This is a genomic window from Streptomyces sp. NPDC019890 (assembly GCF_044903445.1).
Lineage (GTDB): Bacteria > Actinomycetota > Actinomycetes > Streptomycetales > Streptomycetaceae > Streptomyces.
In genome coordinates this window covers 1-113,159 of sequence record NZ_JBJDQK010000002.1, presented here as the reverse complement: position 1 = coordinate 113,159, position 113,159 = coordinate 1, and the positions used below count along the sequence as shown (strand labels likewise).

The window sequence follows — 113,159 nt, the reverse complement described above, 5'->3', positions numbered from 1 at the left end:
GGGTTGTCGGCCGGCTTGAGGGTGACGGTCGTACCGCTGCGGATGATGCTGCCGGTGACCTTGCCGAAGGAGCCGTTCAGGACCGGGTTGGTGGTGTCGTTGACGGCGCGCGGGTTGTCCGTGCCGACGCTGAGCGTGTCCACGGAGAAGCCGAACGGATCGGTGCTGTCGACGCTGTTGTTGCTCATCAGGTCGTTGATGACCTCGACCGCGTCGTAGCCGTCGTTGTTCCGGTCGGCGCCGGTGTGGTCGGAGACCAGGAAGAGCCCGCCGCCGTTCTGCACGAACTTCATGACGGCGGTCTTCTCGGCGGCGCTGAGCAGGACGTTCGGCTCGGGCAGCACGAAGGTGTCGAAGTTCTGCAGATCGAGCGCTGCGGTGGTGCCGTAGGTGATGGTGTTGCCCGAAGGCTGCGTCTTGAGCTGGTAGTTGCCGGTCTTCTGGAGTGCGACCCCCCAGGCGGACAGGGCACCGGTCCAGTCGGTCTCGGCGTTGGGTGTCGAGTCCTGCGCGAGCGGGTCGGGCTGACCGGTACCGATGATCCAGTCGGCGTTGCCGGCGGTCTCGGCCTTGGTGTTGTCGAAGAGAACGCGGTGGGGAGTGGCGGCGGTCGCGGCGGGCGCGTCGGCGGCGGGGGCCGCGGAGGCGGTGGTGCCGGTCTGGACGGCGGTCCCGGCGATCAGGGCGCCGAACACGGCGATGGCGGTGCTGAGCGCACGTCTGTGTCTTCTGGGCTCTCTGGATCCGAGCATCCGGCATACCTCCATGAAGGGTGGGGGAGAGGCGGTGCGGGCGCCGATTCTGCGCGCGTAGAACTTCGCCCGTCGTACGACCGGGCAACGCGCGTTTGAACGGTACATGGCAGGCTGGAGCCGGGCAATGGTCGGACGAGGCGGTGGCGCGCCGGGGGTCGTCGCACCTCAACGGAAGGTGGGACGACCCCCGTTCAGGGCCGTCAGGCCGTCGAATCCGCCGCCACCCGGATGATCTCCCGCACCTGCGCGATGATGTCAAGGCGGTTCTGGACGAACTCCGGGTCCGTGATCTCCGTCGTGTTCCCCGCGCCGAACTGCAGTACCGGCGTGTGCACATGGCCCCCGGGAATCGTCAGCCCCAGCCGGTCCCTCAGCAGCGTCGCCCGGTACGCGATCTCGTTCGAGAGGTAGTTGCCTCCGCCACCGGCGCGCGCCGTCGAACCTGCCGTCGGGCCGTCGGGACGGACCACCGGGTCCCTTCCGCCCGCCGGGATCTCGGTCACCGTCGTGTTGTCGTACACCGGGAAGCGCCCCGTGCTCGCTGCCACAATCGCCTGGTACGGAAGCGTCGTCGTCGTCCACTGCGGCTGCGACGCCGGGTCGCTGACCGGCACCGTCTCCGTACGCGAGACGTTCTCGTTGTCGCCGAACCCGCCCCGCCACGCACCATTCGTGCGCTCGATGTCGATCCGGCCCACCCGCCCCTGGCTCACCGTCGTGAACAGATCCGCCTTCGGCAGCGGCGAACGCAGGGTCTGCTCGACCGTGCCGTCCGCGAAGTCCTGCCAGCGCACGGGGAAGACCGCCGTCTCGATCCTCGCCGGTCCGTCCGCCGTACGGATCCATGTGCCGTCCAGTGCCAGTGCCGTCGCCCCGGACGGATTGCTGATACGGATGTCACGGTCCAGCGTGAAGGGGTCGAAGCCCGTCATCACAATGCGCTTGATGCCCTTCCCTGCCGGAAGGTTCATCGAGTCCTGGCCGCGCGAGGAACGCTCGAGCCGGTCGAGCAGCCGCGCACGCTCCGTTCCCGTCAGTCCGAACTCGGGCTGCCAGGCATGCAGTTCACGGGTCATGCCGAGCCGCGCCCAGTACAGCGGCCGGTCGTCGTCCCGGCTCAGATCGCCCCGCGCGGGCCCCCGGCCCTGGGCCCGGTCGACGGCCCGGTCCCACAGCCGCGAGCCATGGCGTACGACGGCCCGCTCGGCCTGCCGGTACGACGAAGCCCCCTGAAGCGCCTCCGCGAACCGTGGCGCCACGGTGTCGAATCCACTGCGCCGCAGGATCTCCTGGGGCACGGCCTGGTCGAGCCGCGCCTCCTCGACGGTGACCGCGGGAGCCGACGCCGACGCCGACCCCGACGGCGGCGCCGGATCCGCGGCGGCGAGTGGCGGTGCCGCGAAGGCAAGGGTGACGAGGGCGACGCCAACTACGTCCAGGCGGGCGCGTATCCGGGACACGGGAATCCTTCCGTCGGGTGGCGGAAGTATCACCTTCGGACAACGGCCGTGGCTACCGTGCCACTTGAGACACACCGGCCCCAGCAGCCGTGGAGGACCGTCAGGTGCTCGTACCGCTCACCCTGGGGGCGCGATCACCCTCCTGCTGGGTCATGCACGCGGGGCGGTCGCCGCCGTGATGTTGCGGTAGGCGATCTCCGCCAGCCGGCCCTGGCCGTTCTTGCTCGGGTGGAACCAGTCCCAGCGGCTCAACTGGTCGCCGCTGAACCGGAAGTCGAAGACCGCACCGCCGTCGTACCGGCAGCGCATGTCCTTCCCGCAGACGTCCTTCAGCACCTCGTTGTACGCCACCACCCGCTCATGCACCCGGGTCCGCCGCAGCTCGGCCTTCGGGCTCTCGTCGTCCGCGTTGCCCAGCATCGACGCGCAGATGCCCAGCTTCCAGATCTGCCTGCCCAGCGGATTGCCGCGCCCGGTCGACCAGAGCTGTTTGAGATCCGGCACGCTCGACACGTACACCTGGGCCTTCGGCGCCGTACGCCGTAACTCCTTCAGCGCGCCCTCGAAGGACCGGCGGAAGGAGTCGACCGGCGTCATCCGCTCCTCCGAGTCCGCGCAGGCGTCATTCGCGCCGACCATCACGGTCACCAATTCGGGCTTCTTCGCCGCGGCCTGCGTCATCTGCTCGGCCAGATCGGCGACATCCGCGCCGGAGCGCGCGTAGTTCCAGCTGCGCTCGGCCACCGCGGGCGCGCCGATCAGCCGCAGCGCCAGGCTGCGCACCGTCGTGTCCGTGCCGGTCGCCCAGGACACCTCCGGGCAGTCCGAGAGGACGACACACGCGTCGAACCCGCGGGTGATGGAGTCGCCGACCGCGGCGATCGAGTCCGGGCTGCGGTTCCAGAGGGGGGTGGGCTTGGGGGAGGGCCGCCGCGTGGCGGGGGCGCCGTTCCCTCTCGCGTCCGACGAGGAGTCACATCCCGCGAGCGTGCCGGTCAACAGGAGGAGTGCCGCCGTCAGGGCTGCCGCCGCACCGCGCGAGCGGCGCGTCCGACTTGTCTCCCGCATCCCCAGTTCCCCTCCGTATCACCGGTCCGTGACGTCCTGCCGAGTGAAAGCTTGGTGCGTACGGGCCCCGGGACCGACATTACGTCACCCGTCGGGCGCCTGCTCACGGTAGCTTTTCCCCGTCGACCCAGCGGCACCGTGCCCATCGGCTCCGGTAAATTACATCACGTCACATGCTGTCCCTTTTGTGGAGTTTCACTCCCGATGCTGTTTACTGAGGCCGCTGGGAAGACGATCCTCGTCCCACACTGGAGGTCCCGGTGACGACACGTGGCGTTCTGTACGTTCACTCCGCACCGCGCGCGCTGTGCCCGCACGTCGAATGGGCGGTCGCGGGCGTGCTCGGCGTGCGGGTCCAGCTGGACTGGATCCGCCAGCCGGCGTCGCCCGGCACGTGGAGAGCCGAATTCTCCTGGCGGGGCGAGGTGGGCACGGCCTCCAAGCTCGCATCTGCCCTGCGGGGGTGGCAGATGCTGCGCTTCGAGGTGACCGCGGAGCCCTGCCCCACGGCGGAGGGCGAGCGGTACAGCGCCACGCCCGAGCTCGGCATCTTCCACGCGGTCACCGGGATCCACGGCGACATCCTGGTCCCCGAGGACCGGCTGCGGGCCGCGCTGGCGCGCTCGGCGCAGGGGGAGACGGAGCTGGAGGCGGAGATCGCGAAACTGCTGGGCAAGCCGTGGGACGACGAACTGGAGCCGTTCCGGTACGCGGGCGAAGGCGCGCCGGTCCGCTGGCTCCACCAGGTGGTCTGACATCGCCCCCCGGCCCGCCGCGGGCCGGCCGTGCTGGACGAAAAAAGGCCCGCCCCCTCGAAAGGGAGCGGGCCTCACGCGTAGGCGGACTCAGACCGTCCGGAACGCCAGCACTACATTGTGGCCGCCGAAGCCGAACGAGTTGTTGATCGCCGCGATCGTGCCCTGAGGCAGCTTGCGGGGCTCGCCGCGCACGATGTCCGCGTCGACCTCCTCGTCGAGGTCCTCGACGTTGATGGTCGGCGGCGCCGTGCGGTGGTACAGCGCGAGCACCGTCGCGACCGTCTCGATACCGCCCGCGCCACCCAGCAGATGGCCCGTCATCGACTTCGTGGCGGAGACCGCGACATGGTCGAGCTCGTCGCCCAGGACCTTGCGCAGGGCCTTGATCTCGGCGACGTCACCCTGCGGCGTGGACGTCGCATGCGCGTTCAGGTGTACGACCTCGGTCGCCTTGAGGTCCGTCGAGTCCAGCAGGTTCTGCAGCGCGGTCGCGATACCCCGACCCGTCGGCTCGGGCTGCGCGATGTGGTGGCTGTCCGCGGACAGGCCCTGGCCCAGCACCTCGCAGTAGACCTTCGCGCCGCGCCGCGCGGCATGTTCGGCCGACTCGAGGACGACGACGCCCGCGCCCTCGCCGAGGACAAAGCCGTCACGGCCCTTGTCGTACGGCCGAGAAGCCTTCTCGGGCTCGTCGTTGTTCTTGGACATCGCCATCATGTTGGCGAAGGCCGCGATCGGCAGCGGGTGGATGGCCGCCTCCGTGCCACCGGCGACGACCACATCGGCACGGCCGGTGCGGATCATCTCGACGGCGTAACCGATCGCCTCGGCGCCGGACGCACACGCGGAGACCGGAGTGTGCACGCCCGCCTGGGCGTTCACCTCCAGGCCGACGTTGGCGGAGGGGCCGTTCGGCATGAGCATGGGCACGGTGTGCGGGGAGACGCGGCGTACGCCCTTCTCCTTGAGCACGTCGTACTGGTCGAGCAGCGTCGTCACGCCGCCGATGCCGGAGGCGATGACCGTGCCGAGGCGGCCGGGCTGGATCTTGTCGTCCTCGCCGGCGGGCGCGGTGTAACCGGCGTCGGCCCACGCCTCGCGCGCCGCGATCAGCGCGAACTGCGCCGAGCGGTCGAGCTTGCGGGCCAGCGGGCGCGGCAGCACCTCGCCCGGGTCGACCGCCGCGGGCGCGGCGATCCGGACCGGGAGGTCGGCGAACCGCTCGCCCTCCAGGGGCCTGACCCCGGAGCGTCCGGCGAGCAGACCCTCCCAGGTCGATGCGCTGTCGCCACCCAACGGTGTGGTTGCGCCGATACCGGTGACGACCACGGTGCGATTGGTCGAGCTCACAGGAATTCTTTCTCCACGTGTAGAGGGTGCTGAATGTTCACGACGCCACCGTCAGGTGGCGACAAGCGCGTCTCAGGCTCAGGCCTGGTGCTTCGCGATGTAGTCCGCGGCGTCGCCGACGGTCTTCAGGTTCTTGACGTCGTCGTCCGGGATCTTGACGTCGAAGCGCTCTTCGGCGGCGACGACGACCTCGACCATGGACAGCGAGTCGACGTCCAGGTCGTCGGTGAAGGACTTGTCCAGCTGGACGTCCTCGACCGGGATGCCGGCGATCTCGTTGACGATCTCCGCGAGACCGGAAACGATCTCTTCCTGAGTGGCGGCCATGTGGCGCTCCTTCGGTGTTGTTTCAGAGGGTGTGGCGTCCGGAAGATCCGGTTGCCTAGGGGAGGGTAACTACCGTGGCTGCGTAGACGAGACCCGCCCCGAAGCCGATGACGAGCGCGGTGTCGCCGCTCTTGGCCTGACCGGTCGCCAGAAGCCGCTCCATCGCGAGCGGGATCGAGGCGGCCGACGTGTTGCCGGTGGTTTCCACGTCACGGGCGACCGTGACGTGCTCCGGCAGCTTCAGAGTCTTCACCATCGAGTCGATGATTCGCATATTGGCCTGGTGCGGAATGAAGACGTCCAGGTCGTCCGCGGTGATTCCGGCCGCGTCAAGCGCCTGCTGGGCGACCTTCGCCATCTCGAACACGGCCCAGCGGAAGACCGCCTGGCCCTCCTGAGTGATCGCCGGGAACTTCTCGACGGTGCCGTTGCGGTATTCGTCCCACGGCACGGTCTGCTTGATGGTGTCGGACTTGTCGCCCTCCGAACCCCACACGGTCGGGCCGATCTTCGGCTCCTTGGCGGGGCCGACGACGACCGCACCCGCGCCGTCGCCGAACAGGAAGGCCGTCGCACGGTCCTCCAGGTCGGTCAGGTCACTCAGCCGCTCGACGCCGATGACGAGCACGTACTCCGCCGAGCCCTCGACGACCATGCCCTTGGCGAGAGTCAGGCCGTAGCCGAAGCCCGCGCAGCCCGCGGAGATGTCGAACGCGGCCGGCTTGATCGCGCCGATCTTGTCCGCGATCTCGGTGGCGACGGCCGGGGTCTGCTTGAAGTGCGAGACGGTGGAGACGATCACCGCGCCGATCTGCTGCGGGGTGATCCCCGCGTCGGCGATCGCCTTGCCGGACGCCTCGACGGACATCGCGCACACGGTCTCCTCGGGGGAGGCCCAGTGGCGCGTGGCAATGCCCGAGCGGGAGCGGATCCACTCGTCGGAGGAGTCGATCGTCTCGAGGATCACCTCGTTGGGCACGACCCGGGTCGGGCGGTAGCCGCCGACACCCATGATCCGTGCGTACGGAGCACCCTGGCTGGGTTTGATCTTCGACATGCTCTACGGCTCCTTGTCAGGCAGAGTGCTCGGCGACGAGCGTGCGGGCCGCGTCGAGGTCGTCAGGGGTCTTCAGCGCGAGCGTCTGCACGCCGGGCAGTACGCGCTTGGCGAGGCCCGTCAGCGTGCCGCCGGGGCAGACCTCGATCAGGGCGGTGACGCCCTGCGCCTTGAAGGTCTCCATGCACAGGTCCCAGCGGACCGGGTTGGCGACCTGGCCGACCAGCCGGGCAATGACCTCGTCGCCGGTGGCGACGGTCTGCCCGTCCTTGTTCGAGACGTACGGGACGGCGGGGTCGGCGGGCGTGAGCTTCGCCGCGGCCTCCTGGAGCGTCGCGACCGCGGGCGCCATGTGGTGAGTGTGGAACGCTCCGGCCACCTTCAGCGCGATGACGCGGGCCTTCTCCGGCTTGTTCTCGGCGAGCGCGGCGAGCTGCTCGGCGGTGCCCGCGGCGACGATCTGGCCGGCGCCGTTGACGTTCGCCGGGGTCAGACCGAGGCCCTCGAGATGGGCGACGACGTTCTCGGGGTCGCCGCCGAGGACGGCCGACATGCCGGTCTCGGTGACCGCGGCGGCCTCGGCCATCGCCAGGCCCCGGGTGCGTACGAGACCGAGCGCGGCGGCGTCGTCGATGACACCGGCGAACGCGGCCGCGGTGATTTCGCCGACGCTGTGACCGGCGACGGCACCGGGCGTGATGTCACCCAGCTCGGCGGCCGACAGCAGGCCGGCGGCGACGAGGAGCGGCTGCGCCACGGCCGTGTCGCGGATCTCGTCCGCGTCGGCCTTCGTGCCGTAGTGGGCAAGGTCGAGCCCGATGGCGTCGGACCAGGCCGCAATGCGGTCGGCAGCGCCGGGCAGGTCGAGCCAGGGAGTCAAGAAGCCGGGCGTCTGAGCGCCTTGGCCGGGAGCGACGAGTACGAGCACCCTCACACTCTCTCTTGTGGACGGCTCCAACCGCCCGTGAGGACAGGGACGAAGAACCGTCAGGGGAATTGTTGGTGTTCGACAAAAGTCTAGGGCTGCGAATCTGCGTCGGCCAGACGCCCCAAGATGAGTGCAATCCGAAGTGTGAACGCGGATCGGACATCGGAGGGTGACCAGCCGGTGACGTCGGTCACACGTCGCAGCCGGTAGCGCACGGTGTTGGGATGGACGAAGAGCATCCGGGCCGCGCCTTCGAGACTGCTCGCTTGCTCCAGATAGACGCTCAGAGTTTCCAGCAGCGCCGACCCTGCTTCTTCCAGTGGTCTGTAGATCTCCTCCACCAACTGCTCGCGCGCGGCGGGGTCCGCGGCGATGGCGCGCTCGGGGAGCAGATCGTCGGCGAGCACCGGGCGCGGGGCGTCCTGCCAGGCCAAACACGCCTTGAGCCCGGCGGCGGCGGCCTGCGCGGACCTGGTCGCGGCGAGCAGATCGGGCACTACGGGCCCTGCGACCACCGGTCCGGCCGCATAAGGCCCGATCAGAGCCTTGGCGACATGCAGCGGATTGTCGCTGCCGCCCGCGATGACGACGAGCCGGTCGCCGAGGACTCCGGTGAGGACCTGGAGCTTGGCGTGCCGGGCGGCACGGCGGATCGCCTCGACGGTGAGTTCGCTGTCACCGTCGGGAGCGGTGCCGAGGATGACGCAGACGTGTTCGGGGGAGTTCCAGCCGAGCGCGGCGGCGCGGGAGACCGCACCCTCGTCGGCCTCGCCGGACAGCACGGCGTTGACCACGAGGGACTCCAGGCGGGCGTCCCAGGCGCCGCGGGCCTCGGCGGCCTGCGCGTACACCTGGGCGGTGGCGAACGCGATCTCACGGGCGTAGACGAGCAGGGCCTCGCGCAGCACCGACTCGTCGCCGGGGGCGGCGACCTCCTCGATCGCCGACTCCATGACCTCGATGGTCGTACGCACCATTTCGACGGTCTGGCGCAGGGTGATCGCCCGGGTCAGCTCGCGCGGAGCTGTGCCGAAGACATCGGTCGAGATCGCCTGCGGGGTCTCCGGATGCCGGAACCACTCGGTGAACGCGGCGATGCCGGCCTGGGCGACCAGGCCGATCCACGACCGGTTCTCCGGGGGCATCGCCCGGTACCACGGCAGCGTCGCGTCCATGCGTGCGATGGCGTTCGCGGCGAGCCGGCCGGAGGACTGTTCCAGGCGGCGCAGGGTCGCGGAATGCTGGTGGGCGTCGTTTGCTGCAGGTTCGGGCACGGGGACAAGAGTGCCTTATCGGGACGGGAGAACGGAGTGGCGGGGTTCTTTGTCCTGGTACGGGCGTCGCACCGCGCGGCGCCGGGGCGCCTCGCGGCCGTGCCGTGCGGCGGCTCGTGGCACGCCGAAGGCGCCGTGTCGCCCGGCGCCGGAAGCAGCCGCGCACCGGCTCGTGTTCATCGCGAGCGCCCGGGTCGCAGGGACCTCGCTTGCCGTGCGAGCCCGGTCCCCCGCGGTGACACCGTTCGCCGCGCGAGGTGCGTCCGGCGAACGGACGGTTGCCGCGGGGCTACCGTGGACCCGTGATTGACGTACGGCGCTCCGCCGACCGCTACCGCGGCGGCGACCCCGCCTCGGGCATCGAGTCCCTGCACGCGTTCTCCTTCGGGCGTCACTACGACCCCGACAACCTCCGCTTCGGCGCGATCCTCGCCTGCAACGAGGAGCGTCTTGAGCCCGGTGCGGGCTTCGACGAGCATCCGCACAGTCACACCGAGATCGTCACCTGGGTCGTCGAGGGCGAGCTGACCCACCGCGACTCGGCGGGCCACGCCACGGTGGTGCGCCCCGGTGACGTCCAGCGGCTCAGCTCGGCGGACGGCGTGCGGCACGTGGAGCGCAACGACGCGGACGTGCCGCTGACCTTCGTACAGATGTGGCTGGCGCCGCTGTCACCGGGCGGCGATCCCTCGTACGAGATCGTGCACGGCATCGCCGACTCGACGCCGTACGCACTCCCCGAGGCGGGCGCGATGCTGCACGTGCGTCGTCTGGCCCCGAGGGAGCGCACTGCGGTGCCGGACGCCCCCGCGGTGTACGTCCATGTCGTACGCGGTGAAGTGCGGTTGGCACAGGACGAGTTGGGGCCTGGCGACTCGGCGCGGATCAGCGAAGCCCAGGGAGTCGAGCTGGCCGCGGCCACCGGTCCTGCCGAGGTCCTGATCTGGGAGATGTGAGCCGGGACTCGTGCGCCGGCCCAGTTGGGGCGGGACCTTCCAGCACGGGATCCAGGCCGTCGACGCCACCGGCTCCGACTGGTCCCGTCTCAGCGCAGCTCGGCGAGCACCGCGTCCGTGAACGCCGGCCAGGCCTCGATCGCCCACGGCCCGAAGTGCCGGTCCGTGAGCGCCACGCAGGCCGCGCCCGCGGCCGGGTCGACCCACAGGAACGTACCGGACTGCCCGAAGTGGCCGAAGGTGCGCGGCGACGACGAACTGCCCGTCCAGTGGGGCGACTTGGCGTCCCGGATCTCGAAGCCGAGACCCCAGTCGTTCGGCTTCTGGTGCCCGTAGCCGGGGAGGATCCCGGACAGTCCCGGATACGTGACCGTCATCGCCTCCAGCACCGTGCGGGCGTCCAGCAGCCGCGGAGCCTGGACCTCGGCGGCGAAGCGGACGAGGTCGTCCACCGTCGAGACGCCGTCCTTCGCGGGCGAGCCGTCCAGCGTTGTCGCCGTCATGCCCAGCGGCTCGAGCACCGCCTGGTGCAGATACTCGGCGAACGGGATCTCGGTCGCCTTGGCTATATGGTCCCCGAGCACCTCGAAGCCCGCGTTGGAGTAGAGCCGGCGGGTGCCGGGCGGGGCAGTCACACGATGCTCGTCGAAGGCCAGGCCCGAGGTGTGGGCCAGCAGATGCCGGACCGTGGAGCCTTCGGGGCCTGCCGGTTCGTCGAGTTCGATCGCCCCCTCCTCGTACGCCACGAGCGCCGCGTACGCCGCGAGCGGCTTGGTGACGGAAGCGAGGGGAAAGCGGTGCGACGTCGGTCCGTGGGAACCGGCGACGGTGCCGTCCGCTCGTACGACGGCGGCCGCCGCGGTCGGTACCGGCCAGTTCTCGATCATCGCCACGCTCTGCATGCGTACGAGACTAGACCGTCCTAAAGGGTGAGCCGCATCGCGGGATCGGGGGTGCGGACGAAGCCGAGCGAGGCGTACAACGGCTCGCCGTCGGGAGAGGCGCGCAGGTCGATCCTGCGTATGCCGCGCTCGCGGAACCAGGCCAGCAGCGCCTCCATACAGGCGCGGGAGTGGCCCCGGCGGCGCAGGTCCGGATCGGTGGCGACGCTGAAGACATAGCCGCTGGTGCCGTGCGGATTGCCGGGGCCGCCGAGCCGGTACTCGATGGTGCCGACCGCGCAGGCCGCCAGGCCCCCGGGCCGCTCGACGACGAACGCGGTCAGGTCGGCATCCGGGTCGGCCAGCCTCTTGCGCAGCGTCGCGACGGCGGCGCTCTGCCAGCTGACGTCCGGATCGGGGCCGAGATACGAGTCCTGCATGACCTTGCGCAGGCGTACCAGTTCTTCGGCGTCCTCAGGGGTGGCGCGTCGTGCGGGGCTCATGGTTCCGCAGGCTATTCGGCGTCGTCCGGAAACTGCCACAGGTTTCCGCTTGCTTGGAGTGCACTCGAAGGTCCTAGCGTTGAGTCATGACGCTGATCGAGAGCACGGCGGTACCAACGGACCTCTGCAAGTCGGCTCCCCCCGCGTATCCGCGCCCCGAGGGGCAGGACAGCTACACGATCAGCGAAGTCGTCGCCTTCACCGGACTCACCGCGCACACCCTGCGCTGGTACGAGCGGATCGGGCTGATGCCGCATGTCGACCGCTCGCACACCGGGCAGCGGCGCTTCAGCAACCGCGACCTGGACTGGCTCGCCTTCGTCGGCAAGCTGCGGCTGACCGGGATGCCGGTCGCGGACATGGTCCGCTACGCGGAGCTGGTGCGGGAGGGCGAGCACACCTTCGAGGCACGGCAGGAGCTGCTGGAGCAGACGCGGCGCGACGTCGTTGCGCGGATCGCGGAACTCCAGGACACACTTGCCGTCCTCGACCACAAGATCGAGTTTTACGCGGGCGCCCACCGGGCGTCGGAGAGGGTCTGAACCCTGATGAGCAACAGCAAGATCGCACAGGTACGGCTCGGGACCAACGGACCGCTGGTCGGCGTGCAGGGCCTGGGGTGCATGGGAATGAGCGAGTTCTACGGGGACACCGACCCGGTGGCCGCCCGGGACACCCTGGAGGCGGCGCTGGAGGCGGGCGTCACGCTCTTCGACACCGCGGACGTGTACGGGCGAGGGGCCAACGAGGAGTTCCTCGCGCCGTTCTTCGGGGCGCACCGCGACGAGATAACGCTGGCAACCAAGTTCTCCATCGAGCGGACCGACGACCCGCACTACCGGGGCATCCGCAACGACCCCGCGTACATCCGGCAGGCCGTCGAGGCGAGCCTCACGCGGCTGAAGACCGACGTCATCGACGTGTACTACATGCACCGCCGCGACCCGGCCGTGCCGTTTTCCGAGTCCGTCGGCGCGATGGCCGAGCTGGTCGAGGAGGGCAAGGTCAAGCACCTGGGGCTGAGCGAGGTCACCGGCGCGGAGCTGCGCGAGGCGCACGCCGTGCACCCGATCGCCGCCCTGCAGTCGGAGTGGTCCCTCTTCAGCAGGGATGTGGAGCGCAGCGCGGTGGGCGCGGCGGCCGAGCTCGGCGTCGCCTTTGTGCCGTACTCGCCTCTCGGGCGCGGCTTCCTGACCGGGGCGTTCGCGGACGCGGGCAAGGAGCTGTCGGCGGACGACTTCCGTCAGTACCAGCCGCGCTTCACCGGTGACAACGCCAAGACGAACGCCGCGCTGCTCGAACCCGTGCACAAGATCGCGGCGGCGCACGGGGCGACGGTCGGGCAGGTGGCGCTGGCCTGGGTGCAGCAGCAGGCCGAGGTGCACTCACTCGCGGTGGTCCCGATCCCCGGCACCCGTAGGACGAGCCGGCTGCTGGAGAACGTCGGGGCGACCCGGCTGAAGCTGACCGCGGACGAGCTGGTGGTGCTGGAGCCGATCGCCGGGCTTGTGGCGGGGGACCGCTACCCGGACATGTCCTCGACGTCGGCGGCCCGCGAGGGCTGAGCCCGACCGGGGCGAAGACTGCGAAGCCGCCGCGAGCAGCCCGGTTGGCGCCGGCTCGCGGGCGGCCCCTTGCACCCCACGCGGTCAGCCGCCGCGAGGACGCCGCCTACAGCTCCGACAGCAGCTCCGCCTTCTTCGAACTGAACTCCTCGTCCGTCACCAGACCCGCCTGGTGCAGCTCCCCCAGGTGCCGTATCCGCTCCGCGATGTCCGCAGGGTCGCGTCGGCCCGGCCGCAGTGCCGGGACCGGCGCGGAGCCGGTGTTCCGTACGGACTCGAGCACCGCGGCCGCGAACGGCAGCGACTCGTGCACCGGGCCGTATCTGAGCCCGAAAAGCACCGCCGCCGGGTCCTGGTCCACCTGGGCCGGCCCGGCCCCGTCCTTCCCGGGCTCCTCGCCGCGCCGCAGCAGGCGCAGATAGCCGTCGAAGGCCTCCGGAGAGCGCCACTCCACCCCGCTCAGCTCAGCCACCGGGAAACTCTGGTCGCCCGCCTTCCACTTGGCGGACGACGCGCCCGTCCACGACCAGCGGAAGGAGACCTGCGAGCCGTCGAAGGAGGCCTTTCCGTCGTACGCCTTGAAGTGCATCGGGGCCTCGGGCGCGGCCACGGAGTACTGTTCGGCCGGCCGGTCCGCGTCCGCCGGCAGCAGCGCGCGCAACTCGTCCGCGTAGTACTCCGCCAGCGTCTCGCGCTCCGCGGGCAGCACCAGGCGGTACGGGTCGCAGCCCTCCCTCAACTGCCCGGCCGCCGCCTCCATCAGCGGATCCGCGCCGGGTCTCGGCACCGCGTGCAGCACCACCGTGCCGCGCTTGCCAGGGGAGAGCGTCACCGCCGCCAACGCCTCGTGGGGGATGCGCCGTTCGCGAAGCGTCTGGAACAGCTTCGGCGTGCGGAGCCCCCGTTCGAAGCGGATGAGCACGGAGTCGGTCTCGAACTCCCAGGTGGCTTGAATTCCGGCCAGCACATCACCCATACGCCTCACCGTATATGGCGTGCGTCTGTGCGTCGCCCCTCGGTGCCCAGCCCGGTCCATGATGCTCTACGCGCGTCAGGCCGCCTCGTCGCCGTAAATACCACTGCGGCACGTGTCGTCCTCGCTCGCGCAGCTCACGCCGTCGTACGAACCGACGCCTATCTCCGCGAAGTTGCTGAGGCTGTCCGTACCCGGCTCGAAATAGCCGGTGTGACCGACGGCGCCCGCGGCCGACATGACCCGCGCTCCGAACGCCGGCGTCACCGGGTCCTCGCCGTGTCCGAGCCCGCCGACCGCCAGATGCGGGACGTCCTGGATCCAGTCGTCGCCGTCCCGCATCGCCCACACGCGGGCGTGAGTTCCCAGTCCGGCCACGTTCGGGGCGCGCATGCCGGGGCTGCCGGCCACCGCGATGTCCCCGACGCGGGTGGGCAGCCGCCGGGCCGCGACGCCGCACACCACGGAGCCGTAACTGTGGCAGAACAGCGCGACCTTGGAGTCGCCGGGCAGCGCGCCGGTGAGCGCGGTCAGCCGTACCGCGCCGGCCTCGGCAAGCCGGCCGATGGCCGAGTCCATGCCGACGCCGACGGGCGCGGTGTAGTCGGCCCAGGCGATGACGGCGGTACGCGTACCGGGGGCCGCGGCCCGCTCGGCAGAGTACAGCGACTGCGCCATGCCGAGAGGTGCGGAGTACTTGCGGGTGGTCCGCTGGAAGGTGAGCAGATTGGTGTCGACGCCGGGGACGATCACCGATACGCGCTCGGCGCGGTCGAGGTCGCCGAGTACTTCGGCGACCTTGCCGGGCCCGGACGGGTCGAACGCGAGGATCTGCCGGTCGGCGCTCATGAGCGCCTGGAACCGGTGCATGCGGCGGACCGCCTCGTGATGGCCGTCCGCGGTGAGGTTGGGGTCACTGACGCGCTTGCGCTCCTGGTCGAGCGAGTGCGCAAGAGCCGTGCGGTTGGCGCGGTAGCGCAGGGTGACCGGGGCACCGTTGAGATTGCCGACGACGAGGGGGTACCGGTTGGCGAGACGGGCCCGCTGGGCGCTGCCGAGCGATCCGAAGAAGGCGGCGACCCGCTGCGGGGGCGCCGTCGTGGCGGGCAGCGCGCGCGCCCCGATCCGGGCCTTCGTCCAGCCGGCCAGCTCGGCCTCGAGAGCGTCGCGGGGACCGCTCTGATGTCGTACGGCGGTCCAGCCGGTGGTCGCCAGCATGATGAACACGACCGCGAGGGCGAGGAGGGCGCGCCAGGCGGTGAGGGTGGTGGGGGAGGAGTCGAAGGAAGTCACTGCGGGACACCCTAGGAGACGCGCGAGGGGGCTCGTGCAGACCGTGAGGTAGATCACGTGTCTGGGAGGGTGCGAGGGGGAAGACCGTCACATTCCGTGCGCGCGGGTCGCACGCTCCGGTGCGTATGGGCGCCCCGTGGAGGGGGCGCCGTCGATATCCGGGGCTGCGCCCCGGCACGCAGCGCCCAGTCGGACCAGGCTTCGGAAGCCGTTCGGGTGGGCGTGCCGCCGGTGGCGCCCGGGACGCCGCCCGCCATCGCCGCGAAGATCGTCGGCGTCGCGCACGACACCTTCGTCTCGGGCATGGGCCTTGCCTGCCTGGTCGCCGCGGGCGTGGCGGTCTTCGTCGCCCTGCTGCCAAGCGCGGCGCGAACGCCGACGCGGGAGCGGGCGCGGCCCGCATCTGACGTCAACCGCGTGCGTACGACAGCCCCGCCGGGCCGGCCCGGCGGGGCTGTCGCCTATCCGGGTGATCTGCCCCGAGCGCCCTTGCCCGCTGCGACGACCGCCGGTCAGGGTGCGGTCAAGTGATCAGTACGACACGGGGGTTGATCGACATGCGCGACATGCGAAAGAGCGTCATGGCCGGAGTCCTGCCCGGGGCTGTGGCCGGGGTCCTGGCCGCGGCTGTACTGGCGTCCCCGGCGGCAGCCGCCGCGCCGCCCCGCCTCGGGGAGTGCGCGGCCGGAGAGCTCTGCCTCTGGGAGAAGGGGGACTTCAAGGGCGAACGCCAGGTCCATGAGCTGTCCGGCACCGACATCGAGAGCTGTGTGCCGCTGCCGCCCGGCACCACGGCCGAGGCGCTCGCCAACCGGACCGGACGGCCCGTCACCACGTACCAGTCGGCGGAGTGCGAGGAGACGGGCGAGTTCGAGACCTACCCGGGCGGCGGCACCTGGGTGCCCCAATCCCCGTACCGGGTCAGAGCGTTCAAGGTCTGGGAGCGCTGAACCGGGGTACCCGCTTGTCCGAGCCCCGATTCGACAACCTCAGGGAGTGATGATGGCGGGCTTCGGACACACAACGCGCAAGCACCCTCGTTCACGTGGCCGCACGTGGTCACGGAGCGGGCCGGACCGCGCGGCACTCGGAATCATCGGGCTGATCTGTGCGATCGCGGGATTCTTCGTGCTGGGGATAATCCTCGGCCCGATTGCTGTCGCCTGCGGCTGGCTCGGCATGGGCCGCCGCTGGAACGGCGCACAGCCGGTCCCGGCGCTGGCCGCCGTCGTGCTCGGTGGTATTGACACCCTGCTGGCGATCATCTGGCTTGCGGGCGCCACGGTTCCCGCGAGCGGGATGTGGTGACGGCCGGCTCCGTACAGCGGAGGTCCGTCAGCCCCGCACCGCGGGTTCCTCGGGTGGACCGACCGGGGTGGGCACCGCGCCCGCCCCGGTCACCGAGAGCGCCGCCACCTGCTCCCGCAACGCCTTCACCTCGGCGGTCAGCGCCTCAAGGAGCGCCGTCTGCCGCCGCTCCTCCGCGTCGTCCCGCTCGAAGCGGGAGATGAACCACGCGGCGATATTGGCGGTCACGACACCGAGCAGCGCGATCCCGGCGAGCATCAGCCCGACCGCGAGCACCCGACCGAGGCCCGTCGTCGGTGCGTGATCGCCGTACCCGACCGTCGTCATCGTCGTGAACGACCACCACACCGCGTCGCCGAGGGTCTTGATGTTCCCGTGCGGCGCGTCCCGCTCCACATGGAGCACGGCGAGCGAGCCGAACATCATCAGCCCCACCACCGCGCCCCCGACGTACGTCGTCAGGGTGATCTGAGGCGCCATCCGGGCCCGACGGCCCACCAGCAGCAGTGTGGAGACGACCCGCAGCAGCCGCAGGGGCTGCACCAGCGGCAGCACCACCGCGAGCAGGTCCAGCGGATGGCTGCGTACGAACAGCCACTTGTCCGGGGCGAGCGCCAGCCGTACGAGGTAGTCGACGGCGAAGGTGCCCCAGACCGTCCACTCGGCCACCGTGCAGACGGTGAGCATCCAGCTGTCCGCGTCGGGCGCCACGATCGGCACGGCGTACGCGACGGCGAACACCACGGCGAGCGTCAGCAGGGGTGTCTGCATGCGCTGTTCCCACCGGACCTGCGCTGTTCGCTGTTTCATGCCAGGCATCGTAGGCAAGCCGAAGGGCGGCGAACCCCATGGGTTCCGCCGCCCCTCACCAAGCCATGTGCCTACGCGTCGCCGCCCGCAGCGCCCGGGGCCGCCGCCGCCACGTCCAGCAGCTGGTAGCGGTCCACCGCCTGCTTCAGCACCGAGCGGTCGACCTTGCCCTCACGCGCGAGCTCGGTGAGCACCCCGAGCACGATCGACTGCGCGTCGATGTGGAAGAAGCGCCGTGCCGCGCCGCGCGTGTCCGCGAAGCCGAAGCCGTCCGCGCCCAGCGACTGGTAGGTGCCGGGAACCCAGCGCGAGATCTGGTCCGGGACCGAGCGCATCCAGTCCGAGACGGCCACGAACGGGCCCTCGGCGGCGGACAGCTTCTGCGTCACATACGGGACGCGCTGCTCCTCCTCCGGGTGGAGCAGGTTGTGCTCCTCCGCCTCGACGGCCTCGCGGCGCAGCTCGTTCCACGATGTCGCCGACCAGACGTCGGCCTTGACGTTCCACTCCTCGGCGAGGATCTTCTGCGCCTCGAGCGCCCACGGCACGGCGACACCGGAGGCCATGATCTGCGCGGGGATCGCACCGGCCTCGCCCGCCTTGTAGCGGTGGATGCCCTTGAGGATGCCCTCGACGTCCACGTTCTCGGGCTCGGCCGGGTGCTGGATCGGCTCGTTGTAGACGGTGAGGTAGTAGAAGACGTCCTCGCCGTGCGGGTGCTCCTCGGACGAGCCGTACATCCGCCTCAGGCCGTCCTCGACGATGTGCGCGATCTCGAAGCCGAAGGCCGGGTCGTACGCGACACAGCCCGGGTTGGTCGAGGCGAGCAGCTGCGAGTGGCCGTCCGCGTGCTGCAGACCCTCACCGGTCAGAGTCGTACGTCCCGCGGTCGCACCCAGCACAAAGCCGCGCGCAAGCTGGTCGGCCATCTGCCAGAACTGGTCGCCAGTGCGCTGGAAACCGAACATCGAGTAGAAGACGTAGACCGGGATCAGCGGCTCGCCGTGCGTCGCGTACGCGGAACCCGCCGCGATGAGCGAGGCCGTACAGCCCGCCTCGGAGATGCCGTCGTGCAGCATCTGCCCGGTCGGCGACTCCTTGTACGCGAGCAGCAGATCGCGGTCCACCGACTCGTACTGCTGGCCCAGCGGGTTGTAGATCTTGGCGCTCGGGAAGAACGAGTCCATTCCGAAGGTGCGGTACTCGTCCGGCGCGATCAGCACAAAGCGCTTGCCGATCTCCTTGTCCCGCATCAGATCCTTGAGCAGCCGTACGAACGCCATGGTGGTGGCGATCGACTGTTGGCCCGAGCCCTTCTTGACCGGGGCGTACGTCTTCTCGTCCGGCAGGGCCAGCGGCTTGGACCGCACGATGCGGGTCGGGACATACCCGCCCAGCGACTTGCGGCGGTCGTGCATGTACTGGATCTCCTCGGAGTCGCGCCCCGGGTGGTAGTACGGCGGCGCGCCGCTCTCCAGCTGCTGGTCCGTGATCGGAATGTGCAGCCGGTCGCGGAAGCCCTTGAGGTCGTCGACCGTCAGTTTCTTCATCTGGTGGGTCGCGTTGCGGCCCTCGAAGTTCGGGCCGAGCGTCCAGCCCTTGACGGTCTGGGCGAGGACCACGGTCGGCTGGCCCTTGTGCGCCTTGGCCGCCGCGAAGGCCGCGTAGACCTTCTTGTGGTCGTGACCGCCGCGGCCCAGGTGCAGGATCTGCTCGTCGGTCATGTTCTCGACCATGGCGCGCAGCCGGTGGTCGTCGCCGAAGAAGTGCTGACGGATGTACGCGCCGGTCTCGGTCGCGTACGTCTGGAACTGGCCGTCCGGCGTGGTGTTCAGCTTGTTGACCAGGATGCCGTCGCGGTCCTGCGCGAGCAGCGGGTCCCAGGAGCGGTCCCAGACCACCTTGATGACATTCCAGCCGGCGCCGCGGAACTGCGACTCCAGCTCCTGGATGATCTTGCCGTTGCCGCGTACCGGGCCGTCGAGGCGCTGCAGATTGCAGTTGACGACGAAGGTCAGGTTGTCCAGGCCCTCGCGGGCGGCGATGGAGAGCTGGCCGAGCGACTCGGGCTCGTCCATCTCGCCGTCACCGAGGAACGCCCAGACGTGCGACGGGGAGGTGTCGGCGATGCCGCGCGCCGCCATGTAGCGGTTCATCCGCGCCTGGAAGATCGCGCCGAGGGGGCCGAGGCCCATGGAGACGGTCGGGAACTCCCAGAAGCCGGGCATCAGCCGCGGGTGCGGGTACGACGACAGACCGTTCGGGAACTTCGACTTCTCCTGACGGAAGGCGTCGAGCTGCGACTCGCTCAGCCGGTCGAGCAGGAAGGCGCGGGCGTAGATGCCGGGCGAGGCATGGCCCTGGAAGAAGATCTGGTCGCCGCCGTCGCCCTCGTCCTTGCCACGGAAGAAGTGGTTGAAGCCCACGTCGTACAGCGAGGCGGAGGAGGCGAACGTGGCGATGTGGCCGCCGACGCCGATGCCCGGGCGCTGCGCACGGGAGACCATCACCGCGGCGTTCCAGCGGGTCGCGTTGAGGATCTTGCGCTCGATCTCCTCGTTGCCGGGGAAGAACGGCTCGTCCTTGGTGGCGATGGTGTTGACGTAGTCCGAGCTGCGCATCTCGGGCACGGCAACGCGCCTCTCGCGCGCCCGCTCGATCAGGCGGAGCATCAGGTAGCGGGCCCGCTCCCGGCCCCGCTCGTCGACGGCGGCGTCGAGTGAGTCCAGCCACTCCTGGGTCTCTTCGGGATCGAAGTCCGGGACCTGGCTGGGAAGGCCGCCAATGATGATCGGGTTGCGATCGGATCCGGAAGCCACGCTATTCCTTCGCTGTTCGGTGGGTTCTGCACTGGGATGTCTGAGCGGTGTCGCACCGCCTCCATCGTGTACCGCGGGGAGGAAAACGTCACCTCTACTGAGGGGTAACCCCGGTTCTCGCGGACATCCCGCCCGAACCCCGGTTCCGGGTCCGGTCAAATCGCAACCTTACGCCCAAGGCGTCCATGCGTTTCGTTTTCGTGTTCGGTTCCGATTGGCGTACTGAAAGGGCAGAATGCCGCAAAGGTGGCCGAATGGTGTGCCATCCAGCATGGGAAGGGGTCGAGCGTGCCTGGAGTTGCGTCGAGACGGCCGCAAACGTCACCGTTTCGGCGGTCTGGACGGCCGGGTACTTGCGCGATCCGCCCCGCCCGTGTGGACTACGGCCAACGCCACGCGTACGCGCGCGGCTGCAGCATTTACCGAACATGATCAGGAGGCAAGCCGTGAGCGCGACCGCGGACCACGCGGAGGAGCGGACCAACCCGGCCGGAAGGCTGGGGTTCGAGCCCGGACAGGTGGTCCAGGAGATCGGCTACGACGACGACGTCGAGCACGAGCTCCGTGAGGGCATCGAGGCTGTCACAGGCCAGGAACTCGTCGATGAGGACTACGACGACGTCGCTGACGTCGTGGTGCTGTGGTTCCGGGACGACGACGGCGACCTTACGGACGCGCTGGTGGACTCCATCGGCCTGCTCGACGAGGGCGGCGACATCTGGCTTCTGACGCCGAAGACCGGCCGGGACGGTTACATCGAGCCCAGCGACATCAACGAAGCCGCGCAGACCGCCGGTCTCTCCCAGACCAAGAGCATCAGTGCGGGCAAGGACTGGTCGGGCACCCGACTGAGCGCCCCCAAGTCCAAGCGCTGAGCTCCGATCGCCCGAAGGGCCCCCACCGGCATCCGTCGGCGGGGGCCCGCTGCGTAGGCTGGAACACCACCCGTACGGACCAGTCCGGCTCAACAAGCGAAGGATGCACGTCATGGCGATCGAGGTCGGCACCAAGGCCCCGGACTTCGAGCTGAAGGACAACCACGGCCGCACCGTGAGCCTCGCCGAATTCCGCGGCGAGAAGAACGTGGTGCTCCTCTTCTATCCCTTCGCCTTCACCGGCGTGTGCACGGGCGAGCTCTGCGCGCTCCGGGACGAGCTGCCGAAGTTCGTCAACGACGACACCCAGCTGCTCGCCGTCTCCACCGACTCCATCCACACCCTGCGCGTCTTCGCCGAGCAGGAGGGCCTGGAGTACCCGCTGCTCTCGGACTTCTGGCCGCACGGCGAGACTTCGCGTGCGTACGAGATTTTTGACGAGGAGAAGGGCTGCGCCGTGCGCGGCACCTTCGTCATCGACAAGGAGGGCTTCGTGCGCTGGACCGTCGTCAACGGTCTGCCTCAAGCCCGTGACCTGAACGACTACATCAAGGCGCTGGATACCCTCTGATCCCGCGTCCCCGGCTCAACGGGCGACCTCCCGCACCAAAGTCTGTTTTGAGCGGGAACCGGTCACTAGGATCCATTCGTTGATCCGATACACCGACGCACGACGGGGGCACCGCCCCTGACAACCAATGGAGGGACTCGTGGGAGTCAGCCTCAGCAAGGGCGGCAACGTCTCGCTGACCAAGGCCGCGCCCAATCTGACCGCGGTCACCGTCGGTCTGGGCTGGGACGTCCGGACCACCACCGGCACCGACTTCGACCTCGACGCCAGCGCCCTGCTGACCAACGCCGAGGGCAAGGTCGCCAGCGACGGCAACTTCGTCTTCTTCAACAATCTGAAGAGCCCGGACGGGTCCGTCGAGCACACCGGTGACAACCTGACGGGCGAGGGCGAGGGCGACGACGAGCAGATCAAGGTCAACCTCGCCTCGGTTCCGGCCGACGTCGACAAGATCGTCTTCCCGGTCTCGATCTACGAGGCCGAGAGCCGCCAGCAGTCCTTCGGCCAGGTGCGCAACGCCTTCATCCGCGTGGTGAACCAGGCCGACAACAACGAGCTCGCACGCTACGACCTGAGCGAGGACGCCTCGACCGAGACGGCCATGGTCTTCGGCGAGCTCTACCGCAATGGCCCGGAGTGGAAGTTCCGCGCCATCGGCCAGGGTTACGCCTCGGGCCTGCGCGGCATCGCGCAGGACTTCGGCGTCAACGTCTGAGCAGGCCGCACACCGTCCGGCGCCGCACCCACCGTGCGGCGCCGGACGTGCCTGTGCAACCAGGCGCCGGACGTGCCTGTGCAATCAATCGTCAGCTGGGGAGGACCAGGATCATGGGCGTCACGCTCGCCAAGGGAGGCAATGTCTCCCTCTCCAAAGCCGCACCGAACCTCACTCAGGTGTTGGTCGGGCTCGGCTGGGACGCGCGCTCCACCACGGGAGCCGACTTCGACCTCGACGCCAGCGCCCTGCTGTGCAGCGGTGGCCGCGTCCTGGGCGACGAGTACTTCGTCTTCTACAACAACCTCAAGAGCCCGGAGGGGTCCGTCGAGCACACCGGTGACAACCTCACGGGCGAGGGTGAGGGCGACGACGAGTCGCTGCTGGTGGACCTCTCCAAGGTGCCGGCCAATGTCGACAAGGTCATATTCCCGGTCTCCATCCATGAGGCCGACAACCGCGGCCAGACCTTCGGCCAGGTCAGCAACGCCTTCATCCGCGTGGTCAACCAGTCGGACGGCCAGGAACTCGCCCGCTACGACCTCAGCGAGGACGCGTCCACCGAGACCGCGATGATCTTCGGCGAGCTCTACCGCTATGGCGGCGAGTGGAAGTTCAGGGCCGTGGGACAGGGGTACGCGTCGGGGCTGCGGGGCATCGCTCTAGACTTCGGGGTCAATGTTTCCTAAAGCGCGTGTCCGGGTTGATCAAAGACCCGGCCGGCCCCCGGGAGTGTCTGCTGGGGGTCCGGGGTCACTCCCGGGGCGATGCATGCGTAAAGCGGCGCGGGGGAGACCCGTACACAACGATTGGGTAGCCAGTGGTCCTGAAAACCTTCGGCTGGTCGTTCGCAGTAACTGCGCTCGGCCTGGTCGCGGCGGTGTTCTACGGCGGATGGGCGGCCTTGGGGCTCGTCGCCATCCTGTCGATTCTTGAGATCTCGCTGTCCTTCGACAACGCGGTGGTCAACGCCGGCGTGCTGAAGAAGATGAGCGAGTTCTGGCAGAAGATCTTCCTCACCATTGGTGTCCTGATCGCCGTCTTCGGTATGCGGCTGATCTTCCCCGTCGTCATCGTCGCGATCACTGCGAAGATCGGGCCCATCGAGGCCGTCGACCTCGCGCTGAACAACCATGACAAGTACGAGCAGCTGGTCACCGACGCCCACCCGGCGATCGCCGCCTTCGGTGGGATATTCCTGCTGATGATCTTCCTGGACTTCATCTTCGAGGACCGGGACATCAAGTGGCTGAGCTGGATCGAGCGCCCGCTGGCCAAGCTCGGCAAGGTCGACATGCTCTCGGCCTGCATCGCGCTGATCGTGCTGCTGATCACCGCGGCCACCTTCGCGGTCCACGCCCACCAGTACGGCGGCCACCACGCCGACAAGTCGGCGACGGTGCTCACCGCGGGCATCGCGGGACTCATCACGTACATGGTCGTCGGCGGCCTCTCCGGCTACTTCGAGAACAAGCTCGAGGAAGACGAGGAGCGCGAGCACGAGGCCGAGGAAGAGGCCAGGAAGGCCGGCAAGCAGGTCTCGGCCGTCAAGCTCGTCGGCCGGGCCGCGTTCTTCATGTTCCTCTACCTCGAGGTACTGGACGCGTCCTTCTCGTTCGACGGCGTCATCGGCGCCTTCGCGGTCAGCAACGACCCGGTGGTCATCGCGCTGGGCCTCGGCATCGGCGCCATGTACGTCCGGTCGCTCACCGTCTACCTGGTCCGCCAGGGCACCCTCGACGACTACGTCTACCTGGAGCACGGCGCGCACTACGCGATCGGCGCCCTGGCCGTGATCCTGCTCGTCACCATCCAGTACCAGATCAACGAGGTCATCACCGGTCTCGTCGGCGTGGTGCTGATCGCCTGGTCCTTCTGGTCCTCGGTGCGCCGCAACAGGGCGCTCGCGGCGGAGGACGGGGACAACTCCGACGAGAAGCAGGAAGTCAGTTCCGGGGTGTGACCCGGCTGCGATTGCGGAACGCTCTGAGCGGGGCGGCACCGAGGCACCGGCCTCGGCGCCGCCCCGCGGGGTTCACCGAGAGATGTGGGGGTGGGGCATGGCTTTCTGGGACAGCCTGTGGCAGGGCAGGTCAAGGCAGTTCGACTCGGGCAGTGCCGCGACGAACTCCATAGAACTGACCAGGCGGCACCCGACGGTCTCGCTCAGCAAGCAGGGCGCGGCCACCGGCAATCTGCGCGTCAACCTCTCCTGGCGGATGCGCACGTCCGACATCGAGGGCAGGTCCAAGCAGAGCGGCAGACTGCTGCGGCACCCCTTCAAGCTCTTCCAGCCCGATGTGGTCCAGGCACACACCCAGGGTGTGGTCAATGTGGACCTCGACCTCGGCTGTCTCTATGAGCTGACCGACGGCAGCAAGGGCGTGGTACAGCCGCTGGGCGCCTTCTTCGGGTCTCTGAACGGCCCGCCCTTTGTGAAGCTCAGCGGCGACGACCGGTTCGGCTCGCCGTCGGGCGAGACGATCTTCGTCAATCTCGATCACCAGGAGTCGATCAAGCGGCTGCTGTTCTTCGTCTACATCTACGACCAGACGCCCGCCTTCGACCGTACGCACGCTCATGTGACGCTCTACCCGAGCAACGGCCCGCGGGTGGAGATCGAGCTCGACGAACGGGCCCCGCAGGCCCGTTCCTGCGCGGTGTTCGCCCTGGAGAACGTCAAGGGCGAGCTGGTCGTGCGGCGCGAGGTGAAGTTCGTGTACGGCTTCCAGGCGGAGCTCGACCGGCTCTACGGGTGGGGGCTGCAGTGGGGCCGCGGCTACAAGAGCCGGGTGTAGCCGTCTTACGGCCGGACGAACTGGGGACCCATCGGCGGCAGCTTGAAGTTCGGGTCGGGCGCGTACGTGGCCGCGGCGGCCGGCTGCGGGTAGCCGTACCCCGACTGGGCCGGGGGCGCGGTCGGCTGCGGCGTGGCGGGCTGCGGGTATCCGTATGCGGGCTGAGTGACGCCTGGCTGCGGGTATCCGTATGCGGGCTGAGTGACGCCTGGCTGCGGATATCCGTATGCGGGCTGAGTGGTGGCCGGCTGCGGGTAGCCGTAGGCAGGCTGTGCGGGCTGTGCCTCGGGCTGCGCGGGCTGGGGCTGGGCATCGGGCTGGGCGGACGGCTCCGCGGCCGCCTCCGCCTCGTCCACCGAGATACCGAACGCCGTGGCCAGACCGACCAGACCGGTCGGGTAGCCCTGCGCCACCGCGCGGAACTTCCAGCCGTCGCCGCGCCGGTAGAGCTCGCCGCAGATGATCGCCGTCTCCTCGCCGGTCTCCGGCTTCACATCGAAGACGGCCAGCGGCTCGCTGTCGGCCAGGCCCGCGTCGTAGAGCGATATTCGCAGGTCGCGGACGTGCTGGAAGGTGTCCCCGTCCGAGGACGCGGCGAGCACGACCTGGTCGACCGAGGAGTCGAGGGAGGTCAGATCCGCCTCGATGGTGTCCGTCAGATGCTCGGCGACGCGTTTCTTGGGCAGCCGGCGCACCAGGCCCGAGGGGTGGCGCGGCTGGTTGTAGAAGACGAAGTCCTCGTCGTCGCGCACACGACCGTCCGGGCCGAGCAGCAGGGCAGAGGCGTCCACGTCGGGGACACCGGCGCCCGGGGTCCAGCGCAGCACGGCCCGTACGGCCGTGGCGTCGAGGGGGACGTTCGAGCCCTTCACCATCGCGTGCGTCATGCCCGTAATCCTGCCTTCCCCGTACCCGCGCGGACAACGCGGGGCCCCCTTGTTCTGTGGCCGGGACATGGGCATGGTGCAAGCGGGTTACCTGGAATTCATGGACTTGGGGAACTCTTGACACACATTCGTACGTACTATTACCGGCCACCTCATTTGGGCCACCAAGGCAGTACGGGGGAAATCAATGCGTCATTTCGGGCATCTTTCGCCTGCTGTCCGCGAGGGTCTGTTCCACCAGGAGCCGTGTGAGTTCACCGGCGCCTCGCCCGCCCGCGTGCTCGCCGCCGCGCTCGGCGCCACCCTCTACAGCCCTGCCACCCGGCCGAAGCTCGCCGACGACGTGCTCAAGCAGGTCGACCGCGGGGTCGTCAGCATGGTGCTCTGCCTGGAGGATTCCATCGATGACGCCGATGTGGCAGCGGCCGAGGAGAATCTGGTCCGGCAGTTCGCCGACCTCGACTCGCGTGGCGTGGAGCTGCCGCTGCTGTTCATCCGGGTCCGTGAACCGGGCCAGATTCCGGACCTGGTGCACCGGCTCGGCCCCTCGGTCCGGAGATTGTCCGGATTCGTACTTCCCAAGTTCACGGAGGAGCGTGGGGTCCCGTTCCTGGAGGCCCTTGCCGCCGCGGAGACCGCGAGCGGACAGCGGCTCTTCGCGATGCCCGTACTGGAATCTCCGGGACTGCTGCACCTCGAGACCCGCGCCGAGACGCTCGCCGGGATCGCCCGCATCGTCGACAAGTACCGCGAGCGGGTCCTGGCGCTGCGGCTCGGTGTCACGGACTTCTGCTCCGCGTACGGGCTGCGCCGGTCGCCCGACATGACCGCGTACGACGTCCAGATCGTCGCGGGCGTCATCGCCGACGTGGTGAATGTGCTGGGTCGGGCGGACGGCACCGGGTACACGGTGACCGGGCCGGTCTGGGAGTACTTCCGGCTCGGGGAGCGCATGTTCAAGCCCCAGCTGCGCCGGAGCCCCTTCATGGAGGGCCGCGCGGAGGAACTGCGCACCACGCTCATCGAGCACGACCTGGACGGTCTGCTGCGCGAGATCGAGCTGGACCGGGCCAACGGTCTGCAGGGCAAGACCTGCATCCACCCCTCGCATGTGCTGCCCGTGCACGCACTGTCCGTGGTCAGCCACGAGGAGTTCAGTGATGCGCAGGACATTCTGCGGCCGGAGCGGGGCGGCGGAGGCGTGATGCGTTCCTCGTACACGAACAAGATGAACGAAGTGAAGCCGCACCGGGCCTGGGCCGAACGCACGCTGCTGCGGGCGGAGGTCTTCGGCGTGGCCAGGGAAGAGGTCGGCTTCGTGGAGCTGCTCACGGCCGGGCTCTCCGGCTGAAATTCGATCTGACATTCGAGCCGGTAGTCGTGCTGACAATCGTGCTGGCAATCGTGCTGAGATTTCGGCTGAGATGACGAAGGAAGAGACTGTAAGCGTGGTGTGGTCGGGAACGTGGGTCGCTGAGCGGCTGGGCGTCGGGCTCGTCGGAGACGAGAAGCTGGACAGCCTGCTGGGGCTTGCCCTGCGCCGTAACCCCAAACGGGCGCATCTGCTCGTGTCGAACGTGCTGGGCAAGCATGTGCCGCAGTCGCCCGCGGTGGTGTACGGCGCGGGGTACGGCCTCGGCGAGCGGGTGCGGGAGCTGCTGGGCGAGGAGCAGGCCGCCCGCGCGGTGGTCCTCGGCTACGCGGAGACCGCCACCGGTCTTGGCCACTCGGTGGCGGACGGGGTGGGCTGTGCGCCGTATCTGCACTCCACGCGCCGCCCGGTGGAGGGAGTGGCCCAGGCGGGCGGCTTCGAGGAGTCGCACTCGCACGCGACCTCGCATCTGCTGCTGCCCGAGGATCCGGCGCTGCTGGCGGGAGACGGCCCGCTGATCCTCGTGGACGACGAGTTCTCCACGGGCAACACCGTGCTCAACACGATCCGAGAGCTGCACGGCCGGTATCCGCGCGACCGGTATGTGATCGTCGCGCTGGTCGACATGCGCTCGGAGCGTGACCGGGAGCGGCTGGCCGCCTTCGCAGCAGAGATCGGCGCGCGGGTCGACCTCGTGGCGCTGGCATCGGGGACGGTCCGGCTGCCGGAGGGAGTCCTGGAGAAGGGCCAGGCGCTGGTGGCCGAACACGAGGCGAAGACGGACACGTCCACAGCACGCGGCAGCGCCACCCACGGTGCCCTGCGTGTCGAGCTGGGCTGGCCCGGCGGGCTGCCCGACGGCGGGCGGCACGGCTTCACTCCCGCCCACCGCGTCGAGCTGGAGGCCGCCCTGCCCCGCATGGCCGGGCGAATAGCCGATGCGCTCGGCGCGGCGCGCCGTGTACTCGTCCTCGGCTTCGAGGAGTTGATGTACGCGCCCCTCCGGCTCGGTACAGCGCTGGAGCAGGTCGTCGACGCCGACGTCCGGTACTCCACCACCACCCGCTCGCCCGTCCTCGCCGTCGACGACCCCGGCTACGCCATCCGCAGCCGCCTCGTCTTCCCCGCCCACGACGACCCCGCCGACGGCCCCGGCAGGCGGTACGCCTACAACGTCGCCGGCGCCGGGTTCGACGCCGTCGTCGCCGTCGTCGACTCGGCCGCCGACACACCCCAACTGCACGCCCCCGACGGCCTGCTGGCCCAGCTAGCCGCGCACATCCCGCACGTAGTCCTGGCCGTTGTCCCCAGCTACGTACCCGAAGTACCTGAAAGGGCTTTCATGCTGCCCGAGCCCCTCCGCGGCCCCGCCTTCTCCTCCTACGCCCCCGAAGAGGTCGGCTGGCTGCTCCAGGACCTCTCGGACGTCGAGCTCGAGGCACCGACCGAGGAGCGCGAGGAGGCGATCCAGAGCGGCGGCGCCCACTACGCCGAGTCGCTGCCCGTCGAGTACCAGCCGAGCGCCCAGTACCAGGAGCTCTTCAAGGCCGCGCTGGCGACCTCCGCCGCCCGTATCGCCCGCGCCGTCGGCACGGTCACCGAGACCGTCATCGCCGAACGGTCCCCGCGCCCCGTACTCGTGTCGCTGGCCAGGGCCGGCACCCCCGTCGGCGTACTCATGCGCCGCTGGGCCCAGCACCGGCACGGTCTGGACCTGCCGCACTACGCCGTGTCCATCGTCCGCGGCCGCGGCATCGACACCAACGCCCTGCGCTGGCTCCAGGAGCACCACGACCCGGCCGACGTCGTGTTCGTCGACGGCTGGACCGGCAAGGGCGCGATCACCCGCGAACTGGCCGAGGCGCTCGAGGAGTTCGACGGCTTCGACCCCGAGATCGCGGTCCTCGCCGACCCCGGCGGCTGCGTACGCACCTACGGCACCCGGGAGGACTTCCTCATCCCCTCCGCCTGCCTCAACTCCACCGTCTCCGGCCTGATCTCGCGTACGGTCCTGCGCGCCGACCTCGTCGGGCCGCACGACTTCCACGGCGGGAAGTTCTACCGCGAGCTCGCCGACGCCGATGTCTCCAACTACTTCGTCGACACCGTCGCGGCCCGCTTCGACGAGGTCGCCACCGCCGTCGACGCCGAGGTCAAGGAGCTGCTGTCGGCGGACCGCGCGCCCACCTGGGAGGGCTGGGCCGCCGTCGAGCGGATCAGCGAGGAGTACGGCATCCACGACGTCAACCTCGTCAAGCCGGGCGTCGGCGAGACCACGCGGGTCCTGCTGCGCCGCGTCCCCTGGAAGATCCTCGCCAAGCGCGGCGCGGGTGCCGACCTCGACCATGTACGGCTGCTCGCCGAGCAGCGCGGCGTACCGGTCGAGGAGGTCGACGAACTCCCGTTCACCTGCATGGGGTTGATCCACCCCCGCTACACACGGGGCGCGACGGGGGCCGACGGCAAGGCGGTGGCCGCCAAGTGAGCGTCCTCATCGCCAGCGATCTCGACCGTACGCTGATCTATTCGTCGGCGGCCCTCGGGCTGACCATGCCCGATGCCGAGGCTCCGCGTCTGCTGTGCGTCGAGGTGCACGAGCACAAGCCACTGTCGTACATGACGGAGAGCGCGGCGGGGCTGCTGAATCAGCTCAGCGCCGACACGGTCTTCGTACCGACGACGACCCGCACCCGCAAGCAGTATCAGCGCATCCGGCTTCCCGGTGCCGCGCCGCAGTTCGCGATCTGCGCCAACGGCGGACATCTGCTCGTCGACGGCGTGTCCGACCGCGACTGGCGGGACCGCGTGGCCGCCACCCTCGCCGACAAGTGCGCCCCGTTGGCGGAGATCCGCGCCCATCTGAGCGCCACCGCCGACCCGGCCTGGTTGCGCAAGGAGCGCATCGCGGAGGACCTCTTCGCCTATCTGGTCGTCGAGCGCGCCCTGCTGCCGGAGGACTGGGTCGGGGAGCTCGCGGAGTGGGCCGGCCTCCGGGGCTGGACCGTCTCCCTCCAGGGCCGCAAAATCTACGCCGTGCCGAAGCCGCTCACCAAGAGCGCGGCCGTGCGCGAAGTCGCCCGCCGCACCGGCGCGGAGCTGATCCTGGCGGCCGGGGACTCCCTCCTCGACGCCGATCTGCTGCTCGCCGCGGACCACGGCTGGCGGCCGGGCCACGGCGAACTGGCCGACAGCGGCTGGAGCGCCCCGCACGTCGACGCACTGCCACAGTCGGGAGTCGCGGCGGGCGAGGAGATCCTGCGCCGGTTCCACAGCTTCAGCAACGGTGGTGGCTTCGACGACAGTTCCGGCAGCCGCTCCGGCGACAGCATCAGCGGCGCCGCGATCCCGCACCAGGCTGTGAACGCCCCCACGGCACCCTGACGGCCGCGCGGGACGGGCCGCAGCGGTTGCATGACCAATCGCAGCTGGGACCTGACGGCAGGGCTGCGGCTCGGCGCGGTGGCGTCAGCCGCAGCAGCCGCCTCCGCAGCAACCGCCGCCCCCGCCTCCGCCCGCGCCGCCGCTCGGCGCGGGCGCGGACTTCGTGCCGCCGACGGCGACGGCCGAGAGCAGCTTGACGGTGTCCTCATGCCCCGCAGGGCAGCTCGCCGGGTCGGAGGACTGGGCCATCGGCCGGTTTACTTCGAAGGTGTCGCCGCAGCTGCGGCAGCGGTATTCGTAACGAGGCATGCCGTAAGGCTAGCGCTGCTCCTGTTCCGCCTGTCCCGTCGGTTCAGCCTGCGCCGACTTCTCCGCCGGTTCGGCCCCGCCCGAGTGGCGGGCCCTGTAGTAGGGGTTGTCGTGGGGCAGCGTCGAACTGACCCTCCCGTACATTCCGAAGAACATCAGCATCACGCCGACCACAAAGCTGAACAGGACGTTCTGTATGTGGAAGGCGAGCGGGTTGAAGCTCTTGTCCAGCAGGCCGAGGTTGATGAAGCCGCTGGCTATGAAGAGTATGCCGAGGACCATGTTCAGGGTGGAGGCGAAGTTGCCGCCGATGACCATGCCGACGAAGAGCAGCACTCCGACGCAGATGGAGAGGACGCTCAGCGTGCCGTTGGTGTTGAGGCCCGCGATGGTGTCGCCGTCGGTGTCGAAGAAGCCGACCTTGTTGATCAGCCCGAGGATGCCGAAGGCGAGCAGCACCAGCCCGGTCAGCCCCGCGCCGACGCGGTAGACCTGGCTGAGCCGGTGATCGACGGGCAGATGCTCGTCGAGACGGGGACGGTTGCGGTGGCTGGGATTGCGCTTGGATTTGGACGGCAGTACGTGTGCGGCCATGTCCGGCCTCCTTGGTACGTACTCATGTACGGCTTCCAGGATCCGCCCGAGTGGGATGCGGTTCAAATCATTGGCGAAAACTGGACAAGGTCGGGGCGGGGCGGGCGGCGCTCCGGGGCGGGAGCGACGGGCCCGACCGGGCCGGGCCCAGCGTGCGAGTCAGTGCAGCCGGGGTCCGTCCAGCCGGGGAGAACTCAGCCCCGCCCGGCGCCCGCGCCGCGGTCCTCGCGGATCTGCTCCACGACGCGCGCGGCCGTACGCCGTACCGCTTCCGTCTCGGTCAGGAAGTGCCAGTAGTCGGGGTGCCGGCCCTCGAGCCCTGCGATGGCCCGCTCCAGCCGCCCCACCGCGTCGTCCAGCGGCTGTGCATGCCTCGGGTCCGGGGTGTTGCGCCCGGCCATGGCGAGGCGCTGCGCGTCCCGTACGGCGAACCGGGTGCGCTCGATCTCCTGCTGCGGATCCTTGGCCACGGCATTGAGCCGCTGCAGCCGGTCACCGGCCGCGGAGACCGCCTCGTCGGTGGTGTTCAGCAGCGCCCGTACCGTGCTGAGCAGGGCTGTCGCATCCGCCCACCGCTGCTCGTCCCGCGCCTTGGCCGCCTCCCTGAGCTTCTCCTCGGCCTGGCGGACGCTGATCGCAGCCTGCTCGGGCACCGGCTGGAGATCCTGCCAGCAGGCGGCGGAGAAACGCCGCCGCAGCTCGCTCAGAACGGGCTCGACGGACCCGGCACGGGTGGTGAGGGCCTGTGCGCGGGTACGGAGGGAGACCAGGCGTTTGTCGGTCTCGGCAGCACGCTCGGGCAGCCGCTCGGCCTCAGCGCGTACCGCTTCGGCGTCCCGCAGCACGCGGTCGGCCCGCTGGAGGGTCTCGGCGACGCCGTGCCGCCCTGCGCCCTGATTGAGCTTGGTCAGCTCGGGCCCGAGCGCCGCGAGCCGGGCCGCGAGATCATCCGCTCGCAGACCGGAGCCCCGTACCGAATCGAGAGCATTGCTCGCGGAAAGGAGCGCCTGTCTCGCCCGCTCCACGGCGGGGGCGAGCCGGGCGAGCTGCGTCTCCGCCTTGTCGAGCAGCGGCCCGAGCCCCTGGGCGAACCGGTCGAGCTCGCCCTTGACCCGTACGAGCTCGTCCTTGGCCCGGTTCAACTCCCCGCGCGCCTGCGAGGCGACGTGTGCTTCGAGGTCGTGCCGGTCGAGATCGTGCGCGTCGACGGCGGTGATGTACCGATGACTTGCCTCGTCGATCCGCTGCCCCAGCGCGGCGAAGTCGTCGACCGCCCGACGCGCCCCCGGCGAACTGTCCACCGCCGTGATCGTCTCGATCGAGATCCGCAGATCGCGCTGGGCGGTGTCCAGCTCGTAGAAGGCGGCGGCAGCAGCGTCCTTCGCGGCCTGCGCATCGGCCCGCTCACTCTCGTCCCGCCCGCCGAACCAGCGCCGACCACCCCCGCCCCCGCCGGCGAAGGCACCCGGCAGCGCCGCGACGACCAGTGGCAGAGGCAACAGCATCAGCGCGAGGACATCGCGGACGGCACTCGCACTCGCTCTCGCACCTCTTTTTGCGTGCGGCTGCGCGTGTGTCGCCGTCACATCCCTCTCCCGTGCTGTGTCGCCCTGCCCGGTTCATTGTCCCACCAGGTAGTGACGAACACACGGGCTGGTTAGTTCGCGCTTCGCACGGTGACGTTGCCGTTGTCGCTGCGGGCCTTCACGACATGTGAGCTGCCGTCGTCGGTGGGGACGTCGACGTCCACATCACCGTTGTCGCTCTTGGCCGTCACGGCGTACGGAGCGCCCGCGCGGGGCAGCTCGACGGTGATGGCGCCGTTGTCACTGACGGTCTCGACCCGATCGGGCACGGCACTGAGCCCGAGCCGCACGGACCCGTTCTCCGCCCCCACAGTCACGGCCTTGGAGCTGACCCGCTCGGCGACGACCTCCCCGTTGTCCGTGTCGAGCCGCAGCGGCCCGCTGGCGTCCCGTACGGTCACGGCGCCATTGTCGGACCGGATCTTGAGCGCGGTGTCGAACCCACTGGCGGTCACGCTCCCGTTGTCGTCCTCCACGGTCACGGCGACACCTCGCGGCACCTTCACCGTGTGCCGGGCCTCGCAGCTGCTCGCAACGGCATCGCACTTCACCCGGAGGGTGAGCTTCCCGTCCTTCATCCTCCAAGAGGCCCCGGGCCCGCTCCCCATGAACACCCACCCGTCGACCTGCCGGGTGACCTGCACGTCCTTCACATCGGCGGGCACGATCTCGATGGCCGAGTTGTCGGAATCGATGGTGAGCGCCTTCCCTTCCAGCGGAAACGACCGGTTCTCGACCGGCGCGTCCCCGGCGTCGGCACCACCGCACCCGGTGAGCGCGAGAGCACCGAGGACGGTGCCTCCGAGTGCGATGAACGCGCGGGTGCGATTGCGTCGGGTGGTCAGTGCGGCCATGGTGATCGTTCCCCCAGGTGGTTCTGCCGATGTGCCCCCACGGTATGAGCGCGGGGGAGTGGGGAGCGATCCGGGCGACCACCGTTAGTGGGGTGGGGCTATCCCCAGTACCGAGGGGCGTGGGGACCGACGGCCGGGAACGGGTTTGCAGGGCGGCCCCATCTGCCATGTACGCTGTTCCTTCATCCACGGGTGCGTAGCTCAGGGGTAGAGCGCTGCTCTTACAAAGCAGATGTCGGCGGTTCGAAACCGTCCGCGCCCACCAGTGCAAAGGCCCCCAGCCGATCATGGCTGGGGGCCTTTGACATCCACTTTTGACATCAACCGGGGCGGTCAATGACGACCGGCCGACGTTTTGAGCATCCGATCGAATCAGGGCCTGGCCAGAGGATCATTCCTGCGCCTGGCCCTGATTACTGTCCGGGGCTTCGTTCAGTCCCTCGTGCCCCATACGCGCCCGTTCCAAGCCACGCCCGGCGGGGTTAACTTGAGTGTTAACTCTTCCTCACCTGCGCGGATGCACGAGGCTTCGCCGCAGTCAGGCAGCCGCGAGCAATCCGGCCAATCGCCGCACCTGGCCCTCAAGGACATCGATGCGAGCCAGCAGATCCTCATGGACGGAACAGGCCGGCCGACTGTTGAACCCCAGCTGCTCCGGAGACGTGCGGAAGATCGCGCACAGCAGCGCCTGGTACCGCTGGTTCGGCTGTGCCTCCCCGTGTTCCCAGCGATGAAGCTGCACCTTCAGCGAAGCCTCGGAGGCAATCTGGCAGCCCCACTGGTCTGCGACGATGCTGATCGCACGCACCGCGGTGATACGAGACCATCCGCGCTCAAGACGCGCCCTGCCCAATGGCGTGTCCGGTGCCTTGTGACCCCGAGGTGGCTGCTCCGAACCTGGCAAAGCATGCAGAGCTGTAGCGGACGCGATTGGGGCCGTTCGTTCAATGAAGCCCAGTTGGTTTGGGTACGCGCGAAAGGTCGCACAGAGTAGCGCCTGGTAGCTCTGATTGGGGCGTCCGATCTGGTGCTCCCAGCGATGGAGCTGCACCTGCAAGGAGGTACCAGTCGCGATCTCCCATCCCCACTGCTCAGCAACGAGGATCAGCTCGCGGATCACCTTGGTGCGGGACCAGCCACGCTCCAAGCGCGCTCTGCCCAATGGCGTGTCCGGTGCCCGAAGGCCGGGTCGCGCGCCAACGACGGACGCACCTGCGGCGGGCATGATTGAGGCGGATCGATTCGACACGGCTTCGACTCCTTCGAATCGGTTGGGCCGCGTCCGCTGTCATCGGGCGCGGCCCGCTTTCCTGTTGGTTCAGTTGCCCGAAGGCGCGCCAGCTTTGACCCAACGGGCAACCGTGGCCCGCGGGATGCCTGTCAGCTCCTCGATGCGTCGGTAAGGCACGCCAGCACCGACCGCGTCAAACACGGCAGGACGCAGTTCGGCCTCAACCTCCGCTAGTTCCTCCGACAGCAAGCGGCGCCGCTCCCCGGGGCCAACTAGCCGCCGTACGGCGGTCGCTCGCCGCTCTTCAGGGGTGCCCTGCTCCGACGGACGGGGCGTACTCCGGGGGGCCTTGGCTCCTCGCCGGGGCTGCGGCCCAACAGGCTTACGTCGCTGCCTACTTCGCCGAGTGGACATGCTCCGATACTGCCCCGATGTCCCAAGTGGGACACCATTATCTGCCGGAGACGCATATGCCAATTCGAGACGGCTGTAAACGCGCTGGTAGGAGCAATGCCAGCCCGCGAGTAAGGCCATGCGGTCAGTGAGTGAGTAGAAATCTTCTCTACGGGTTCAAGGCGGCTCGCTCCGCTCGCCGCGCGCTCCCCGGCTCACCGCCGGGTCCCGACGCTCCTGTCTCCGCCCCGCTCCGGACCCGGCTACGCCGGTCGCGCGGCTAGAGCGAGGGGACTTGGCCGATGCGAAAACGGCCATCAGGGGGCTGGGGCGGTCGGCTCCACGGCTTTACGCAGCCACCATGGGGCGAGCCTCGAAGATCGGGGCCCACATCGGGCTATTGCGGGCAGGTCGACTGCCCGAGTCGCGGAAAGCTTACGGGCCCCGATCTCTCGCCCCATGGCAGCTCCAGCCCAAAGCCGCTCCGCCGACTGTTGCCGAGCCGCGCAGGTGCTCATTTTCGGACCAGACTCCACTCACCTTGGCTCTTCACCGAACGTGGCCTGACCGTGCAGGTAGCCCGAGCAGGGGATCTTGCGCCCCGGTTGGGCCAGGCAAGGGCATCTCTGCTGGCGGGACGGTGGGCGGGCCTGTGGGGTGGGCCTCGGACCGCTCGGTCCGAACATTCGGTTCATCGCACTGCCGTGGCCCCTGATGGGCTACGAGGGAAGGGCACCATGAATGGGAACAGTCAGCCCGCACGCCCCGCGCGTCGCAGGATGATGCTCGCGGCCGCCATGGCGGCCCGCGGCGCTGACCGGTCAGCTGCTCGTCACAGCGCCTGTGGCGCATGCCGGTGGCGAAGACCCCAAGAGGGAGAAGGAGAGCCACGGACTGCGGGAGTTCACCGAGGACGGGACGTTCAGGGTCCCCAAGGGCGTCAAAGCGGTGTACATCCAGGCATGGGGTGCCGGTGGCGGCGGTGGCGGTGGTGGTGGCGGCGCCGCACCGCTGAACAACAGCCGCGCCGCCCAGGCCACAGGTGGTGGCGGTGGTGGTGGCGGCGGGGCCGGTGGCTTCGTCTTCTGTGTGTTCGACCCGCTGAACCAGGGGGACGATCTCGCGGTGCATGTCGGCCACGGCGGTCACGCAGGCACCGGCGGCCAGCCGGGCCAGGACGGTACCGACGGAGGCGCCGGTACCGCCACGAGTGTGATCGACGAAGAGGAGGGGCAATTTCTCCAGGCAGATTCAGGTAATGGCGGCGACGGCGGCGACTCCGAGGACAACCAGGGCGATAGTGGCAACGGCGGCGACGGCGGCGACTCCGAGGACTGCTCCAACGATGACCACGTGAGCCGACCCGGCGAAACCGGCGACTCCGGCCACACCGGTGCAGAAGGCGGGAACGGCGGCAACGGCGGCAGCTCCGAGGACGGCATCGTCAGCCCGCCCGACGGTGCCGGGGAAGGCGGCAACGGCGGCCAGGGCGGCACGGGCGCCGGTGTCCCCGGCGAGCCCGGTACTCCTGGCGGCAACGGATACGTCGTCATCTGGTGGTAGCACCCGACCGTCCGGCAGTATCCGACCGCTCTCACGGCCCGGGGCCGTGAGAGCGGTCGCTGCAGGGGCGAGGCAGAGGCCCACCAGCTGTATTCGCTGACATCACCAGGTGACATCAACAGCAGCGGACCAGGGCGGTAGCCAGCAGACCGATGCGGCCTCACCCCTGCCAGGCGGAGGTGGCCCTGCTGAGCAAAACCGACGCCGGGATCGAACTTACAAAGCAGATGTCGGCGGTTCGAAACCGTCCGCGCCCACCAGCAGGAAGCACGACGAAGGCCCAGGTCACCGGCAGCAAACCGGAAGCCTGGGCCTTGTTCGTTCCTCCCCGATTCTGGCGGGGGAGTGGCGTCGTGCCATTTACGTGCCAGATGCCTCCTCCACCGTGGATCTGCCACGATTCCAGATCATCTGGCCGCTCGAGGCTCACGGCACGCGACGGCACCCGGTAGGAGCTTCGGGCGTACGACTCGATGGCCTTCCCGGCAACGAGCTTGGCCAGCACAGTGCGCAGCTGGGTACGGCCGATCTCTAGCTCTTTCGCCAAGGTGCGCTCAGAGGGCAGCTTCTCTCCGGGCTTCAACTTCCCCGACGCAACCCACTCGTGAATCGTGCGGTAGACCCGCTCCGACTTCGGTCCCACCCCTTTGAGCCCACTCCCTGAGTCATCAGCTGGCCCGCACCAGCGTAGCCGTCAGGACTGACCCCCGACAGGTGACGATCGGCAGCCCAACCAACTCCCGGCAGAGGTGGTGAGTAGAAATCTTCTCTACGGGTTCAAGGCGGCTCGCTCCGCTCGCCGCGCGCTCCCCGGCTCACCGCCGGGTCCCGACGCTCCTGTCTCCGCCCCGCTCCGGACCCGGCTACGCCGGTCGCGCGGCTAGAGCGAGACGACTTGGCCGTGGCGAAAGCGGCCAGCACGGGGCTGGGGCGGTCGGCTCCGCGGCTTTACGCAGCCACCATGGGGCGAGCCTCGAAGATCGGGGCCCACATCGGGCTATTGCGGGCAGGTCCAGAGACTAACGTCGCGTCGCTATTTGGCTGATGGTTGAGGTGTGACGCGCGGGGTCTTGTCTCGGCGGCAGATGGTGATCGTGTAGGTGACGTTGCCGGTTGGCACGGGTCCCGGTGCTCTCGTGCGGTGGTTGGGTGCCTGTCTGGCGCGTGGTCTGGTGCGGTGGGGTCTGCGGGGGATGAGCTGGGCCAGGGCCTCCGCCTGGACGATGGTGATCAGCAAGGGCTGTCCTGCGGCGGGTCGGTAGTGCAGGTGGCGGCGGACCGTGCGGAGGACCGCGGTGAAGGAGATGCGGTCGGGGTCCAGTTCCTGGCCGGTCTCGGGATCCCGGCTGGCCTGGGCGGCGCGGGCCCGTTGGGCCTGCAGGTACTGGTGGGTGATGAGCAGTCCGTAGATTTCCTGGGTGACGCCGTCGGGGTTCTTGGACCGCAGCAGTGGCCGGTGGTCGCGTTGGAGGATCTTGGCCTCGAACAGGCTGGTCTCGCTGTTCCAGCGTTCTGCATAGACCGCGGCAACCTGCTCGGCCGGGGCTTCGCCGGGGTCCAGCAGACTGGTGATCACGCGCAGGGGGCGGGTGCGGGGCGGTCCGTGTTCGGGGGTGGCCGTGATGTCGGCGTCCACGACCCGTACCGCGACGCCGTCCGGGTGGCTCGGGGGCATGCGCCGGTTGCAGAAGCGGGAGGCGGCCTGGCGTTGGCTGGAGGCCCGGTCCGGGACGCAGGACAGGAAGCTTCCGTCCGCGAGTTCACGCAGGTGGGGCAACCAGTGGTGGGCATGGGCCCGGACGATGAAGTCGCCGCCGCAGTCGGTGATCCGGGCGAGGATGTCGTGGCCGTGGAAGGCCCGGTCCATCAGCACGAGCTGTCCGCCGGACAGTGTCGGGGCGGTGGCCAGGTGTTTGGCCAGGGCGACTTCGTTGTCCCGGCGCGGGCCGAAGCGGCCGTCGAGGATGCCGCGGGTGCCGCAGGCGATCAGCAGGACGAGTTTGACCTGCGGGTGGCGTCCGGGTTTGCGGCTGCCGCCCGGGGGCGGGCCGAATGCCTTGGTATTGGCCTGCGTGGGCGCGACGTCGAGGACGGTGCCGTCCAGGGACAGCATCAGCAGGCGCCGGCCGAAGGCGAACGCGCCGGGCGACTGCGCGGTGGTCAGCGGGCCGCGCACCTGCTCGAACAGGACCTTCAGCGGCTCAGGGCCCAGCCGCGTGCGGGCCTTGGAGATGGCGGAGGTGCCTGCCACCCGCAGGGCGCCCGCGTGGACTGCTCCGCGCAGGCCGTCGGTGAGCTTGCGCAGGATCTCCGCATAGCTGTCGCTGAAGTGCAGGCACATCGCCAGCACGAAGTAGACCACCGCGCTGGCCGGCAGGCTCGCGCACCAACATCTGTCGAGGCGGCCACAAGAACGGACGGCTTCCTCCACCGCCTGCGGGGACACGAACTCATCCAGCGCCTCCAGCCGGATTCCGGCAGCTGCCCGTGCCGACGCGATCCGCTGCCCAACTCTGGAGTTCACTCCCGCTGCGGTGACACGATGACAAGACATCGAGGCTCCACAGGTCAGATACTTCACCGCTATCCGACCTGCCAGGGGCCTCGATGGCCGTCAACCCCCTCACCACCAAACGCGCATCAACCACACCTTGGGGACGCGACGTTAGGTCCACAGACTGCCCGAGTCGCGGCAAGCTTACGGGCCCCGATCTCTCGCCCCATGGCAGCTCCAGCCCAAAGCCGTTCCGCCGACTGTTGCCGAGCTGCGAGCAGGCCTCGCTTCGGAGATTTGGGCTGCGGAGGTGCTCATTTTCGGACCAGGCTCCACCGGCCTCGGCTCTTCACCGGACGCGGCCTGTTCGGGCAGGTAGCCCGAGCAGGGGATCTTGCGCCCCGGTTGGGCCAGGCAAGGGCATCTCTGCTGGCGGGACGGTGGGCGGGCCTGTGGGGTGGGCCTCGGGCCACTCGGTCCGAACATTCGGTTCATCGCACTGCCGTGGCCCCTGATGGGCTACGAGGGAAGGGCACCATGAATGGGAACAGTCAGCCCGCACGCCCCGCGCGTCGCAGGATGATGCTCGCGGCCGCCATGGCGGCGGCCGCGGCGCTGACCGGTCAGCTGCTCGTCACAGCGCCTGTGGCGCATGCCGGTGGCGAAGACCCCAAGAGGGAGAAGGAGAGCCACGGACTGCGGGAGTTCACCGAGGACGGGACGTTCAGGGTCCCCAAGGGCGTCAAAGCGGTGTACATCCAGGCATGGGGTGCCGGTGGCGGCGGTGGCGGCGGTGGCGGTGGCGCCGCACCGCTGAACAACAGCCGCGCCGCCCAGCCCTCAGGCGGTGGCGGTGGTGGTGGCGGCGGGGCCGGCGGCTTCGCCTTCTGTGTGATGGACCAGACCGTGCTGGACCCGGGGGACGATCTCGCGGTGCATGTCGGCCACGGCGGTCACGCAGGCACCGGCGGCCAGCCGGGCCAGGACGGTACCGACGGAGGCGCCGGCACCGCCACGAGTGTGGTCGACGACGGGGAGGCGGCTCTCACCGCATTTGGAGGTAATGGCGGCGACGGCGGTAACGCCGAGGCCGAAGGCGGTAACGGTGGCGACGGCGGCAGCGTTGAAGATAATGTCAACGTAGACTGCATCGACGCTGAGGGTGGTAATGGCGGTGACGTCGAGGACCACTTCGGCGGTCACGGCGGTGACGCCGCAGACGGCATCGTCAGCCCGCCCAACGGTGCCGCGGCAGGCGGCAACGGCGGCCAGGGCGGCACCGGGGCCGGTGTCCCCGGCGAGCCCGGTACTCCTGGCGGCAACGGATACGTCGTCATCTGGTGGTAGCACCCGACCGTCCGGCAGTATCCGACCGTACTCACGGCCCAGGGCCGTGAGAACGGCCGCTGCAGGGGCGAGGCAGAAGCCCACCAACTGTATTCGCTGACATCACCAGGTGACATCAACAGCTGCGGACCACAGCGGTAGCCAGCAGACCGATGCAGCCACGCCCCTGCCAGGCAAAGGTGGCTCTGCTGAGCAACACCGAGGCCGGGATCGAACCTACAAGGCAGGTGTCTGCGACGCCGCGCGTGCCAGATCCGTGCCAGATCGAGCGGTCAGCCACGGTCAATTGGGGTGTAAAGCGGTGCAGCCAGGACCGTCCTGTGATCGGCGCCAGGCTTACAAAGCAGATGTCGGCGGTTCGAAACCGTCCGCGCCCACCAGCCCGCACGCCCCCGCAGCAGCTCGCTGTGGGGGCGTTGACGGTGGTAATTGACGGCAATGGTCAGGTCTACCGCGGCGAGGTAGCAAAAGAGGCTTCTCACTGGCCGCGGAAGAGTTTCCGGTCGGTAAACCACGGTCAACAGCGGGTGCCAGTCAGAGCCCAGGCCACCGCTCTTGCATCAGGGTCCGCCCAGTCACCGCGCCGGATCTCGGTCTGCTTCTCGGCGAGCCAGTCATCAGCGTCGCGAGCCGTTTCGAAGGCGACGGGCGCCGGCCGCATCACTCTGCCTGGATAGCGGGCCTGGAAGCGCCCCGAGGGGAGTTTCCGCACGGCATCGAAGGTGCGGCGTCTGCGCTTGTTGTTGGCCATCAGTCAGCCCTCCCGTGCCGCGTTCTGCGGCGCTGCACAGGCTCGATCGTGTTGCCCTCGATGAAGTCAACGAGGGCACGTTCCGGGATGCGTACATGGCGACCGACCTGCACGAAGGTGATCCGCCGTTCGGCCACCAGGCGGCGCGGGAAGCGCTCCGTCGTCCCCAGCAGTTCCGCCACCTGCGCCGACCTCGGCTGGTCAAGGCTTGGGACGGGCATCCTTCGCGGGGGCCCGCCATTCTGCTTGACACCGTGGGACCCGCCTGCGTGAACAAGCGCCAGGCCCGACGGCGATGATCTTGTCCGCCTGCTCTCCGCGCTCTCTCCCGGGGACTCGCCCAGTCACACCGCATCACCTTCCGTAGCAGGTCAGGGACTTCCGTTCGCGACAGTTTCAGCATAGGCTGAAATTAGTTTCCACATGTGAGGAAATTAGGAGTCAGTCCTCATCCGCTGACCCCCGACCTCTTCCAACGGAGCAACCATCGTGGCCACCACATCGCCCTCGCCGAGACCGTCCGCCCGCCGCCTCACCGAAACCAGCGCCCGGGTACTGCGACCGGCCGCCATCGGCATCGCTCTCCTCGCGAACCTCACGTACGTGCTCGTCCTCACCGACGTCGCCGGGTACGACCTCAGGACTCCCGCTGTGTTCGGCCGACCGGCCCAGTCCATCCTGATCAGCGCGGTGATCGCCGCCTCCGTCGTCCCGGCGCTGCTCGGCTGGGGACTGCTGGAGCTGCTGGAACGATTCGCCCCACGGCGGGCCACCGTCATCTGGGAGGCGCTCACGGCTCTGGTGCTCGTCGGCGGTCTTCCCTACAACGGGGTCGGCGTCACAACGTCCGACCAGCTCCTGCTGGCCTTGATGCACCTGATCGTCGGCGCGGCGGTGATCCCCGCATTCGTGATCACGTCACTGCGCCGGTCCTGACGCCCGGCGATGGCTCACCACCCCACCGTCACCCGCTGCGGGAAGCGGACTTTCCCGCAGTACGGCGACCGGCACGAGGCGACTGGCCGCTTCGCCGACGAGCACCTCTGTGGCGCCTGCTACCGGACCCTCACGCCGGAGGACCAGGAGCGCGCCTTCGAGCACGAGCAGCCGGAGCTCACCGGCGAACAGCCCCGAAAGGCGGGGCCCCACCACATCGACAGGAGCCCCCGCCATGGGCATCGTTCTTGCGCTGCTCGTCCCGATCGGCATCGCCATCAGCGCCCTGTACGCGGCCGTCTCGTGGGCGTGGTCCCGCTACAAGGCCACCGCGATGGACGGCGTGTACCCGGGATCCCCGCAGCACCAGGCCGCGCTCACGTCGGTCGAAGACCGCACCGCATTCCTGTTCACGTACTGGGCGTACCTGCCGACTGCGATGCAGGCCGCCCACGACGAGCGGGCTCTGGACACCTCGGCGGCGAGGCCGCCCACCCCATGACCCCAACACCCCACAAGGGTGAGCACCATGACCACCCTCATCGCGGCCGCTGTGGTGCTCACCGCCACGGCGGCCGCCGCCAGATGTGCCCTCCGTGCCCGTACGGCACCGCCCAGGCGGGCGTCATCCGCGACCGTCCCCAATCGCGACTACCACTTGAAGAAGCTCCACCAAGCTCACGCCTGGCAACCGGTCGATCTCCGTGGCGGGTCGCGGATCCGCCCTCCGTGGCAGCTGGGACGATTCGCCCATGGCACCCAAGGCAGGCACCGCTGAGAGTTCGGCAACGGCGCGACTCGTTCTGCTGACGCTCGCGGCCGGTCAGTTTCTGATGGCGCTCGACAGCTCTGTCATGAACGTCTCGATCGCGACGGTGGCCGACGACGTGGGTACGACGGTGACGGGGATCCAAGGCGCGATCACTGCCTACACCCTCGTGATGGCGATGTTCATGATTCCCGGCGGCAAGGTCGGGGCGCTGATCGGCCGCAAGCGCGCGTTCATGATCGGCTGCGGCATCTACGGCTGCGGCTCCCTGACCACGGCACTCGCACCGAACTTGCCCGTGCTGCTGCTCGGCTGGGCATTCCTCGAGGGAGTCGGAGCGGCGCTCATCCTGCCCGCGATCGTGGCGCTCGTGGCCGGCAACTTCGCGACTGAACGCCGTCCCGCCGCCTACGGACTCGTCGCGGCCGCAGGGGCCGTGGCGATCGCGGTCGGGCCGCTCATCGGAGGTGTTGCGACGACGTACTTCTCCTGGCGCTGGGTGTTCGCCGGTGAGGTCCTGGTGGTGCTCGGCATCCTGGTGCTCGCCCGCCGTATCGCTGACGCTGCGAGTGACGAACGCCCACGCATCGACCTCGTCGGCGCCCTGCTCTCCGCCCTCGGGCTCGGGATCTTCGTCTACGGCGTACTCCGCTCGGACGAATGGGGCTGGTTCAAGCCGAAGCCCGACGCGCCCTCGTGGCTCGGGGTTTCCCTGGTCGTGTGGCTGATGCTGGCAGGTCTGCTTCTGATCTGGCTCTTCCTCCGCTGGGAGGCCCGCCTCGTGCAGCGGCACAGGGAGCCACTCGTCGACCCGGCCATGTTGCAGAACAAGCAGCTCACCGGCGGGCTGACGATGTTCTTCTTCCAGTACCTCGTTCAGATGGGCGTGTTCTTCGTCGTACCGCTCTATCTGTCCGTCGCCCTGGGCCTGTCCGCGCTCGCGACCGGTGCCCGCATCCTGCCGCTCTCGCTGACACTGCTGGCGGCCGCGGTCCTGATCCCACGCTTCTTCCCGGACGTCTCGCCGCGGCGGGTGGTGCGGCTCGGGATCCTCGCTTTGCTCGCGGGCGCGGTGGCCCTGATGGCCGCGCTCGACGCAGACGCCGGTGCGGAAATCGTCACCATCCCCCTCCTGTTGATCGGGCTCGGCATGGGCGCGCTGGCGTCCCAGCTCGGATCGGTGACCGTGTCCGCGGTGCCGGAAGCACAGAGCGCAGAAGTCGGCGGCGTCCAGAACGCCGTCACCAACCTCGGCGCCTCGATCGGTACGGCACTCGCCGGGTCGATCCTGATCGCCGCGCTCACGTCTTCGTTCCTGACCAGCGTCGAGCAGAATCCGGCGGTCCCGGCCGACGTCAAGAGCCAGGCGGCCGTCGAACTCCAAAGCGGCGCTCCCTTCCTGTCGGACGCCCAGCTCAAGACCGCCCTCGACGAAGCGGGCACGAGCACGGAGGTGACCCAGGCCGCGCTCGACGCGAACGCCGCCGCGAGGATCGACGGCCTGCGCGCCGCACTCGCCATCCTCGCTCTCACCGCTCTCCTCGCGATGTTCTTCACCTCGCGGATCCCGACGACCCAGCCCCGCTCGACGGAGTCATAGCCGCGACGGCCTTGTTGCCGGCCGCCACCGCGGATGCACACTGCTGCGGGCGGCGGGGGACTCCCGAGTCCTCTACAGGGATGTCGTGTCGGCGGGGCAACGCGCGAGGATCCCGTCCGAATGTCTTTGGGAGCCGCGGTTGTTCTGGCTCAGCGCTCTCCAGGATCGGCATCCGCCAGGTCCGCGACCACCGCAGCATGATCGGACGGCCATATGCCGTCGACCGGGCCGTCGCCCGCGCGGCGAATGGAGCGGACGCTGCCGAGGCCACCGGGGCCGGGTTGGCCGACGTGGATGTAGTCGATGCGGACGCTCGGGCCGCCGGCCGCTACGTAGGGGTTTGCCGCATTCCATGTGGCCGACGGTGCTGTCGGGTCGGCGTATTCCCAAGCGTCGAGGAGGACTTGGCCGGGGACCACGGGGGCCGTCTTGTAGCCACCGAGCAGCCGGATCGCGTCCGAATCGGGCCAGGTGTTGAAATCGCCGGTGAGCACGGGCGGAAAGAGGGTCCCGCTGCGGTGGGCCGCGATGAATTCGGAGAGCACCGCGACCTGTTCGCAGCGCACGGCCGAGGCGTGGATCTCCGAGGTCAAATGGGTGGTGAAGAAGGGCACCTGATGTGTGGGCGCGGCCAGTCCGCGCATGCAGAGCCAGACGTCCGTCGTCATTGCCCTCGGCGGCTGGCAGCCGTATCACGGCGCGGTCCACGATGGGCCACCGGCTCAGCACGGCGTTGCCGAAATCGACCGTCGAGTCCCCGAGCCGTTTCTGCCAGCGTTCGGGGGCGTCCGAGGCGGCCCAGGTCCACTGCATGCCGAGTTCTTCGGCGAGCCACTGCGCGAAGTTCTCCCCGCCACGGGCCCACACCTCCTGCAACCCGATGACATCGGGTTGCAGGTCGCGCAGCACGGTCAGGATCGCTTTCTGCCGCTGCTCCCACGGGCCGAACCGCCACCACACATTCCACGTCAGGACGCGCATCTGCCGCCTCACCCTTCCCCGAGTCCTTGGGTGCATCCTGCTGGCTCCGGGGCCCGCCCGGGGGTGATTCATTCTTTCCGCTGCACGGTGATCAAGGCGTGGGCGTGATCGTGCCAGTCGTCGCTTGCGTGGCGGCGGCGACTGTCTCATAGTCCGAGGTATGGACGCGCGTGAGGCGGCGCTCCGACAGGCATACGGCCATGCCGTCCGCTGGCTGGCGAGCCTCTCCGATCGCCGGGTCCCCGCCCGCGCTTCGGTCGACGAGATCGTGCGCGCGCTCGGTGTCGAACTTCCCGACGGTCCGAGCACCCCTGCCGACGTCGTCGACCTGCTGGTCACGGCCTGCGAGCCGGGGCTCACCGCGTTTCCCAGTGGCCGCTTCTACGGGTTCGTGGTCGGCGGCACCGAACCGGCCGCGCTGGCCGCAGACTGGCTGGTCAGTGCATGGGACCAGAACTGCGTGATGAGCGCCGTCTCACCCGCGTACACGGCGGCGGAAGACATCGCCGGCGCGTGGCTGCTCAATCTGCTCGGCCTGCCGAGCGACAGCGCCGTCGGCTTCACCACCGGTGCCACGATGGCGAACTTCACCTGCCTCGCCGCCGGGCGCGAAGCGGTGCTGCGGCGCACCGGCTGGAACGTCGCCCGTGACGGACTCGCGGGTGCGCCGGCCGTACGCGTCATCGTCGGCGAGGACCGCCACATGGCCATTGACCTGGCGCTGCGCTACCTGGGGCTCGGCAAACCCCAACTGGTGAAGGCGGACGACCAGGGACGCATCGAGCCCGAGGCCCTGCGGCACCACCTGGCGGCCGGCGGGCAGAGCCCCACGATCGTGATCCTCCAGGCCGGAGACATCCACTCCGGCGCCTTCGATCCCTTCGTCGAGACGATCCGTGCCGCTCGCGAGGCAGACGCATGGGTGCACATCGACGGCGCCTTCGGACTGTGGGCGGCCGCCTCGCCGATGTACGCACACCTGACGGCGGGCTGCGCATCCGCCGACTCCTGGGCGACGGATGCCCACAAGACCCTGAACGTCCCCTACGACTGTGGCCTCGCCATCGTGCGCGACCCGTTCGCGGTCCGGGCAGCGATGGGCCTGCAGGGCGACTACCTCATCCAGGACGAACACGGCGACCCCATCGACAAGGTCCCCGAGCTCTCCCGGCGCGGCAGAGCCTTCACCGTGTGGGCCGCACTCAGGTCCCTCGGCCGCTCAGGTGTGGCCGACCTCGTCGAGCGGCTGTGCCGACACGCCTCCGCGTTCGCCACCGGCATCGCCGGGATCGACGGCGCGACGGTCCTCAACGAAGTGGTATTCACCCAGGTCTGCGCCGAGTTCGGCAACGACGAACGCACGGAACGGGTGCTCACCCGGCTGCTCGACGACGGCACGGCGTGGATCAGCGGCTCCATCTGGCACGGCCGTCGCGTCATGCGGATCTCGGTGAGCAACTGGTCGACGACCGATGACGACGTGACGCGCGCGCTCGACGCGATCCGGCGCGCATCCATGAATGCCTGATACGGAAGCCGCCATCCCGAGTCGGCCGCCCGAGTCCCGTGTTTCCCAGTCTCTACGTCACGGCTTCTGCCAAGAGCGCGGCTGTTCGCTCAATGAGCCGGTTGTCCGGAGCGGCGTCCGCCTCGTACTTGGTCGTCAGCACCGCCAGCACGATCGGTGTCCCGTCCGGTGTCCAGGCGATGCCCACGTCGTTGCAGGTTCCGTACGAGCCGGCGCCGGTCTTGTCCGCGACGGTCCAGTCCTTGGGCAGCCCCGCACGGAATCGGTCCCCGCTCGTCGTGTTGTTCAGCAGCCATTCGGTCAGCCGTCTGCGGTCCCGGGGATCCAGCGCCTCCCCCAGGGTGAGTCGCGCATAGCTGCGTGCGATGGCCCTCGGGCTGGTCGTGTCCTCGACGCGCCATGGCTCGGCGGTGTTGAGCTTCGGCTCCCACCGGTCGAGCCGCGTCGTGGTGTCCTGGATGGAGCGGCAGAAGCGGGTGATCGCGGTTGGTCCGCCGAGTTCGCGGAGCAGCAGATTGCCTGCGGTGTTGTCGCTGTAGCAGATGGCGGCCCCGCACAGTTCGGCGATGGTCATGCCGTGGGCGACGCGGTCCGCCGTGCCTGTGATCGGTGAGTGATCGACCAGGTCCGCTTTGGTGTAGCGGATGCGTTTGGCAAGCGTCTCACCATGCCGGTCGAGGTCTCTCAGTACGGCTGCCGCGGCGAGCGGCTTGAAGACGGAGCAGATGGGGAAGCGCTCTTCTGCCCGATGGAGCACCGTTGCCTTCGTCGCCAGGTTGCGTGCGAACACCCCTACACGAGCCGCGTGCCGTTGCTCGAGTTCACGCAGCCGCGCGGTGGTGTCCCGGTGACGGGTGGCCGCGCGGGCAGGCCCGGTGGCGAGCATGAGCGCGGTGGCCGAACCGGTTGCGGCACCGGCCGCAAGAAGTGCGCGACGTGTCGGGTTGGACTCCGAGGAACCTAAAATCTTCTTCTCCTCCGCTCAGCGGCGCCCTTGTTCCCATTCATTGACGGCGCCGCATTACCGGTTCGTTCAACGTACCGACAGCTCCTCAAGTGCCCGCCTCTCGATGCGGTGTTGGTGGACCGCAGCCCGCTGCCCGCAGCCCGAAGCGCGCTTGGAGATGGCCGAGGAATCCGGCGGCGAGAAGGGGGTTGACGCGGTCATGTAAAGGGATCACATTTGTCGGCGGACAAGTAAGGAAACTTTCCTAACAGAGAGGCCGCCCCCACATGCGTACTCGTACTCTCGCGCTCGCCGCCGCCTCGGGCGCCGCCCTGCTCACCGTCGCCGCACTGCCTGCCACCGCCAACACCGCCCATCGCGCGGCCGGTTCCGGCACGCGCGGGACGCAGGAAGGATCGGTCAGTGCGGCCGATCTGCTGGCCAAGGTCAAGAGCTGTTCGCAGATATCGAACGGCAAGTACAAGACGGACAGCGAGACTTCGGCGACCATCCCGGTCTGCGGGAAGAACGGCGCGGTGTTCTGGAAGGCCGACATGGACGTCGACTGCGACGGCCAGGTCACCAGCAAGTGCAACGCCGACACCGACCCCTGGTTCCAGGACGACACCGCGTTCCACCAGTCCAACGGCAAGCCGCTGAACGCCGAGAAGCTGCCGTACGTCGTCGTGCCGAGCACCAGCAGCATCTGGAACTACTCGAGCGCCGGGATCAAGGGCGGCGGCGTCGTCGCCGTCATCTACAACAACAAGGTCGAGTACGCCGTCGTCGGGGACACCGGGCCCAACAAGATCATCGGCGAGGCGTCGTACGCCACCGCCCAGGCGCTGGGTATCGACCCTGACCCGGAGACCGGCGGTGCCGAGTCCGGTGTCACGTACATCCTGTTCAAGAACTCCAAGGTCTCGCCGATCGAGAGCCACAGTGCCGCGGTGAGCCTCGGCGACTCCCTCGCGAAGAAGTTCCTGCAGGACAACTGAGCACGGGGCAAGCGTGAGGGCCCGGGCCCGGCGACTCTGTGTCGCCGGGGCCGGGCCCCGTCCCGTAGTTCCTGGGGCATCGAGTCCCCAGGTTCCTAGCAGGGGACTACGTGCCAGACCGGAGTCCAGTTGTAGTACGCGCTGTTCGCATACGCGCCGGGCGTCGTGTAGATCGTGTTGTAGCCGCGGTCCAGGAACCTCGCCCTGGTGCCCGGGGTCTGGTTGTTGCTCCAGGAGCCGGGACCGTTCCAGTTCGACAGGTCGTACGTTCCGCACTTCCACAGGTTGAACTGCGTGCCGGTGAAGCCGGTGCCGGTCCACATGCAGAAGTTCTCGTACGGACACGCCGCCCGGGTGCCCGCCGGGCTCGAGAGGTCGCGGGCGTAGCGCTCGCCGGGCATCGCGACCACGATCTCGCCCTGGCCTGCCAGTTCGATCCTGTTGGGCGCGACCTGCTTGCCGCCCACCGTGGTGAGGTAGCCGTCGACCGTCCGCTGGAGCTGCCGTGCCTCGGCGGTGGTCAGTCCCGCCTGCTTCGCCTGGGCCGTGAAGCCCTGGCCGGAACCGCTGCCCGTGCTGCTTCCGGCGCCGGTGCCGGAAGCAGCGGTGGCCGGGCCGGTGAATCCGGTGACCGCCGCGGCGACGAGCGCCAGGGTCGTGAGTAACGAAGCGATCAGCTTGCGTAGTGCCATGCGGGTTTCCCCCTGCTGATTCCTGCGTTGATACCCGGCCGCTGTTGCGGCGGGTATGCCACCGAGTCTCCAGGCGGGCCGGAGAGCCGGACAAGCGCTTCCTCCGTAGCTGTCCAGAAGTCGCCATAGTTGCCCGGACATATCTCAACTGACCTGAATGCGCCTGGTGTTGGCACCCTTGCGCACCGCCCCCTCACGCCTGCGTCATCAGCTCCCGCGCACACGCCCGCAGCCACGCATGCGCCGGGTCCGCGTCATTGCGCGGATGCCAGGCCAGCCCGAACGGCAGTGCCGGCAGAGGCGCGGGACCTCAAAGGTCTTCAGCCCCAGAGTGTCCGTCAGCGGCCGCGCCCGCGTCGTCACCAGGCCCACCAGGTCGCTGCCGAGCAGGATGAACAGCGAGGACGGATACGTGCCCACGCTCCCCACCACCCGCCGCGTCAGACCCAGTTCCGCGAGCGCGGTGTCGACCGGGCCCCGCATGCGGCCCCGCCGGGAGACGATCAGATGGTCCGCCGCGGCGAACCGCTCGGGTGTGAGCCTCCCGCGCAGCAGCGGATGTCCGGGGCGTACGACACCCAGCATCCCGTCGTCGAAGAGATGCTCCACGTGGACCTCGGGCGAGCGGGTGTCGATCACGCCCGCCTCCAGATCGGCGACGCCCTCGCGCAGCGCCGGGGCATCCACATGACTCTCCGTCAGGAAGCGCAGCCGTACGCCCGGGGCCTCTTCGCCGATCCTGGCGAACAGCGCCGCGCCGAGCGTCGCCGCGAGCGCGTCGTGCGCAAGCACCGTGAACGTGCGCGACAGAGCACGGAGATCCACCTGACCGCCGGCCGTGAAGATCCCGCGCGCCTGCTCCACGACCGCCCGGACCTCGCCGCGGATGGCGAGCGCGTGCGGGGTCGGCACCATGGTCCGGCCCGCGCGCACCAGTACCGGATCGCCCAGCGCCTTACGGATCCGGCCCAGGGTGCGGCTCATCGCAGGCTCCGACAGATGCAGCCGGGCGGCCGCGCCCGAGACGCTGGATTCCTCGAGCAGTACGTCCAGGGCGGCCAGAAGGTTGAGGTCCAGGCCGGATTGCGTCACGCGCATTCATCCCTTGCATTAGTTGCACTGGAAAGCAAGTGGCGCCAACTCTACGGTGGACGGCAGACCCCAAAACCCCAGCTCCTGGAGGAGCCTTGTTTCCACGTGCCCAGAAACCGGCACTGCTCGCGCTCTGCGCCTGCGTCCTCGTCGCACAGAGCATGGTCGCGGCGATCAACCTCCTCATCCCCCAACTCGCCGCGTCCAGCCTCCGTCCGACGGGCACGCAGCTGCTGTGGGCCGTCGACGCCTATGTCATCGTCTTCGCCGGGCTCCTGATCCCCGCAGGCGCGCTCGGCGACCGCCTCGGCCGCAAGGGCGCGCTTCTCGCCGGGCTCGGCCTCTTCGCGGCGGGCGCCGCCACCAGCGCACTTGCCGCCGTTCCAGCCGTTCTCATCGCCGGGCGCGGGCTGTGCGGTGCGGGAGCCGCGCTGATCATGCCCGCGACCATGTCGATCCTGGTCCGCCTCGCCGGGCCGCGGCACACCGCCCAGGCGCTCGCCACCTGGACCCTCGCCGTCGGACTTGGCGGCCTGGCGGGCAATGTGGGCGGCGGTCTGGTCGGTCAGTATCTGTCCTGGCGAGCCCTGTTCTGGATCATGGTGCCGCTCGCCGCGCTGCTCGCCGTCGCCGTCGCCCGCACCACCCCCCGTACGCCCGCGAACCCCGCCGCCGCGCTCGACCCCGTGGGCTCACTCCTGCTGACCGTTGCGCTGGTCGCGGTGGTCTACGGAATCATCGAGGGCCCTTCGTACGGCTGGAGTTCGGCGCATGTCCTGACCGCCTTCGCGACCGGCACGGCGCTGCTTGTGCTCTTCATCGGCCATGCCTGGCTCGCCGAGCGGCCGCTGTTCGACCCGAGGGTCTTCGCGTCGCGCCGACTGCGGGCCGGGACGCTGGGCACGGCGGCCTGCTTCTTCGGGCTGTTCTCGCTCTTCTACGTCAACGCGCAGTATCTGCAGTACGCCAAGGGCTACTCGGTGGCGCTCACGGGGCTGGCGATCGTGCCGCTGACCGTCGGGATGGCGCTGGTACCCAAGCTCGGGGCCCGCTGGCAGGAGCGTTTCGGCCCGCTGCCGCTCGTCGGCGGCGGTCTGGGGCTGATCGGGCTCGGACTGCTGCTCGTCTCGACCGCAAACGCGAGCACTCCGTATGCCCTGTACGCGCTCTATCTGCTCGTCCTCTCCGCCGGAATGGGGCTGTGCGCTCCCTCGTTGACCGTGACCGTCGTCGCGGAGCTGCCCGCCCATCAGGCCGGGCTGGGGTCCGGGCTGAACACGGCGGCGCGGGAGATCGGTGCCGCGCTGGGCGTCGCCGTGGTCGGCACGGTGCTGGCCGCACGGTTCAGTGGCACGCCCCAAAGTGCCGCCCGGACAGGGGAGTTCACCTCCGCGATGGGCGTCGGACTGCGTACGGTCGCCGTCCTGCTCATGGTGGCGGCCGTCGCCGTCGTGATCGGCTACCGGGGCTCGGGCCCGGGCCACACCGTGGCGGCCGACGAGTCGCGCGAGCCCGCGAAGGAGACGGCATGAGCGGTACGACGTCCCGGGGAATTATCCTGCCCTCTCTGCTGGTTGGCGTCCGGTGACCGCTTGACGATCACTGGGGAGGACGCATGACAGCCGAAGTCGGTGTGCAGGGCACTGTCGCTGAGGGCTTCGAGAGCGTGCGGGAGGAGTTCGCCGCACTGCTCGCCGAGGGGGTCACCGAGTCCGGTGCACAGCTGGCGGCGTACGTGAACGGTCGGCAGGTCGTCGACCTGTGGGCCGGGGACGGAATGGCGGGCGACTCGCTGACCGGTGTCTACTCCGTCACCAAGGGTGCGGCGCATCTCGTTGTCGCCCTGCTCGTGCAGGACGGTGTGCTCGATCTGAACCGCGAAGTCGCCCATTACTGGTCCGAGTTCGCCGCCGAGGGGAAGGGCGCGCTCACGCTGCGGGAGTTGCTCGGCCACCGCGCCGGAGTGGTCGGGGTCGACGGCGGGTTCAGCATGGAGGAGATGGCCGACGACCGCCTGCTCGCCGGACGGCTGGCGGGACAGCGGCCGTTCTGGGAGCCGGGCACGGCGTACGGCTACCACGCCTTTGTGATCGGCGCTCTCACGGGCGAGGTGGTGCGCCGGGCCACCGGGCGGTCCATACAGGAGCTGTTCGAGGAGCGGATCAGGGCTCCGTACGGTCTTGACTTCCATCTCGGGCTGCCCGAAGCACTCGAGGCGCGCTACCTCGACGTACTGCCGATGCGGCCCACGCCGGAGCAGTTCGCGGAGCTGCAGGCCGATCCGATCGACCCGAAGAGTCTGATGGGGATCGCTTTCAACGCGAACGCCGCGCCGCCCATGGACCTGGTGGACTTCGCCAACACGCGTGCCGTTCGGGCGCAGGGTCAGGCCTCGGCGGGCGGCGTCGGAAACGCGCGCGGGGTGGCGGGGATGTACGCGGCGGCGATCAGCGAGGTCGACGGCAGGGCCCCGCTGCTCAAGCCGGAGACGATCGCGGAGTTCGCCCCGCTCTACACCGTGGGCACGGACGTGGTCACCGGGGACGTGGACAACTTCGGCCTCGGCTTCCAGGCAAAGGGCGTCGGGTACCCGTTCCTGGGTGCGGACGCCTTCGGCCACAGCGGCGCTGCCGGCGCCGACAGCTTTGCCGATCCGCGCAGCGGTGTCGCGTACGGCTATGTGCGCCGCCGGTTCGCGTTCCCGGGCGGCGCCGCGCCGGAGAACGACCGGCTGGCGGCGTCGGTGGTGCGCGCGGCGGCCGCGGCCTGATCAAGCCTCGGGGCCTGACCGGGCCTCATCGACGGACCTCATCGGGCCTTGATCCGGGCTGGTGACGAGGGCCGCACCCGCGGTGACGGGTGCGGCCCCCTGCTCCGTACAGGCCGCCCGCTCCGGCGGACACTTGTCAGACCTGCGAGGCACACTGAATACATGTGCCGCAGTATCAAGACTCTCCGCCCGCCCGTCCTCCCCGAAGAGGCCACCGAGGACGACATCCGTGCCGCCGCCCTGCAGTACGTGCGCAAGGTGTCCGGCTTCCGTGCCCCCGCCGCGCACAATCGTGAGGTCTTCGACCAGGCCGTCGACGAGATGGCCGAGGCGACCCGCAAGCTGCTCGAAGGGCTTGAGGTGCGCGGGTCCGGTGGGGGCGCTAAGCAGCCGGTTCGGGAGCCGGTGACTGTGTCGGGCGCCGCATGACGTACGCCGCCAGCGCGCCCGCCGCGAACAGCGCAAGCACCGAGACCGCCGCGCCGATCCAGGTCGCGCCCAGCCACTGGCCGCCGAAGTAGCCGAGGCCCACGCTGTAGCCCGCCCAGGCCACACCCGCCAGGGCGGACCAGGGCAGGAAATCCCTCACCTTGTGGTGGGCCGCACCCGCGCCCAGCGAGACGACCGAGCGGCCGGCCGGGGCGAAGCGTGCGATCACGACCAGTGCGCCGCCGCCGCGGCTGAGGGCCGTGCCGAGACGTTCCTGCGCGCGGGTCAGTCTGCGCGAGCGGGCGATCGCCCGGTCCAGACGGTCGCCGCCGCGCCAGGCAAGCCGGTACGCCACGAGGTCGCCGAGTACGGAGGCGGTCGCCGCGCACAGCACCAGGACGAGGAGCGAGGGCACTTGGTGCGGGACGCCACCGGCCGCGGTCTCGACGGGCGCGGCGGTGGCGGTGGTCGAGCCGGCCGCGGCCGCGGTCGCCGCCGTGATCACCAGCACGCCGCTCGGCAGTACGGGCAAAAAGACATCGAGAAGTACGGAAAGCGCCACGACGGCGTAGATCCATGGGCTGCCGGTCAGCGCCCCCACACTCTCTAGCACCCTTTAACTCCCCGGTTTCGTGAATAACGCCGCGACGTCGCAGGGGAGCGGCAGGGGCGGCACTACAGCTGTACAGCGTACGCCTGGCGTTTCCCTCGAGATCGTCAGGGGGCGTTGATGTAGTAAGCCTCACGTCTGGCGGGATTTGGGAATACGGGCGGGAATAGGGACGGATTTGGGAGTGGGCGAAGTGAGAAACGGAGTGCGGGCGGCGAAGTGGGCAGCGAACCAAAAAACGGAGCACCCAGGTCCTCTTTTGTGAACGAGGGCCCGGGCGCTCCGAAAGCTCCGGCGGCAGCTGAATGAGTCAGGTCCCGGACAGGGCTTACGCGGCGGCCGCCGCGGTCTGCTCCTTGCGCTCGTCCTGCGCGGTCCCGTTCTCGCCGCGCGCGCCGAACACCCGGTCCAGCGCCAGCGCGCCCGGGCCGGTGAAGACCAGCAGCAGGAAGGCCCAGCAGTACAGCGCGGAACCCTCGCCGCTGTTCTGCAGCGGGAAGAGGCCCTCCGGCTGGTGAACGGTGAAGTACGCGTACGCCATCGAGCCCGAGGCGATGAAGGCGGCGCCGCGCGTGCCGAGGCCGATCAGTACGAGTGCGCCGGCGACCAGTTCGATCGCCGCCGCGTACCAGTCGGGCCAGGTGCCGGCCGGGACGGTGCCGCCGTTGCCTCCCGCGCCGCCGAGCACGCCGAAGAGCGAGGCGGCGCCGTGGCAGGTGAAGAGCAGGCCGACGACGATGCGGAACAGGCCGAGCGCATAGGGCTGGGCCTTGTTCAGACGGGTGGACAGCGAGGGATTGGCCATGGGGGACTCCTTCGGTCTGGGGACGTGAACCGACGAGGGAGGCCCCAGGTTAGGCAGACCTAATCGATGCTTGCAAGTTCAACATTTGACCAACGGTCGGCCTTTGCCCCGGTTTTCGCCGTGGATTCCGGTCCGAGCGTGCCCACTGCGCGCAGCGCGGCGCGCGCCACCGCGTCCGCGTCCGCGAGCGTCACCGAGTCGACACCGGGCCTGGCCCCGGCCGCGGTCACCCAGTGGACGCCCTCGGTGGGCACGCCGATCGCGAAGCGCCGTGGGTGTGCCCGCCCTTGACGGTTGATCAGACGGTAGGGGCGCTGTGTTACGTCCATTCCTCCGGTCTCGTAACCGTCGATCGTGTGCGGCCGGCACTGGCCCGTCTTCAGCAGCCGACCGAGCAGTTCGTCACAGGTCCGCCTCAGGTCCGGCTCCGGCAGCCGCGCCTCGATCAGCGTCGTCGCCGTGACGAGGGAGCCGGGCACGTCGGGCGACTCGGCGGTGAACACCCCGTCCGCCATCCCGACGCTCGTGCGCGGGCCGACCACCTCCAGGACGCCCGCCTCGATCAGCGCCGTCATCTCCTCTATCCGGCGGCGCGGCGGGCCGATGGAGAGGAAGGCGTTCAGCGGGGTGTACCAGCGGTCCAGGTGGTCGCGCCGGGAGGTGCCGGAGAGCCCGGCATGGTCCACGATCAGACGCAGCTCGTTGCGCAGATCGCGCAGCACGTCGAGCGCGGCCTTCAGTGGACCCGCGACATTGCCGAGCGCGGCCTGTGCGGCGTCCTGGCGCAGATGGGCGAGGAGCCAGGCGCGGTGCTCGGCGGGCGAGCCGAAGCTCTCGCCGCCGTACGGGCGCGAAATCCGGTCCCAGGACCAGCGGTCCGCCTGCGCGACGCCGAACTCGTCCAGTACGGCAGCCTCTTGGGGGCTGCCGTGGGGCGCTGCGAGATAGCGGTCCTGGAAGCCGGCCGGGTGTGACAGCAGTGCCGCGTAGTGAACCGTCTCCACTTCCTTCGCCACCAGGGGCCAGATCTCCGTCAGGAAGTCCGGCGGATCGCCCTCGTCCGCGCGTTTACGGAAGACGGCGATCACGTCAGTGGTGAGTGCGAGGGGCTCGTGCCGGCCCGAGGCGCCCTTCGCGTTGTCGCCGCGCGCCTGGTACGGGATGCCGCGCCGCGAGCCCGCGTAGAGCAGCGGTTCGCGGCCGGAGGGGCGGTAGACGAGGGCGCCGGTGTCGTCGGGTACGAACGTTCCGCCGCGGCCGGTCGTCAACAGCGCCATATGGTCGAAGAAGTTGAGGCCGAGGCCGCGGAGCAGGACCGATTCGCCGGGGGCCACGGCCGAGAGGTCGAGGTCCGCGGGGTTCGCGGGCTGGAAGTAACGCAGCGGGGGGTGACGGGCCGCGTACTCGGCGAGATGCGCCTGCGTCTGGCGCGAGACCGCCGGCAGATGGCCCTGCGCGAGGATTACCGCGCAGAGTCCGGTGATCGTGGTGCCGTCGTCCAGGGTGAGGTACTGAGTCGGGGAGACGGGCGCCCTGTCGAGGGAGTCGTCGAGCGCCGCGCGGGCCCGCGGCACCGTGCCGATCAGGGCCCCGGTCCCTGCCGCCGCGCCGCTGGGGGCGCCCGTCCGTGCCGCCGTGTCGCTGAGGGCTCCGGTTCGTGCCGCCGCGCCGGCGCGGGCCCCGGCCCCCGGTCCGGCCTGCCGGGGCGCCTCCAGTTCGTCCTCCAGCCGTATCGCCCGCGCCTGGTGGACCCGCACCGTCACCGTGTCCGGCGCGGCATCCACCGTCTGCCCGAAAGCCCACTCCAGATAGCGCCCGTAGCAGGCCCGCGTCGGATAGTCGTCGGGGCCGAGCCGCTCGTCGGTGTGCGCTGTCGCCCACTCGTACAGACTCGGCCCCGGACGTATCGGACCTTCGCAGACAACGCTGTCGTCCGTGAACAAAGTGACCTGCGAGGCCACCGTGTTCATCAGCAGCTCGGTCGGCTGGTCGGTCCGCCAGACCCGGCCCGGACCCGGCGGCGCCGGGTCGACGAGGTGGACCGTCAGCGACGTCCCGGGGATCAGCTCGGGGACCGAGGCGCAGAGTCTTTCGAGGACGGAGGTGCCGCGGGGGCCTGCCCCGACGACCGCGACGGCGCGGGTGTGGGGGGCTACTGCAGATCGCACATCGCGTACGTCGGACAAAACAGGAACTCCCGGGGCATGTGGGGTGCTTGGCAGCGGAATGTTCGGCTCATCATGCCGGGGGAGGCGCCGGAGTCGAACCCCAGGGGGCGAGGATCACCCTCCGCTGTGGGATGGATCACCGTTCGCAGTCAGCTCCCGCTCATCCGCCGTCACCAGCCGCGTACCCGCGCCGTTCGCGGACCCGGCCGCGCCCGCCACCGTCTGCGCCTGGTCCAGCCGCAGCACCGCCGAACGGCCTCGCAGCGTCAGCGTCATCAGCTGATTGCCGAACCACGGGCCGCCCGTCCGCTCCCAGTGGACGGGCGGTCTGCCCGTCCTGCCGTGGCGAGCCAGGGCGTGCCCGAGCCGCCGTCCGGCGCGGCTCCAGCCGAAGCGGAAGCCGAGCTGTATGGGGCGGGGGATGGAGTTGTGCACGGGCGAGCAGGTCAGCTGGAGCACCCTGGCCTCCGGCGCCTGGCCGGGCCACTCGGGCTCGGCGACGTACGCATGGTGCACATCGCCCGACAGCACGCACACGGTTGCCGGAGCGTCGTCCCCGCTGCCCGCCTCCGCGATCAGCGCGGCCAGCTTCGCGAAGGAATCGGGGAAGGCCGCCCAGTGCTCCAGGTCGGCCCGTCTGCGCAGATCCTCGCCGAAGCGCGCCCAGCGGTCGCCGCGCTCGCCGCGGCAGAGCGCGGCGTTCCAGCTCTCCGCGTCATGGATGAGCGGCGGCAGCAGCCAGGGCAGCGAGGTCCCGATCAGGAGATGGTCGTACGCCCCCGACGCGGCGGACCCGTGCCGGGCGTCTGCCGCGGTCCCTGCCTCCGGCCCCGGCAACTGCCCGGACCCCACCGCAGACCCGTGCCCTGACCCAGTCGCCGGCCCCCGCCCGTCCCGCACCTGTTCGCGCAGCCAGTGCGCTTCGTCCGTGTCCAGCATCGCCCGCCGCTGCTCGTCCAGGACCCGGCCGGCGCGTGTGTCCACCATCAGCAGCCGGGTCCGCCCGAAGTCGCGGCGGTAACTCCAGCGCACGCACGCCGGGTCGGAGTCCGCCTCGGCGGCGAACCGCCGCAGCGCATCCGTCCCGTCGGGCGACGCCTGCACCGCCGCGTACAGCTTGTCCACCTCCAGCTCCGCCGGGGAGAGGTTGCCCAGGTGCTGATAGACCCAGTACGACATCAGACCGCTGAGGATCCGCTCCTGCCACCACGCCGTCTCGCGCATCTCCGCCAGCCAGGAGGCGCTGGTGTTCCAGTCGTCGATCACATCGTGGTCGTCGAAGATCATGCAGCTGGGCACGGTGGAGAGCAGCCAGCGGACCTCGGGGTCCAGCCAGGACTCGTCGTAGAGCCGGGTGTACTCCTCGTAGTCCGCGACCTCCGCGCCGGGGGGCTCGCGCAGATCGCGGCGGGCGGCGAGCCAGGCCCTGGTCGCTGTGGACGTCTCGTCCGCATACACCTGGTCGCCCAGCAGAAGCAGCACATCGGGGCGTACGGCCGTGGGGTCGGCGGCGAGCTCCGTGGCGAGGGTGTCGAGCGCGTCCGGTCCCACCGGGTCGTGCCCACCGCGCGGCGCGGCCGACCAGCGGCACGAGCCGAAGGAGACGGTGACGCCGTCGGAGGGGACGTCGGGCGTACGGATCGTGCTCGCCGGGAACCCGCTTCCTTCCAGGGGCCAGACCCGCCGGCCGTCGAGCAGCACCTCGTACGCGGTCGTCGTCCCGGGAGTCAGGCCGGTGACCTGGACCAGCGCATAGTGGTGACCGGCGATCTGGAACGTGCGCGCCGTGCCCTGCGCGCCGTCCTCGCAGCGCACCTCGGCCCTGCACGGCCGGTCGGCCTCGACCCAGACGGTCGCGCTCCCGCCGGACTCCCAGTCGACGTACCGCAGCAGTGGTCCCACGCGCAGCCCGGCCATGTGTTGCCCTCCTCTGTCGCCCCGTACGGTACGGAACGACAGGGGAGGGCCACCAGGTTCCTGCAGGATCCGTCAGCTGCTGGTCAGCAGCCGTTCAGGATGCCCTGGAGGGCGCTCTTCTCGGCCGAGTCCACGGTCAGGGCGTAGTAGTGCTTCACGTCCACCCACATGCGCGCGTACATGCAGCGGTACGAGGTGCGCGAGGGCAGCCACTCCGCCGGGTCCTTGTCGCCCTTGGCCTGGTTGACGTTGTCGGTGACGGCGATCAGCTGCGGACGGGTGAGGTCGTTGGCGAAGGACTGCCGCTTGGCCGTGGTCCAGCTGCTCGCGCCGGACTTCCAGGCCTCGGAGAGCGGCACCATGTGGTCGATGTCCAGGTCGGCCGCGGCGGTCCAGGTGGCGCCGTCGTACTCGGAGAACCAACTGCCGCTGACGGCGGCGCAGCTGGAGTCCTGGACGACGTTCGTGCCGTCGCGCTTGAGGACGACCTCGCGCGTGTTGCACGCGCCCGACTGGGTGATCCAGTGCGGGAACTTGTCGCGGCTGTAGCCGGTGGACGAGCCCTCGGGGGACACCGTGAGCCCGGCGAGGTAGGTACGGGCGGTGGCGGCGCTGACGGGGGTGGGCGGGGAGGCCTGCGCGGTGGGGGCGGTGGCGAGCAGACCGGTGACGGCGAGAGCGGAGGTTGCGGCGAGTACGGCTATACGGCGACATTGACGCGCGTAGACACCTGACATGCGAACTCCTTGGATGTGGGGGGTATTTGGCCGTTCGGGCGTGGCCATGTTGTCGGCGCCAGGTTTCGCTGGAGTGGGCGCCAGGTAACAGAGTGGCGACATGTGCACGTCAGATCAAGTCTTTTCTGACACCCCGGCACATGCCGTGTCACGTCGTAGGGTTGCCGGGTGCTGCTCACGGTCAATGTCACCTTCGGCGCCGTGCTGGCCGTCCTGCTGGCCGTCGCGGCGACCGTGGCCGCCGTCGCCCAGCTGGGCCGGGCGCGCGAGATCGCCGTGGCGGGCGTGCGGGCGGCCGTCCAACTCGCGGCCGTCTCTCTGGTGATCGGCTGGGTGGTCCGTTCGCTGCCGCTGCTGTTCGCGTTTCTGCTGCTGATGTACGCGGTCGCGGTACGGACGGCGGGCCGGCGGATCACCGTGAACCGGACCTGGCGGTGGGCGTGGCTGCCGATCGCTGCGGGTGTTGTGCCCGTCGTGGCCGCGCTGCTGCTCACCGGTCTCGTCCCGCTGAAGGGCATCGCGCTGATCCCGGTGACCGGCATCCTCATCGGCGGCGCGCTCACCGCGACGGTGCTCGGCGGGCGACGGGCGCTGGACGAGCTGGGGCTGCGGCACGGAGAGGTCGAGGCGGGGATGGCGCTCGGGCTGCTCGATCGCGACGCCCGCATGGAGGTTGCGCGCCCGGCCGCCTCCGACGCGCTGCTGCCGGGGCTCGATCAGACCAGGACGGTGGGGCTCGTCACGCTCCCGGGCGCGTTCGTCGGCATGCTGCTGGGCGGTGCTTCACCGCTGCTCGCGGGAGCGGTGCAGCTGTTTGTGCTGGTCGCGCTGATGGCCGTGCAGGCGGTGGCGGTGTCGGTGGTGCTGGAGCTGGTGGCGCGGGGGCGGCTGTACCGGGATCCGCCGTGAGTGGCGCCTGACGTACCCTGAACGGAGCAGAAGGGGAGTAGCTCTTCGCCGGAACGTCGACATACTGCCGGGCCTCGTGCCCGGCCGGCGCCCGGAGGCGGCCCTCGTCGACCAGTTCGACTCGGCCCGCCAGCGAGACCTTCGGCCGCAGTGTCCTGTGTTTTCACGTGACGCTGCCGTGCCGAAGCGACCCCTTTTCCGATCAGGTCTCTCGGTCCGGCAGCCCGACCGACTGAGGAATCCGTTCCGTGCTCAGCTTCACCATCTTGGCGATCACCTTCGGTGTCGTCTTTCTCGCCGAACTCCCCGACAAGACCGCGCTCGCCGGTCTGATGCTCGGTACCCGATACCGCGCCTCGTACGTCTTCGTGGGCGTCGCGGCCGCGTTCGCCGTTCATGTGACGCTCGCCATCGCGGCGGGCAGCGTGCTGACACTGCTGCCGCACCGGCTGGTGCAGGCGGTGGTGGGCGTCCTCTTCCTGGCGGGGGCGCTGGTGCTGCTGCTGAAGAAGGACGACGGCGACGAGGAACACATCAAGGCCCCGGCGGACCAGTCCTTCTGGAAGGTCTCCGGGGCGGGCTTCATGCTGATTCTGGTGGCCGAGTTCGGTGATCTGACCCAGATCATGACCGCGAATCTGGCCGCGCGTTACGACAGTCCGCTGTCGGTGGGCATCGGGGCGGTGCTGGCGCTGTGGACGGTGGCGGGGCTGGGGATTCTGGGCGGGCGGACGCTGATGAAGTACGTGCCGCTGAGGTTGATCACGAAGGTGGCGGCGGGGTTGATGCTGGTGCTGGCGGGGTTCAGCTTGTTCGAGGCGGTGGCGGGGTAGGGCACGGGGCGGGTACGCGACGACCCGGAGCGGCGGGGCCGAAATTCAGGCCGTCCGGGAAAACCGTCACCCCGTGACGTACAGGCGGATCGTGCCGTCGGGCCCCGGCTCCACGCGCAGTGAGGTCAGGTCCTGGACGTGCGCGTCCGGGGACAGGGCCGCCGCGCGCTGACCGACGCCCAGCACGCGCATGCCCGCCGCCCTCGCCGCCTCGATGCCCGCCTCGGAGTCCTCGAAGGCCACGCAGTCCACCGGGGCGAAGCCGAGTTCGGCCGCGCCCTTGAGGAAGCCCTCCGGGTCCGGCTTGCTCGCGCCGACGCACTCGGCGGTGACCCGGATCTCCGGTATCGGCAGCCCGGCCGCGGACAGCCGGGCCTGGGCAAGAGCCTCGTCCGCCGAGGTCACCAGGGCGTGCGGGAGCCCCGCGATGGCGGCCATGAAGGCGGGGGCGCCCGCGACCGGGACGACGCCGTCGGTGTCCGCGGTCTCCTGTGCGAGCATCACGCGGTTCTCGGCGTAGTTCTGCTCCATCGGCCGGTCGGGCAGGAGCGCCGCCATCGTGGCGTACCCCTGCCTCCCGTGTACGACCTTCAGCGCCTCGTCCGGGTCCAGGCCGTGCTCGGTCGCCCACTGGCGCCAGCAGCGTTCCACGACCGCGTCCGAGTTGACGATGGTGCCGTCCATGTCGAGCAGGAGGGCGCGGGCGGTCAGAACGAGCGGGGCGGTTGCCGGCATCGGCGTACTCCAGGACGCGGGAGAAGAGAACAAGTGGCTCCGCCCGCCGGTCAGGGAATACGGACGGAACCACTTTGTTCCATCACGATACAAAAACCTGGCGGTCTGCGCCACCCGGTCGGCGCAGAGCGAACATCACGGGTCCTGCGTTTCGGCCTCCAGCTCGCGGCGCGTCTTCGGGCCGTAGACCCCCTTGGGGTCGCCCTTGACGTGCCGGTCGTACTGGTAGGAGCGCACCGCGTCCTCGACGGACTGGCTGTACTGCCCGTCCATCGGGCCCGAGTACAGCCACACCTCGGCCAGCCGCTGCTGGAGTTCCACGACCTCCGGTCCGCTGTCCCCGGGTCGCAGCGTGCCCGACCGGGCACCAAGTGGCGCCGCGGAGACCGATCCCGACGCACTCGCCGTCGGGGTCGGCGGCGTCGACGGATCCGCGGGCGCCGACGAGCCGGGGGTCATGCGCAACGACGCATCCGCCGACGGCGTACCGGATGGCGAGGCCGACGCAGTCTCCGAAGCCGACGCAGTCTCCGAGGCGCGCCCGGTCGGCGACGACGAGGGCGCGTCCGGCAGGACACTCACGCTCGGCGCGCTCGTCTCCCGGTCCGGCAGGGCCTTGTCGCGCTCGTCGTCCCCGGAGAACAGCCCTGACGCGACCGCCGCGGTCCCCGCCACCGCCACCGCCGCCGCGACCACCAAGAGACCCCGGTGCGGGCGCCGCCGACCGCGGTGGCGCCCCGGAGTGCTGCCCACCGGCGTGAGATCCACCGGGGCGAGGTCCACCGCCGTGAGGTCCACCGCATCGAGCGCGTCCGGCTCGTCACCCCGACCCGGAATCACCGCCCCCGGCAGCAGCAGCGGCACCGTCTGCGCCTCCGGCCCGGACCCGCTCTCGCCCACGTTGCGCAAGCTCACATACGGCCGCACCCGCAACGGATCGAAAACCTGCGTCGCCGCGATCTCCGCCTCTCGCCCGGCTCCGACCGCCTCCCTCGCCCGCGCGGCACAGTGGCAGCCGGGCACGGCTCTGCCCTCGGTACCGCGCGGCGTACCGCATTCAGGACACACGTGTCCGGTCATTGCCGGTTCCCTCCCCTTACCCTGCGAGCGATTATGCAGCCGCCGCACGCGAGGCCCAACGGCGCCCGGCCACCTCGGCAGGCCATAACCGGTCACACCCACCACGATGGGGAGGACAGTGGTGCGGAGAGCGGCGAGGAGAGAGAGCGGCATGGCTCAGGAAGTGAGCACCGAGGCCGTCAGTCCGGCCCCGGGCCAGGGCCAGAACCGGCGGGCCGTCATGGTCGCCATCGGCGCACTGCTGCTCGGCCTGCTGCTCGCCGCCCTCGACCAGACGATCGTGTCCACCGCGCTGCCGACCATCGTCAGCGAGCTCGGCGGCATGAACCATCTGTCCTGGGTGGTCACCGCGTACATTCTGGCCTCGACCGCGGCGACGCCCCTGTGGGGCAAGCTCGGTGACCAGTACGGCCGCAAGAAGCTCTTCCAGGCCGCCATCGTCATTTTCCTCATCGGCTCCGCGCTGTGCGGCATCGCGCAGAACATGCCGCAGCTCATCGGCTTCCGCGCGCTCCAGGGTCTGGGCGGCGGCGGCCTCATCGTCCTGTCGATGGCGATCGTCGGCGATATCGTCTCGCCGCGCGAACGCGGAAAATACCAGGGCCTGTTCGGCGGGGTCTTCGGCGCGATGAGCGTCCTCGGGCCGCTCCTCGGCGGCTTCTTCACCGAACACCTCAGCTGGCGCTGGGTGTTCTACATCAATCTGCCCATCGGCGTCGTGGCACTGCTCGTCATCGCCGCCGTACTGCACATCCCGGCCCGCCCCACCCGGCACACCATCGACTACCTCGGCACCCTCCTCATTGCATCCGTCGCCACCTGTCTGGTCCTGGTCGCCTCCCTCGGCGGCACCACCTGGGCCTGGGGCTCGAGTCGGATCATCGGCCTCGCCGTACTCGGCGCCGTACTTCTCGTCGCTTTTCTGTACGTGGAGCAGCGCGCGGCCGAACCAGTGCTGCCGCTGGGGCTGTTCCGGATCCGCACCTTCTCGCTCGTCGCCGTCATCAGCTTCATCGTCGGCTTCGCGATGTTCGGCGCGATGACCTACCTGCCGACCTTCCTCCAGGTCGTGCAGGGGGTCACACCGACCCTGTCCGGTGTGCACATGCTGCCGATGGTGCTCGGCATGCTGCTCACCTCGACCGCGTCCGGACAGATCGTCAGCCGCACAGGACGCTGGAAGGTCTTCCCGATCGCGGGCACCGGCGTCACCGCCGTCGGCCTGGTCCTGCTCCACCAGCTCACTGAGACGAGCTCCACCTGGGAGATGAGTGCGTACTTCTTCGTCTTCGGAGCCGGTCTCGGCCTGGTGATGCAGGTGCTGGTGCTGGTCGTCCAGAACGCGGTCAGCTATGCGGACCTGGGCGTCGCCACGTCCGGGGCGACCTTCTTCCGCTCCATCGGCGCCTCGTTCGGCGTCGCCATCTTCGGCACGCTCTTCACCAACGGGCTGGAGAACAAACTGACCGACGCGCTCGCCGGACAGCAGGTGCCGCCCGGGGCCGGGGCGAGCGAGCTGGCGGCCGACCCGCGCGCGATCGCCGAACTGCCGTCCGCGCTGCGCCCCTCGGTGCTGCACGCGTACTCGTCGTCCATCACCGACGTCTTCCTGTACGCCGTTCCCGTGGTGGCCGTCGCCTTCGTCGTCGCCTGTTTCCTCAAGGAGGACAAGCTGCGTGGCTCGGTCACCGCGCCCGACCCCAGCGAGACCGTGGCGTCCAACCCGGTCACGCGCTCCTCCCACGAGGAGGTGGCACGGGCGCTTTCGGTGCTCGGCTCGCGCGACGGCCGGCGCAGGATCTACGAGAAGATCACCGAGAAGGCGGGGTACGACCTGCTGCCCGCGGCCAGTTGGCTGCTGCTGCGCATCCGCCGCCACGGCATGGTGGAGCCCCAACGGCTCGCCGACACCACACCGGTGCCGCTGCGTGCGATCACCGAGGCCTCCCGTCAGGTGGAGGAGCGGGGCCTGGCCCGCCGCGAGGGGCTGCAACTGATGCTCACCGACGCGGGGATGGAGGCGGCCGTACGTCTTTCGAACGCCCGCGAGGAGTCGCTGGCGGAGCTGCTCGGCGACTGGTGGGGCCCGGATCGCCCGACGGATCTGGTGCAGCTGGTCCGGGACCTGACCGCGGAACTGTGCGGCTCGGACGGGGAACGCCCGTACAGCCCGGACCCGAAGCGGGACCACGCGCGCTGACGCCCCGGGGCTCCGGGCCACCCGCACCCGGGCTTCGGCTGCGGGTCAACCGGCCTTCCCGGGGCCCGGGCCGCCCGGCCGCGCACCTCGGAGCCCCCGGGTCACAGCGCCTTGCCGTACCAGACCTCCATGTACGGCCCCGAGCAGTACGCCGGGATCTCCGCGTAGCCGTGCCGGAGGTACAGCTTGCGCGCCTCGATCAGATCGAGCCGCGTATTGAGCACCATCCGCCGCGCCCCGAGCCCGCGCGCCGCGTCCTCCAGGGCCCCCAGCAGCAGCCGCGCGCCCTGCCTGCCCCGGAAGGCGGGCCGCAGAAAGACCCGGGTCAGCTCCGCCCGCTCGGCGTCCAGCATGAGCACCCCGCCGCACGCCGCGGCCTTGCCGCCGTACCGCCCGACGACGAACTGCCCGGTGGGCGGCGCGAGTTGCTCGACGCCGTCCCCGGTCAGCCCCTTGTCGATCTCCTCGGCGGTCGCGGGCCGCTTCCAGTAGCGGCTCGCGACCTCGTCGTAGTACTCGCGCCGCAGCACGTCGGCGTCGGCGGAATCGAAGGCTTCGGGGCCCATGGTCCACGTCGTCATGACGCTCTCTCTACCCGAGCCACCGAACCCTTGGCCAACGATTTCCTGGCGGCCTGAAGAGCCGGCCTGAAGAGCCGGCCCGAAGAGGGGCCTACGCCTTGGGGGCGGCCTGCTGCACCACCTCGAACGACCAGAGCGTGGACCCGGTGGCGGCGGGCTTCGGCCGCTCCCCGCCACCCTGCTCCCCGCCACCTTGGTGCGCCGTCTTCATCGAGCCCTCCATCCATGCCTGGAACGCGGCTTCGTCGCGCCAGCGGGTGTAGACGAGGTACTGGTCGGTCCCTTCGAGCGGACGAAGGAGTTCGAACCACTCGAAGCCGTCGGAGTTCTCCACCGACCCGGCACGGGACGCGAAGCGCTTCTCCAGCACTTCACGCTGCTCCTCGGGCACGGTCAGGGCGTTGATCTTCACAATGCTCATGCGCCCCATCCTGCCGCACCGCGCACGCCCCTGACCGGACGTGTCAGTCCACCACCCTCGCCAGCAGGAAGCCGTCGTACCCCTTCGTCCCCACCGTCTGCACCGCCGTCGCGTCCAGCCGCGGCTCACGTGCCACCAGTTCGTACATCTCCCGCGTGCCCACGATCGCCGGGTCCGTGCTGTCCGCGTCCACGACCGCACCGCCGCGGATCGCGTTGTCGACGATGATCAGGCTGCCGGGGCGGGTCAGCTTCAGGGACCACTCGACGTAGCGCGGGTTGTTCTGCTTGTCCGCGTCGATGAAGACCAGGTCGAAGGGGCCCGCGCCCGGCTCGGTGACCAGTTTCGGCAGGGTCTCCAGGGCCGGGCCCACGCGGACCTCGGCGATCTTGTCGAGGCCCGCGTGGGCCAGGTTCGCGCGGGCGACCTCCGCGTGGGCCGGGTTGAATTCGAGGGAGATCAGCCTGCCGCCCTCCGGCAGTGCCCTGGCCAGCCAGATCGTGCTGTAGCCGCCCAGTGTGCCGATCTCGAGCACACTGCGGGCGCCGTGGATCTGGGCCAGCAGGTTCAGCAGCTTGCCCTGGTTCGCGGCGACGGCGATGGCGGGGAGGCCGGCCTCGTCACTCGCCGCGAGGGCCGCTTTGAGGGCTTCGTCGTCGTGGACGAGGTGGTCGGTGATGAAGCGGTCAACTGCGTTCCACTGCTCCTGGGTCATAGGCCCAACCTATTTCAGCGGGGCCCACTTTTCAGGCGACCGGCGGCGGCACATGAACCGGGGGCGGCGGCAGGACCGGCCTGCGCCGCCTGGCCCGTACGCGCCACAGCGCCGCCACCACGAGCGCCGCGAGACCTGTGCCGACCGTCAGCAGCCACACCGGCACACCGCCCGCCGTCAGCAGCTCGTCCTCGTACACCACCCGCCGGAAGGGAGTGTCCGCCTCGGCCGCCCGCAGCTCGTGGTCGCCACTGATCCGCCCCGGCTCCGGGAACCTCTGGTCCAGCGCCGTCAGGAAGGTCTGCCCGCCGCCCGTGAACCCGGCGAGCACCCCGTCCGCCGGGACCTTGCCCGCGTACGTCACCTCCGGCGCATCCCCGCCGATCGAGGACTTCGGCTCCATCCGGTGCCGCGCCAGCACGAAAAGGCCCAGCGACTGAGCGTTCTTGGCCAGCCGGGACAGCCGCATCGGGTAGATCAGCTTCTCGCTGGCGAACCGCAGCCGCAGCGGGTCGAGCGTGCCGCGCAGCATCGCACCCTCCGCCTCGGGCGCCAGCCGCACCGCCACGTACTCCCACTTCTGAGCGACGTACGGCTTCAGTTCCGTCGCAAGACCGGTCGGCAACCGGAAGCCGTTGGTTTCCAGCCAGCGTCGCAGAGCCCCCGGATCCGTCGCCGTCAGCCGTGCGACATCGAAGTCGCCGAGGCGCTCCCGTCCCACCACGCCCACCGAAGCCCTGGCTCCCGGCGCCGGCGCGCCCGCGGAATCCGTGGAGCCGGACGAGAAGGGCCAGTCGTGGGCGCGCGGCCAGAAGTAGTGCCGCGTCCTGTGCTCCGGCGCGCTCGCCGTCTCCAGCTCGTCGAAGAGCGCCCGGTCACCGAGTTCCACCGTCGCCCGGCTGGGCACCGGCATGATCCACGCGGCCTTCCGCGCGTTTCCGTCGACCGTGAAGCGCAGGACGATCTGTTCCGTACGCCCGTCCCACCCCACCACCGAGGTCTCGCGGTCGACCGCCATATGAGACCCGCGGTCCGGGACCATCGCCCCGCAGCCGCACGCGTACGCCGGGCTGATCAGCGATCCGAGCTGCAGCGCCAGCAGCGCTGCCACGACCAGCAGAATCCTGGCCCGAATTTCTTGTATGTTCCCCCGCATGCCTCCTGTGACGACGGCCCCGAACTTCCGGTTCCGGTGCCGGTCGGCGAGATATTCGGTCAAAACGGGGTGACACTCAGGCTAAGAGGGGGTTGCCTGGGTCTCCTTCAGGGGGCAGTGCGAGGCTCTATGAACCAGAAACGCAGAACGTAGGGGAGGCCGGCGCGACGTGGCGAACGCGGAGCACAGCGTGCGCGGGAGCGGGACGACGGACTCGAGGATGGGCGCCGCCAGGGCCGCCCTGTGGCTGGTGGCCGCCGTCCTCGCGATACGGCAGGCCGCAGCGGTGCTCCGGCAGCCGCCCGGCGAGCGGCTGACCGACCTGGAGACCTGGATCGGCGAGAACGGCGTCCTGCATGTGAAGGGCTCGCTCTACGACGCCGACAAGTTCACCGGTACACCCTTCGCGGGACTCGTACTCAAACCGCTCGCGCGCTCCGCCGAGCAGAGCCTCGGCGTCGCCTGGACCTTCGGCACGCTCCTGCTCGTCGTCGGCCTCGGCCTGGTCGTCGCCCGCGCCCTCCCGGGCCCTGTATCGCGCCGCAGCGGCCTGCTCGCCGCCCCCATCGCCATCAGCCTGCTGATGCTCTCGCTGCCGGTGCGCAACAGCTTCTACCTCGGCCAGACCAGCATCATCCCGGTTCTGCTCGTCCTCCTCGGCTGCTTCGCCGCCCGAGGGGAAAGATCGTCCGGCGTGCTGATCGGTGTCGGAGCAGCCCTTCAGCCCACGGTTCTGCTCTTCGCGCCGCTGCTCTGGTTCACCGGCCGCAGACGCGCCGCCGTCACCTCGGCCGGCACGTTCGCCGCCTGCTCGGCACTCGCCTGGGCCGCGCTTCCGAGCGACTCCTGGACGTACTGGGTCCACCATGTCGCCGGTGCCGGACTCGGCGCCCGCCCCGACAGCCTCGCCAACCAGTCCCTGCACGGCGCGCTTCTGCGCTTCGGCCTCCAGGGCCCGCTCGAGATCGCGCTCTACGTCGCGCTCGCCGCCGCAGTCTGCTTCTTCGGCCTGCGCCGCGCCGTCCGCTACGCCGAGGACGGCCAGCTCCTCCTCGCCGTCGCCCTCACCGGCTGCGTCGCCGTCGCCGTCTCGCCCACGGCCTGGCAGCACCAGCTCCTGTGGGTGCTGCTCGCCGTCGTCGGCCGCGTCGGCAAGCGCGCGGCCGACCGGATGCTCTGGCCCGTGCTGATCGTCCTGGCGATGACGCTGCCCCAGGCGATGCTGCTGCCCAACATCGCGGTGCTCTTCCCCGTACGCGACAACGTCGTCCTGGTCGCGGCGCTCGCGGCCGCCTGCGCGGTGCCGTTCCTGCCCCGCACCTCGCCGCACTTCCGCGCGCCCATCCCCACCGAGTACGCCCTGCCCGCCCCGGCCCGCTGGCGCCGGGTGCCGCTGCTGCCCTTCTGGCGCCGGGTGCTCAGCCGCCCCAACCTGCTCCTCGAACTTCTGGTGATCCGGGTCGGCTACTCCGCCTACTCGCACATCCGCGCCGCGGCGACCGGCGGCGTCACCGCCGCCGAGGAGCACGGCCGCCAGATCGTCTCCGCCGAGCAGGCGCTCGGCATCGACATCGAGCACTGGGTCAACCACGCGGTGGTGAAGGTGAAGTGGGCCGAAGCCTTCTTCAACTTCTACTACACGTCCTTCCACTTCATCGTGCCGCTGACCATCCTCGGTGTCCTCTACGTCCGCCGCCCCTCCGACTACCGCTGGGCACGCGCGTCCCTCGCCTTCGCCACACTGCTCGCGCTGCTCGGCTTCTGGCTCTACCCGCTGGCACCGCCGCGCCTGATGCCCGGCATGGAGTTCATCGACACCGTGCACGGCCCGCAGGACCTCGCCAACCCGGACTACGGCGCGATGACCGCGGTCACCAACCAGTACGCGGCGATGCCCTCGCTGCACTTCGGCTGGTCCCTCTGGTGCGGCCTGATCGTCCTCGTCCTCGCACCCAAGCTGTGGATGAAGCTCCTCGCCCTGCTCCACCCGCTCTTCACGGTCTGCGCGATCGTCGCCACCGCGAACCACTGGGTCCTGGACGCGGCGGGCGGTGCGGCGGTCGTCGGCGCGGGCTTCGGCCTCACGTACGTCCTGGCGGGCCGACGGCAGCTCCGGGTGCCCCCGGGCGCGGTCCCACTCGCGCGTGCGCAGGTGGAGACGCCGGTTCCGGCCGCACCGAAGTAGCAGGCACGGCCCCAGGGGGTACGGGTGTCCCCGTACCCCCTGGGGTGGATCGTCGCGTTCCTGCCAGGATCCGCCCGCGGCCCCGTTCCCGCCACTCGGGCAGATGAGCAGCCTCTGCGACGGGCCCGGCGCGCCAGAGGGAGGCAGGGGCGGGGCGTGGGGTGAGTTGGCCCCTGCCTCCCACGGCAACGCAGGTCAGACGTGGCTGACCTGCAGCTCCTTGATGCCGTTCAGCCACGCCGAGCGCAGCCGCCGCGGGTCGCCGACCAGGCGCAGTCCGGGCAGAACGTCCGCCACCGCGTTGAAGATCAGGTTGATCTCCATCACGGCCAGCGATTTGCCGAGGCAGAAGTGCGGGCCTCCGCCGCCGAAGCCGAGATGGGGGTTCGGGTCGCGGGTGATGTCGAACTGCTCGGGCGCGGCGAAGACTTCGGGGTCGTTGTTGGCGGAGGAGTAGAAGAGCCCGACCCGGTCGCCCTTCTTGATCTGCTGACCGCCCAGCTCCACGTCCTGGGTTGCCGTGCGCTGGAAGGAGACGACGGGCGTCGCCCAGCGCACGATCTCCTCCGCGGCCGTCGCCGGGCGGTCGCGCTTGAAGAGTTCCCACTGCTCGGGGTGGGTGAGGAAGGCGTGCATGCCGTGGCTGATGGCGTTGCGCGTGGTCTCGTTGCCCGCCACCGCCAGCAGGATCACAAAGAAGCCGAACTCGTCGTTGGACAGGTTGCCTTCGTCCTCCGCGGCGACCAGTTGGCTGACGATGTCCTTGGCCGGACACTCCTTGCGGGCGGCGGCGAGGTTCATCGAGTACGAGACGATCTCCATCGCCGCCTCGGCGCCGATCTCCTCGGTGATGGCGTACTCGGGGTCGTCGTACGCCGCCATCTTGTTGGACCAGTCGAAGATCTTGGCACGGTCCTCCTGGGGTACGCCGATGAGTTCGGCGATGGCCTGGAGCGGCAGCTCGACGGCGATATTGGTGACGAAGTCGAAGCTGCCGTCGTCCGTCGCGCCCGCGAGCGCCGTCTCGACGATGGCGCGGGCGCGGTTGCGCAGGGCCTGTTCCAGGGAGCGGATCGCCCGGGGAGTGAAGCCGCGCTGGACGATCTGGCGTACGCGCGTGTGCTCGGGCGGGTCCATGTTCAGCATGATCAGCTTCTGGACCTCGATCTGGTCACGGCTGATGGACTCGTTGAACCGGATGACGGCGGTGTTGGTGTTGGAGGAGAACAGTTCGGGGTGTGTGGAGACATGCTTGACGTCGGCGTGCCGGGTAACGGCCCAGTAGCCCTCGTCCTGGAAGCCGGAGATCCCGGTCGGCTGTGTGCACCACCAGACCGGGGCGGTCTTCCGCATCTCGGCGAACTCGGGGTGCGGAACGCGGGCTTGGAGCAGATCGGGATCGGTGAAGTCGAAGCCTTCGGGCAGATGGGGGCAGGGCATCGGCAACTCCAGGTCTGGCGGTGGTGTCGGTGACACGCTTCGTCCGAACGTGCCTGACGACCCATCAGAATTGGCCGAAAGGTAGTAACGAGTTCTACAAGTGGCAAGGGTCACGGCCGGATTTGTTGCGGGGCATGGGTGCAGCAGGGGCGTGCAAGACCCTTGCGTACCGGGGGTAGCACTCATAAGACTGCTTGGAGAACTAGAACGCGTACTAGTTCTCGCGTGGCGGCGCCGGGACGCCTCCGCGCATGTCAGGAGAGGACGAGCTCATGGCCGCGGAACCCGTCATCGTCGAAGCCGTACGCACCCCCATCGGCAAGCGCTCGGGCGCGCTCGCCAATCTGCACCCCGCCTATCTGCTGGGCGAGACCTACCGAGAACTTCTGGGCCGCACCGGCATTCACGCCGACTGTGTCGAGCAGGTGGTGGGGGGCACGGTCACCCACGCCGGCGAACAGTCCATGAACCCCGCGCGCAACGCCTGGCTGGCGATGGGGCTGCCGTACGAGACCGCGGCGACGACGGTGGACTGTCAGTGCGGCTCCTCACAGCAGGCCAGCCATATGGTCGCGAACATGATCTCGGCCGGTGTCATCGACATCGGCATCAGCTGCGGGGTCGAGGCGATGTCGCGGGTGCCGCTGGGAAGCGGGTCCAAGCACGGGCCCGGCAAACCCTTCCCCGACGAGTGGAACGTCGACCTGCCCAACCAGTTCGAGGCGGCCGAGCGCATCGCGCGCAACCGCGGTCTCACCCGGGAACGGGTCGACTCGCTGGGGCTGTTGTCGCAGGAGCGGGCAGCGGTCGCATGGTCCGAGGAGCGCTTCAAACGCGAGACGTTCGCCGTGCAGGTGCCCACCACGGAGGAGGAGCAGGCCGCCGGGCAGGGCATGTGGCGGCTCGTCGACCGGGACGAGGGGCTGCGGGACACCAGCATGGAGGCGCTGGCCAAACTGAAGCCGGTCATGCCGACGGCGGTGCACACCGCGGGCAACTCCTCGCAGATCTCCGACGGCGCGGCGGCGATCATGTGGGCCTCGAAGCGGATGGCGCGTGCGCTGAAGCTGAAGCCGCGGGCCCGGATCGTCGCGCAGGCACTGGTCGGGGCGGACCCGCACTACCACCTGGACGGCCCGATCGACGCGACGCGGGCGGTGCTGGGCAAGGCGGGGATGTCGCTGCGGGACATCGACCTGGTGGAGGTCAACGAGGCGTTCGCGTCGGTGGTGTTGAGCTGGGCGCAGGTCTTCGAGCAGGACCTGGACAAGGTCAACGTCAACGGGGGTGGGATCGCGATCGGGCACCCGGTGGGGGCGACGGGAGCGCGGCTGATCACGACGGCGCTGCATGAACTGGAGCGCAGGGACAAGGAGTTCGCGCTGGTGACGATGTGCGCGGGTGGCGCGCTGGCGACGGCGACGATCATTCAAAGGCTGTAGGGGGCTGCCGTCCCCGACGACCCCTGCGTCTCAATCTCCCCCCGGCCCTCGTCCGGGGGACCCCCGGACGGGCTGTGAACCAGCCGTGCGGCGATTGAGGACAGGGTCCGGGGCGACGCACCGGGAGGGGGGCTGGGGCGAAGTCCCAGGGGTGGTGACGGGTGTACCACGGTCCGGGTGTTGCCCGGATGTCCGGCGGAGCCGCTCCTTCCTACCTTCGAGGTATGACCTCAAAGCTGAGCAACCTCGCAGGCGCGACCGCCATCGTCCTCACCGCGCTCGCCGCGAGCCCCGCGGCCCCCACGGCCGTGGCGGAGCCGGTGCACCCCTCAGCCGTCAAGCACACAAACGCGCGGGGCACGTTACTGAGGGTCGAGCGCATCGCGTCGCTCGACCGCGCACAGGTCGTCCGCTTCATCGCCGGGCCCGGGCTCGACACCCGTACCGTCCGCCACGGCGTACGCGCTTACCGGCTCACCTACCGCACCGTCACCGCCCATGGGCGGCCCACCTTCGCCACCGGTCTCTTCGTCCTGCCCGACGGCGGGGCACGACGGCTCGACGTCGTCTCCGACACGCACGGCACCATGGCCCACCGCGACGACGCGCCCTCCGTCGGCAGCGGCCTCGGGAGGCTCGCTCCCTATCTGCACGCCTCCGCCGGACGGGCCGTCTCCGCGCCCGACTACCTCGGGCTCGGCAAGGGACCGGGGCGGCATCCGTACATGGACACCGCGTCCGCCGTGACCGCGAGCGTCGACATGCTGCGGGCCGCCCGCACCGCGAGCCGGCTGCTGGCGCGGCCGCTCACCGGTGATGTGTACGCCACCGGGTTCTCGCAGGGCGGGCAGGTGGCCATGGCTCTCGGGCGGGCCCTGCAGAACGGCGCCGACCGGCACTTCCGTCTACGGGCGCTCGCGCCGGTCTCGGGGCCGTACGACCTCAGGCACGCGGAGGTGCCCGGGCTGTTCGACGGCAGCGTCAACAGGACCAGTGGCGTCTTCTACATGGCGTACTTCCTCACCGCGCAGAACCGGCTGCATCCGGTCTACCGGACGCCCGCCGACGCGTTCCGCGCGCCGTACGCAGCCCGGATCGAGGGGCTTTTCGACGGCCGCCACGAGGAGGAGGACATCGTCAAGGCGCTGCCGGGGACGCTGAAGCAGCTGCTCACGCCCGAGTTCCTGCAACGGGTACGCCATCCGCGGGGCGGGCTGCTTGCGGCCCTGCGCGCGCAGGACGGCAACTGCGCCTGGCGGTCGAAGGCGCCGGTGCGGCTCTACACCGCGGCCGGCGACACCGATGTGCCCATCGCCAACACGCGCAGCTGCGCCCGCGATCTGGCCGCCCACGGCACGAAAGCCCCGGTGTTCGACCAGGGAAAGGTCGACCACTTCGGGGCCTTCAAGAGCGCAGCGCCCAAGACTGTGGGCTGGTTCAACTCGCTGGGCTGAGCCGGGCCGGGCTGAGCCGGGCCGCGTTGAGCCGGGTTGAGCCGGGCTGGGCTCAGTACCAGCCCTGGGACTGCCAGGTGGACCAGGCGCCGCACGGGCTGCCGTAGCGGGAGTTCATGTAGTCCAGGCCCCACTTGATCTGGGTGGCGGGGTTGGTCTTCCAGTCGGAGCCGGCCGAGGCCATCTTGCCGCCCGGCAGCGCCTGAACCAGGCCGTAGGCGCCGGAGGACGGGTTGGACGCGGACACGTTCCAGCCGCTCTCGTGGGACACGATGTTGCTGAAGCACTGGAACTGCGCGTCGTCCTTGATCATCTGCTTGGCGATCGCCTGCGCGGAGCCGGACGGCGCGGCGGTCGTGGCGGCCGTCGCCGGGTTGGCGCCGAGGACCATGGCGGCGGAGCTCACCACGAGGGCGGAGCCGACCACAGCGGTCTTCGGGAGGTTGGCGATGCGGCTGATGAGGGAGCGAGACACAGGCAGTCCTTACGTCGGGAACAGGGCGGTCGCGGAGCATGCCGGATTCCCGTACGTACGACGGGAATTCCGGCCGCCCGAACGGCGCGTTGCGGCTCGGGACGAGCACGCCGCGCCTTGCGACCGGACCATGTTTAGCGAGCCGCTCAGACCCTCGCAAGGACGCTTATTACTAGCCGAGCTCGCATATCGGTCAATTCGGCCAGGAGGCTTGACGGATCGCGTCCGCGCAGGTCACGGCGGGGATCGGAGGGCGCCTGAGCGGGTTCAGCGGCCCGCTGAGGTCTCCTACTCCGCTTCGTACCGGACTTCGGCGTGTGGGGCGGCTCACCTCTGAGGGACCCCCTCGGGGGCCTCGAATGTGACCTGCGCCTCGAAGTTGGCGCGACGTGTGGCACGGCGCAGCGCCTTGAGGACGGTGGAGCCGATGGTGAGGGTCAGTACGACGGTCAGGGCGGCGCGGCCCAGGTCCCAGCCGAAGGACGTCGTCGCGCAGTAGGCGAGGAAGCGGACCAGGTTCTCGGGGAGCCGGTCGCCGGGGTGGAAGGAGATCCCGGAGGAGAGCCCGCCGATGTAGGTCCAGCCCTGCAGATTCATGACCGTGCCGTACGCGAAGGCCGCGACGGCTCCGTATACGGCGAGCATCAGCACCTCGGCGCGGCCGCGCAGGCGGTCGGGGCCGGGCAGGAGCCCCGCGCCCATCGTGAACCAGCCCATCGACAGCATCTGGAACGGCATCCAGGGGCCCACACCGCCCGTGAGCAGCGCGGACGCGAACATCGTGACCGAGCCGAGTACGAAGCCGAAGCCCGGGCCGAGGACCCGGCCGCTCAGCACCATCAGGAAGAACATCGGCTCCAGGCCGGCCGTGCCCGCGCCCAGCGGCCGCAGCGCGGCGCCGACCGCGGCGAGCACTCCCAGCATCGCCACCGCTTTGGCGTCCATCCCCGTGTCGGCGATCGTCGCCACGACCACGGCCACCAGGAGGGGCAGCAGCGCGGCGAAGAGCCAGGGGGCGTCGGCGGAGTGGGCGAGCCCGGAGGCGGCGTCGGCGAGCAGCGGCCAGCCGAAGGCGATGACCCCGATCGCGCTGATCAGGGCGAGGGCGGCGATGGAACGGGGACCGAGGCGGATGGGGCGTGCTTTCGCGGGTGCGCGGGTGGCCTGCGTCACAGCGGGGCGTGTGGCCCTCCTCGCAGGGTTCACAGGGCTCACAGCGCCTCCCTGACCTGGGAGACGGTCAGCCACTCCTGAGGGGCCAGGATCTTGGTGACCTGCGGCGCGAAGGCGGGGGATGAGACCACGACCTCGGCGGTCGGGCCGTCCGCGACGACCTCGCCACCGGCCAGGATCACCACGCGGTGCGCGAGCTCGGCGGCCAGCTCCACATCGTGGGTGGCCAGGACGATGGCGTGGCCCTCGGCGGCCAGATCCTTCAGTACGGCGACGAGCCGGGCCTTGGCCGCGTAGTCCAGGCCGCGGGTCGGCTCGTCGAGCAGGAGCAGCGCGGGTCGGCCGGTCAGCACGATGGCCAGCGCGAGCGCGAGTCGCTGTCCCTCGGAGAGGTCGCGGGGGTGCGTTGCGTCCGCGACGCCGGGGAGCAGCTCGCTGACCAGGGCGCGGCAGGTGCCGGGGGTTGCTCCGGCGTCGGCGTCGGCGGCCGTGCACTCGGCCGCCACCGTGTCCGCGTACAGCAGGTCACGCGGCTCCTGCGGGACGAGGCCGACCTGGCGGACGAGCTCGCGGGGGTGGGTGCGGTGGGGGGTGCGGCCGCCGACCTCGACGGTGCCGGAGGTGGGCTCGACGGTGCCCACGAGGGTGGCGAGGAGGGTCGACTTTCCGGCGCCGTTGCGGCCCATGAGGGCGATGATCTCGCCCGGGGGGACGGTGAGGTCGACGCGGCGGAGGGCTTCGATGCGGGCGCGGCGGACGGTGAGGGCGCGGAGGCGGGCGGTCGGGCTGGGGGCGTTTTCCGCCCCGCCCCGCCCTCCCCCAGAGCTTCGCCCGGGGGGCGGGGTGGGGGAACAACCCTCCAGGCGGTCCCGCAGCGCACCCGCCCTGCGCCGCGCGTCCCGGACCGACAACGGCAGCGGGTCCCACCCCGCCAGGCGGCCCAGCGCCACCACCGGCGGGTGCACCGGCGAGGCCGCCATGATCTCGGCCGGCGCGCCCATCCGCGGCGCCGCAACCGGGGACGGCAGCAGGATGACCTGGTCCGCGTACTGCACGACCCGCTCCAGGCGGTGCTCGGCCAGCAGGACCGTCGTTCCCAGGTCGTGGACCAGGCGTTGCAGCACCGCCAGGACCTCCTCGGCCGCCGCCGGGTCCAGCGCCGACGTCGGCTCGTCCAGGACCAGGACCTTCGGGTGCGGAGTGAGCACCGAGCCGATCGCGACGCGCTGCTGCTGACCGCCGGAGAGCGTGGCGATGGGCCGGTCGCGCAGCTCCGCCAGGCCCAGCAGGTCCAGCGTCTCCTCGACCCGGCGGCGCATCACCTCGGGGGCGAGGCCGAGCGACTCCATGCCGTACGCCAGCTCGTCCTCGACCGTGTCGGTGACGAAGTGGGCGAGCGGGTCCTGGCCCACCGTGCCGACGAGATCGGCGAGTTCGCGGGGCTTGTGGGTGCGGGTGTCGCGGCCGTCGACGGTGACCCGGCCCCGGAGGGTGCCACCAGTGAAGTGCGGTACGAGGCCGGAGACCGCGCCGAGCAGGGTCGACTTGCCGACGCCGGAGGGGCCGATCAGGAGCACCAACTCACCCTCGGGGACGGTGAGATCCACACGCTCCAGGGTCGGCGCGGCGCCGTCGCCGTACGTCACCGAGACATTCTCGAAGCGGATCACAAGGACTCCTTCGGGAGGGGTGCGACGAAGGCGGGGAGCAGGCCGATCAGGATGCTCGCGGCGGGCCACAGCGGCAGCGTCGGCGCGGTCAGCGGTACGACGCCGGGGTGCAGCGCGTCCGGATCGTACGAACCCGCCAGGATCAGCAGCGCTGCGACGGCCGCTCCGGAGCCCGCGACCAGCCAGGCCCTGGGGCCCCAGTGGTCGGGGCGGTAGCGGGTGCGGACAGAGCGTCGCCCACCGAGCCGGAGACCCGCGAGCGCGGCGAGCAGCCCGGTGACGAGGAGGGGCAGTCCGTACGATGCGCCCGCGGCGGCCAGCAGTCCGTACGACCCTGCACAGACGCCGAGGAGCCCGCCGAGGGTGAGGACGGTCGTGGTGTGCCGGACGGCGGGTGGCACCTGTGCGGTACGCCCGTATCCGCGGGCGTCCATCGACGCGGCGACGGCGACCGACCGCTCCAGCGCGCCTTCCAGGACGGGCAGTCCGATCTGAACAATGGCCCTGATGCCGCCGGTGGGGCGGCCGCGCAGGCGGCGGGCGGCGCGCAGGCGCACGACGTCGGCGACCATGTTCGGCGCGAAGGTCATGGCGACGACGACGGCGACGCCGACCTCGTACAGGGCGCCGGGGAGCGACTTGAGGAGGCGGGCGGGGTTGGCGAGGGCGTTGGCGGCGCCGACACAGATGAGGAGCGTGGCGAGCTTGGCGCCGTCGTACAGCGCGAAGACGAGCTGTTCGGCAAAGACACGGCCGCCGATGCGGATGCCCTTTGCCCAGTGGGGGAGGGGGACTTCGGGGAGGGTGAGGAGGGTGTGCGTACCGGGGATGGGCGACCCGAGGACGACGGAGAAGAGCACGCGGATCCCGATGACGACGAGGCCGAGCTTGACGAAGGCTCCGTAGGACCGGGCCCAGGGGGCATCGGTGCGGCGGGCGGCGACGACGTATCCGGCGACGCCGACGACGAGGCCGAGGAGGAGGGGGTTGGTGGTCCGGGACGCGGCTACGGCGAGACCGAGGGCCCAGATCCACCAGGCGCCGGCGTGAAGGGCGTTGCTCCGGCCGGCTTCGGGCGTCCGCAGCCGCGCCCAGCGGGAGTGGCGGGGCGGTTCCGTGTTGCCCGGTGCCGACGCGGCAGGACGCCGTGGTGCGGGCTCGGGGTCCCTTGCGCGGGCGGCTGCGAGGCACGGCCGCAGGCCGGGGGTCGGCGTCATCGCTTCCGGCGGCGGGACTGCCACACCGCCGCGCCCCCGAGCGCAAGGATCGCCGCGATGCCCGCCACGATGCCCAGCGACGGGCCGCCCTCCTCGGCGTCCGAGGAGGCCGGGGCCGACCGCTTCTGCTCGGTCGCCGAGACCTGGTCACCGCAGCCCGACTTCGGGTAGCCCGCGATCGCGCACAGCAGCGCCTGGCTGTTGTACCGCAGCGGCTTCGCCACTGACGCCAGCGCCTCCGCGCTCGTCGCGTCCCTCCGGACCTGCGCGCACGCCACCCGCAGGGCCGGTGGCGTGTCGCCCGACGGCGCGTCCGCCCGGGTGCCGGAGTCGATGACCAGCGCGATGCGCTTCGCGTCCGCCTTCGGGGGCGTCCCGCCGCAGATCGCCTTGAAGTCCGGGGCCCTGCGCGGCTGCGCCGAGTCCCCGCTGTCCTCGCTCACCGAGAAGCGGAAGCCGTTCACCGAGCCGTCCGCGGGCCTCGCGGTCGCCGGGCCCTCGGTGGCGTAGGTCCACGTGCCGCCGCTGCTCAGCCAGAACGACCAGTAGCGGTAACCCGCGGCCTGCGCCGGTCCCGCGCCCAGCAGCGTCAGCGCGGCGCCGAGCGTGAGAACCAGGGCGAGGATTCGCGTACGCATCACGGCTGCTGCTGGTTCTTCCGGCGGCCGCTGAACAGGAAGCCCGCACCCACACTCGCGACGAAGAACGCGCCGACGATCCACCACACCCCGACACCGGAGCCCGAGTCCGAGGAGTCCTTCTTCTCGGTCTGCGACGTGTCGGCCGCCGCGGGCTTCTCCGGCGCCGGACCCGTCGCGTTCAGGCCCGCCACCAGGTCCGTACCCCCGAAGCTCTTCGGGTCCGCGCCGGCCGCGTGCGCCGCGAGGATCAGCTGCGCGTACGCCGCCGGGCCCGACTCCTTCGCCCATGCCGCGGAGTTCCTCTCCAGCCACTCCAGTGGCTTCTTCGCCTGGTCGCCCAGGCCCTGCGCGCTCAGCGCGACGACCGCGTCCGCCGTGTTCCCGAAGTCCGGCTTCGGCGTCGGGTCGGCCGCGCCCGCCATCGGCGGGGTGTCGAGGTGGCCCGTCCTGGCGAGGGCGGTCGCGAGGTACACGGCGCCGTTGTGCGCCGCGCCCTCGACCGTCGTCGACTTCTCGCAGACCGTCCCCTTCGCGTCCTGCGCACCGGCGGTCACGACCAGCCCCTTGCCGTGCGCGCCGAGCACCGCCGCCGCCGTGGAGTCGGCCACGATCCCCGGCTGCTTCGGCTGATAGACGAACGCCCCGCCGTCCTTCCCACCGCACGGCTTCGCGAACGTCAGCAGCGCGTCGTACGGCGTCCTGCCCCCCTTCGACTTCACCTCGTCCGGCTTCTCGCCCGCCGCCGCGAGGGCGCCGATCACGATCGAGGTGGAGTTCGCGTCGCTCGCGCCGCCCGGGTTGTAGCCCCAGCCGCCGTCCGCGTTCTGCACGGACTTCAGCCAGCCGACCGACTTCTTCACGGCGGCGTCCTGCCCGCCGAGTGCGGCCAGCGCCTGCACCGCGGCCGCGGTGGCGTTCGAGTCGAGCGGCAGCTTGGCGTCGCACGGCGTGGCCGCCACCGCCCGGTACGAGGGGAACGCCCCGCTGTCGCACTGCTGCCCGGTCAGCCAGTCCACCGCCTTCGCCGCGGGCTTCAGGCCGACCGTGTCCTGCGCGAGCAGCGCCAGCGACTGCCGCCAGACGCCGTCGTAGGTCGGGTCGCCCGTGCCGTACAGGCCCGAGGGCGCTGCGGCAGAGGGCGTGGGCGACGGTGCGGCGGCCGCGGGCGAGGTGATGCCCAGGCCGAGTACGGCTGATGCGGCGAGCGCTGCGGCGCTGCGGCGGACGATGCTCATGGCGGGCTTGGCCTCTCCTGCGGGAGCCGGGCACAGGCACGCAAAGGCACCATGGCTCCGGCCCGTATACCTCGACGGTGCCGGCCACCGGCGGTTCCGGTGGCAGGAGCCGTTCACGACCGCGTACGAGGCATTCCGACTCACCGCCTGCGACGGCGGCTCACGGTTGCGGGTCAGTGCCGGATTTGCACCGGCTTCCCCCCGTACGGGCATGATGACGACGCGCTCACTCTACCGGCGGGTTACTTATGCCGTCAGGGCGCCTGCCTGAGCTGACGGCGGGAGCGGGTCAGAGGGCCACGTACGTGGTGGGGGTGCCCGTCAGCACCTCCGCCCGCCCCAGCTTCACCAGCCTGCGCAGATGTGCCTCCGCCTCCGAGACCGCGATATTCCGTGATCCGTACGGAATCTGCTGCCAGGGCCGGTTCCACTCCATCCGCTCGGCGACCTGCCAGGTGGTGAGCGGCTCCGCCAGCAGGGCGAGCAGTCCTGACAGCCGCTCCTCGTGGTGGGCGAGCAACTCCCGTACCCGGGAGGCCGCGTCGGGGAAGGCGTACTGGTGGGCGGGCAGCACCTCGGCCGGGGCGAGGCGGCCGACGCGCTCCAGTGAGTCGAGGTAGTCGCCGAGGGGGTCGGTGACGGTCGCGTCGTCGGGGTCCTCGTACAGGCCGATGTGCGGGGTGATCTCGGGCAGCAGATGGTCGCCGGAGAAGAGCCGGCCGTTGCCCGGCCGCTTCGCCGGGTGGGCCTCCTCCAGATGAAGGCACACATGACCGGGGGTGTGTCCGGGCGTCCAGATCGCGCGCAGCCGCCGCCCGGCCAGGTCGAGCAGCTCACCCGGCACGATCTCCCGATCGGGCAGGGCGGCGCGCAGCCCCGGCAGCGTACGCATCCGTCCCGAGGCGCGGGCCTCGCGCAACGGCGCGGTGTGCTCGTCGGGCGCGCCCGCGCGTGTCAGCTTGTCCGTCAAGTAGTCGAGCCAGCGGCCGGGTTCGGCTTCGCGGGTACGGCGTACCACCGCGCTGTCGGCGGCGTGCATCGCGATCCACGCACCGGAGGCGTCCCGGACCTGCCCGGACAGGCCGTGGTGGTCGGGGTGGTGGTGGGTGATGACCACGCCGTGGATGTCGGCGACGCGGACGCCGAGGGAGTCCAGACCGGCGGTGAGGGTGTCCCAGGAGGCGGGGTCGTCCCAGCCGGTGTCGATGAGAACGGGGCCGCGGTCGGTGTCGAGCAGGTGGACGAGGGTGTGACCGAGGGGATTGTCCGGGATGGGCACCTCGATGGACCAGACGCCCCCGCGGTGGTCGGTCACCTGCGTCATGAGGCCCTCGTCATCTCTTCGGCGGCACGGCCAGTGCTCACTATAACTAGAACTGGTTCCAATGGTCGCCCAAGTCGACTGTCTTCCGTGGGGAGTTGGGTGAGCTGCGGTGAACCCGCCGCCCGCACCTGATCGACGCATGCCTCATGCAGACCGGCCTGAGCATGGGCAGCTGACCCCCGCTCGCCCCGACGTCAGGTATTCGTGTTCAGTAGCAGCCACCCGGCAATTGCGAGGGAAACCTGCCGGGAGAGGCAGGGCTTGATTCTCGTGTGGCCGGGCAGTCACCCCCTCGGGTGACTGCCCGGCCGCCCCGTGCCCAAGCCGGCTGCGCGGCTTATGCGGTCTGGCTCTCAGTGATGGGTCACGGGAGTCCTATGGCTTCGTCGGAGTTGACCTCGAAGTACTCGTCCAAAGAAACGGCCGAAAACCTCCCGGCCGGCCTGACGGTCCACCAGGTACTGCCCGCGGCAGACGGGTCGCGGGCCCACTGCCTGTGGGAGGCACCGTCAGTCGACGATGTGCGCAATCTCATCGGACGGGGCTTCCCAGTGCTGCCGGTCGGCGTTGCTCTGGGGCGGGTGAGTCCCAACCCTCTGGGCACGGCAGAGCTCTGACGCTGTCTCAGACCGACGCAGGCTCCGATTTCGCCACGATGAGTTGTTGCCCGATGTTGATCCGGTCCGGGTTGGCGATCTTGTTCCACTTGACCAGCTGCTCGACCGTCGTCCCGAACTTCGCGGCGATGGCCGTCAGCGTGTCGCCCTTCCTGACCGTGTAGCGGAGCGCTTGAGGTGAGTCCGACTGCGAGACGGTGAGCCGTTGCCCGGTCTTGATCACGTCGGGGTTGGGGATCCCGTTCCACTTGACCAGCTGCTCGACGGTTGTGCCGAACTTGGCGGCGATGCCGGTGAGGGTGTCACCGGACCTCACGGTGTAGAACATCACGTTTGTCACATGAGTTGTCATATGTCCCACGGTAGCCGGGGCCAGCCCAAATCGCTCGTGGAGAGCCAGTTCAACGGGAAACCACTGGTCACAGGCTCTTTCGTTCCTGCCGTGGACTACTCGAACTAGAACTGATATCAGTTCTGAAACAGTGTCAGATAATGCCGGGGCCCGCGGGAGGCAGCAGCCATGACGGAGCTTGTGGAACACGGAAAGCTGTTCATCGGCGGGGAGTTGACCGACCCCCTCGGCGACCAGACGATCGAGGTCGTATCGCCCCATACCGAGCACGTCATCGGCCGGGTCCCGCACGCCTCCCGCGCCGACGTCGACCGGGCGGTGGCCGTCGCTCGCAAGGCATTCGACGAGGGGCCCTGGCCGCGTGCGACGCTCGATGAGCGGATTGCCGTGGTGAGCCGGATCAAGGACGCCATCGCCGTACGGCACGAGGAGATCGCCCGCTCCGTCAGCTCGCAGAACGGCTCTCCCTACTCCTGGAGCGTCCTCGCGCAGGCGCTCGGCGCGATGATGGTGTGGGACGCGGCCATCACCGTCGCGCGGGACTTCGCGCACGAGGAGCGGCGGGCCGGAGTGCTCGGGCCGATTCTCGTGCGACGGGAGCCGGTCGGGGTTGTCGCGGCCGTGGTGCCGTGGAACGTCCCGCAGTTCACGGCCGCGGCCAAGCTCGGGCCTGCCCTGCTCGCGGGCTGCACCGTGGTGCTCAAGCCCTCGCCCGAGTCGCCCCTCGACTCGTACATCCTCGGCGAGATGGCGAAGGAGGCCGGCCTGCCCGAGGGCGTCCTGTCCATCCTGCCCGCGGACCGTGAGGTCAGCGAGCATCTGGTCGGGCACCCCGGGATCGACAAGGTGTCCTTCACCGGGTCCGTCGGCGCGGGCAAGCGGGTCATGGAGGTCGCCTCGCGCAATCTCACCCGCGTCACCCTGGAGCTCGGCGGCAAGTCGGCGGCGGTGATCCTGCCGGACGCGGATCTTCAGTCGGCGGTCGCCGGGATCGTGCCCGCGGCCTGGATGAACAACGGACAGGCGTGCGTGGCCCAGACCCGTATCCTCGCGCCGCGCAGCCGCTACGACGAGATCGCCGAGGCGTTCGCTGCCGCGGCCTCCGCGCTGGTGGTGGGCGATCCGCTGGATGCGGCGACGCAGGTCGGCCCGCTGGTCGCCCGGCGTCAGCAGCAGCGCTCCCTCGACTACATCAGGATCGGCCAGGAGGAGGGCGCCAAGATCCTTACGGGCGGCGGGCGTCCGGCCGGGCTCGACCGGGGCTGGTACGTCGAGCCGACGCTCTTCGGCGGGGTCGACAACTCCATGCGCATCGCCCGCGAGGAGATCTTCGGGCCGGTGATCTGCCTGCTGCCGTACGGGGACGAGAACGAGGCGGCGAGGATCGCGAACGACTCCGACTACGGGCTCAGCGGCAGCGTCTGGACGGCGGACGTCGAGCGCGGCATCGACTTCGCGCGGCGGATCAGGACGGGGACGTACAACGTCAACACCTTCAGTCTGGACATGCTCGGACCGTTCGGCGGCTACAAGAGCTCCGGTCTGGGGCGCGAGTTCGGGCCCGAGGGATACGGCGAGTACCTGGAGCACAAGATGATCCATCTCCCTTCCACCTATGCGTCAGCCGCTGACGCGGCGCGCGCGGAGCAGTGATGGGGGACCGCTGGCACGTCGAGGTCGACCGGAGTGTCTGCATCGGCTCCGGCCTGTGCGTGGGCAACGCACCCGAAGGCTTCACGCTGGACTCGGCGCGGCAGTCGCACCCGCGCGCCGCCGACATCGACGCGAACGAGCAGATTCTGGCGGCCGCCGAGAGCTGTCCGGTGGAGGCGATCGCGATCACGCTGCTGGAGAGCGGCGAACCGGTCTTCCCGCCGGAGGAGTAAGAGCCGTCCTTCGAACGGCTGGGAACAGAGGTTGACTCGTGCGTATCGCACGGTGACCTCGTGACAGGCGCGACTGTCCGGCCCCCTTGGCGAGTGGAAATCTTGAAGCCACGTCGCCCGAGGGGGAAGTGAAATGGACAAGCGGTACGAGGTCTTCTGTCTGTCCGACAGAATCTTCTACGAGACCCCGGACCGCTTGTCCTCCGCGCCCAGGAGTTCGCGCTCCGGCGGCGTTCCGCTCTTCGAGGCGGCCCTGCGCCCGGTCCCCGAAGGGTGGCGGAGATTCCTCTCCGGGGACTGGCTTCACCTCAGCCCCGACAACGCGCCGGCGCGGCCCCTCCAGGGATGGAAGATCCATGTCTCTGCCTGTCTGGACAACGCGGAGAAGGCGGCGGCCAGGGTGTGGGACTACTGCGTCCCGCGGTCCGTGCCGTTCAAGTTCGTGCCCGGGCGGCAGCCGTTGCATCTGCGCAACTCCAAGTACGCCGGCCGCGGCTCCAGCGGGAAGTTCGCCACCATCTATCCGGCCGACGAGGCGGAACTCCGGCTGATTCTGGATGAGTTGGGCGGAGAACTCGCGGGTGAGCCGGGGCCGTACATTCTCACCGACCTCCGCTGGAAGGACGGGCCGCTGTATGTCCGGTACGGCGGCTTCGCCAAGCGGCACTGCGTGGACGCCGACGGCTCGGGCGCGCTGGTGCCCGCGATCGAGAACGCGGACGGGGTGCTGGTGCCCGACCGGAGAGACCCCGTCTTCCAGCTCCCCGACTGGGTGACGCTGCCGTCGTTCCTCGAGCCGCAGCTGGCGGCCCGCAACGCGACGACGACCGGTGATCTGCCGTACCTCATCGAGCGTGCGCTGCATTTCTCCAACGGCGGCGGTGTGTACGCCGGAACCGACCGGCGGACCGGCGAGCAGGTGGTCCTCAAGGAGGCCCGGCCCTACGCGGGTCTTGCGGCGGACGGTGCGGACGCGGTGCGGCGCCTGGAGCGCGAGAAGACGGCGCTCGAGCTGCTCACCGGTCTCGGGGTTGCGCCCGGCGTGCGCGACTGGTTCACCCTCGGCGACCACCGCTTCCTCGTCATGGACTTCCTGCCGGGCCGCACCCTCAACTCCTTCTTCGCGCAGCGCCATCCGCTGCTGGCGGTGCAGCCGGATGCGGGGGCGGTCGCGGAGTACACACGCTGGGCGTTACGGATCCTGCGCTCGGTGGAGGAGGCGGTGGCGGCGGTCCACGGGCGCGGGCTCGTCTTCAACGACCTGCACATGTTCAACATCATGGTCGACCCGGACGAGAGGTCCGTACGCCTGCTGGACTTCGAGGCGGCGATCCCGGTGTCCGAACACCGGGGCCAGGCGATGGCCCACCCGGGCTTCGTGGCTCCCGCCGACCGCGAGGGCTTCGAGGTGGACCACTATGCGCTGGCGTGCCTGCGGCTGGCGCTGTTCGTACCGATGACGACGCTGCTGGTGGTGGACAGGGCGAAGGCGTCACACCTGGCGGAGGTGGCGGCGGAGCAGTTCCCGGACCTGCGGAGGGATTTCCTCGAGGAGGCGGTACGGGTGATCCAGGGCAGGGCGGTCCCGTCGCCGGACGCGCAGGCTGGGTTGCGGGCCGCGGACGCGCCGGTTGCCCTGCGGGCCGCGGACGCGCCGGCCGGCGCCGCCGCGGCCGGGTATCTGCCCGTGTCCCCGCACGACTGGCCCGCCAGTCGGGACTCCATGGTGCGCGCCATCCTCGCCTCCGCGACGCCCGAGCGTGCCGATCGGCTCTTCCCAGGCGACATCGCACAGTTCGCGGATGGCGGCGGGCTCGGGCTGGCCCACGGGGCGGCCGGGGTGCTCTACGCGCTCGCCGAGACCGGAGCCGCGCGGTACGAGGCGGGTGAGCAGTGGCTGCTCGACCACGTCCAGCCGCCGCCCGACGGCACGCCCTTGGGGCTCTACGACGGGCTCGCGGGCGTCGCCCATGTACTGGACCGGCTCGGTCATCGCGAGCGCGCCCATGAACTCATCGGGCGAGTGCTCGACGAGAAATGGCAGCGGCTCGGGGCCGACCTGCACGGCGGGCTGGCCGGGCTGGGCCTCGTACTCCATCAACTCGGACTGCACGACGAGGCGTTGGAGGCCGCGCGGATCCTCGCCGAGCGGCCGGACACCGGGCGCGGCAAACCCGCCGGGCTGCTGCGCGGCGCGAGCGGACCCGCGCTGTTCTTCCTGCGGCTGTACGAGTCCACCCGCGACCCCGCCCTCCTCGACCACGCCTCCCAGGCGCTGCGCCGGGACCTCGCCCGCTGTGTACGGGACCGCACGGGCACCCTGCTTGTGGACGAGGGCGCCCGTAGCATGCCCTACCTCGGCACGGGCAGCGTCGGCATCGGCGTGGTCATCGAGGACTACCTGGTCCACCGCCACGAAGACGAGCTCGCCGAGGCCGGGCAGGAGATCCTGCCGGCCGCGCGGCTGCGGTACTACGCACAGCCCGGTCTCTTCAACGGCCGCGCCGGCATGGTCCTGCACCTCGCCCGCAGCCGCGCCCCACGCTCCCAGCTGGACGCCCAGATCGGCGCGCTCGCCTGGTACGCCGTGCCGTACAAGGGCCAACTCGCCTTCCCCGGCGACCAGATGATGCGGCTCTCCATGGATCTGGCCACCGGAACCGCGGGCGTCCTGCTCGCGCTGGGCTCCGCGCCGGGCGAGGGCGAACGCCCCGCACGGCTGCCCTTCCTGCCGCCTCCACCGGCGGCTCCCCATACGGCCCCCAAGGGGTCGAGCAGTAAAGAGCAGTAAAGAGCAGTAAATACAGTCCCCATGAAGAAGGAGATCACGATGACACTTCTCGACCTGCAGAAGCTGGACGTTCCCGAGACGGACGGCGGCGGGCACGGCGACGAGAGCAGCGTCAGCCTGCTCCTGTGCGACAAGCACAGCTCGCACAGCAACATCCTCTGTCTCTGACAGTTCAGCGTTTGCGGCCCCGGGTGGCACCGCTCGCCACCCGGGGCCGCACCGACGAGAAAGGGCGTCCGTGCTCCTGCGTGAAACCGTCCGGCACCGCGCCCCCAGCGCCGCCCTCGTCCTCCTGCTGACCTGCGCCACCGCCGCCGCCGGGCTCGCCATGCCCGCCGTGCTCGGTCGCGCCCTCGACCTGCTGCTCGCCGGACGTCGCGCCGACGCAGGCCCATGGCTCGCCCTGTGCGGGGGCCTCACCGCCGTCTCCGTACTCCTCGGCGCGCTCGACGGGCTGGTCACCGGCACCGCCAACGCCCGTACCACCGCGTGGATACGGGAGCGGGTCCTGCACCATGTCCTCGCGGCCGGGCCCGTGTCCGGGCCCGCGTCCGGACCCGTGTCCGCGGGCGCGGCCGGCCCCGCCGCCGAGCCCCGGGAGACCATCGCGCCCGGCGATCTCGTGGCCCGCCTCACCGGCAACGCCGCCCAGGCCGGGACCGTGCCCACCGCGCTCGCGTCCGTGCTCGCCGCCGTTCTCACTCCCGTGGGCGGACTGGTCGCGCTCGTCCTCACCGACTGGTGGACGGCGCTGGCGGTGATCGCCGGAATGCCGCTGCTCGCGCTGCTGCTCAGGGTGTTCGTCCGAGCCACCGGCGAGAGCGGCGCCCGCTATCTGCGGGCCCAGGGCGAGATCGCCGGACTCCTGTCGGAAGCGGTCCGCGGAATCCGCACGATCACCGCGGCCGGCACCCAGGAGCGGGACGCGGCACGCATACTCGCGCCGCTGCCCGAACTGAATCGCGAGGGCCGGCTGATGTGGCGGATCCTGGGCGGCTCGACCGCCCGCGCGGCCGCCCTGCTGCCCCTGCTGCAGCTCATCGTGCTGGCCGTGGCGGGTCTGCGGCTCGCGGACGGCGCGCTGAGTGTCGGCGGGATGCTGGCCGCCTGGCGGTACGGGGTGCTCGCCACCGGCACCGGCGTACTGGTGGGACAGCTCAGCGGTCTGGTGCGCGGGCGCACGGCCGCGAGCCGTCTCGCGGAGATCCTCGAGACGCCCGTCATGGCGTACGGAGAACGCGAACTTCCGGACGGCAAGGGAAAGTTGGAGCTGAAGGGCGTCAGTCTGCGCGGACTGCACGGCATCGACCTGACCGTGCCGGGCGGCACGGTCACCGCCGTCGTCGGCCGTTCGGGCAGCGGCAAGTCGGCGCTGGCGGCCGTCGCCGGACGGCTGGCGGACCCCGACGAGGGGACCGTGCTGATTGACGGCGTCCCGCTGCCCTCGCTCTCCCGCTCGGCGCTGCGCCGCGAGGTCGGCCATGCCTTCGCCCGTCCGGCCCTGCTCGGCCCGACCGTCGGGGACACGATCGCCTTCGGTGCGTACGACCCCGGCGCCAAGAGGGTGAGACAGGCCGCGCGAGCCGCGTGCGCCGACGACTTCGTACTCCGGCTGCCGCACGGATATGACACGCCCTGCAAGGGGGTGCCCCTGTCCGGTGGCGAGGTCCAACGACTGGGACTGGCCCGGGTGTTCGCGCACCCGGGGCGGCTGCTCGTGCTGGACGACGCCACGTCCAGCCTGGACTCGGCCACCGAACTCAAGGTGTCCCACGCACTGTGGCACGGCTCCGTCGCCCGCACCCGCCTGATCATCGCCCACCGCGCATCGACGGCGGCGCGCGCGGACCTGGTGGTCTGGCTGGAGGAGGGCCGCGTCCGTGGGACGGGCCCGCACGCGAAGCTCTGGGAACTGCCTGAGTACCGGGCGGTGTTCGATGCGTGAGCTCCGGCTCCTGGGGAGCTGTCTCCTGAGGGGCCGTCCTTCCGTACTCGTACGGCTCGTCGCCTGGTCCGTGCTGGAGGCCGGGCAGACCTTCGTCCTCGGCCACGCCGTCGCCCGCGCCGTCGACGGCGGCTTCCTCGCCCACGACCCCGCCCACGGTCTGCGCTGGCTTGCCGCCGCGGCAGCCGCCGTCCTGCTCGGGGCCTTCGGCACCGGCAGGGTGCACCGTGTGGTCGCCGACCTCGTGGAGCCCCTGCGGGACGAGCTGGTACGCAAGGTCGTCGACCGGGCTCTGCGCGACGGTGACGACGCGGCGGTCTCCCGGCTGACCCACCAGGTGGAAATCGCCCGCGACACCTTCGCCGGCCTCGTACTGGTCTCGCGCACCTTCGTCTTCACCGCCGCCGGGGCCCTGGCCGGGCTCTTCTCGCTCGCGCCCGTGCTGCTGCTGGTGGTCGCGCCACCCCTGTTCGCCGGTCTTGCGCTGTTCGTGCTGTCCCTGCGTCCGATGGCACGACGGCAGGAGGCCTTCCTCGTCGCCGACGAAGCCGTCGCGGCCGAACTGGGCGCGCTGATACCGGGGCTGAGGGACATCACCGCCGCCGGGGCACAGGAGCGGGTGGCCGCCGAGGCCCGCGCCCGGTTCGCCGACGAGTACCGGGCGGCGCGCGCACTGGCTTGTTGGGGCATCCTGCGCGTCCTGGCCCTGGGCGTCGGCGGCCGCCTCCCGGTGGTCCTGCTCCTGCTCAGCGCCCCCTGGCTGCTCGCGCGCGGGGTGAGCGCGGGCGCGCTGGTCGGCGCCCTCGCCTATCTCACCCAGTCCCTGCTCCCCGCCCTGCAGTCGCTGATGCAGGGACTCGGCGCCTCGGGCGCGCGGTTCGTGGTCGTGCTGCGCCGACTGACCATGCCGGGGCCTCCTCGACAACCGCGCCCGGCGTCGTACGTCGGCGGCGACGGCCCTGCCGTACTGCTGCGTGGCGTGACGTTCGCCTACGGCCCGGGCGCAGCGCCCGTCGTCGAGGGACTCGACCTGACTGTTCCGCACGGCGGCCACCTCGCCGTCGCCGGGCCGAGCGGCATCGGCAAGTCCACACTCGCCGCGCTGACGGCCGGGGTGCTGCGGCCCGACCGGGGCGAGGTCGTGCTGGGCGCCGAGCGGGTCCTCGTACCGCAGGAGGCGTACATCTTCACCGCCTCCGTGCGCGAGAACCTCGGCTACCTCTGCCCCGAGCCGCCCCCGGACCCTGCCCTGCTGGCCTCTGCCACGGCCGTCGGGGCACACGGGCTCGTGGCGCGGATCGGCGGCCTGGACGCACCGGTCGAGCCCGCGGCACTGTCGGCCGGTGAGCGCCAGTTGCTCGCACTGGCCCGCGCCCATGCAGCCCCCGCGCCGCTGGTCCTGCTGGACGAGGCGACCTGTCATCTCGACCCGGCGGCGGAGGCGCGCGCGGAGCGGGCGTTCGCCGAGCGGCCCGGTGGCACGCTGATCGTCGTCGCACACCGGCCCGGCTCGGCGCGGCGGGCCGACCGGGTGCTGATGATGGACGGCACGCGCACGGAGTACGGCACCCATGAGGAACTGCTGGCCCGCTCCTCCTTCTACCGCGACCTGACCGGGTTCGCGGCGCCGGCGGGCGGGACGGCGGGCCAGTCGGAGGGCCGGCCGGTGGGGCCGTCACACCCAGCCCTCGCCCTGGGAGATCCTTATGGCGTCGACCCGGTTACGAGCCCCGGTCTTGCGGGTGATGGCCGCCATGTAGTTGCGCACCGTGCCGTTGGACAGATGGAGACTGCTCGCGATGTCCGCGATGGAGGCTCCCTCGGCCGCGAGTGACAACACGCTCAACTCCCGTCTCGTCAGCGGCATCTGAGCTGCTCTCAGAAAGCTGAAGCCAAGGGAGTTGTCGATGAAGCGCTCTCCCTTGGCCACTTGCCGAATAGCGGCGACCAGACGCTCGGGTGTGCCTTCCTTGTCGACATAGCCGACGGCATGCGCCTCCGCCGCGCGCCGGAGCGGACCTGGCCGGTTTGCGCTGGCGAGCACCAGCAGTCGCCCGTCGGCCGTGCCTCTGCGCCGGCTCCGTAACTCGCCGAGCGGTGCGATGCCGTACGACTCCGCACACTCCAGGTCCACCGCGCAGACGTCGGGTGCGAGCGAACGTGCCAGCCCCGGCGCATTGCGCCACGACGTGTGGAACACCTCCAGGTCGGGTTCGTTGTCAAGCCTCTCCGCCAGCGCAGAGCGCAGCAGACCGGCATCGTGCACGAGAAGTACCCGGATCACGTTTCGCCCCCTCAGCTCACCGTCCACGGGTTTGCTCCGTGCAGCACGCGAAACATTGTCATCGGTGGACGGGTGCGATGAGGGCGGAGATCCGGCCAAGGGGTGGCAGGAGGGGCGCACGCGCTGGGTGTGAACGCCCGGCGTGCACGACCCGCGCACGCTGGGACGCAGTGCCCGAAGCGCTGAGACTCCCCGGTTCCGCTTCTTCGGCGGCGCTTAACTTCGCGTCTTCGGCGGCGGCGTCGTCAGGTCGATCAGACGGCACACCATCTCGATGTCGATCTTCACCTGTGCGATCGAGGCCCGCCCCGAGAGCCAGGTGATCAGCGCCGAGTGCCAGGTGTGCTCGATCACGCGGACCGCGGAGAGCTGCTGCGGCGTCGGGTTCTCCAGCCCCATCGCGTCCAGGATGATCGCCGTCGTCTGCCGCGAGACCGTGTCCACCTCGGGGCTCACGCTGCGGTCCGCGAAGGTCAGCGCGCGCACCATCGCGTCCGCGAGATGCGGCTCGCGCTGCAGCGCCCGAAAGGCCCGCATCAGCGTCTCCGCGACCCGATCCGCCGCGTTGTCGCCGGCCGGGGGTCTCTTGCGCAGGGTCGTGTGCAGGTGCTGGAGCTGGTCCTGCATGGTGGCGACCAGCAGATGGATCTTGGAGGGGAAGTACCGGTAGAGCGTGCCGAGCGCCACGCCGGCCGCCTCGGCGACCTCGCGCATCTGCACCGCGTCGAAGCCGCCCCGGCTGGCCAGCTGCGCACTGGCGTGCAGGATGCGACGCCGACGCGCCTCCTGGCGTTCCGTCAGGGGCGGCGACGCCGGCCCTGCCGACTTGGCTTCGGCTGTCATATGTCCCGTTCCATGCACGAGTCCGGATCGCACGGCATGGCAGCGCCCTGTCGTGGCGCGAATCACCTGATCCGGCCCTTACAGCGGCGCTACCTGCCGGTAGATTCGAAGCTCCTTGAGCGATCAAGTCTGAAACTTGTTCTAGATTAGCGCGAGCGGTTACGCTCCGGCGAAAACGCAGTGAGAAGGGGGCCGTGAGTGACCGCTGAGGCCATAGAGGTCGGCCCTCGTACGGGGTCGTCCGGCGGCGGTGACGAGCCGCTGCGCGTCGCGCTCCTCACATACAAAGGCAACCCCTTCTGCGGCGGCCAGGGCGTCTACGTACGCCACCTCTCGCGCGAGCTCGCCCGCCTCGGGCACAGCGTCGAGGTGATCGGCGCGCAGCCGTATCCCGTGCTCGACGAGGGCGTGCCGCTCACCGAGCTGGCCAGCCTCGACCTGTACCGCAGCCCGGACCCCTTCCGCACGCCCGGGCGGGGCGAGTACCGCGACTGGATCGACGCGGTCGAGGTCGCGACGATGTGGACCGGCGGCTTTCCCGAGCCCCTGACCTTCTCGCTGCGGGCCCGGCGTCATCTGATCGCACGGCGCGGCGAGTTCGACGTCATCCACGACAACCAGACGCTCGGCTACGGGCTGCTCGGCGACCTCGGTGCGCCGCTGGTCACCACGATCCACCACCCGATCACCGTGGACCGGCAACTGGAGCTGGACGCGGCACCCGACTGGCGGCGGCGCGCCTCCGTACGGCGCTGGTACGGCTTCACGCGGATGCAGAAGCGCGTTGCGCGCCGACTGCCGTCCGTGCTCACCGTCTCCGGCTCCTCGCGGCAGGAGATCGTGGACCACCTCGGGGTACGGCCGGGCCGCGTCCAGGTCGTCCACATCGGCGCCGACACGGACCTCTTTTCGCCAAACCCGGCGGTCGCGGAGGTCCCCGGCCGGATCGTCACCACGTCCAGCGCGGACGTCCCTCTGAAGGGGCTCGTGCACCTGGTCGAGGCGCTGGCGAAGCTGCGTACGGAGAATCCGGCCGCGCATCTCGTCGTCGTCGGCAAGCGCGCGGAGGACGGGCCTGTCGCCCAGCTCATCGAGCGCTACGGTCTCGAGGACGCGGTCGAGTTCGTCAAGGGCATCAGCGACAGTGAGCTCGTGGACCTGGTGCGCGGCGCGCAGGTCGCGTGTGTGCCGTCGTTGTACGAGGGGTTCTCGCTGCCGGCCGCGGAGGCGATGGCGACGGGGACGCCGCTCGTCGCGACGACCGGGGGCGCGATCCCGGAGGTCACGGGCCCGGACGGCGAGACCTGCCTGGCGGTCCCGCCGGGCGACGCGGGAGCGCTTGCCGCGGCACTGGGCCGGCTGCTGGGCGACGCGGACCTGCGCGTGCGGCTGGGGGCGGCGGGCCGGGAGCGGGTGCTGTCCCGCTTCACCTGGGCGAGGGCTGCGCAGGGCACGGCTGAGCTGTACCGCGAGGCGATCGCGACGCGCGCCGGGGTTTCGCGGTGACCGGCCGCACCGCGGCTCCGGTTTCCCGGCCGCTCCGCGGCCCGAGTCGTGGACGTGGTCCACAAATGCCGCGCACCGCACCACGTACTGGTTCCCTCGACTGCGAAAGCAGGATCACGTGCTGACCGTCGACTTCTCCCGCTTTCCGCTTGCCGCAGGTGACCGCGTCCTCGATCTGGGCTGCGGTGCCGGGCGGCACGCGTTCGAGTGCTACCGGCGTGGTGCGCACGTCGTGGCCCTCGATCAGAACGGCGAGGAGATCCGCGAGGTCGCCAAGTGGTTCGCCGCGATGAAGGAGGCCGGGGAGGCGCCCGAGGGCGCCACCGCCACCGCCATGGAGGGGGACGCGCTCAACCTCCCCTTCCCCGACGAGTCGTTCGACGTCGTGATCATCTCCGAGGTCATGGAGCACATCCCCGACGACAAGGGCGTCCTCGCCGAGATGGTGCGGGTGCTCAAGCCCGGCGGCCGGATCGCGGTCACCGTGCCGCGCTACGGACCCGAGAAGATCTGCTGGGCGCTCAGCGACGCGTACCACGAGGTCGAGGGCGGCCACATCCGCATCTACAAGGCCGATGAGCTGCTCGGCAGGATGAAGGAAGCCGGTCTGAGGCCGTACGGCACCCACCACGCGCACGCCCTGCACTCGCCGTACTGGTGGCTCAAGTGCGCGTTCGGCGTCGACAACGACAAGGCGCTGCCCGTCAAGGCGTACCACCAGCTCCTGGTCTGGGACATCATGAAGAAGCCCCTGGTCACCCGGCTCGCCGAGCAGGCGCTCAACCCGGTGATCGGGAAGAGCTTCGTGGCGTACGCGACCAAGCCGCACCTGCCCGTAGCGGCCGCCAAGTGACTGTGCCCAGGCGCGGCCCTGACCGTACGGAACACCTCGTCCTGCCCGGAGTGCTGACTGCCGAGGAGGCCGCCGAGACGGTCGCCGGGATACTGGGCGTCCAGCGCGAGGACGGCGCGATCCCGTGGTTCCGGGGGCATCACCTCGACCCGTGGGACCACACGGAGGCGGCCATGGCACTGGACGCGGCCGGTGAGCACGAGGCCGCGGCACGTGCGTACGAGTGGCTGAGGCGGCACCAGAATCCGGACGGGTCCTGGTACGCGGCGTACCACGACGGCGAGGCGGACCGGCCCACCGACCGCGGCCGCGAGACCAACTTCTGCGCGTACATCGCCGTCGGCGTCTGGCACCACTACCTGGCCACCGGCGACGACGCGTTCCTCGACCGGATGTGGCCGGCCGTGTTCGCGGCGATCGAGTTCGTGCTGGAGCTGCAGCAGCCGGGCGGCCAGATCGGCTGGAAGCGCGAGGCGGACGGTACGCCGGTCAACGACGCGCTGCTGACCGGCAGTTCATCCGTCCACCACGCGCTGCGGTGCGCGCTCGCGATCGCGGAGGAGCGCGAAGAGCCCCAGCCCGACTGGGAGTTGGCGGCGGGCGCGCTCACGCATGCGATCCGCAGGCACCCCGAGCGTTTCCTGGACAAGAGCCACTACTCCATGGACTGGTACTACCCGGTCCTCGGCGGCGCACTGACCGGCGCCGAGGCGAAGGCGCGGATCGAGGAGCACTGGGACGCTTTCGTGGTCCCCGGGCTCGGTGTGCGCTGCGTGCTGCCCAACCCGTGGGTGACCGGCGGCGAGAGCTGTGAACTGGCCCTGGCCCTGTGGGTGATGGGCGAGTCCGATCGCGCGCTGGAGATCCTGCAGTCCGTGCAGCACCTGCGCGCGGAGGGCGGCATGTACTGGACGGGCTACGTCTTCGAGGGCAACAGCGCGGTCTGGCCGGAGGAACTGACGGCCTGGACGGCGGGGTCCCTGCTGCTGGCGGTGGCCGCGCTTGGGGGAGACGAGGCGACGGTGGCGGTCTTCGGGGGAGAGCGCCTGCCGCGGGGGCTGGCCCCGGAGTGCTGCTAGGACTTGTCCGGCCGATCAGAAGCGGCTGTGGCTGGCGCAGTAGCCGTACAGTGGTGCACGACCTGGTGCGCCCGCCGTCACGAACCCGTAGTGGGTCCGGTGAATCGGGGCCGGCCCGGATGCCGGGCGGTGGACAGGTGGTTTCCGGCGGTCAACCGATGAAAGCCGGTGCCAAGGCCGCGCTCGCGAGCTGTATTGGTGCCCCGCTGCCATCGGCGGGCACGGTCCATAGGTCCGCCCCGAATTTCCCGGGCCTGGCATAGACGAGGGTGGTGTCGGCGGCCCACACCGCCTGGTCGTCGATGTTGCTGTGTTCGGCAGTTGCGGTCTCGGTCATGGTCCGCAGGTCCAGCACATACAGCCGCCAGGGTGAGTCGGCCGGCAGGCCGGGCAACCGCCTCTTGTAGGCGATCCGGGTGCCGTCCGGAGAGAGCGAGGGGCATTCCACATTGCTGTGCACAGTGGTCAGCGTCTCCGCCGCGATGTCGCCTGCCGCCAGATAGGTCTGCCCGCGGGTGGACACCGTGGCGTAGAAGTGGCCATCGTCGGCGAAGGTCACGCCCCAGACGTTCACATCGAGGGACCGGTACCCGTGGCCGTCCACCTTCAGGTCGTACTCCTCCAGGGTGTCCTGCAGCTTCCACGTGCGGGTGTCCAGGATGGATGTGCGCGTGGAGAAGGCTGTGCCGCCGTAGGAGTCCCCCTTGACGAAGACCGTCCATGCGACCAGGTGCCCTGACGGCGAGACCCGGGCCCGGCTGGGGACCCCTGCCAGTGGGTAGCTGCGCCGTTCGTTCAGCCGCTCGTCGAGGATCACCGCTCGGTAGCTGTCCCGCAGCGGCCCTTGCGCGCCCCGCAGACAGATCCCCGTGCCGCCCGCGGCGAAGAAGCGCAGGCACTTCACACCCGACGTAGCGCGCTGTGCGTCGGGCCGTTCGGCAGGCACCGAGGCGAGTTCGTCGCGGTGTGGGCCGTAGGCCATATTGCGGAAGATCACGCGCCGCCCCGCGCCTGCAGGCGCGGCCAGCGACACCCGGCCGTCTGCGACTGCCGGTCCGCCCGGCTGCGGACGACCGCGGCGGTCGGCCCGTTCGGCGGCATGGTGCACGGCGAAGGCGGCGACCGAACCCAGCACGAGAACGGCGGTGAGCAAAGTGAGAAAGCGGCTCTTGCGGGTCATCAGGCACTGCCTTTCCGATGGGGCCGAGCCGGCCATTGGCAGGGTTGGCTCACCCAGGGGTCTCGGGTGCGGGAGAAGCCAGGGCGGTTCGGCAACGGCGTCACGAAGCGCTCTCCGTCGTCACCCGGCGGCCGGTGAGGCGCAGTACGACCATCGCGGCCGCTGTGCACACAGCGAGCGCACCCGTGGCGGTGGCAAGTGCGATGCCGGTGCCCCAGGCGGACCAGAGGGCACCGAAGACGAGTGAGCCGGCGAAGCGGGCCAGCGCCTGGCCCGTACCGACCAGGGCGAGTCCCGTGCCGCGCTGGGCCGGAGGGAGGGTGTCGGCCGCGGCCGCGGCCAGCACCCCGTCCGTGGCGGCATAAAACGCCCCGTGCAGCACGAGCACCGGCAGGACCCCCGTCCAACCGTCCGAGAGCGGCACCAGCAGCAATCCGTACCCGACGAGCAGCAGGAGATGGCCCATGGGAAAGAGCCGGCGTCGGCCGATCCGGTCGGCGGCCGCGCCCAGCGGCACGGCGAGCACCAGAAATGCTGCGGCAGTGCCCAGCGGCAGCAGGGGCAGGAGATGCCCGGGAAGACCGAGTCGGCGCTGGATCAGCAAGTACAGGAAGGAGTCACTGACTGTGGTCAGCCCCAGCAGTACCGCGCAGCCGGTCAGGCGCCGCAGTCCACTCAACCGCAGCAGCCCCAACGCGGCGCGCCATCCGCGCTCGTGCCCGGACGGCGGGGCAGCACCGGGCACTGTCCTCCGGTGCCCGGGGACGAAGAGCAGCAGGATCAGCACACCCAGTGCGGCAATGCACCCGCTCACCGCGAACACCGCGTCGTAGCCGTCAACCGCCAGGCGCAGCAGGGCGAAGGCGACCAGGGGTCCGAGCAGCGCCCCGGTGGTGTCCATGGCCCTGTGCACACCGAAGGCCCGGCCCCGCTGTGCGGGCTCGGTGGCCAGCGAGATCATGGCGTCCCGGGGGGCGGTGCGCAGCCCCTTACCGGTGCGGTCCACCGCCAACACGGCACCGATGAGCGGCCCGGTATGGACGAGCAGGAGCAGTGGCTTGCACAAGGCGGACAGCCCGTATCCCGCGGCGGCTACGGCCTTGTGGCGGTTTCTGCCCTGGTCGCCGAGGTGTCCGCCGAGAAGCCGTACCAGCGCGCCGGCCCCGTTGTAGATCCCGTCCAGGAAGCCGAAGCCGAGCGGGGACAGGCCGAGCCCGGTCACCAGGTACAGCGGCATGATGGCAGTGACCATCTCCGACGACACATCGGTGACCAGGCTGACGGCCCCGAGCGCCAGCACGGTGCCGGGCACGGCAGACCGCCGTCCAACGCCGGTGCGGGTGGGCGGTGGAGGAGTACTCCGACTGTCAGCGAGGTACAACGGCATCACTTTCTGGTGCGGGCCGTCCGTTGGTCAATCAGCGTGATGTGCGGGAACCGCTGTGTCGAGCCCCTGGAGTCAGAGACTGCCGGGGTTCCGACCAGCTGGGCCGGGGCGAAGGCGATGGCGTCACCTCTCCTGCAGCACGCCCGGGAAGCCTCACGGGTGGAGTAGGCGTGTGCAATGGAGGGCCCGGACGCAGGGTGCCTCTCTACGACGCCGTTGAATGGAACGGAAATTGAACGGAAGAGAAAGCGGATGGAACGGAACGCGTGGAGCGAGCCAGCGGATCTGTTCGGCGGGCCTGCGGCCACAGGAGCGATCCTGGCGGCACCCACCGCCCGAGGAGAACGGCGCCCGCACAGCCGCCCTTTCGGGCAGAACGATCAGCAGCCGTGCACCGTGTGGGGTGCGCGCGGCTGCCATCGCACCAGATCACCTTGGTGAATGCACGCCTAACGTTTCGTTGCGCTATGCGAATTCGAGGGCATCTATTGAAACAGCCTGGGCCGGGGAATAAAGTACGGGCGTCCGCTACCCAGGTCGGCAGTGGCGTGGCGGCGGAAACCGCCGTATTCGCGTAAATCTGCCTCGACGCTGCCAGCACGCCATCCCCGATCTGGCTACCCCCTGCCCCGTTGATAGACGCGCGACGTGCCGCAACCGAGGGCTGTCCGCGCCCCCCAAGGCCCCTGGTGAGCCAACCACGCTGGGGCCACATCCCCCTTGTCCTGCACGCGGCCCCCACGAGGAGTGGAGACATGGCTGGCTCCCGTAGACGCAGACGGTTCAGGCTTCTGTGTTGGTTGATCACCCCGATGGCGTTGCTCGTAGCGTTCGTCGCTGTACCTTCAGCTTCGGCCACTCCGGACACGATCACCCTTGACAAGACGACGTACATGCAAGGGAACACGGTCAACGTCACGTACACCACCACAGCCAACAACAACAACTGGGTGGGCATCTACAAGGCGGGTGACACACCAGGATCGACCACCGCGATCAAGTGGGCGTATGCCAACAGTTCCTCGGGGACGCTGACCTTCGCCGCCGGCGGTGCCCCGGGCACGACCGAGGGGGACAGCAACCAGGCAGCAGGCACCACCCTGATTCCGGGGGAGTATGTGGCCTACCTCCTGTGGAACAACGGCTACACCCAACTGGCCAACCGCCACTTCTGGGTAGGGCCTACGCTGAGCCTGGACAAGTCCAGCTACGCGGCCGGGGAAACCATCACAGCCAAGTACAGCGTGCCGGACCAGTGGGGACCCAAGAACAACTGGATCGGCATCTACAAGGAGAATGACACGCCCGGATCAGGTAGTTCCGTCGCCTGGAAATATGCGACCGGCGCCTCAGGGACGGTGACCCTCTCGACGAGCGGCCTGGCGTCCGGGGGCTATGTGGCCTACTACCTGTACAACGACGGATACAGCACCGACCTGGCCACCGACCCTAAGCTCGGCGATCTGTACAGCGTACCGGTGCACTTCTCTATCGGTTCGCCCCCCTCGACGGCGGGCACGGTTCCGGCGCTGGACCACGTCTTCATGGTCATGATGGAGAACAAGGCACCCAGCGACATCTTCGGCACAAGCAACAACAAGCCCAACTGCGCCTCTCCCAGCACGGCGCCCGCTCCCTACCTGTCCCAGCTCGCCTGCGGCAACATCACGCTCACGAACTCGCACGGCCTCATGCACCCGAGCGACCCCAACTATGTCGCACTGGCCGCCGCCCAAGTGGGCATCCAGGGCAACAACTTCTCCTACCTGCACAGCGTCGGAGGCACCAACACGAAGCACCTCGGCTCGATCACCGAGGAAGCGGGCAAGACATGGAAGGGCTACATCGAGGGCACGAGCAGCAGCTGCGACCTCACGGCCAACGGCCCGTATGACCCCGATGACCTGCCGTTCCTCTACTTCAAGGGCGTGGGGAACGACACCACGTACTGCCAGAACCATCTGAAGCCGATCTCGCAGTTCTGGACGGACCTCCGGAGCACGTCGACCACGCCCAATTACGTGTGGTTCGTACCCAACAGCAACAACACCATGCACAACAACTGCAGCCCCAACATCCAGACGTGCGTGAGCGCCGGTGACAACTGGATGAAGAACAATCTGCCGACGCTGCTGAACTCCCCTGCGTTCAAGACGCAGAAGTCGCTGCTGATCATCACCTGGGACGAGGACAGGTACTGGACGTCCGCCAACCCCATTCCCACGATCATCGTCGGCTCCCCGAACCTGCTGAAGGCGGCCGGATCGACGTCGAACACCTACTACAACCACTACAACGTGACCCGGACGGTCGAGGATGCGCTCGGCCTGACCCGCATGACCTCCAACGACACGAACGCCATCCCGATCTACGACATCTGGGCCTCGTAACCCGGCCTCTCATCACGTCCTGGTGAAACTCCCCACCCGCGGCACCGACATCGACACCATGCTCGATGCCGGTGCCGCGGGCATGTCCGCCAAACGGCCCTGAGTGCCACTGGTCGAGGGGGCCGGTCCATCTGTACCGAGTGAAAACTCGGGTTCGAGCATGCCCAGTGATCATGTAGTTCCGTCCGGGAATCTCAAGTCCCCCGACAGGAACCTACTCTGACGGCTCATCAGTTTCTTCTGTTGCTTGCAACCCTCTTTCACTGTCATGTGAACTGTGAAATTGTACGGTCACACTTTCTGCGGGCATGACAGCTCCGGGGAGTGCTCAACTTCCGTTGCCATCACGGTCCGCACCCCCCCACCGCCGTGCCCCACGCACGGCTGCCGACCGGCCTGGAGGCCATCGCCATGCGCAAACCCCCCACCCTCCGGAAACTCATCCAACTGCTGATACCTACCGTGGCCGCCGCCGGCCTGGGGCTCACCATGCTCGCCCCCAATGGCGCGGCGGCCCCGGCCGACGCCGGGGCACCCAAGCCCGCACCGAGGTCGGCCCCCGCCCCACAGCCCGCCTCCGCCACCGTGCTTGCCGCCGATCTCGCACCCGGACACGCCGTCGACCCCGCGCGATCGGCCACGAAGACCTCGAACCCCGCGCAACGCCCTCCGCTCCCCGCGGCCCAGAACGCCGCAGAGCGCAAGCAGGCCCGCTCTGCGGCGAAGGCCGCGGCGGACTGCAACGTCAGCGACTTCACCTCGAAGACCGGCGCTGCCCTGGTCGAGCAGATCAAGCAGTCGGAAACCACTTGCATCAACACGCTGTTCAGCGTGACCGGTGAGGACTCCAAGGCCCTCTTCCGCGAGGAACAGATGGTCACGGTGGCGAACGCACTCAAGGATGTCGCGACCAACTACCCGGGGGACAACAGCACTTTCGCAGCCCAGGTGGTGCTGTACCTGCGCGCCGGCTACTACATCCAGTACAACCAGCCGGAGAACGTCGGCGAATACGGCCCGACGCTGAAGAGCGCCATTCAGGGCGCCCTGGATGCCTTCTTCGGCTCGTCCCACGCTTTCGACGTGACCGAGGCCAACGGAGAAACCCTGGCCGAGACGGTCACCCTGATCGACAGCTCCGGAGAGAACGCCCGCTACCTCGACGTGGTCAAGCGTCTGCAGAAGGACTACAACTCGTCGTATGACGAGTTCTACGGGATGATCGCGGCGGTCAACAACACCTACACCGTGCTCTTCCGCGGCCACCAGCTGCCGGAGTTCGTGGAAGCCGTGAAGGCGGACCCGAGCGTCCTCACCGGAATGCGTGACTTCGCCGTCGCCCACGACGATCTGCTCGGCACCGACAAGTCCTACCTGGCCAGCAACGCCGGACGCGAACTCGGCCGCTTCCTGCAGCACGCCGGCCTCAAGGAAACCGTCAAGCCGTTGGTCAAGGAGCTGCTCGGCCGCAGCGAGATCACTGGGCGCACCGCCCCGCTCTGGGTCGGCCTCGCCGAGATGACGGATGAGTTCGATAAGGAGAACTGCGCCGAGTACGACACCTGTGACCTGCAGAACCGCGTGCGCGACGCCGTGCTGACGATCAAGCACGAATGCGGTCCGAGCGCGAAGATCCTCGCGCAGGAGCTGACGGCGTCCGAACTCTCGGCCACATGCGACAGCATCCTCAAGCAGGACCCGGTCTTCCACGACATCGTCAAGGACAACGGCCCCGTCAAGGACGACAACAACACCAGCATCGAGATCGTCGCCTTCAACTCCAGCACCGACTACAAGACCTACGCCGGTGTCGTCTTCGGCGTCGACACCAACAACGGCGGCATATACCTGGAGGGTGACCCGGCCGCTGAGGGCAACCAGCCGCGCTTCATCGCCTACGAGCAGCCGGCCCAGGACGGCGCCTTCCAGATCTGGAACCTCAACCACGAGTACACCCACTACCTCGACGGCCGCTACGACATGTACGGCGACTTCGCAGCCGGGCAGACCACCCCGAACGTGATGTGGATCGAGGGTTTCGCCGAGTATGTCTCTTACTCGTACCGCGGCATCACCTACGACAGGGCGATCGAGGAGGCGGGCAAGAACACCTACAAGCTCAGCCAGCTCTTCGAGACCACCTACGACAAGTCCGACACCACCCGTATCTACCAGTGGGGCTATCTGGGCGTCCGTTACATGCTCCAGTCGCACCCCGAGGACGTGGCCACCCTGCTCGGCCACTACCGCGCAGGCGAGTACGACGCGGCCCACAGCCTGCTCCGCGACACCATCGGCACCAAGTACGACGCCGACTTCGCCGACTGGCTGAGCAAGTGCGCCGGCGGCGACTGCGGCCAGCTGCCGACCCGGAGCGGCCGGTGACCGGGGCCTCGGTCACCGACAAGAACTGAGCCGGCTTCGATGCTCGCTCCTCAATCGCCGGACGGGCTTGAAAATCAAGCACGTCCGGCGATTGAGGACACGCGCGAAGCGCGTACGGGGTTCGGGGCGGAGCCCCGAGTACGCGCCGCGAAGCGGGCGCGGGGGCCTGGGGGCTTGCACCCGGTTACGGGATGGGAGTACTTCCCACGGCCGCCAGGCCGTAGGGGGAGGGCGGGTAGGGGAAAACACACCCCCGGCTCGTCAGTAGCGGCGCAGGCGCCCCGCGACCGCGTGTCCCACGAACAGGTACACCACCGCCGCCAGGCCATAACCCGCCACCACCCGTGCCCACGCCTCGTCAAAGGTGAACAGGTCGTACGACCAGCCCGCCAGCCAGCGCGCGGCGTCCTGGATGAAGCTCACCAGGTCGTTGGCCCGGTTGGCGTCCAGCAGATACATCAGGATCCACAGGCCCAGGATGACGGCCATGACATCGGCAACGATCATTATGACCGCTGCGGCCTGATTCGTTCCGTTGCTGCGATGAAGAGGACTCATGTGGATCGGGTTGCCGCTTGTGAGCGTGTGAAACCCATAGAGCCCGCTCAGCGGAGACTAGCCCTGGCCGTTCAACTCCGCGAGCACGCGCAAGGTGTGCGGGTCCGGAGCCGTCACCAGCAGGTCCGTGACCGGGCCCTTGCGCCACAGTTCCAGGCGTTCCGCGATCCGCCCGCGCGGCCCGACCAGCGAGATCTCGTCGGCGAAGGCGTCGGGGACGGCGAGAACGGCCTCCTCGCGGCGGCCGTCGGCGAACAGCGCCTGGATGTGCCGGGCTTCGGACTCGTACCCCATGCGCGCCATCAGATCGGCGTGGAAGTTACGGGCCGCATGGCCCATGCCGCCGATGTAGAAGCCGAGCATCGCCTTCACGGGCAGCAGGCCTTCGGCGACGTCGTCGCAGACCTTGGCGCGGACCATCGGGGCGATCACAAAGCCGTCGGGCAGTTCGGTGAGCGAGGCCTCGTACACGTCCGTGCGCAGCGGGGACCAGTACAGCGGCAGCCAGCCGTCCGCGATGCGCGTCGTCTGGGCGATGTTCTTCGGGCCTTCCGCGCCGAGCAGAAGCGGCAGGTCGGCGCGGAGTGGATGGGTGATCGGCTTGAGCGCTTTGCCGATGCCGGTGGCGTCGTCCGCCCGGTACGGATGGGAGTGGAAGCGGCCTGCCAGCTCAACGGGTGCCTCGCGCCTGAGCACTTGGCGGATCACGTCGACGTATTCGCGCGTGGCGGTCAGCGGGCTCTTGGGGAACGGGCGCCCGTACCAGCCCTCCACCACCTGCGGTCCCGAAAGGCCGAGCCCCAGCATCATCCGGCCGCCGGAGAGATGGTCCAGGGTGAGCGCCTGCATGGCGGTGGCGGTGGGCGTACGGGCGGCCATCTGTGCCACGGCCGTGCCCAGGCGGATCCGGCTGGTGTGCGCCGCGATCCAGGTGAGCGGGGTGAAGGCGTCGGAGCCCCAGGCCTCCGCCGTCCACACGGAGTCGTAGCCGAGGCGCTCGGCCTCGCGGGCGAGTTCGAGATGGCCGGGGTCGGGACCGCGGCCCCAGTAGCCGAGCGCGAGTCCGAGTCGCATGCCAGCTCCCCTCCGACCGTGTGTTTCTGACGGTGCGTCAGAGTACGGCAACGGCCCCCCGCCCGGAAGGGCGAGGGGCCGCTCTGTGGCGCTGTGCCTATCAGCCGCGCTGAATACCGCTGGTGTCCTGCAGTACGCCGCGGCGGCCGTCCTGCGTCTGGGCCACCAGGCCGGGGCCGCGCTGCTCCACTGCCAGGTACCAGGTGCCGGGCGCGAGTTCGGCGATCGGGGTCGGCGAACCGTCCTCGCCGTACAGCGGACGGGCCACCGGCACCGCGAACCAGAACGGCGTGAAGTCGGCCGGGGCACCGGCCTGCTGCGGGGCGACCGGAGCCGACTGCTGCTGGCCGGGCTGCGGCTGGGCGCCGTACGGCTGGGGCTGACCCGGCTGCGGCTGACCCGGCTGCGCGCCGTAGGGCTGCTGCTGGGCGCCCGGGTAGCCGTAGCCGCCGGGGACGCCGGGCTGCTGCGTGCCGTACGGGTTGGCGGCCGGCCTCGGGGCGCCGACGAGGGCGACCTTGAGGGCCGGGACAAGCGGAGTGGCTACCGCGGCGCCGACCAGCACCAGGCTCGCGATCAGGCCGAGGATGAGCGCACCGCCCGCGTTGTCCGCCTCGAACATCCACATGAGGATGACCCAGGCGGAAGCGGCGGTCAGGGCGACACCGAATTGCCCCAGGTCGAGGCCCGCGATCTTGCGTGGTTGGGGCAGCGCGCGGTTGATCACGACCAGAGCAGCGCCAACCACGCCGGGGAAGTAGCTGCCCCAACCCATCGGCGAAAATTCCCAAGTGTTCGGGACTGCGTCGCAGATGGAGCCGGAGCAGTCGCTCGTGTTGAGGAACGAGGCGATGAACAGCAACACCGCTGCTCCGATCACCACGCCATCGCCTCGGGTCAGAGAGCGGATGTTCACGTGAAAAGTCCTTCGTCGGTCGTCTCATCGGGGCGGTCGTCGCTGCCGCCGTTGCGGCGGTGTGCACGGCGCGGAGCTTGGGGGTGACTCCCCATCGTAGAGGTGAATCTATCGTCTGCCCGATCCGGCCGTCTGCCGGGTATCGCAGTTAGCCCTTGAGGTAACCGGCGATGCCTTCCGCCATTCCAAGTGCGGCTTGCTGGCGCCAGGCCGAACTCTTCAGCAGGGCCGCGTCCTTCGGGTCACGCATATTGCCGCATTCGATGAACACCTTGGGCACGGTGGACAGATTCAGGCCGCCCAGATCCTTGCGTACGTCCAACCCGGTGCCGTCGCCGACATAGTTGGAGGGGGCGCTGCCCGTGGCACGTACGAACCTGCCGGCGATGCGCTCGCCGAGTTCGCGCGAGGGGCCGACAATCGTTGTGGTGTCCGCGGCACCCGCCTTGACCAGGGCCGGGAGGATGACATGGAAGCCGCGGTCGCCGACGTCGGCTCCGTCGGCGTGGATGGAGATGACCGCGTCGGCCTTGGCCTTGTTGCCGATCCTGGCCCGTTCGTCGACGCAGGGACCGAACGGGCGATCGTTGTCATGAGTGAATTTCACCGTTGCGCCCTGCTTTTCGAGCAGGGTGCGAAGACGTTGTGAAACCTCGCGGGTGAATTCGGCCTCGGTGTAACCGTCGTTGGTGGACGTGCCCGTGGTGTCGCATTCCTTGCGGTTCGTGCCGATGTCAACGAGTTTGTTGATTTCGGCGGTATGGCGGAAATTGCCGGGGTTGTGCCCGGGGTCCACGACCACGACCTTGCCCGCGAGCGGACCCGACGCACCGCCCTTCCCCTCCGACCCCTTCGTGGGTGAGGGCGAGGCCGAGGGTGAGGCCGAGGGTGAGGCCGAGTCGGTGCGCGGGGAGGATCCCGGGCCCGGCTTGCCCGCGGTGGTCTGTCCGCTCGGCAGGGGAAGGACCTTCGGCGGCTTGTTCTCCTCGGAGCCGTTCATCGCCTGCCAGACCAGCCAGCCCGCCAGGGCGGTCGGCACCAGCGCGGCAACCGCGATGGTGATGTTGCCGCGTCCTGGGCGGCGCGATGGGGCGGCGGGCTGGTTCTCGTCGTACGACACCCTGGCGATGCTAGCCCGCGGCTCAGATCCCCGGCCCGGTACGCCGCAGGACGCGCAGGGAGTCGGTCACTGAGACCTCGGTGAACGCGCCGGACGCGAGCGCCCGGAGGTACACGCGGTACGGGGCCTGCCCGGTCCACTCGTCGACCGGGTCGGGGAAGACGTCGTGGATGACGAGGAGTCCGCCGTCGGCGACATGCGGCGCCCAGCCCTCGTAGTCGCCGCCCGCGTGCTCGTCGGTGTGGCCTCCGTCTATGAAGACCAGGCCGAGCGGTGCGCCCCAGACCCGCGCCACCTGCGGGGAGCGGCCGACGACCGCGATGACGTGCTCCTCCAGGCCGGCCCTGTGCAGGGTGCGGCGGAAGGTGGGCAGCGTGTCCATGCGGCCGATCTCGGGGTCCACGGTCTCCGGGTCGTGGTACTCCCAGCCCGGCTGCTGCTCCTCGCTGCCCCGGTGGTGGTCGACCGTGACGGCCGTGGTGCCCGCCTCACGGGCGGCGTCGGCGAGCAGGATGGTCGAGCGCCCGCAGTACGTACCCACCTCCAGCAGGGGCAGGCCGAGCGCGCCCGCCTCGGCCGCTGCCGCGTACAGAGCCAGGCCCTCCCGTGCGGGCATGAAGCCCTTGGCGGCCTCGAAGGCGGCGAGGGTCTCCGGCTTGGGGGCGGCGGCCATGGTTCCTCCTGGTCGTACGGGGTGTCCGGCCGCCATCGTGCCTCACACGTCGCACTCGAACCACATCGTCTTGCCTCCGGGGAGCGGCAGCGTGCCCCAGCGGTCGGTCACGGCCTCGACGAGGAGCAGCCCCCGCCCGCCCTCGTCGAGTCCGTCGAGCTCGTCGCCTCTGCACTCGGAGCGCACCGGGCGGGGGCAGTGCGGGTGCTCGTCCGCGACCTCGACCCGCAGCCCGTCCGGCCGTCGCAGGATGAGCAGCGTGCAGCGCCTGCCCGGCACATGCTGTACGACATTGGCGATCAGCTCGGTCAGGGCAAGCTCGGCGGCGTCGGTCAGCGCGGCCATCTCCCAGCGGGTCAGGAACGTCCGCAGGATGCGGCGGAGATGCCGCGCCGAGTGCTTACCGAGGGTGAAGCCCGTGCGATAGCAGTCGCTAATTGCCGCTGGTGAGCAGTCAGTTACGTGATTCATGTCACCAGCGTGCGGTGGAGTGGTTACGCTCGGCTACGAACGGAAACGAACGCCGCGAGGCGTGAGCTTGGGGGTGACCGCCCGCGTGGTCAATATCCGCGACCTCGATCCCAGCGCATCGCCGCTGGACTACTACGGCTCCGAACTGCGCCGCCTGAGAGAGGACGCTGGGCTGAAGCAGGGCGAGCTGGGCGTCAGCGTCTTCTGTACGGCGTCGCTGATCGGCCAGATCGAGACGGCGAGGAAGGTGCCGACGAGGGACTTCTCGGAACGGGTGGACGCGGCTCTGGGGACGGGCGGGGTGTTCTCGCGGCTGGTGGGGCTGGTGCTGCGGAGCCAGTTGCCGAGCTGGTTCCAGGCGTATGCGGAGATGGAGGCGCGGGCGGCGTACATCTCCACGTTCCAGGCGCAGTTGGTGTATGGGCTGCTCCAGACCGAGGCGTACGCGCGGGCGGTGCTGGGCGTCCGGACCGAGGAGGACCTCGACGCCCGGGCGGCGGCCCGGATGGAGCGACAGCGCATCCTGGAGCGCGAGAACCCGCCGCTGAGTTGGGTGGTGCTGAGCGAGGCGGTACTGCACCAGGAGATTGGCGGCCGGGAGGTCATGCGGAATCAACTCGCCCACTTGTTGGGTCTGCGCGGGCGGGAGTGGGTGCAGGTGCAGATCCTGCCCTTTGAGGCGGGCGCGCATGCGGGGCAGATGGGCTCGTTCACCCTCCTGCGGTTCGAGGACGACCCGGATCTCGTCTATACCGAGGACTTCATCCAGGGCCATATGACGGCCAATCCGCAAGCTTTCAGGGAAGGTTCGCTCCGTTACGATCACTTGCAGGCCGCCGCGCTCTCCGTGGAGGATTCGGCGGCACTGATCGCCCGCGTAATGGAGGAGCGTTATGGCCACGAACCAGGATCTGTCGGGCGCGCGGTGGCGTAAGTCGTCGTACAGCTCCGACACCGGCGGCGAGTGCATCGAGTGCGCCCCGCTCGGCGCCTGGCGCAAGTCGTCCTACAGCGGCGACACCGGCGGCGAGTGCGTCGAGGTCGCCGCCCAGCCCTGCCGTATCGCCGTCCGCGACTCCAAGAACCCCGACGGCCCCGCCTTCACCGTCGCCCCCGCCACCTTCGCGGCCTTCGCCGACGCCGCAGGGCGCGGGAGCTTCACTCGTCAGGTGTGAAGCGGTAGCCGATGCCCGGCTCGGTGATGAGGTGGCGGAGGCGGGAGCGTTGGGGTGAGCCGTCGGCGCACCATTTTCGCCGGCATTCCGCCCCTGCCCGCCATGCGACGTTGGTGCGGGCCGCAAGCGCGAAGTTGATCTTCTCGATCGCGTGGCGGCCGTGTCGGTGGGGTGGCCCAGACCAGCCGGCCTGGGCCACCGGGCAGGGTCAGCCGGTTGGCGGGATGGGCAAGGAGAGGTCGTACGACGTCTCGTTGCCGCCCTGGAGATACGTGAACCGTACAAAGAGTGTGCGGGCGGAGGCAGGAAGCGCAGGCTGCCCTGAGATCGTGCCTTCGGTGCGCGCGCCGTCGGGGCTGAGGCCGAACGCGCCTCCCCAGTCGCTGTATTCGTTTCCGACGTCGTCCTTGGCCTCCATGACCAGAAGGACCGGGCTCTCCTCTTCGGGCCCTTCCGGCAGTGGCGGGGCGACGGAGTACTCGACGCTGAAGGAATCCTTGTGCGCGGTCAGGCCGTGAAGCGTGAGCTCATGGCGACCGTCGAGGATCGGGACAGAGGGACCGGGGCTGCTGTTCATCGAGTTGTTCACGCGCTTCCGGGCTTGGGGACCTGGCAGGTGATGTAGCGGTCCGCCGCGCTGTTCGGCTTGGAGCCCTTGAGGAACCAGTAGAACGTCACCTTGTTCCCCGTCGCGATGGAACCGGACCCGCCGCCCACGTACTGGTACTTCTTCATGCTGCCGTGGAAGTTGTACGTGCTGATGGCGGTGTGCGGGCCGTACGGCGGGTTGATGGCCTTGCCGTTGACGTACGAGTAGGGCATGGTCACCGTCACCGTGGGGCCGAGGTTGGCGCGGGCAGTGTTGGACAGTTTGAAGCCCCAGGCCAGCGTGCCGCCCGCGGCACGCTGAAAGGTGACGGCGGACACCGCATGCGTCCACGTCCCGGTGCACAGCTTGTTCGCGGGCGTACGGGCGTGGACTTCCTCGGCGCGCTGCTGCGCGAGTTCGGCCACGGAAGCGGCCTCCTTGGGCTGTGCCTCGGCGAGGAATCCGCCGCCATTGTCCGTCGGTGAATTCTCGGCAGCGGAGGCCGTCGCGGATCCGCCGGTGGTGAGCAGAATCCCGCATGCCGCGGCTGCTGCCAGCGTGGTCAGACGGCGGGCGCGGGACAGCTTCGACTTCGACATGCAGTTCCCCCACATAGGTCGCGTGGCCACGGGTGCGGGTGGTCGGACCGCACCTTGAGTGACGCTTGTGCAAGCAGTCTTGCCCGACATGATCGGCTGTCACAACGATCGTCGCGTATGTATGCCGTCAAGATGGGGCAGCTCTCGGCCTTCCCAAGTACCTTCTCGTGAGCGGATGTTGGTTGAGCAGGGTCTGCTAGACGCCCGTGCTGACGTCGTGGCTCTTGGGCGCCGATGTGGGTTCTCCGCGGCGAACCGAGCCGGGGGCGCGCGCGGCGGGGTGGTCGGCGACGGCCGAGGACGTCAGTTGCCAGGGGACGCTGATCACCATGACGCCCGGGGTGAAGAGCAGACGGCTCTTGAGCCACAGGGCGGACTGGTTGTGCAGCAGGTTCTCCCACCAGTGGCCGACGACGTACTCGGGGATGAAGACCGCGACCACGTCCCTCGGGCTGTCGCGCCTGATGGAGCGCACGTACTCCACGACGGAGCGGGTGATCTCGCGGTAGGGGGAGTCGAGGACCTTGAGCGGCACCGGGATCTCGTAGTCCTCCCACTGCCGTTGGAGCGCGGTGGAGGCGTCGCGGTCCACCGCCACGGTGAGTGCCTCCAGGTGGTCCGGTCGGAAGGCGCGGGCGTAGGCCAGGGCGCGCAGGGTCGGTTTGTGGATGGTGGAGACCAGCACGATGGCCAGCACCCGGGAGGGCCGGACCATCTCGCTGCGTGGGTCGGTGACGGCGAGTTCGGCGGCAATGGCGTCGTAGTGTCGGCGGATGCCGCGCATCATCACGAACAGCACGATCGCGGCGAGTACGG

The 113,159-nt window shown here is 69.9% G+C and carries 101 protein-coding genes, 1 tRNA gene, 5 pseudogenes and 1 riboswitch (1 of these 108 running past the window's edge); of the genes and pseudogenes, 46 read left to right on the top strand and 61 right to left on the bottom strand.

Going from position 1 to position 113,159, the window contains the following annotated elements; all coding sequences use genetic code 11:
• The 3 genes from ACI2LP_RS04920 to ACI2LP_RS04910 all read right to left on the bottom strand — a co-directional run.
• Positions 1 to 752, bottom strand: partial view of a hydrolase gene (locus ACI2LP_RS04920; RefSeq protein ID WP_404723148.1) — the 5' portion only. 724 nt of this gene lie to the left of the window's left edge; only the first 752 of its 1,476 coding nucleotides appear in the window; its start codon is at positions 750 to 752; its stop codon lies beyond the left edge, outside the window.
• 203 nt (positions 753 to 955) lie between these two features.
• Positions 956 to 2,215 (bottom strand): pyroglutamyl peptidase, encoded by a 1,260-nt coding sequence (locus ACI2LP_RS04915; protein WP_404723147.1) that lies wholly within the window; start codon positions 2,213 to 2,215, stop codon positions 956 to 958.
• A gap of 150 nt (positions 2,216 to 2,365) precedes the next feature.
• Positions 2,366 to 3,283, bottom strand: a complete 918-nt coding sequence (locus ACI2LP_RS04910; RefSeq protein WP_404723146.1) for an SGNH/GDSL hydrolase family protein — start codon at positions 3,281 to 3,283, stop codon at positions 2,366 to 2,368.
• Between the two features lie 260 nt (positions 3,284 to 3,543).
• Here ACI2LP_RS04910 and ACI2LP_RS04905 point away from each other — a divergent pair, with 260 nt between their 5' ends.
• Positions 3,544 to 4,038, top strand: a complete 495-nt coding sequence (locus ACI2LP_RS04905) for a DUF3145 domain-containing protein (RefSeq protein WP_360884715.1) — start codon at positions 3,544 to 3,546, stop codon at positions 4,036 to 4,038.
• A 90-nt stretch (positions 4,039 to 4,128) separates the two neighbouring features.
• On the opposite strand, the gene fabF is transcribed toward ACI2LP_RS04905, so the two are convergent.
• The 5 genes from fabF to ACI2LP_RS04880 all read right to left on the bottom strand — a co-directional run bounded on the left by fabF (position 4,129) and on the right by ACI2LP_RS04880 (position 8,977).
• Complete coding sequence (fabF, locus tag ACI2LP_RS04900; RefSeq protein WP_404723145.1) at positions 4,129 to 5,391, bottom strand: beta-ketoacyl-ACP synthase II; 1,263 nt, start codon at positions 5,389 to 5,391, stop codon at positions 4,129 to 4,131.
• Positions 5,392 to 5,469: 78 nt separating this feature from the next.
• Positions 5,470 to 5,718, bottom strand: a complete 249-nt coding sequence (locus ACI2LP_RS04895; RefSeq protein WP_023542032.1) for an acyl carrier protein — start codon at positions 5,716 to 5,718, stop codon at positions 5,470 to 5,472.
• A gap of 55 nt (positions 5,719 to 5,773) precedes the next feature.
• Entirely contained in the window at positions 5,774 to 6,775 is a 1,002-nt protein-coding gene (locus tag ACI2LP_RS04890) for a ketoacyl-ACP synthase III (protein ID WP_360884723.1), read from the bottom strand.
• A 16-nt stretch (positions 6,776 to 6,791) separates the two neighbouring features.
• On the bottom strand, positions 6,792 to 7,703 hold the full coding sequence (locus ACI2LP_RS04885) for an ACP S-malonyltransferase (RefSeq protein ID WP_404723144.1): 912 nt from the start codon (positions 7,701 to 7,703) through the stop codon (positions 6,792 to 6,794).
• Between the two features lie 89 nt (positions 7,704 to 7,792).
• On the bottom strand, positions 7,793 to 8,977 hold the full coding sequence (locus ACI2LP_RS04880) for a helix-turn-helix domain-containing protein (protein WP_360884728.1): 1,185 nt from the start codon (positions 8,975 to 8,977) through the stop codon (positions 7,793 to 7,795).
• Between the two features lie 302 nt (positions 8,978 to 9,279).
• Between ACI2LP_RS04880 and ACI2LP_RS04875 the strand changes: the two genes are divergently transcribed.
• On the top strand, positions 9,280 to 9,933 hold the full coding sequence (locus ACI2LP_RS04875) for a pirin family protein (RefSeq protein ID WP_404723143.1): 654 nt from the start codon (positions 9,280 to 9,282) through the stop codon (positions 9,931 to 9,933).
• An 89-nt stretch (positions 9,934 to 10,022) separates the two neighbouring features.
• Here the strand turns inward: ACI2LP_RS04875 and ACI2LP_RS04870 are convergent, their stop codons facing one another.
• Positions 10,023 to 10,835: a serine hydrolase domain-containing protein gene (locus ACI2LP_RS04870; protein WP_404723142.1), complete on the bottom strand. Its 813-nt coding sequence runs from the start codon at positions 10,833 to 10,835 to the stop codon at positions 10,023 to 10,025.
• 20 nt (positions 10,836 to 10,855) lie between these two features.
• Positions 10,856 to 11,317 (bottom strand): GNAT family N-acetyltransferase, encoded by a 462-nt coding sequence (locus tag ACI2LP_RS04865; RefSeq protein WP_404723141.1) that lies wholly within the window; start codon positions 11,315 to 11,317, stop codon positions 10,856 to 10,858.
• Positions 11,318 to 11,403: 86 nt separating this feature from the next.
• Between ACI2LP_RS04865 and ACI2LP_RS04860 the strand changes: the two genes are divergently transcribed.
• Both ACI2LP_RS04860 and ACI2LP_RS04855 read left to right on the top strand, forming a co-directional pair.
• Entirely contained in the window at positions 11,404 to 11,859 is a 456-nt protein-coding gene (locus ACI2LP_RS04860) for a MerR family transcriptional regulator (RefSeq protein WP_404723140.1), read from the top strand.
• A gap of 6 nt (positions 11,860 to 11,865) precedes the next feature.
• Entirely contained in the window at positions 11,866 to 12,882 is a 1,017-nt protein-coding gene (locus ACI2LP_RS04855; RefSeq protein ID WP_404723139.1) for an aldo/keto reductase, read from the top strand.
• Positions 12,883 to 12,988: 106 nt separating this feature from the next.
• On the opposite strand, the gene ACI2LP_RS04850 is transcribed toward ACI2LP_RS04855, so the two are convergent.
• Both ACI2LP_RS04850 and ACI2LP_RS04845 read right to left on the bottom strand, forming a co-directional pair.
• Complete coding sequence (locus ACI2LP_RS04850) at positions 12,989 to 13,858, bottom strand: DUF4429 domain-containing protein (RefSeq protein WP_404723138.1); 870 nt, start codon at positions 13,856 to 13,858, stop codon at positions 12,989 to 12,991.
• Positions 13,859 to 13,933: 75 nt separating this feature from the next.
• Positions 13,934 to 15,148, bottom strand: a complete 1,215-nt coding sequence (locus ACI2LP_RS04845; RefSeq protein ID WP_404723137.1) for an alpha/beta hydrolase — start codon at positions 15,146 to 15,148, stop codon at positions 13,934 to 13,936.
• A 183-nt stretch (positions 15,149 to 15,331) separates the two neighbouring features.
• On the opposite strand from ACI2LP_RS04845, the pseudogene ACI2LP_RS04840 reads away from it, so the two are divergent.
• From ACI2LP_RS04840 to ACI2LP_RS04830, 3 genes and pseudogenes are all read left to right on the top strand, one after another.
• Positions 15,332 to 15,555, top strand: a pseudogene (locus ACI2LP_RS04840) (MFS transporter); the annotation flags it as partial.
• A 159-nt stretch (positions 15,556 to 15,714) separates the two neighbouring features.
• Positions 15,715 to 16,098, top strand: a complete 384-nt coding sequence (locus ACI2LP_RS04835) for a peptidase inhibitor family I36 protein (RefSeq protein ID WP_404723734.1) — start codon at positions 15,715 to 15,717, stop codon at positions 16,096 to 16,098.
• 49 nt (positions 16,099 to 16,147) lie between these two features.
• Positions 16,148 to 16,456, top strand: a complete 309-nt coding sequence (locus tag ACI2LP_RS04830) for a small hydrophobic protein (protein WP_404723136.1) — start codon at positions 16,148 to 16,150, stop codon at positions 16,454 to 16,456.
• Between the two features lie 27 nt (positions 16,457 to 16,483).
• Here ACI2LP_RS04830 and ACI2LP_RS04825 read toward each other — a convergent pair whose 3' ends face one another.
• Together ACI2LP_RS04825 and aceE are read right to left on the bottom strand one after the other, a co-directional pair.
• Entirely contained in the window at positions 16,484 to 17,275 is a 792-nt protein-coding gene (locus tag ACI2LP_RS04825; RefSeq protein ID WP_404723135.1) for a potassium channel family protein, read from the bottom strand.
• A 62-nt stretch (positions 17,276 to 17,337) separates the two neighbouring features.
• The gene (gene aceE, locus ACI2LP_RS04820; RefSeq protein WP_404723134.1) at positions 17,338 to 20,085 is read right to left on the bottom strand and encodes a pyruvate dehydrogenase (acetyl-transferring), homodimeric type; all 2,748 of its coding nucleotides are present in this window, start codon (positions 20,083 to 20,085) and stop codon (positions 17,338 to 17,340) included.
• 446 nt (positions 20,086 to 20,531) lie between these two features.
• Between aceE and ACI2LP_RS04815 the strand changes: the two genes are divergently transcribed.
• The 6 genes from ACI2LP_RS04815 (at position 20,532) to ACI2LP_RS04790 (ending at position 25,044) form a co-directional block, all read left to right on the top strand.
• Positions 20,532 to 20,960 (top strand): DUF3052 domain-containing protein, encoded by a 429-nt coding sequence (locus ACI2LP_RS04815; protein ID WP_404723133.1) that lies wholly within the window; start codon positions 20,532 to 20,534, stop codon positions 20,958 to 20,960.
• A gap of 112 nt (positions 20,961 to 21,072) precedes the next feature.
• The gene (locus ACI2LP_RS04810; RefSeq protein WP_404723132.1) at positions 21,073 to 21,531 is read left to right on the top strand and encodes a peroxiredoxin; all 459 of its coding nucleotides are present in this window, start codon (positions 21,073 to 21,075) and stop codon (positions 21,529 to 21,531) included.
• 139 nt (positions 21,532 to 21,670) lie between these two features.
• Positions 21,671 to 22,246, top strand: coding sequence for a TerD family protein (locus ACI2LP_RS04805; protein ID WP_404723131.1), 576 nt, complete (start codon positions 21,671 to 21,673; stop codon positions 22,244 to 22,246).
• 113 nt (positions 22,247 to 22,359) lie between these two features.
• Positions 22,360 to 22,935, top strand: coding sequence for a TerD family protein (locus tag ACI2LP_RS04800; protein ID WP_404723130.1), 576 nt, complete (start codon positions 22,360 to 22,362; stop codon positions 22,933 to 22,935).
• 131 nt (positions 22,936 to 23,066) lie between these two features.
• Positions 23,067 to 24,209, top strand: coding sequence for a DUF475 domain-containing protein (locus ACI2LP_RS04795; RefSeq protein ID WP_404723129.1), 1,143 nt, complete (start codon positions 23,067 to 23,069; stop codon positions 24,207 to 24,209).
• A 97-nt stretch (positions 24,210 to 24,306) separates the two neighbouring features.
• On the top strand, positions 24,307 to 25,044 hold the full coding sequence (locus tag ACI2LP_RS04790) for a Tellurium resistance (RefSeq protein WP_404723128.1): 738 nt from the start codon (positions 24,307 to 24,309) through the stop codon (positions 25,042 to 25,044).
• Between the two features lie 5 nt (positions 25,045 to 25,049).
• On the opposite strand, the gene ACI2LP_RS04785 is transcribed toward ACI2LP_RS04790, so the two are convergent.
• Positions 25,050 to 25,931 carry a TerD family protein gene (locus ACI2LP_RS04785; protein ID WP_404723127.1) on the bottom strand — a complete coding sequence of 294 codons (882 nt, stop codon included), beginning with the start codon at positions 25,929 to 25,931 and terminating at the stop codon, positions 25,050 to 25,052.
• Between the two features lie 187 nt (positions 25,932 to 26,118).
• Here ACI2LP_RS04785 and ACI2LP_RS04780 point away from each other — a divergent pair, with 187 nt between their 5' ends.
• From ACI2LP_RS04780 to ACI2LP_RS04770, 3 genes are all read left to right on the top strand, one after another.
• On the top strand, positions 26,119 to 27,282 hold the full coding sequence (locus ACI2LP_RS04780; protein WP_404723126.1) for an HpcH/HpaI aldolase/citrate lyase family protein: 1,164 nt from the start codon (positions 26,119 to 26,121) through the stop codon (positions 27,280 to 27,282).
• 73 nt (positions 27,283 to 27,355) lie between these two features.
• Positions 27,356 to 29,788 (top strand): phosphoribosyltransferase, encoded by a 2,433-nt coding sequence (locus ACI2LP_RS04775; RefSeq protein ID WP_404723125.1) that lies wholly within the window; start codon positions 27,356 to 27,358, stop codon positions 29,786 to 29,788.
• The gene (locus tag ACI2LP_RS04770; RefSeq protein WP_404723124.1) at positions 29,785 to 30,684 is read left to right on the top strand and encodes an HAD family hydrolase; all 900 of its coding nucleotides are present in this window, start codon (positions 29,785 to 29,787) and stop codon (positions 30,682 to 30,684) included. Before ACI2LP_RS04775 ends, ACI2LP_RS04770 begins: the two co-directional genes overlap by 4 nt.
• 84 nt (positions 30,685 to 30,768) lie before the next feature.
• On the opposite strand, the gene ACI2LP_RS04765 is transcribed toward ACI2LP_RS04770, so the two are convergent.
• From ACI2LP_RS04765 to ACI2LP_RS04750, 4 genes are all read right to left on the bottom strand, one after another.
• Complete coding sequence (locus ACI2LP_RS04765; RefSeq protein WP_360874554.1) at positions 30,769 to 30,993, bottom strand: zinc ribbon domain-containing protein; 225 nt, start codon at positions 30,991 to 30,993, stop codon at positions 30,769 to 30,771.
• Between the two features lie 9 nt (positions 30,994 to 31,002).
• The gene (locus ACI2LP_RS04760) at positions 31,003 to 31,587 is read right to left on the bottom strand and encodes a DUF4383 domain-containing protein (RefSeq protein ID WP_404723123.1); all 585 of its coding nucleotides are present in this window, start codon (positions 31,585 to 31,587) and stop codon (positions 31,003 to 31,005) included.
• Positions 31,588 to 31,781: 194 nt separating this feature from the next.
• A complete protein-coding gene (locus ACI2LP_RS04755; RefSeq protein WP_404723122.1) occupies positions 31,782 to 33,173 on the bottom strand; it encodes a hypothetical protein in 1,392 nt (463 codons plus the stop codon).
• Between the two features lie 71 nt (positions 33,174 to 33,244).
• The gene (locus ACI2LP_RS04750) at positions 33,245 to 34,027 is read right to left on the bottom strand and encodes a DUF4097 family beta strand repeat-containing protein (protein ID WP_404723121.1); all 783 of its coding nucleotides are present in this window, start codon (positions 34,025 to 34,027) and stop codon (positions 33,245 to 33,247) included.
• A gap of 190 nt (positions 34,028 to 34,217) precedes the next feature.
• On the opposite strand from ACI2LP_RS04750, the gene ACI2LP_RS04745 reads away from it, so the two are divergent.
• A tRNA-Val gene (locus ACI2LP_RS04745) sits at positions 34,218 to 34,292 on the top strand.
• Between the two features lie 273 nt (positions 34,293 to 34,565).
• Here ACI2LP_RS04745 and ACI2LP_RS04740 read toward each other — a convergent pair.
• Positions 34,566 to 35,147: a hypothetical protein gene (locus ACI2LP_RS04740; RefSeq protein WP_404723120.1), complete on the bottom strand. Its 582-nt coding sequence runs from the start codon at positions 35,145 to 35,147 to the stop codon at positions 34,566 to 34,568.
• A 1,347-nt stretch (positions 35,148 to 36,494) separates the two neighbouring features.
• Here ACI2LP_RS04740 and ACI2LP_RS04735 point away from each other — a divergent pair.
• Positions 36,495 to 37,214 carry a hypothetical protein gene (locus tag ACI2LP_RS04735; protein WP_404723119.1) on the top strand — a complete coding sequence of 240 codons (720 nt, stop codon included), beginning with the start codon at positions 36,495 to 36,497 and terminating at the stop codon, positions 37,212 to 37,214.
• Between the two features lie 160 nt (positions 37,215 to 37,374).
• Here the strand turns inward: ACI2LP_RS04735 and ACI2LP_RS04730 are convergent, their stop codons facing one another.
• Positions 37,375 to 37,857, bottom strand: coding sequence for a winged helix-turn-helix domain-containing protein (locus tag ACI2LP_RS04730; RefSeq protein WP_404723118.1), 483 nt, complete (start codon positions 37,855 to 37,857; stop codon positions 37,375 to 37,377).
• Positions 37,858 to 38,247: 390 nt separating this feature from the next.
• Positions 38,248 to 39,738 (bottom strand): IS4 family transposase, encoded by a 1,491-nt coding sequence (locus ACI2LP_RS04725; RefSeq protein WP_404723117.1) that lies wholly within the window; start codon positions 39,736 to 39,738, stop codon positions 38,248 to 38,250.
• A gap of 507 nt (positions 39,739 to 40,245) precedes the next feature.
• Here ACI2LP_RS04725 and ACI2LP_RS04720 point away from each other — a divergent pair.
• The gene (locus ACI2LP_RS04720; protein ID WP_404723116.1) at positions 40,246 to 41,055 is read left to right on the top strand and encodes a hypothetical protein; all 810 of its coding nucleotides are present in this window, start codon (positions 40,246 to 40,248) and stop codon (positions 41,053 to 41,055) included.
• Positions 41,056 to 41,572: 517 nt separating this feature from the next.
• Here the strand turns inward: ACI2LP_RS04720 and ACI2LP_RS04715 are convergent.
• Together ACI2LP_RS04715 and ACI2LP_RS04710 are read right to left on the bottom strand one after the other, a co-directional pair.
• The gene (locus tag ACI2LP_RS04715; protein WP_404723115.1) at positions 41,573 to 41,806 is read right to left on the bottom strand and encodes a hypothetical protein; all 234 of its coding nucleotides are present in this window, start codon (positions 41,804 to 41,806) and stop codon (positions 41,573 to 41,575) included.
• The gene (locus tag ACI2LP_RS04710; RefSeq protein ID WP_404723114.1) at positions 41,806 to 42,027 is read right to left on the bottom strand and encodes an excisionase family DNA-binding protein; all 222 of its coding nucleotides are present in this window, start codon (positions 42,025 to 42,027) and stop codon (positions 41,806 to 41,808) included. The genes ACI2LP_RS04715 and ACI2LP_RS04710 overlap by 1 nt, the downstream gene beginning before the upstream one ends.
• 268 nt (positions 42,028 to 42,295) lie before the next feature.
• Between ACI2LP_RS04710 and ACI2LP_RS04705 the strand changes: the two genes are divergently transcribed.
• The 3 genes from ACI2LP_RS04705 to ACI2LP_RS04695 all read left to right on the top strand — a co-directional run bounded on the left by ACI2LP_RS04705 (position 42,296) and on the right by ACI2LP_RS04695 (position 45,111).
• Positions 42,296 to 42,742, top strand: a complete 447-nt coding sequence (locus tag ACI2LP_RS04705) for a DUF6069 family protein (RefSeq protein WP_404723113.1) — start codon at positions 42,296 to 42,298, stop codon at positions 42,740 to 42,742.
• A 235-nt stretch (positions 42,743 to 42,977) separates the two neighbouring features.
• Positions 42,978 to 43,244: a hypothetical protein gene (locus tag ACI2LP_RS04700; RefSeq protein ID WP_404723112.1), complete on the top strand. Its 267-nt coding sequence runs from the start codon at positions 42,978 to 42,980 to the stop codon at positions 43,242 to 43,244.
• A 250-nt stretch (positions 43,245 to 43,494) separates the two neighbouring features.
• The gene (locus ACI2LP_RS04695) at positions 43,495 to 45,111 is read left to right on the top strand and encodes an MFS transporter (protein ID WP_404723111.1); all 1,617 of its coding nucleotides are present in this window, start codon (positions 43,495 to 43,497) and stop codon (positions 45,109 to 45,111) included.
• 149 nt (positions 45,112 to 45,260) lie between these two features.
• Here ACI2LP_RS04695 and ACI2LP_RS04690 read toward each other — a convergent pair.
• A pseudogene (locus tag ACI2LP_RS04690) lies at positions 45,261 to 46,092 on the bottom strand (endonuclease/exonuclease/phosphatase family protein).
• Between the two features lie 160 nt (positions 46,093 to 46,252).
• Here ACI2LP_RS04690 and ACI2LP_RS04685 point away from each other — a divergent pair.
• Positions 46,253 to 47,620: a pyridoxal phosphate-dependent decarboxylase family protein gene (locus ACI2LP_RS04685; protein ID WP_404723110.1), complete on the top strand. Its 1,368-nt coding sequence runs from the start codon at positions 46,253 to 46,255 to the stop codon at positions 47,618 to 47,620.
• Positions 47,621 to 47,672: 52 nt separating this feature from the next.
• Here ACI2LP_RS04685 and bla read toward each other — a convergent pair whose 3' ends face one another.
• A complete protein-coding gene (gene bla, locus ACI2LP_RS04680; protein WP_404723109.1) occupies positions 47,673 to 48,506 on the bottom strand; it encodes a class A beta-lactamase in 834 nt (277 codons plus the stop codon).
• 347 nt (positions 48,507 to 48,853) lie between these two features.
• Between bla and ACI2LP_RS04675 the strand changes: the two genes are divergently transcribed.
• Entirely contained in the window at positions 48,854 to 49,564 is a 711-nt protein-coding gene (locus tag ACI2LP_RS04675) for a glycoside hydrolase family 75 protein (protein ID WP_404723108.1), read from the top strand.
• Positions 49,565 to 49,659: 95 nt separating this feature from the next.
• Here the strand turns inward: ACI2LP_RS04675 and ACI2LP_RS04670 are convergent, their stop codons facing one another.
• Complete coding sequence (locus ACI2LP_RS04670; protein WP_404723107.1) at positions 49,660 to 50,256, bottom strand: hypothetical protein; 597 nt, start codon at positions 50,254 to 50,256, stop codon at positions 49,660 to 49,662.
• Positions 50,257 to 50,449: 193 nt separating this feature from the next.
• Positions 50,450 to 51,354 (bottom strand): annotated as a pseudogene (locus ACI2LP_RS04665) (LysR family transcriptional regulator).
• Positions 51,355 to 51,443: 89 nt separating this feature from the next.
• On the opposite strand from ACI2LP_RS04665, the gene ACI2LP_RS04660 reads away from it, so the two are divergent.
• The 3 genes from ACI2LP_RS04660 to ACI2LP_RS04650 all read left to right on the top strand — a co-directional run bounded on the left by ACI2LP_RS04660 (position 51,444) and on the right by ACI2LP_RS04650 (position 54,547).
• Positions 51,444 to 52,880 carry an MFS transporter gene (locus tag ACI2LP_RS04660; RefSeq protein WP_404723106.1) on the top strand — a complete coding sequence of 479 codons (1,437 nt, stop codon included), beginning with the start codon at positions 51,444 to 51,446 and terminating at the stop codon, positions 52,878 to 52,880.
• An 83-nt stretch (positions 52,881 to 52,963) separates the two neighbouring features.
• Complete coding sequence (locus ACI2LP_RS04655; RefSeq protein WP_404723105.1) at positions 52,964 to 54,118, top strand: serine hydrolase domain-containing protein; 1,155 nt, start codon at positions 52,964 to 52,966, stop codon at positions 54,116 to 54,118.
• 162 nt (positions 54,119 to 54,280) lie between these two features.
• On the top strand, positions 54,281 to 54,547 hold the full coding sequence (locus ACI2LP_RS04650; RefSeq protein WP_404723104.1) for a DUF2277 domain-containing protein: 267 nt from the start codon (positions 54,281 to 54,283) through the stop codon (positions 54,545 to 54,547).
• Here ACI2LP_RS04650 and ACI2LP_RS04645 read toward each other — a convergent pair.
• From ACI2LP_RS04645 to ACI2LP_RS04625, 5 genes are all read right to left on the bottom strand, one after another.
• Positions 54,501 to 55,160, bottom strand: a complete 660-nt coding sequence (locus tag ACI2LP_RS04645) for a DedA family protein (protein ID WP_404723103.1) — start codon at positions 55,158 to 55,160, stop codon at positions 54,501 to 54,503. The genes ACI2LP_RS04650 and ACI2LP_RS04645 overlap by 47 nt on opposite strands.
• Before the next feature lie 325 nt (positions 55,161 to 55,485).
• Complete coding sequence (locus ACI2LP_RS04640; protein WP_404723733.1) at positions 55,486 to 55,947, bottom strand: DoxX family protein; 462 nt, start codon at positions 55,945 to 55,947, stop codon at positions 55,486 to 55,488.
• Between the two features lie 74 nt (positions 55,948 to 56,021).
• Positions 56,022 to 58,130 carry an FAD/NAD(P)-binding protein gene (locus ACI2LP_RS04635; RefSeq protein WP_404723102.1) on the bottom strand — a complete coding sequence of 703 codons (2,109 nt, stop codon included), beginning with the start codon at positions 58,128 to 58,130 and terminating at the stop codon, positions 56,022 to 56,024.
• 114 nt (positions 58,131 to 58,244) lie between these two features.
• A complete protein-coding gene (locus tag ACI2LP_RS04630; RefSeq protein WP_404723101.1) occupies positions 58,245 to 60,047 on the bottom strand; it encodes an alkaline phosphatase D family protein in 1,803 nt (600 codons plus the stop codon).
• Positions 60,048 to 60,130: 83 nt separating this feature from the next.
• A complete protein-coding gene (locus ACI2LP_RS04625; RefSeq protein WP_404723100.1) occupies positions 60,131 to 60,784 on the bottom strand; it encodes an HNH endonuclease family protein in 654 nt (217 codons plus the stop codon).
• A 168-nt stretch (positions 60,785 to 60,952) separates the two neighbouring features.
• Here ACI2LP_RS04625 and ACI2LP_RS04620 point away from each other — a divergent pair, with 168 nt between their 5' ends.
• Positions 60,953 to 61,693: an ABC transporter permease gene (locus ACI2LP_RS04620; RefSeq protein ID WP_404723099.1), complete on the top strand. Its 741-nt coding sequence runs from the start codon at positions 60,953 to 60,955 to the stop codon at positions 61,691 to 61,693.
• Positions 61,694 to 61,941: 248 nt separating this feature from the next.
• On the top strand, positions 61,942 to 62,526 hold the full coding sequence (locus ACI2LP_RS04615; RefSeq protein WP_404723098.1) for a TMEM165/GDT1 family protein: 585 nt from the start codon (positions 61,942 to 61,944) through the stop codon (positions 62,524 to 62,526).
• Between the two features lie 66 nt (positions 62,527 to 62,592).
• Here ACI2LP_RS04615 and ACI2LP_RS04610 read toward each other — a convergent pair whose 3' ends face one another.
• Together ACI2LP_RS04610 and ACI2LP_RS04605 are read right to left on the bottom strand one after the other, a co-directional pair.
• On the bottom strand, positions 62,593 to 63,261 hold the full coding sequence (locus tag ACI2LP_RS04610) for an HAD-IA family hydrolase (protein ID WP_404723097.1): 669 nt from the start codon (positions 63,259 to 63,261) through the stop codon (positions 62,593 to 62,595).
• A 135-nt stretch (positions 63,262 to 63,396) separates the two neighbouring features.
• A complete protein-coding gene (locus ACI2LP_RS04605; protein ID WP_404723096.1) occupies positions 63,397 to 64,341 on the bottom strand; it encodes a peptidoglycan-binding protein in 945 nt (314 codons plus the stop codon).
• 151 nt (positions 64,342 to 64,492) lie between these two features.
• On the opposite strand from ACI2LP_RS04605, the gene ACI2LP_RS04600 reads away from it, so the two are divergent.
• Entirely contained in the window at positions 64,493 to 66,541 is a 2,049-nt protein-coding gene (locus ACI2LP_RS04600) for a DHA2 family efflux MFS transporter permease subunit (protein ID WP_404723095.1), read from the top strand.
• 101 nt (positions 66,542 to 66,642) lie between these two features.
• On the opposite strand, the gene ACI2LP_RS04595 is transcribed toward ACI2LP_RS04600, so the two are convergent.
• The 4 genes from ACI2LP_RS04595 to ACI2LP_RS04580 all read right to left on the bottom strand — a co-directional run bounded on the left by ACI2LP_RS04595 (position 66,643) and on the right by ACI2LP_RS04580 (position 69,414).
• Positions 66,643 to 67,122, bottom strand: a complete 480-nt coding sequence (locus tag ACI2LP_RS04595) for a GNAT family N-acetyltransferase (RefSeq protein WP_404723094.1) — start codon at positions 67,120 to 67,122, stop codon at positions 66,643 to 66,645.
• A gap of 91 nt (positions 67,123 to 67,213) precedes the next feature.
• On the bottom strand, positions 67,214 to 67,543 hold the full coding sequence (locus ACI2LP_RS04590) for an antibiotic biosynthesis monooxygenase family protein (protein ID WP_404723093.1): 330 nt from the start codon (positions 67,541 to 67,543) through the stop codon (positions 67,214 to 67,216).
• A gap of 43 nt (positions 67,544 to 67,586) precedes the next feature.
• A complete protein-coding gene (locus ACI2LP_RS04585) occupies positions 67,587 to 68,258 on the bottom strand; it encodes an O-methyltransferase (RefSeq protein ID WP_404723092.1) in 672 nt (223 codons plus the stop codon).
• A gap of 31 nt (positions 68,259 to 68,289) precedes the next feature.
• A complete protein-coding gene (locus ACI2LP_RS04580; protein ID WP_404723091.1) occupies positions 68,290 to 69,414 on the bottom strand; it encodes a DUF2330 domain-containing protein in 1,125 nt (374 codons plus the stop codon).
• A 169-nt stretch (positions 69,415 to 69,583) separates the two neighbouring features.
• On the opposite strand from ACI2LP_RS04580, the gene ACI2LP_RS04575 reads away from it, so the two are divergent.
• On the top strand, positions 69,584 to 71,599 hold the full coding sequence (locus tag ACI2LP_RS04575; protein ID WP_404723090.1) for a bifunctional glycosyltransferase 87/phosphatase PAP2 family protein: 2,016 nt from the start codon (positions 69,584 to 69,586) through the stop codon (positions 71,597 to 71,599).
• A gap of 195 nt (positions 71,600 to 71,794) precedes the next feature.
• Here ACI2LP_RS04575 and ACI2LP_RS04570 read toward each other — a convergent pair whose 3' ends face one another.
• Positions 71,795 to 73,039: a cytochrome P450 gene (locus ACI2LP_RS04570; RefSeq protein WP_404723089.1), complete on the bottom strand. Its 1,245-nt coding sequence runs from the start codon at positions 73,037 to 73,039 to the stop codon at positions 71,795 to 71,797.
• A 272-nt stretch (positions 73,040 to 73,311) separates the two neighbouring features.
• On the opposite strand from ACI2LP_RS04570, the gene ACI2LP_RS04565 reads away from it, so the two are divergent.
• Together ACI2LP_RS04565 and ACI2LP_RS04560 are read left to right on the top strand one after the other, a co-directional pair.
• Positions 73,312 to 74,481, top strand: a complete 1,170-nt coding sequence (locus ACI2LP_RS04565; protein WP_360874707.1) for a steroid 3-ketoacyl-CoA thiolase — start codon at positions 73,312 to 73,314, stop codon at positions 74,479 to 74,481.
• A 224-nt stretch (positions 74,482 to 74,705) separates the two neighbouring features.
• Positions 74,706 to 75,935 (top strand): alpha/beta hydrolase family protein, encoded by a 1,230-nt coding sequence (locus tag ACI2LP_RS04560; RefSeq protein ID WP_404723088.1) that lies wholly within the window; start codon positions 74,706 to 74,708, stop codon positions 75,933 to 75,935.
• A gap of 52 nt (positions 75,936 to 75,987) precedes the next feature.
• Here ACI2LP_RS04560 and ACI2LP_RS04555 read toward each other — a convergent pair whose 3' ends face one another.
• The 8 genes from ACI2LP_RS04555 to ACI2LP_RS04520 form a co-directional block, all read right to left on the bottom strand.
• Positions 75,988 to 76,410 carry a transglycosylase SLT domain-containing protein gene (locus ACI2LP_RS04555; protein WP_404723087.1) on the bottom strand — a complete coding sequence of 141 codons (423 nt, stop codon included), beginning with the start codon at positions 76,408 to 76,410 and terminating at the stop codon, positions 75,988 to 75,990.
• Positions 76,411 to 76,737: 327 nt separating this feature from the next.
• Positions 76,738 to 77,583, bottom strand: coding sequence for an ECF transporter S component (locus tag ACI2LP_RS04550; protein WP_404723086.1), 846 nt, complete (start codon positions 77,581 to 77,583; stop codon positions 76,738 to 76,740).
• A 38-nt stretch (positions 77,584 to 77,621) separates the two neighbouring features.
• Positions 77,622 to 79,253, bottom strand: a complete 1,632-nt coding sequence (locus tag ACI2LP_RS04545) for an ABC transporter ATP-binding protein (protein WP_404723085.1) — start codon at positions 79,251 to 79,253, stop codon at positions 77,622 to 77,624.
• Complete coding sequence (locus ACI2LP_RS04540; RefSeq protein WP_404723084.1) at positions 79,250 to 80,470, bottom strand: energy-coupling factor transporter transmembrane protein EcfT; 1,221 nt, start codon at positions 80,468 to 80,470, stop codon at positions 79,250 to 79,252. The genes ACI2LP_RS04545 and ACI2LP_RS04540 overlap by 4 nt, the downstream gene beginning before the upstream one ends.
• Positions 80,467 to 81,108: an SCO2322 family protein gene (locus ACI2LP_RS04535; RefSeq protein WP_404723083.1), complete on the bottom strand. Its 642-nt coding sequence runs from the start codon at positions 81,106 to 81,108 to the stop codon at positions 80,467 to 80,469. Before ACI2LP_RS04535 ends, ACI2LP_RS04540 begins: the two co-directional genes overlap by 4 nt.
• The gene (locus ACI2LP_RS04530; RefSeq protein WP_404723082.1) at positions 81,108 to 82,346 is read right to left on the bottom strand and encodes a prenyltransferase/squalene oxidase repeat-containing protein; all 1,239 of its coding nucleotides are present in this window, start codon (positions 82,344 to 82,346) and stop codon (positions 81,108 to 81,110) included. The genes ACI2LP_RS04535 and ACI2LP_RS04530 overlap by 1 nt, the downstream gene beginning before the upstream one ends.
• 129 nt (positions 82,347 to 82,475) lie before the next feature.
• Positions 82,476 to 82,546: riboswitch (cobalamin riboswitch) on the bottom strand.
• An 89-nt stretch (positions 82,547 to 82,635) separates the two neighbouring features.
• Entirely contained in the window at positions 82,636 to 83,670 is a 1,035-nt protein-coding gene (locus ACI2LP_RS04525; protein WP_404723081.1) for an MBL fold metallo-hydrolase, read from the bottom strand.
• A 624-nt stretch (positions 83,671 to 84,294) separates the two neighbouring features.
• On the bottom strand, positions 84,295 to 84,639 hold the full coding sequence (locus tag ACI2LP_RS04520) for a LysM peptidoglycan-binding domain-containing protein (RefSeq protein ID WP_404723080.1): 345 nt from the start codon (positions 84,637 to 84,639) through the stop codon (positions 84,295 to 84,297).
• Between the two features lie 168 nt (positions 84,640 to 84,807).
• On the opposite strand from ACI2LP_RS04520, the gene ACI2LP_RS04515 reads away from it, so the two are divergent.
• The 6 genes and pseudogenes from ACI2LP_RS04515 to ACI2LP_RS04490 form a co-directional block, all read left to right on the top strand.
• On the top strand, positions 84,808 to 86,292 hold the full coding sequence (locus ACI2LP_RS04515; RefSeq protein ID WP_404723079.1) for an aldehyde dehydrogenase: 1,485 nt from the start codon (positions 84,808 to 84,810) through the stop codon (positions 86,290 to 86,292).
• A complete protein-coding gene (locus ACI2LP_RS04510) occupies positions 86,292 to 86,525 on the top strand; it encodes a ferredoxin (RefSeq protein WP_404723078.1) in 234 nt (77 codons plus the stop codon). Before ACI2LP_RS04515 ends, ACI2LP_RS04510 begins: the two co-directional genes overlap by 1 nt.
• Before the next feature lie 133 nt (positions 86,526 to 86,658).
• Positions 86,659 to 89,316: a class III lanthionine synthetase LanKC gene (lanKC, locus tag ACI2LP_RS04505; protein ID WP_404723077.1), complete on the top strand. Its 2,658-nt coding sequence runs from the start codon at positions 86,659 to 86,661 to the stop codon at positions 89,314 to 89,316.
• A gap of 21 nt (positions 89,317 to 89,337) precedes the next feature.
• Positions 89,338 to 89,484, top strand: coding sequence for a SapB/AmfS family lanthipeptide (locus ACI2LP_RS04500; protein ID WP_360874743.1), 147 nt, complete (start codon positions 89,338 to 89,340; stop codon positions 89,482 to 89,484).
• 70 nt (positions 89,485 to 89,554) lie between these two features.
• Positions 89,555 to 91,261 (top strand): ABC transporter ATP-binding protein, encoded by a 1,707-nt coding sequence (locus ACI2LP_RS04495; protein WP_404723076.1) that lies wholly within the window; start codon positions 89,555 to 89,557, stop codon positions 91,259 to 91,261.
• Positions 91,254 to 92,666, top strand: a pseudogene (locus ACI2LP_RS04490) (ATP-binding cassette domain-containing protein); the annotation flags it as partial. The gene ACI2LP_RS04495 and the pseudogene ACI2LP_RS04490, both read left to right, overlap by 8 nt.
• A gap of 270 nt (positions 92,667 to 92,936) precedes the next feature.
• Here the strand turns inward: ACI2LP_RS04490 and ACI2LP_RS04485 are convergent.
• Both ACI2LP_RS04485 and ACI2LP_RS04480 read right to left on the bottom strand, forming a co-directional pair.
• On the bottom strand, positions 92,937 to 93,545 hold the full coding sequence (locus ACI2LP_RS04485) for a LuxR C-terminal-related transcriptional regulator (protein ID WP_404723075.1): 609 nt from the start codon (positions 93,543 to 93,545) through the stop codon (positions 92,937 to 92,939).
• Positions 93,546 to 93,761: 216 nt separating this feature from the next.
• On the bottom strand, positions 93,762 to 94,388 hold the full coding sequence (locus ACI2LP_RS04480; protein WP_404723074.1) for a TetR family transcriptional regulator: 627 nt from the start codon (positions 94,386 to 94,388) through the stop codon (positions 93,762 to 93,764).
• Between the two features lie 198 nt (positions 94,389 to 94,586).
• Between ACI2LP_RS04480 and ACI2LP_RS04475 the strand changes: the two genes are divergently transcribed.
• From ACI2LP_RS04475 to ACI2LP_RS04465, 3 genes are all read left to right on the top strand, one after another.
• Positions 94,587 to 95,894 (top strand): glycosyltransferase family 4 protein, encoded by a 1,308-nt coding sequence (locus ACI2LP_RS04475; protein ID WP_404723073.1) that lies wholly within the window; start codon positions 94,587 to 94,589, stop codon positions 95,892 to 95,894.
• Between the two features lie 118 nt (positions 95,895 to 96,012).
• Positions 96,013 to 96,747, top strand: coding sequence for a class I SAM-dependent methyltransferase (locus tag ACI2LP_RS04470; protein ID WP_404723072.1), 735 nt, complete (start codon positions 96,013 to 96,015; stop codon positions 96,745 to 96,747).
• Positions 96,744 to 97,826, top strand: coding sequence for a prenyltransferase (locus ACI2LP_RS04465; RefSeq protein WP_404723071.1), 1,083 nt, complete (start codon positions 96,744 to 96,746; stop codon positions 97,824 to 97,826). Before ACI2LP_RS04470 ends, ACI2LP_RS04465 begins: the two co-directional genes overlap by 4 nt.
• Positions 97,827 to 97,977: 151 nt before the next feature.
• On the opposite strand, the gene ACI2LP_RS04460 is transcribed toward ACI2LP_RS04465, so the two are convergent.
• Complete coding sequence (locus ACI2LP_RS04460; RefSeq protein WP_404723070.1) at positions 97,978 to 99,006, bottom strand: TolB-like translocation protein; 1,029 nt, start codon at positions 99,004 to 99,006, stop codon at positions 97,978 to 97,980.
• A gap of 100 nt (positions 99,007 to 99,106) precedes the next feature.
• Complete coding sequence (locus tag ACI2LP_RS04455) at positions 99,107 to 100,387, bottom strand: MFS transporter (protein ID WP_404723069.1); 1,281 nt, start codon at positions 100,385 to 100,387, stop codon at positions 99,107 to 99,109.
• An 818-nt stretch (positions 100,388 to 101,205) separates the two neighbouring features.
• Between ACI2LP_RS04455 and ACI2LP_RS04450 the strand changes: the two genes are divergently transcribed.
• Both ACI2LP_RS04450 and ACI2LP_RS04445 read left to right on the top strand, forming a co-directional pair.
• Positions 101,206 to 102,783 carry an alkaline phosphatase family protein gene (locus ACI2LP_RS04450; RefSeq protein WP_404723068.1) on the top strand — a complete coding sequence of 526 codons (1,578 nt, stop codon included), beginning with the start codon at positions 101,206 to 101,208 and terminating at the stop codon, positions 102,781 to 102,783.
• A gap of 369 nt (positions 102,784 to 103,152) precedes the next feature.
• A complete protein-coding gene (locus ACI2LP_RS04445) occupies positions 103,153 to 105,168 on the top strand; it encodes a collagenase (protein ID WP_404723067.1) in 2,016 nt (671 codons plus the stop codon).
• Positions 105,169 to 105,429: 261 nt separating this feature from the next.
• Here ACI2LP_RS04445 and ACI2LP_RS04440 read toward each other — a convergent pair whose 3' ends face one another.
• The 6 genes from ACI2LP_RS04440 to ACI2LP_RS04415 form a co-directional block, all read right to left on the bottom strand.
• On the bottom strand, positions 105,430 to 105,726 hold the full coding sequence (locus ACI2LP_RS04440) for a hypothetical protein (RefSeq protein ID WP_404723066.1): 297 nt from the start codon (positions 105,724 to 105,726) through the stop codon (positions 105,430 to 105,432).
• A 57-nt stretch (positions 105,727 to 105,783) separates the two neighbouring features.
• Entirely contained in the window at positions 105,784 to 106,800 is a 1,017-nt protein-coding gene (locus tag ACI2LP_RS04435) for an LLM class F420-dependent oxidoreductase (RefSeq protein ID WP_404723065.1), read from the bottom strand.
• A gap of 100 nt (positions 106,801 to 106,900) precedes the next feature.
• Entirely contained in the window at positions 106,901 to 107,716 is an 816-nt protein-coding gene (locus ACI2LP_RS04430) for a hypothetical protein (protein WP_404723064.1), read from the bottom strand.
• A gap of 148 nt (positions 107,717 to 107,864) precedes the next feature.
• Positions 107,865 to 108,836, bottom strand: a complete 972-nt coding sequence (locus ACI2LP_RS04425; protein WP_404723063.1) for an N-acetylmuramoyl-L-alanine amidase — start codon at positions 108,834 to 108,836, stop codon at positions 107,865 to 107,867.
• A gap of 22 nt (positions 108,837 to 108,858) precedes the next feature.
• Entirely contained in the window at positions 108,859 to 109,509 is a 651-nt protein-coding gene (locus tag ACI2LP_RS04420) for a class I SAM-dependent methyltransferase (protein ID WP_404723062.1), read from the bottom strand.
• Positions 109,510 to 109,551: 42 nt separating this feature from the next.
• The gene (locus ACI2LP_RS04415; RefSeq protein ID WP_404723061.1) at positions 109,552 to 109,980 is read right to left on the bottom strand and encodes an ATP-binding protein; all 429 of its coding nucleotides are present in this window, start codon (positions 109,978 to 109,980) and stop codon (positions 109,552 to 109,554) included.
• A gap of 85 nt (positions 109,981 to 110,065) precedes the next feature.
• Between ACI2LP_RS04415 and ACI2LP_RS04410 the strand changes: the two genes are divergently transcribed.
• Positions 110,066 to 110,914: a Scr1 family TA system antitoxin-like transcriptional regulator gene (locus ACI2LP_RS04410; RefSeq protein WP_404723732.1), complete on the top strand. Its 849-nt coding sequence runs from the start codon at positions 110,066 to 110,068 to the stop codon at positions 110,912 to 110,914.
• Positions 110,874 to 111,155, top strand: a complete 282-nt coding sequence (locus tag ACI2LP_RS04405; RefSeq protein WP_404723060.1) for a DUF397 domain-containing protein — start codon at positions 110,874 to 110,876, stop codon at positions 111,153 to 111,155. The genes ACI2LP_RS04410 and ACI2LP_RS04405 overlap by 41 nt, the downstream gene beginning before the upstream one ends.
• Before the next feature lie 208 nt (positions 111,156 to 111,363).
• On the opposite strand, the gene ACI2LP_RS04400 is transcribed toward ACI2LP_RS04405, so the two are convergent.
• The 3 genes and pseudogenes from ACI2LP_RS04400 to ACI2LP_RS04390 form a co-directional block, all read right to left on the bottom strand.
• Positions 111,364 to 111,732 carry a hypothetical protein gene (locus tag ACI2LP_RS04400; RefSeq protein WP_404723059.1) on the bottom strand — a complete coding sequence of 123 codons (369 nt, stop codon included), beginning with the start codon at positions 111,730 to 111,732 and terminating at the stop codon, positions 111,364 to 111,366.
• Between the two features lie 8 nt (positions 111,733 to 111,740).
• Positions 111,741 to 112,343, bottom strand: a complete 603-nt coding sequence (locus tag ACI2LP_RS04395; RefSeq protein ID WP_404723058.1) for a hypothetical protein — start codon at positions 112,341 to 112,343, stop codon at positions 111,741 to 111,743.
• Between the two features lie 196 nt (positions 112,344 to 112,539).
• A pseudogene (locus ACI2LP_RS04390) lies at positions 112,540 to 113,159 on the bottom strand (DNA-binding protein); the annotation flags it as partial.

Coding starts and splice junctions, on each gene's coding strand:
- ACI2LP_RS04910 (WP_404723146.1), bottom strand. CDS start 3,283: ATGCGGGAGACAAGTCGGACGCGCCGCTCGCGCGGTGCGGCGGCAGCC.
- ACI2LP_RS04895 (WP_023542032.1), bottom strand. CDS start 5,718: ATGGCCGCCACTCAGGAAGAGATCGTTTCCGGTCTCGCGGAGATCGTC.
- ACI2LP_RS04890 (WP_360884723.1), bottom strand. CDS start 6,775: ATGTCGAAGATCAAACCCAGCCAGGGTGCTCCGTACGCACGGATCATG.
- ACI2LP_RS04870 (WP_404723142.1), bottom strand. CDS start 10,835: ATGCAGAGCGTGGCGATGATCGAGAACTGGCCGGTACCGACCGCGGCG.
- ACI2LP_RS04865 (WP_404723141.1), bottom strand. CDS start 11,317: ATGAGCCCCGCACGACGCGCCACCCCTGAGGACGCCGAAGAACTGGTA.
- ACI2LP_RS04860 (WP_404723140.1), top strand. CDS start 11,404: ATGACGCTGATCGAGAGCACGGCGGTACCAACGGACCTCTGCAAGTCG.
- ACI2LP_RS04855 (WP_404723139.1), top strand. CDS start 11,866: ATGAGCAACAGCAAGATCGCACAGGTACGGCTCGGGACCAACGGACCG.
- ACI2LP_RS04850 (WP_404723138.1), bottom strand. CDS start 13,858: ATGGGTGATGTGCTGGCCGGAATTCAAGCCACCTGGGAGTTCGAGACC.
- ACI2LP_RS04835 (WP_404723734.1), top strand. CDS start 15,715: ATGCGAAAGAGCGTCATGGCCGGAGTCCTGCCCGGGGCTGTGGCCGGG.
- ACI2LP_RS04830 (WP_404723136.1), top strand. CDS start 16,148: ATGATGGCGGGCTTCGGACACACAACGCGCAAGCACCCTCGTTCACGT.
- ACI2LP_RS04825 (WP_404723135.1), bottom strand. CDS start 17,275: ATGCCTGGCATGAAACAGCGAACAGCGCAGGTCCGGTGGGAACAGCGC.
- ACI2LP_RS04810 (WP_404723132.1), top strand. CDS start 21,073: ATGGCGATCGAGGTCGGCACCAAGGCCCCGGACTTCGAGCTGAAGGAC.
- ACI2LP_RS04800 (WP_404723130.1), top strand. CDS start 22,360: ATGGGCGTCACGCTCGCCAAGGGAGGCAATGTCTCCCTCTCCAAAGCC.
- ACI2LP_RS04790 (WP_404723128.1), top strand. CDS start 24,307: ATGGCTTTCTGGGACAGCCTGTGGCAGGGCAGGTCAAGGCAGTTCGAC.
- ACI2LP_RS04785 (WP_404723127.1), bottom strand. CDS start 25,931: ATGACGCACGCGATGGTGAAGGGCTCGAACGTCCCCCTCGACGCCACG.
- ACI2LP_RS04780 (WP_404723126.1), top strand. CDS start 26,119: ATGCGTCATTTCGGGCATCTTTCGCCTGCTGTCCGCGAGGGTCTGTTC.
- ACI2LP_RS04775 (WP_404723125.1), top strand. CDS start 27,356: ATGACGAAGGAAGAGACTGTAAGCGTGGTGTGGTCGGGAACGTGGGTC.
- ACI2LP_RS04765 (WP_360874554.1), bottom strand. CDS start 30,993: ATGCCTCGTTACGAATACCGCTGCCGCAGCTGCGGCGACACCTTCGAA.
- ACI2LP_RS04760 (WP_404723123.1), bottom strand. CDS start 31,587: ATGGCCGCACACGTACTGCCGTCCAAATCCAAGCGCAATCCCAGCCAC.
- ACI2LP_RS04750 (WP_404723121.1), bottom strand. CDS start 34,027: ATGGCCGCACTGACCACCCGACGCAATCGCACCCGCGCGTTCATCGCA.
- ACI2LP_RS04720 (WP_404723116.1), top strand. CDS start 40,246: ATGAATGGGAACAGTCAGCCCGCACGCCCCGCGCGTCGCAGGATGATG.
- ACI2LP_RS04715 (WP_404723115.1), bottom strand. CDS start 41,806: ATGGCCAACAACAAGCGCAGACGCCGCACCTTCGATGCCGTGCGGAAA.
- ACI2LP_RS04710 (WP_404723114.1), bottom strand. CDS start 42,027: ATGCCCGTCCCAAGCCTTGACCAGCCGAGGTCGGCGCAGGTGGCGGAA.
- ACI2LP_RS04700 (WP_404723112.1), top strand. CDS start 42,978: ATGGGCATCGTTCTTGCGCTGCTCGTCCCGATCGGCATCGCCATCAGC.
- ACI2LP_RS04695 (WP_404723111.1), top strand. CDS start 43,495: ATGGCACCCAAGGCAGGCACCGCTGAGAGTTCGGCAACGGCGCGACTC.
- ACI2LP_RS04685 (WP_404723110.1), top strand. CDS start 46,253: ATGGACGCGCGTGAGGCGGCGCTCCGACAGGCATACGGCCATGCCGTC.
- bla (WP_404723109.1), bottom strand. CDS start 48,506: ATGCTCGCCACCGGGCCTGCCCGCGCGGCCACCCGTCACCGGGACACC.
- ACI2LP_RS04675 (WP_404723108.1), top strand. CDS start 48,854: ATGCGTACTCGTACTCTCGCGCTCGCCGCCGCCTCGGGCGCCGCCCTG.
- ACI2LP_RS04670 (WP_404723107.1), bottom strand. CDS start 50,256: ATGGCACTACGCAAGCTGATCGCTTCGTTACTCACGACCCTGGCGCTC.
- ACI2LP_RS04655 (WP_404723105.1), top strand. CDS start 52,964: ATGACAGCCGAAGTCGGTGTGCAGGGCACTGTCGCTGAGGGCTTCGAG.
- ACI2LP_RS04650 (WP_404723104.1), top strand. CDS start 54,281: ATGTGCCGCAGTATCAAGACTCTCCGCCCGCCCGTCCTCCCCGAAGAG.
- ACI2LP_RS04630 (WP_404723101.1), bottom strand. CDS start 60,047: ATGGCCGGGCTGCGCGTGGGACCACTGCTGCGGTACGTCGACTGGGAG.
- ACI2LP_RS04625 (WP_404723100.1), bottom strand. CDS start 60,784: ATGTCAGGTGTCTACGCGCGTCAATGTCGCCGTATAGCCGTACTCGCC.
- ACI2LP_RS04610 (WP_404723097.1), bottom strand. CDS start 63,261: ATGCCGGCAACCGCCCCGCTCGTTCTGACCGCCCGCGCCCTCCTGCTC.
- ACI2LP_RS04605 (WP_404723096.1), bottom strand. CDS start 64,341: ATGACCGGACACGTGTGTCCTGAATGCGGTACGCCGCGCGGTACCGAG.
- ACI2LP_RS04600 (WP_404723095.1), top strand. CDS start 64,493: ATGGCTCAGGAAGTGAGCACCGAGGCCGTCAGTCCGGCCCCGGGCCAG.
- ACI2LP_RS04595 (WP_404723094.1), bottom strand. CDS start 67,122: ATGACGACGTGGACCATGGGCCCCGAAGCCTTCGATTCCGCCGACGCC.
- ACI2LP_RS04590 (WP_404723093.1), bottom strand. CDS start 67,543: ATGAGCATTGTGAAGATCAACGCCCTGACCGTGCCCGAGGAGCAGCGT.
- ACI2LP_RS04585 (WP_404723092.1), bottom strand. CDS start 68,258: ATGACCCAGGAGCAGTGGAACGCAGTTGACCGCTTCATCACCGACCAC.
- ACI2LP_RS04580 (WP_404723091.1), bottom strand. CDS start 69,414: ATGCGGGGGAACATACAAGAAATTCGGGCCAGGATTCTGCTGGTCGTG.
- ACI2LP_RS04570 (WP_404723089.1), bottom strand. CDS start 73,039: ATGCCCTGCCCCCATCTGCCCGAAGGCTTCGACTTCACCGATCCCGAT.
- ACI2LP_RS04565 (WP_360874707.1), top strand. CDS start 73,312: ATGGCCGCGGAACCCGTCATCGTCGAAGCCGTACGCACCCCCATCGGC.
- ACI2LP_RS04560 (WP_404723088.1), top strand. CDS start 74,706: ATGACCTCAAAGCTGAGCAACCTCGCAGGCGCGACCGCCATCGTCCTC.
- ACI2LP_RS04540 (WP_404723084.1), bottom strand. CDS start 80,470: ATGACGCCGACCCCCGGCCTGCGGCCGTGCCTCGCAGCCGCCCGCGCA.
- ACI2LP_RS04535 (WP_404723083.1), bottom strand. CDS start 81,108: ATGCGTACGCGAATCCTCGCCCTGGTTCTCACGCTCGGCGCCGCGCTG.
- ACI2LP_RS04530 (WP_404723082.1), bottom strand. CDS start 82,346: ATGAGCATCGTCCGCCGCAGCGCCGCAGCGCTCGCCGCATCAGCCGTA.
- ACI2LP_RS04525 (WP_404723081.1), bottom strand. CDS start 83,670: ATGACGCAGGTGACCGACCACCGCGGGGGCGTCTGGTCCATCGAGGTG.
- ACI2LP_RS04520 (WP_404723080.1), bottom strand. CDS start 84,639: ATGACAACTCATGTGACAAACGTGATGTTCTACACCGTGAGGTCCGGT.
- ACI2LP_RS04515 (WP_404723079.1), top strand. CDS start 84,808: ATGACGGAGCTTGTGGAACACGGAAAGCTGTTCATCGGCGGGGAGTTG.
- ACI2LP_RS04510 (WP_404723078.1), top strand. CDS start 86,292: ATGGGGGACCGCTGGCACGTCGAGGTCGACCGGAGTGTCTGCATCGGC.
- lanKC (WP_404723077.1), top strand. CDS start 86,659: ATGGACAAGCGGTACGAGGTCTTCTGTCTGTCCGACAGAATCTTCTAC.
- ACI2LP_RS04500 (WP_360874743.1), top strand. CDS start 89,338: ATGAAGAAGGAGATCACGATGACACTTCTCGACCTGCAGAAGCTGGAC.
- ACI2LP_RS04480 (WP_404723074.1), bottom strand. CDS start 94,388: ATGACAGCCGAAGCCAAGTCGGCAGGGCCGGCGTCGCCGCCCCTGACG.
- ACI2LP_RS04460 (WP_404723070.1), bottom strand. CDS start 99,006: ATGACCCGCAAGAGCCGCTTTCTCACTTTGCTCACCGCCGTTCTCGTG.
- ACI2LP_RS04450 (WP_404723068.1), top strand. CDS start 101,206: ATGGCGTTGCTCGTAGCGTTCGTCGCTGTACCTTCAGCTTCGGCCACT.
- ACI2LP_RS04440 (WP_404723066.1), bottom strand. CDS start 105,726: ATGAGTCCTCTTCATCGCAGCAACGGAACGAATCAGGCCGCAGCGGTC.
- ACI2LP_RS04435 (WP_404723065.1), bottom strand. CDS start 106,800: ATGCGACTCGGACTCGCGCTCGGCTACTGGGGCCGCGGTCCCGACCCC.
- ACI2LP_RS04420 (WP_404723062.1), bottom strand. CDS start 109,509: ATGGCCGCCGCCCCCAAGCCGGAGACCCTCGCCGCCTTCGAGGCCGCC.
- ACI2LP_RS04415 (WP_404723061.1), bottom strand. CDS start 109,980: ATGAATCACGTAACTGACTGCTCACCAGCGGCAATTAGCGACTGCTAT.
- ACI2LP_RS04405 (WP_404723060.1), top strand. CDS start 110,874: ATGGCCACGAACCAGGATCTGTCGGGCGCGCGGTGGCGTAAGTCGTCG.
- ACI2LP_RS04400 (WP_404723059.1), bottom strand. CDS start 111,732: ATGAACAGCAGCCCCGGTCCCTCTGTCCCGATCCTCGACGGTCGCCAT.
- ACI2LP_RS04395 (WP_404723058.1), bottom strand. CDS start 112,343: ATGTCGAAGTCGAAGCTGTCCCGCGCCCGCCGTCTGACCACGCTGGCA.